The sequence below is a fragment of the Acidisphaera sp. S103 genome (assembly GCF_009765975.1).
Lineage (GTDB): Bacteria > Pseudomonadota > Alphaproteobacteria > Acetobacterales > Acetobacteraceae > Rhodopila.
This window is the reverse complement of sequence record NZ_LMUJ01000060.1, coordinates 103,268-193,532: the sequence shown is the minus strand read 5'-3', so window position 1 is coordinate 193,532 and position 90,265 is coordinate 103,268. Positions and strand designations below refer to the sequence as shown.

General features: G+C 62.7%; 79 protein-coding genes. 33 read left to right on the top strand and 46 right to left on the bottom strand.

Annotation, left to right across the window (positions count from 1 at the left end; all coding sequences use genetic code 11):
- On the bottom strand, positions 1 to 1,175 hold a 1,175-nt coding region (locus GSQ89_RS19800; protein ID WP_158928363.1), incomplete at its 3' end, for an MFS transporter.
- Positions 1,176 to 1,558: 383 nt separating this feature from the next.
- Here GSQ89_RS19800 and GSQ89_RS19795 point away from each other — a divergent pair.
- Positions 1,559 to 2,101 (top strand): NUDIX hydrolase, encoded by a 543-nt coding sequence (locus tag GSQ89_RS19795; RefSeq protein WP_158928361.1) that lies wholly within the window; start codon positions 1,559 to 1,561, stop codon positions 2,099 to 2,101.
- A gap of 78 nt (positions 2,102 to 2,179) precedes the next feature.
- On the opposite strand, the gene GSQ89_RS19790 is transcribed toward GSQ89_RS19795, so the two are convergent.
- Positions 2,180 to 2,623, bottom strand: coding sequence for an MgtC/SapB family protein (locus tag GSQ89_RS19790; RefSeq protein WP_158928359.1), 444 nt, complete (start codon positions 2,621 to 2,623; stop codon positions 2,180 to 2,182).
- 195 nt (positions 2,624 to 2,818) lie between these two features.
- On the opposite strand from GSQ89_RS19790, the gene aroQ reads away from it, so the two are divergent.
- Positions 2,819 to 3,268, top strand: coding sequence for a type II 3-dehydroquinate dehydratase (gene aroQ / locus GSQ89_RS19785; RefSeq protein WP_158928357.1), 450 nt, complete (start codon positions 2,819 to 2,821; stop codon positions 3,266 to 3,268).
- A 1-nt stretch (position 3,269) separates the two neighbouring features.
- Here the strand turns inward: aroQ and GSQ89_RS19780 are convergent, their stop codons facing one another.
- The 8 genes from GSQ89_RS19780 to GSQ89_RS19745 all read right to left on the bottom strand — a co-directional run bounded on the left by GSQ89_RS19780 (position 3,270) and on the right by GSQ89_RS19745 (position 13,336).
- A complete protein-coding gene (locus tag GSQ89_RS19780) occupies positions 3,270 to 4,169 on the bottom strand; it encodes an ABC transporter permease (RefSeq protein WP_158928355.1) in 900 nt (299 codons plus the stop codon).
- Between the two features lie 11 nt (positions 4,170 to 4,180).
- Complete coding sequence (locus GSQ89_RS19775) at positions 4,181 to 5,152, bottom strand: ABC transporter permease (protein ID WP_158928353.1); 972 nt, start codon at positions 5,150 to 5,152, stop codon at positions 4,181 to 4,183.
- The gene (locus GSQ89_RS19770) at positions 5,153 to 6,760 is read right to left on the bottom strand and encodes an ABC transporter substrate-binding protein (protein WP_158928351.1); all 1,608 of its coding nucleotides are present in this window, start codon (positions 6,758 to 6,760) and stop codon (positions 5,153 to 5,155) included. It lies immediately after the preceding gene.
- 76 nt (positions 6,761 to 6,836) lie between these two features.
- A complete protein-coding gene (locus GSQ89_RS19765; protein WP_158928349.1) occupies positions 6,837 to 7,037 on the bottom strand; it encodes a hypothetical protein in 201 nt (66 codons plus the stop codon).
- A gap of 134 nt (positions 7,038 to 7,171) precedes the next feature.
- On the bottom strand, positions 7,172 to 8,185 hold the full coding sequence (locus GSQ89_RS19760; RefSeq protein ID WP_158928347.1) for an ABC transporter ATP-binding protein: 1,014 nt from the start codon (positions 8,183 to 8,185) through the stop codon (positions 7,172 to 7,174).
- A complete protein-coding gene (locus GSQ89_RS19755) occupies positions 8,182 to 9,171 on the bottom strand; it encodes an ABC transporter ATP-binding protein (RefSeq protein ID WP_158928345.1) in 990 nt (329 codons plus the stop codon). The genes GSQ89_RS19760 and GSQ89_RS19755 overlap by 4 nt, the downstream gene beginning before the upstream one ends.
- Positions 9,172 to 9,421: 250 nt before the next feature.
- Positions 9,422 to 10,267 carry a transporter substrate-binding domain-containing protein gene (locus GSQ89_RS19750; protein ID WP_216856284.1) on the bottom strand — a complete coding sequence of 282 codons (846 nt, stop codon included), beginning with the start codon at positions 10,265 to 10,267 and terminating at the stop codon, positions 9,422 to 9,424.
- A 39-nt stretch (positions 10,268 to 10,306) separates the two neighbouring features.
- Positions 10,307 to 13,336 (bottom strand): hypothetical protein, encoded by a 3,030-nt coding sequence (locus GSQ89_RS19745; RefSeq protein WP_216856283.1) that lies wholly within the window; start codon positions 13,334 to 13,336, stop codon positions 10,307 to 10,309.
- Between the two features lie 178 nt (positions 13,337 to 13,514).
- Between GSQ89_RS19745 and GSQ89_RS19740 the strand changes: the two genes are divergently transcribed.
- The 5 genes from GSQ89_RS19740 (at position 13,515) to arsB (ending at position 16,325) form a co-directional block, all read left to right on the top strand.
- On the top strand, positions 13,515 to 13,850 hold the full coding sequence (locus GSQ89_RS19740; protein WP_158928344.1) for a hypothetical protein: 336 nt from the start codon (positions 13,515 to 13,517) through the stop codon (positions 13,848 to 13,850).
- A 66-nt stretch (positions 13,851 to 13,916) separates the two neighbouring features.
- Positions 13,917 to 14,273, top strand: coding sequence for a helix-turn-helix transcriptional regulator (locus GSQ89_RS19735; protein WP_158928342.1), 357 nt, complete (start codon positions 13,917 to 13,919; stop codon positions 14,271 to 14,273).
- Complete coding sequence (locus GSQ89_RS19730) at positions 14,270 to 14,743, top strand: ArsI/CadI family heavy metal resistance metalloenzyme (RefSeq protein WP_158928340.1); 474 nt, start codon at positions 14,270 to 14,272, stop codon at positions 14,741 to 14,743. The genes GSQ89_RS19735 and GSQ89_RS19730 overlap by 4 nt, the downstream gene beginning before the upstream one ends.
- A complete protein-coding gene (locus tag GSQ89_RS19725; protein ID WP_158928338.1) occupies positions 14,716 to 15,264 on the top strand; it encodes an arsenate reductase ArsC in 549 nt (182 codons plus the stop codon). The genes GSQ89_RS19730 and GSQ89_RS19725 overlap by 28 nt, the downstream gene beginning before the upstream one ends.
- A 38-nt stretch (positions 15,265 to 15,302) precedes the next feature.
- Complete coding sequence (gene arsB / locus GSQ89_RS19720; protein WP_158928738.1) at positions 15,303 to 16,325, top strand: ACR3 family arsenite efflux transporter; 1,023 nt, start codon at positions 15,303 to 15,305, stop codon at positions 16,323 to 16,325.
- Positions 16,326 to 16,343: 18 nt separating this feature from the next.
- Here arsB and GSQ89_RS19715 read toward each other — a convergent pair whose 3' ends face one another.
- The 11 genes from GSQ89_RS19715 to GSQ89_RS19665 form a co-directional block, all read right to left on the bottom strand.
- Complete coding sequence (locus GSQ89_RS19715) at positions 16,344 to 17,078, bottom strand: ABC transporter substrate-binding protein (protein WP_158928336.1); 735 nt, start codon at positions 17,076 to 17,078, stop codon at positions 16,344 to 16,346.
- A 254-nt stretch (positions 17,079 to 17,332) separates the two neighbouring features.
- Positions 17,333 to 17,602 (bottom strand): hypothetical protein, encoded by a 270-nt coding sequence (locus tag GSQ89_RS19710; protein ID WP_158928334.1) that lies wholly within the window; start codon positions 17,600 to 17,602, stop codon positions 17,333 to 17,335.
- Positions 17,599 to 17,883 carry a hypothetical protein gene (locus tag GSQ89_RS19705; RefSeq protein WP_158928332.1) on the bottom strand — a complete coding sequence of 95 codons (285 nt, stop codon included), beginning with the start codon at positions 17,881 to 17,883 and terminating at the stop codon, positions 17,599 to 17,601. Before GSQ89_RS19705 ends, GSQ89_RS19710 begins: the two co-directional genes overlap by 4 nt.
- A 555-nt stretch (positions 17,884 to 18,438) precedes the next feature.
- Positions 18,439 to 19,059, bottom strand: coding sequence for a 7-carboxy-7-deazaguanine synthase (gene queE / locus GSQ89_RS19700; RefSeq protein WP_158928736.1), 621 nt, complete (start codon positions 19,057 to 19,059; stop codon positions 18,439 to 18,441).
- 44 nt (positions 19,060 to 19,103) lie between these two features.
- Positions 19,104 to 19,820 (bottom strand): aspartate/glutamate racemase family protein, encoded by a 717-nt coding sequence (locus GSQ89_RS19695; RefSeq protein WP_158928330.1) that lies wholly within the window; start codon positions 19,818 to 19,820, stop codon positions 19,104 to 19,106.
- On the bottom strand, positions 19,817 to 20,281 hold the full coding sequence (locus GSQ89_RS19690) for a YaiI/YqxD family protein (RefSeq protein ID WP_158928328.1): 465 nt from the start codon (positions 20,279 to 20,281) through the stop codon (positions 19,817 to 19,819). Before GSQ89_RS19690 ends, GSQ89_RS19695 begins: the two co-directional genes overlap by 4 nt.
- Before the next feature lie 71 nt (positions 20,282 to 20,352).
- The gene (locus tag GSQ89_RS19685; protein ID WP_158928326.1) at positions 20,353 to 21,585 is read right to left on the bottom strand and encodes a DEAD/DEAH box helicase; all 1,233 of its coding nucleotides are present in this window, start codon (positions 21,583 to 21,585) and stop codon (positions 20,353 to 20,355) included.
- A gap of 247 nt (positions 21,586 to 21,832) precedes the next feature.
- The gene (locus tag GSQ89_RS19680; RefSeq protein WP_158928324.1) at positions 21,833 to 22,357 is read right to left on the bottom strand and encodes a hypothetical protein; all 525 of its coding nucleotides are present in this window, start codon (positions 22,355 to 22,357) and stop codon (positions 21,833 to 21,835) included.
- A complete protein-coding gene (locus tag GSQ89_RS19675; protein WP_158928322.1) occupies positions 22,354 to 23,979 on the bottom strand; it encodes an FAD-dependent monooxygenase in 1,626 nt (541 codons plus the stop codon). The genes GSQ89_RS19680 and GSQ89_RS19675 overlap by 4 nt, the downstream gene beginning before the upstream one ends.
- Complete coding sequence (locus GSQ89_RS19670) at positions 23,972 to 24,709, bottom strand: GntR family transcriptional regulator (protein WP_158928320.1); 738 nt, start codon at positions 24,707 to 24,709, stop codon at positions 23,972 to 23,974. Before GSQ89_RS19670 ends, GSQ89_RS19675 begins: the two co-directional genes overlap by 8 nt.
- A 131-nt stretch (positions 24,710 to 24,840) precedes the next feature.
- Positions 24,841 to 25,317 carry a hypothetical protein gene (locus tag GSQ89_RS19665; RefSeq protein ID WP_158928318.1) on the bottom strand — a complete coding sequence of 159 codons (477 nt, stop codon included), beginning with the start codon at positions 25,315 to 25,317 and terminating at the stop codon, positions 24,841 to 24,843.
- Positions 25,318 to 25,481: 164 nt separating this feature from the next.
- Between GSQ89_RS19665 and GSQ89_RS19660 the strand changes: the two genes are divergently transcribed.
- Positions 25,482 to 26,591 carry an amidohydrolase family protein gene (locus GSQ89_RS19660; protein ID WP_158928316.1) on the top strand — a complete coding sequence of 370 codons (1,110 nt, stop codon included), beginning with the start codon at positions 25,482 to 25,484 and terminating at the stop codon, positions 26,589 to 26,591.
- 19 nt (positions 26,592 to 26,610) lie between these two features.
- Here GSQ89_RS19660 and GSQ89_RS19655 read toward each other — a convergent pair whose 3' ends face one another.
- Positions 26,611 to 27,984, bottom strand: a complete 1,374-nt coding sequence (locus tag GSQ89_RS19655) for a glycosyltransferase family 9 protein (protein ID WP_158928314.1) — start codon at positions 27,982 to 27,984, stop codon at positions 26,611 to 26,613.
- Between the two features lie 745 nt (positions 27,985 to 28,729).
- Between GSQ89_RS19655 and GSQ89_RS19650 the strand changes: the two genes are divergently transcribed.
- Both GSQ89_RS19650 and GSQ89_RS19645 read left to right on the top strand, forming a co-directional pair.
- Complete coding sequence (locus GSQ89_RS19650) at positions 28,730 to 30,037, top strand: glycosyltransferase family 9 protein (RefSeq protein ID WP_158928312.1); 1,308 nt, start codon at positions 28,730 to 28,732, stop codon at positions 30,035 to 30,037.
- A 154-nt stretch (positions 30,038 to 30,191) separates the two neighbouring features.
- Positions 30,192 to 31,061 carry a TylF/MycF/NovP-related O-methyltransferase gene (locus tag GSQ89_RS19645; protein ID WP_158928310.1) on the top strand — a complete coding sequence of 290 codons (870 nt, stop codon included), beginning with the start codon at positions 30,192 to 30,194 and terminating at the stop codon, positions 31,059 to 31,061.
- 63 nt (positions 31,062 to 31,124) lie between these two features.
- On the opposite strand, the gene GSQ89_RS19640 is transcribed toward GSQ89_RS19645, so the two are convergent.
- Positions 31,125 to 32,273 carry an acyltransferase gene (locus tag GSQ89_RS19640; RefSeq protein ID WP_158928308.1) on the bottom strand — a complete coding sequence of 383 codons (1,149 nt, stop codon included), beginning with the start codon at positions 32,271 to 32,273 and terminating at the stop codon, positions 31,125 to 31,127.
- A gap of 369 nt (positions 32,274 to 32,642) precedes the next feature.
- Between GSQ89_RS19640 and hrcA the strand changes: the two genes are divergently transcribed.
- The 4 genes from hrcA (at position 32,643) to dnaJ (ending at position 37,775) form a co-directional block, all read left to right on the top strand.
- Positions 32,643 to 33,758, top strand: coding sequence for a heat-inducible transcriptional repressor HrcA (gene hrcA, locus GSQ89_RS19635; RefSeq protein WP_371734278.1), 1,116 nt, complete (start codon positions 32,643 to 32,645; stop codon positions 33,756 to 33,758).
- Positions 33,759 to 33,848: 90 nt separating this feature from the next.
- On the top strand, positions 33,849 to 34,430 hold the full coding sequence (locus GSQ89_RS19630; protein ID WP_158928306.1) for a nucleotide exchange factor GrpE: 582 nt from the start codon (positions 33,849 to 33,851) through the stop codon (positions 34,428 to 34,430).
- Between the two features lie 165 nt (positions 34,431 to 34,595).
- A complete protein-coding gene (dnaK, locus tag GSQ89_RS19625) occupies positions 34,596 to 36,515 on the top strand; it encodes a molecular chaperone DnaK (RefSeq protein WP_158928304.1) in 1,920 nt (639 codons plus the stop codon).
- 123 nt (positions 36,516 to 36,638) lie between these two features.
- Positions 36,639 to 37,775, top strand: coding sequence for a molecular chaperone DnaJ (gene dnaJ / locus GSQ89_RS19620; protein WP_158928302.1), 1,137 nt, complete (start codon positions 36,639 to 36,641; stop codon positions 37,773 to 37,775).
- A gap of 135 nt (positions 37,776 to 37,910) precedes the next feature.
- Here dnaJ and GSQ89_RS19615 read toward each other — a convergent pair whose 3' ends face one another.
- The 4 genes from GSQ89_RS19615 to GSQ89_RS19600 all read right to left on the bottom strand — a co-directional run bounded on the left by GSQ89_RS19615 (position 37,911) and on the right by GSQ89_RS19600 (position 41,047).
- Positions 37,911 to 39,290: a hypothetical protein gene (locus GSQ89_RS19615; protein ID WP_158928300.1), complete on the bottom strand. Its 1,380-nt coding sequence runs from the start codon at positions 39,288 to 39,290 to the stop codon at positions 37,911 to 37,913.
- 84 nt (positions 39,291 to 39,374) lie between these two features.
- Positions 39,375 to 39,920: a VOC family protein gene (locus GSQ89_RS19610; RefSeq protein ID WP_158928298.1), complete on the bottom strand. Its 546-nt coding sequence runs from the start codon at positions 39,918 to 39,920 to the stop codon at positions 39,375 to 39,377.
- 184 nt (positions 39,921 to 40,104) lie between these two features.
- Complete coding sequence (locus GSQ89_RS19605) at positions 40,105 to 40,491, bottom strand: PPOX class F420-dependent oxidoreductase (RefSeq protein ID WP_216856282.1); 387 nt, start codon at positions 40,489 to 40,491, stop codon at positions 40,105 to 40,107.
- 67 nt (positions 40,492 to 40,558) lie between these two features.
- The gene (locus tag GSQ89_RS19600) at positions 40,559 to 41,047 is read right to left on the bottom strand and encodes a MarR family winged helix-turn-helix transcriptional regulator (RefSeq protein ID WP_158928296.1); all 489 of its coding nucleotides are present in this window, start codon (positions 41,045 to 41,047) and stop codon (positions 40,559 to 40,561) included.
- Positions 41,048 to 41,209: 162 nt separating this feature from the next.
- On the opposite strand from GSQ89_RS19600, the gene GSQ89_RS19595 reads away from it, so the two are divergent.
- From GSQ89_RS19595 to GSQ89_RS19585, 3 genes are all read left to right on the top strand, one after another.
- Entirely contained in the window at positions 41,210 to 42,133 is a 924-nt protein-coding gene (locus tag GSQ89_RS19595; protein ID WP_158928294.1) for a ketopantoate reductase family protein, read from the top strand.
- A 313-nt stretch (positions 42,134 to 42,446) separates the two neighbouring features.
- Positions 42,447 to 43,334: a 4-hydroxy-tetrahydrodipicolinate synthase gene (gene dapA / locus GSQ89_RS19590; RefSeq protein ID WP_158928292.1), complete on the top strand. Its 888-nt coding sequence runs from the start codon at positions 42,447 to 42,449 to the stop codon at positions 43,332 to 43,334.
- Positions 43,331 to 43,870 carry a GNAT family N-acetyltransferase gene (locus tag GSQ89_RS19585; RefSeq protein ID WP_216856281.1) on the top strand — a complete coding sequence of 180 codons (540 nt, stop codon included), beginning with the start codon at positions 43,331 to 43,333 and terminating at the stop codon, positions 43,868 to 43,870. Before dapA ends, GSQ89_RS19585 begins: the two co-directional genes overlap by 4 nt.
- A gap of 179 nt (positions 43,871 to 44,049) precedes the next feature.
- Here GSQ89_RS19585 and GSQ89_RS19580 read toward each other — a convergent pair whose 3' ends face one another.
- Positions 44,050 to 46,380 carry a xanthine dehydrogenase family protein molybdopterin-binding subunit gene (locus GSQ89_RS19580; RefSeq protein WP_158928290.1) on the bottom strand — a complete coding sequence of 777 codons (2,331 nt, stop codon included), beginning with the start codon at positions 46,378 to 46,380 and terminating at the stop codon, positions 44,050 to 44,052.
- An 82-nt stretch (positions 46,381 to 46,462) separates the two neighbouring features.
- Here GSQ89_RS19580 and GSQ89_RS19575 point away from each other — a divergent pair, with 82 nt between their 5' ends.
- Positions 46,463 to 47,638 carry an acetate/propionate family kinase gene (locus tag GSQ89_RS19575; protein ID WP_158928288.1) on the top strand — a complete coding sequence of 392 codons (1,176 nt, stop codon included), beginning with the start codon at positions 46,463 to 46,465 and terminating at the stop codon, positions 47,636 to 47,638.
- Here the strand turns inward: GSQ89_RS19575 and eutC are convergent.
- The 5 genes from eutC to GSQ89_RS19550 all read right to left on the bottom strand — a co-directional run bounded on the left by eutC (position 47,568) and on the right by GSQ89_RS19550 (position 52,709).
- A complete protein-coding gene (gene eutC, locus GSQ89_RS19570; protein ID WP_158928286.1) occupies positions 47,568 to 48,314 on the bottom strand; it encodes an ethanolamine ammonia-lyase subunit EutC in 747 nt (248 codons plus the stop codon). The two genes, GSQ89_RS19575 and eutC, sit on opposite strands and share 71 nt — an antisense overlap.
- Entirely contained in the window at positions 48,307 to 49,680 is a 1,374-nt protein-coding gene (locus GSQ89_RS19565) for an ethanolamine ammonia-lyase subunit EutB (RefSeq protein ID WP_158928284.1), read from the bottom strand. Before GSQ89_RS19565 ends, eutC begins: the two co-directional genes overlap by 8 nt.
- Positions 49,677 to 50,954 (bottom strand): type II toxin-antitoxin system HipA family toxin, encoded by a 1,278-nt coding sequence (locus GSQ89_RS19560; RefSeq protein WP_158928282.1) that lies wholly within the window; start codon positions 50,952 to 50,954, stop codon positions 49,677 to 49,679. The genes GSQ89_RS19565 and GSQ89_RS19560 overlap by 4 nt, the downstream gene beginning before the upstream one ends.
- A complete protein-coding gene (locus GSQ89_RS19555) occupies positions 50,951 to 51,244 on the bottom strand; it encodes a helix-turn-helix domain-containing protein (RefSeq protein ID WP_158928280.1) in 294 nt (97 codons plus the stop codon). Before GSQ89_RS19555 ends, GSQ89_RS19560 begins: the two co-directional genes overlap by 4 nt.
- Before the next feature lie 70 nt (positions 51,245 to 51,314).
- Entirely contained in the window at positions 51,315 to 52,709 is a 1,395-nt protein-coding gene (locus tag GSQ89_RS19550) for an amidase family protein (RefSeq protein WP_158928278.1), read from the bottom strand.
- 68 nt (positions 52,710 to 52,777) lie between these two features.
- Here GSQ89_RS19550 and GSQ89_RS19545 point away from each other — a divergent pair, with 68 nt between their 5' ends.
- Positions 52,778 to 53,656 (top strand): polysaccharide deacetylase, encoded by an 879-nt coding sequence (locus GSQ89_RS19545; RefSeq protein WP_158928276.1) that lies wholly within the window; start codon positions 52,778 to 52,780, stop codon positions 53,654 to 53,656.
- Positions 53,657 to 53,857: 201 nt separating this feature from the next.
- Here the strand turns inward: GSQ89_RS19545 and GSQ89_RS19540 are convergent, their stop codons facing one another.
- On the bottom strand, positions 53,858 to 54,694 hold the full coding sequence (locus tag GSQ89_RS19540) for a transporter substrate-binding domain-containing protein (RefSeq protein WP_216856280.1): 837 nt from the start codon (positions 54,692 to 54,694) through the stop codon (positions 53,858 to 53,860).
- A 282-nt stretch (positions 54,695 to 54,976) separates the two neighbouring features.
- On the opposite strand from GSQ89_RS19540, the gene GSQ89_RS19535 reads away from it, so the two are divergent.
- Positions 54,977 to 57,643: a M16 family metallopeptidase gene (locus GSQ89_RS19535; RefSeq protein ID WP_371734277.1), complete on the top strand. Its 2,667-nt coding sequence runs from the start codon at positions 54,977 to 54,979 to the stop codon at positions 57,641 to 57,643.
- Positions 57,644 to 57,656: 13 nt separating this feature from the next.
- Here GSQ89_RS19535 and GSQ89_RS19530 read toward each other — a convergent pair whose 3' ends face one another.
- From GSQ89_RS19530 to GSQ89_RS19520, 3 genes are read right to left on the bottom strand one after another with little or no spacing between them, the layout of a single operon-like run.
- Positions 57,657 to 59,222 (bottom strand): SpoVR family protein, encoded by a 1,566-nt coding sequence (locus GSQ89_RS19530; RefSeq protein WP_158928272.1) that lies wholly within the window; start codon positions 59,220 to 59,222, stop codon positions 57,657 to 57,659.
- On the bottom strand, positions 59,219 to 60,520 hold the full coding sequence (locus GSQ89_RS19525) for a YeaH/YhbH family protein (RefSeq protein ID WP_158928270.1): 1,302 nt from the start codon (positions 60,518 to 60,520) through the stop codon (positions 59,219 to 59,221). Before GSQ89_RS19525 ends, GSQ89_RS19530 begins: the two co-directional genes overlap by 4 nt.
- Before the next feature lie 39 nt (positions 60,521 to 60,559).
- Positions 60,560 to 62,506 (bottom strand): PrkA family serine protein kinase, encoded by a 1,947-nt coding sequence (locus GSQ89_RS19520; protein ID WP_158928268.1) that lies wholly within the window; start codon positions 62,504 to 62,506, stop codon positions 60,560 to 60,562.
- A gap of 926 nt (positions 62,507 to 63,432) precedes the next feature.
- Between GSQ89_RS19520 and folP the strand changes: the two genes are divergently transcribed.
- Genes folP through thiD form a run of 3 tightly spaced genes read left to right on the top strand, consistent with a single transcriptional unit; the run spans position 63,433 to position 66,494 of the window.
- Positions 63,433 to 64,281, top strand: a complete 849-nt coding sequence (folP, locus tag GSQ89_RS19515; protein WP_158928266.1) for a dihydropteroate synthase — start codon at positions 63,433 to 63,435, stop codon at positions 64,279 to 64,281.
- A gap of 42 nt (positions 64,282 to 64,323) precedes the next feature.
- Positions 64,324 to 65,694 carry a phosphoglucosamine mutase gene (gene glmM, locus GSQ89_RS19510; RefSeq protein ID WP_158928264.1) on the top strand — a complete coding sequence of 457 codons (1,371 nt, stop codon included), beginning with the start codon at positions 64,324 to 64,326 and terminating at the stop codon, positions 65,692 to 65,694.
- Positions 65,694 to 66,494, top strand: a complete 801-nt coding sequence (gene thiD, locus GSQ89_RS19505; protein ID WP_158928262.1) for a bifunctional hydroxymethylpyrimidine kinase/phosphomethylpyrimidine kinase — start codon at positions 65,694 to 65,696, stop codon at positions 66,492 to 66,494. Before glmM ends, thiD begins: the two co-directional genes overlap by 1 nt.
- Positions 66,495 to 66,781: 287 nt before the next feature.
- On the opposite strand, the gene GSQ89_RS19500 is transcribed toward thiD, so the two are convergent.
- The 3 genes from GSQ89_RS19500 to GSQ89_RS39900 form a co-directional block, all read right to left on the bottom strand.
- On the bottom strand, positions 66,782 to 68,827 hold the full coding sequence (locus GSQ89_RS19500) for a phosphatidylglycerol lysyltransferase domain-containing protein (RefSeq protein WP_158928260.1): 2,046 nt from the start codon (positions 68,825 to 68,827) through the stop codon (positions 66,782 to 66,784).
- Positions 68,828 to 68,830: 3 nt separating this feature from the next.
- Positions 68,831 to 70,408, bottom strand: coding sequence for a lysine--tRNA ligase (locus tag GSQ89_RS19495; RefSeq protein ID WP_158928258.1), 1,578 nt, complete (start codon positions 70,406 to 70,408; stop codon positions 68,831 to 68,833).
- Positions 70,409 to 70,526: 118 nt separating this feature from the next.
- A complete protein-coding gene (locus GSQ89_RS39900; RefSeq protein WP_305782258.1) occupies positions 70,527 to 71,024 on the bottom strand; it encodes an energy transducer TonB in 498 nt (165 codons plus the stop codon).
- Between GSQ89_RS39900 and GSQ89_RS19485 the strand changes: the two genes are divergently transcribed.
- The 3 genes from GSQ89_RS19485 (at position 70,922) to mctP (ending at position 73,609) form a co-directional block, all read left to right on the top strand.
- Positions 70,922 to 71,254 carry a hypothetical protein gene (locus tag GSQ89_RS19485; RefSeq protein ID WP_158928254.1) on the top strand — a complete coding sequence of 111 codons (333 nt, stop codon included), beginning with the start codon at positions 70,922 to 70,924 and terminating at the stop codon, positions 71,252 to 71,254. The two genes, GSQ89_RS39900 and GSQ89_RS19485, sit on opposite strands and share 103 nt — an antisense overlap.
- A gap of 624 nt (positions 71,255 to 71,878) precedes the next feature.
- Positions 71,879 to 72,082 (top strand): DUF3311 domain-containing protein, encoded by a 204-nt coding sequence (locus tag GSQ89_RS39795; RefSeq protein WP_158928252.1) that lies wholly within the window; start codon positions 71,879 to 71,881, stop codon positions 72,080 to 72,082.
- A gap of 9 nt (positions 72,083 to 72,091) precedes the next feature.
- Positions 72,092 to 73,609, top strand: a complete 1,518-nt coding sequence (gene mctP, locus GSQ89_RS19475; protein ID WP_158928250.1) for a monocarboxylate uptake permease MctP — start codon at positions 72,092 to 72,094, stop codon at positions 73,607 to 73,609.
- 4 nt (positions 73,610 to 73,613) lie between these two features.
- On the opposite strand, the gene GSQ89_RS19470 is transcribed toward mctP, so the two are convergent.
- Positions 73,614 to 74,087, bottom strand: coding sequence for an Rrf2 family transcriptional regulator (locus tag GSQ89_RS19470; protein WP_158928248.1), 474 nt, complete (start codon positions 74,085 to 74,087; stop codon positions 73,614 to 73,616).
- Between the two features lie 245 nt (positions 74,088 to 74,332).
- Between GSQ89_RS19470 and GSQ89_RS19465 the strand changes: the two genes are divergently transcribed.
- Positions 74,333 to 74,566 carry a hypothetical protein gene (locus GSQ89_RS19465; protein WP_158928246.1) on the top strand — a complete coding sequence of 78 codons (234 nt, stop codon included), beginning with the start codon at positions 74,333 to 74,335 and terminating at the stop codon, positions 74,564 to 74,566.
- Positions 74,567 to 74,600: 34 nt separating this feature from the next.
- Positions 74,601 to 75,986: an FAD/NAD(P)-binding protein gene (locus GSQ89_RS19460; protein ID WP_158928244.1), complete on the top strand. Its 1,386-nt coding sequence runs from the start codon at positions 74,601 to 74,603 to the stop codon at positions 75,984 to 75,986.
- 32 nt (positions 75,987 to 76,018) lie between these two features.
- On the opposite strand, the gene maiA is transcribed toward GSQ89_RS19460, so the two are convergent.
- Complete coding sequence (gene maiA, locus GSQ89_RS19455) at positions 76,019 to 76,675, bottom strand: maleylacetoacetate isomerase (protein WP_158928242.1); 657 nt, start codon at positions 76,673 to 76,675, stop codon at positions 76,019 to 76,021.
- A 499-nt stretch (positions 76,676 to 77,174) separates the two neighbouring features.
- On the opposite strand from maiA, the gene GSQ89_RS19450 reads away from it, so the two are divergent.
- Complete coding sequence (locus GSQ89_RS19450; RefSeq protein WP_158928240.1) at positions 77,175 to 77,807, top strand: PEP-CTERM sorting domain-containing protein; 633 nt, start codon at positions 77,175 to 77,177, stop codon at positions 77,805 to 77,807.
- 125 nt (positions 77,808 to 77,932) lie between these two features.
- Here GSQ89_RS19450 and GSQ89_RS19445 read toward each other — a convergent pair whose 3' ends face one another.
- The 3 genes from GSQ89_RS19445 to GSQ89_RS19435 all read right to left on the bottom strand — a co-directional run bounded on the left by GSQ89_RS19445 (position 77,933) and on the right by GSQ89_RS19435 (position 83,671).
- On the bottom strand, positions 77,933 to 79,267 hold the full coding sequence (locus tag GSQ89_RS19445; protein ID WP_158928238.1) for an aspartyl/asparaginyl beta-hydroxylase domain-containing protein: 1,335 nt from the start codon (positions 79,265 to 79,267) through the stop codon (positions 77,933 to 77,935).
- Positions 79,268 to 79,343: 76 nt separating this feature from the next.
- Positions 79,344 to 82,472, bottom strand: a complete 3,129-nt coding sequence (locus GSQ89_RS19440; RefSeq protein ID WP_158928236.1) for an efflux RND transporter permease subunit — start codon at positions 82,470 to 82,472, stop codon at positions 79,344 to 79,346.
- Positions 82,473 to 82,504: 32 nt separating this feature from the next.
- A complete protein-coding gene (locus GSQ89_RS19435; RefSeq protein WP_158928234.1) occupies positions 82,505 to 83,671 on the bottom strand; it encodes an efflux RND transporter periplasmic adaptor subunit in 1,167 nt (388 codons plus the stop codon).
- Positions 83,672 to 83,891: 220 nt separating this feature from the next.
- Here GSQ89_RS19435 and GSQ89_RS19430 point away from each other — a divergent pair, with 220 nt between their 5' ends.
- Positions 83,892 to 84,956 carry a ketopantoate reductase family protein gene (locus tag GSQ89_RS19430; protein ID WP_158928232.1) on the top strand — a complete coding sequence of 355 codons (1,065 nt, stop codon included), beginning with the start codon at positions 83,892 to 83,894 and terminating at the stop codon, positions 84,954 to 84,956.
- Between the two features lie 114 nt (positions 84,957 to 85,070).
- Here GSQ89_RS19430 and GSQ89_RS19425 read toward each other — a convergent pair whose 3' ends face one another.
- Positions 85,071 to 86,327 carry an ABC transporter substrate-binding protein gene (locus tag GSQ89_RS19425; protein WP_216856279.1) on the bottom strand — a complete coding sequence of 419 codons (1,257 nt, stop codon included), beginning with the start codon at positions 86,325 to 86,327 and terminating at the stop codon, positions 85,071 to 85,073.
- A 185-nt stretch (positions 86,328 to 86,512) separates the two neighbouring features.
- Here GSQ89_RS19425 and GSQ89_RS19420 point away from each other — a divergent pair, with 185 nt between their 5' ends.
- Genes GSQ89_RS19420 through GSQ89_RS19410 form a run of 3 tightly spaced genes read left to right on the top strand, consistent with a single transcriptional unit; the run spans position 86,513 to position 90,154 of the window.
- A complete protein-coding gene (locus GSQ89_RS19420; RefSeq protein ID WP_158928230.1) occupies positions 86,513 to 87,880 on the top strand; it encodes a PqiA/YebS family transporter subunit in 1,368 nt (455 codons plus the stop codon).
- The gene (locus GSQ89_RS19415; RefSeq protein WP_158928228.1) at positions 87,877 to 89,565 is read left to right on the top strand and encodes an intermembrane transport protein PqiB; all 1,689 of its coding nucleotides are present in this window, start codon (positions 87,877 to 87,879) and stop codon (positions 89,563 to 89,565) included. Before GSQ89_RS19420 ends, GSQ89_RS19415 begins: the two co-directional genes overlap by 4 nt.
- A gap of 28 nt (positions 89,566 to 89,593) precedes the next feature.
- Positions 89,594 to 90,154: a membrane integrity-associated transporter subunit PqiC gene (locus tag GSQ89_RS19410; protein ID WP_158928226.1), complete on the top strand. Its 561-nt coding sequence runs from the start codon at positions 89,594 to 89,596 to the stop codon at positions 90,152 to 90,154.
- Positions 90,155 to 90,265: the final 111 nt, after the last annotated feature.

Below are 90,265 nucleotides of genomic sequence, written 5' to 3'. Positions count from 1 at the left end.
CAGACCGTCATCGTCCCCCAGGCAACCGCCGACAGCACGTAGGCGGCGACCAGTCCGTGATTGAAGTACAGCCCGAACATCGCGACGCAGAACAGCATCGCCGACACCACGATCGAAGTCCGCCGTTCGACCGCCTCACCGATCAGCGAACAGATCGCCAGCCCGAGACAGCCGCCGCCGACGCTGGCGACCAGCAGGGCGCCGAATGTTACGCTGGCGGAGAAGCCGAAGCTGCGCAGCAGGACCGGCAGGTAGCCGGTGAAGCCGTAGACCATGCCGGCATAACCAATGATCCAGGCGACCAGCAGGATGATGGTGCGCTGGCCATACTCACCGCGGAACAGTTCACCCATCGGCACATGCTGGTTCACCGGCACGGCGTAGCTGGCGTAATCGGGCTCCGGCAGCACGGGAAGGCCGCTGCGCCGCAGGCAGTCCGCCTCCAGCTTCGTCATGATCCGTTCGGCGTCGGCGTGGCGGCCGTGCGCCTCCAGCCAGCGCGGCGATTCAGGCATGCCCCACAGCGCAAGCGGCACCAGCACGACCAGCGGCACCGCGACGAACAAGTAGATGAACCACTGGTAATGCAGCGGAACCCAAAAAATCCCCGGAACATTCCCGAGCACCCCGAACACGAGCACCGCGAGGATCTGGGAGGCCAGCATCACCCGTCCACGTTCGGCTGGCGGCACGATTTCCCCCATGTAGACGACGTTGGTCGACAGCACGCCGCCCATGCCGATCGAGGAGAGGCCGAAGAACAGCAGCAGCAGCCAGAAATTATCGGTCAACGCGGTCGGCCACAGCGGCAGCGCCACGGCGAGCGAGGACAGCAGCAGCGCCGTCCGCCGGCCCGCTCGGTCTGCGAGGATGCCGATCAGATACTCCCCGACCAGGATGCCGACGCCGAACTGAACGGCGAGCAGGACGGAGAACGCCCCGGTGCCGAAGCTGTGCCGCGGTCCCCAAATGAACGGATACAGCTTGGCCGGAATGCCGTCGGCCGCGATGATCACGCCCCAAAAAATCTGTGTGATCAGCGCCAGCCGCCATTGAGTCCAAGTCAGCGGCAGTCGATCGATACGGGCGGCGATACGGCCGGTACCCTTGGCGTCGGGGTTTCGTCCGAAACTATCCGGCTGGGCTGAAGCGGCACCCGATGCAGCATCCTGCATAGCTCGGTACTCCTGTTTTTTTCTTGAGCCGGGCAGCGTATTTGCCTTGCCTCAAATTTCTGCCCCTCCCCGTGCGGCGGACTGACTCACCTATTCAGTTTGGCAGGCCCACACACTACGCATCTTCGTGAAAGGGCCGTCGTGGGCACCTGACGATCAAGTATTCGATACGTGTCTGATGTGGACCAGTTACATCTTGGCCATCTTGGCGGAAGGCCCGTTATTTCATTACGAGACACTAAATTATCTTGTGTAACGAACTCTTATTCTCCAAAAATCCCCGCACTGTCGTGCGCCGCCGAAACGTTGATGCCGCCACGGCCGTTCGGTCTCATATTCATGCTACCTTGCCGCGCGTCACACGACAAAGGCCGAGCGACCCGATGACAAACCCCTACGTCACCCTCTCCACCCGCATCGCCTATGAGAACCGCTGGACCCGGATCCGCGAAGACCGCATCCGGCACCCGGACGGCTCCGACGGGCTGTATGGCGTTGTGGAACGCGAGGATTTCGTCGTCATCGTCCCCTGGCAGGATGGGTGCCTAACTTTGGTGGAACAGTACCGCTATCCGGTCGGCGTCCGGGTCTGGGAGTTTCCGATGGGCATGTGGGAACAGGCGCCGGGCACCGATCCGCTGATCCTGGCGGCGGCGGAACTGCGGGAGGAAACCGGGCTGATCGCCGGCCGCATGACCCGTATCGGGGAGATTTTCCAGGGACCCGGCTACTGCAACCAGCGAGGCCACATCTTCCTGGCAACCGACCTGACCCAAGGCGAACCCGACCGGGAAGCGACCGAACAGGATATGATCAGCCGCAGCTTCGCGTTGGCCGACTTCGAGGCGATGATCCGCGACGGAACGCTGCGGGAGGCAATGACGCTCTCGGCATTCGGCCTGCTGCGGGTGAAGGGGTTTCTGTAATATCGGCAACCAGGGCCGTCGGTGTTATTTTTTGTTTGATCGCATGACTCGCGCGCTTTGAACGCCACGCGATCATGCTCAGCGCGGACCATCATCCTCGGGCGGGGCGACGCGCTCGATCCAGGCCGACAGCGGCCGCAGCACGACGTGGGCGAACAGGACAACCACGGTCAGTGCGGTTGCCCACGCGTATTCCAGCACCCCGGCGGCCGTGCCGATCGCCGCGACCGCCCAGAATGTGGCGGCGGTGGACAAGCCCCGAACGTGGTTACCCTCACGCAGGATGACGCCGGCGCCCAGGAAGCCGATACCGGTGGCGACGGCCCCCAGCGCGGCGCCCGGGCTACCACCGCCGTATGTGACGGCGACTCTCGCGAAAACACAGGCGGCCGCGGCTACCAGCGCGCAAGACCGCAGTCCGCCCGGATGTCGCCGCCATTCCCGTTCCGCTCCAATGCCGGCGCCGAGCAAAGCCGCGACGACGGTGGCGGTGATGCCATGCAGATCGCCGGGTATCGTCATCCGGTCAAGGACGGCGTATCGCGGGCGCGCCGGCTGCCGCCATCGAATTGTGCTGGATGTGACACATACCGGCACCCTACGGCCCGCCCGGCCGCGTCGTCGAGGGTGAACGATCGCATCACCCAAATCCGAACGCGCGCTTTGCCATATCGTCCCGCCGCGCGATATTCGCCGCATCGAGAAAGGAAACGTCCGATGAGCCGCCTCGTCTATGTCCTGAACGGGCCAAACTTGAACCTGCTGGGCAAACGCCAGCCACACATCTATGGCCATGAGACCCTAGCCGACGTGGAACGCGACTGCCAGGCATTGGCCGCCGAACTAGGCCTGGAACTCCGCTTCCACCAGAGCAACCGCGAATACGAGATCATCGACTGGATCCACGAGGCGCGTGACACTGCCGGCGGGATCGTCATCAACCCTGCCGCGTTTACCCACACCTCGGTCGCGGTCCTTGACGCGCTGAACACCTTCGACGCCCCGGTGATCGAGATTCATATCTCCAACGTCCACAAGCGGGAGGAATTCCGCCACCACTCCTTCGTCTCAACCCGTGCGGACGGGGTGATCGCCGGTTTCGGCACCCAGGGTTATTTGTTGGCGTTACGCCGCGTGGCCCGCCTGATCGACGAAAAAGTCGACTAAATCACCGGTTGCGCAGCTTCGGATCCAACTCGTCGCGCAGGGCGTCGCCGAACAGGTTGATGCCCAGCACCGACAGCATGATCGCGAGACCGGGGAAGATGGCGATCCACGGAGCGGTGGAGGCATATTCCTCGGCGCCGCCCTGCAGCATCAGCCCCCACGCCGCCACCGGCTCCTGCACCCCCAGGCCGAGATAGGACAGCGAGGCCTCGGCCAGGATCGCCTGACCGACAAACGCGGTGATCATGATCAGGAACGGCGCCACCACGTTCGGCGCCATATGCCGCAGGATAATCCGCGTATGTCCGAACCCGCAGGCCCGGGCGGCATCGACATACGGTATTTCCCGGATTGCCAGCGCCGAGGACCGCACGACACGGGCGCAGCGCGGGATCAGCGGCACGGTAATGGCGATGATCACGTTCTGCACGCCAGTGCCGAAAATCGCCACCACGGCCAGCGCCATGATGATCAGCGGAAACGCCATCAGCACGTCCAGGACGCGTTGCAGGATCAGGTCGATCATGCCGCCGAAATAGGCGCTGCCGACGCCCAGTACCAGCCCGGCGACGCCGCCGACCAGGGCCGAACTCAAACCGACCAGCAGGGCGGTGCGGGCACCGAAGATGATGCGTGACAGCATGTCCCGGCCGAACTGATCGGTGCCGAGCCAGTGGGCCCAGCTTGGGGCCTCGGTCATGGCGGCGAAGTCGTTCGCGGTGGGGTTGTAGGGTGCGATCAGGTCGGCGCCCAGCCCGGCAATGGCGACGATGATCACCAGGGCCATGCCGAACGTGCCAAGCGGCTGGCGCCTGCAGAAGGTCAGGATGGAGCGCCACAGGCCGCGCCGGATTTGGTCCGGTTCGGCCGTGAGGGTCGTCGCGGGTGCGGATACGGACATGACGGTCCCCGTCAGGCGAAACGAATACGCGGATCGAGCCACGCATACAGAAGGTCGACACAGAAATTGGTCACGACGAAGACGGTCACTGTCAGCATGACCAGGGCCTGGGTCAGCGTGTAGTCCTGGTTCTGCACAGCCTGCACGAACAGCCGGCCGACACCGTTCAGGTTGAACACCTGTTCGGTCACCACCAGGCCGCCGATCAGGAAGGCGAACTCGATGCCGATCAGGGTGACGACCGGCAGCAATGCGTTCTTCAGCGCGTGCCGGTTGATGATCAGCTTGTCCAGCAGCCCTTTCGCTCGGGCGGTGCGGATATAGTCTTCCCGCATCACCTCCAGCATGGTGGAGCGGGTCATCCGCATACTGACGGCGGCGTAACGGTATCCCACGGTGATCGCGGGCAGGAACGCCATGGACAGGTTGCGGATCGGGTCTTTCCAGATTGGCACATAGTCGATCGGCGGCATCCAAGGCGTGCCGGTGATGGCGTTGCTGAGGTTGAGCACCAGCAGGATGGACATGATGCCGATCCAGAACGATGGCGTGGCGATGCCGCCAATGGCAAACACGCGGACCACCACATCGAGCCAGGTATTCTGTTTCAGGGCCGATATCGTGCCAAGCGGGATGGCGATGGAAATAGCAACGACGGTGGCCAGCAGAGCGATCTCCAGCGAGATCGGCAGGCGGGCAAGTATTTCGGTGGTGACCGGCTTGCCCGACCACATCGACGTGCCGAAGTCCAGGCGGAAGAATCCCCAGACGAAATCGACGAATTGCAGCCACATCGGACGATCCATGCCGAGTTCGGCATGGCAGGCGGCCACGGCGCGCGGATCGAAGCTGCCGCCGCCCGATCCCAGGCGAACGACGCAGATGTCGCCCGGGATCAGCCGCATCAGCAGGAAGACGAGAGCGGCGGCCCCGATCAAGGTCGGGACCATCAGCAGCACGCGTTTGATAACGTACCGATACATTTATTTGTCCAGCCAGATCGTTGCCAGATCCTGGGTGATGAAGTGGCTGGGGCCGATCTTCCAACCCTTGACATAGGACCGATAGGTCACGATCCGGTTCCACCACAGCATCGGAAACGCGTGTGCCTCGACGTCGATGACCTGCTTCTCGTACGCGCGCATCAGGACACGTTGCTTGGCGGGATCAGTCTCGCGCAGCATGTTCTGGTAGATGTCGGCGGCGACGGGATCGCTGTAGCGACCATAGCTTTCGCTGAACAACGCTTGCGGCAGATATTTTTGCGTGTCGAGCACAGGGTTGACGATGCTGTTGCAATTCGACTCGGACACCACGTCGAAGTCGCCGCTGCGCATCGCCGCGAACCAGGGACCGGTCGGCACCACCTTCTGGGTCACGGTCACGCCGATTTTGCTCCACTGGTCGATCACCCAGGTGCCGATGAATTTGTACGGTTGATCGACGTTGCGGTTCAACAGTTCGAATTTCAGGTGTTCCTGCCCCGCCTCTTTCAGCAGCCGACGAGCTTCGGTGCGGGATTTTTCGATATCCGGATAAAACCCGGCCAACTGTTCCAATTCCGCCTTGGTGGCGGCCAAGGGAGACCCGGGGAAAACGATGCCGCCAACGGTACGCACGACAGCGATCTTGGACAGCGCCGGCGCACCGTTCCACTGATCGATCGCCAATAGCAACGCCTTCCGGACACGCACATCGTCGAACGGCTTGCGGCTCGAATTGGGCGTGATCACATTGCCGCAGTTCCAATCGCTGGTTTGCACCGATATCCGATCGCCGAGCGAGGCCTTCAGATCGTTGACAGCCGTCGGGGGCATTCCGCGGAACTCGATTGCCGCACGGTCGGACTTGATCGCCGCGACCCGGACGGCCTCCTTCGGCGCATAGATGCCGGTGAACCCGTCGAGATAAGGCAGGCCCTTCATGTAGTAATCCGGGTTCCGTTCGCCCTTGATCTCCTGCCCGATCGCGTAGCTGACGAAGTGGAACGGACCGGAGCCCATTACATGGGCTTCGTACCAGTGCGGGTCGGCATCCAGGATCTTCTTTTCGTAGATGAAAGCATAAGGGTCGGCCAAGGCGGGTATGAAAACGGTCGTGGCAAACTTCAGCTTGAACACGACCGTGGCTGGATCGGGCGATTCGACGGAATCGACCATCGAGTACCAGTTGGCGCGAGCGCTGAGGACGCCTTTGGGGGGGAATATGATCTCGTGCCAGCTTGCCGCGACATCGGCCGCGGTCAGCGGCGTTCCATCCTGGAACTTCGCATCCTGACGGATCGTGAACGTATACGTCTTGCCATCGTCGGTGGGCGTGGGAACCGCGGTGCATAGATCGCAGACGAAACTTGTGGTGTCCTGGGGGTTATCCGGGTTGGCCCGCATCAGAACGCTGTAGAACGGAGCAACCGAATGGACGGTCGCGAAGGTTGTCTCACGGTGCCCGTCCAGGCTTGGCGGTGCCTCCGCCGGGATCATATAGACCAGTTCGCCACCCCGTTTCGGCGTCTCGGCAGCCCACCCCGCCGCACCGGTCGCCGCGGCGAGCAGAACCGAGACCCCGGCCGTTCGAAAGATTTTAGTCAGCATGATCGCACTCCCTGATAGTATTTTTGTTTTGCCCTTACAGCTTCGCGCGGGATCCTGACGCTGGCGAGCTTCGGCGTTATTTATCGAGCCAGATCGTCGCCAGATCCTGGTTTACATAATGGATTGGACTGATTTTCCAGCCTTTGACATAGGATCGCATGGGTACGATCCGTTCCCACCACGGCATCATGAACATGTGTGCCTGGGCGTCCTGCACATAGGCCTCGAATTCGCGCCTCCGCGTGCGCTGCTTCACCGGATTGGTTTCGTGCAGCACGGTCTGGTAGAGATCGATGTCTCCGACGCGGGACCGGGGACGAGTATCAGCGACAGACCGAGAACCGCGGTCAGGCCAAGAGTGGGCAAGAGGGTTGATCGGGCGGTCATCGGCGTTTCCGAGTCCTTGTTTTATTATTGTTGGACGTTGATCTGACTGCAGGCGACGATGTGGCCTGGCCGCACCTCACGCGGTTCGGGCCGTGTGTGCTTGCAGCTTTCGACGGCCATCGGACAGCGAGGATGAAAGACGCAACCGGATGGCGGGTTGATCGGGCTGGGCACCTCGCCCTGCACCGGGCGGAACACCCGGGTCTGCTCCACCAACGGGTCGGGCACGGGGACCGCCGCCAGCAGGGCTTGTGTATACGGATGCAGTGGCGCGTCGAACAGCGTGTCGCTGTCGGTCATCTCCACGATACGGCCCAGATACATCACTGCGACGCGCTGGCACAGATGCCGCACCACGGACAGGTCATGGGCGATGAACAAATAGGTCAGCCCGAATTTTTCCCGCAGGTCTTCCAGCAGGTTGACCACCTGCGCCTGGATAGACACATCCAGCGCGGAGACAGGCTCGTCGCACACGATGAATTCGGGGTTCAGAGCCAGCGCACGAGCGATGCCGACCCGCTGGCGCTGGCCGCCGGACATTTCATGCGGATAACGGTCGGCGAACTCCGCGGCCAGGCCGCAGACCGAGAGCAGTTCGCGCGCCCGCTCCCGGCGCCTTGCGGCGTTGGGTTCGGTGCCGTGCACTTTCATCGGCTCCTCGATGATGGCGCCGACCTTCATGCGTGGATTGAGTGAACTGTACGGGTCCTGGAAGATCACCTGGATGCGGCGGCGCATAGCCTGCATGTCCCTGCGCGCCAATCCAGCCAGATCGACACCGTCGTAGATGATTTCGCCGGCGGTTGGCTTTTCCAGCCGCAGGATGCAGCGGCCGGTGGTGGTTTTGCCGCAGCCGCTTTCGCCGACCAGGCCCAGGGTTTCGCCGCGCTGGACGGTGAAATCGACGCCGTCCACAGCCTTCACCTGGCCGACGGAACGCTGAAGCAGAACGCCCTCGGAAATCGGAAAATGCATGTGCAGCCCTTTGACTTTCAGCAAGGGGCTGGTGGTGAGTTGGGTGACCGAGGTGCTCATGCGGCCCTGGCGATATCGGCGGCCCGGAAGCAGGCGGCGGCGTGGCCGGATTCGCCGATCGCGGTCAGGGCGGGCGATGACTCCGCGCAAGCGGCGACGGCGAAACGGCAGCGGGGGCGGAAGGCGCAGCCGGCATCTAGCCGGGTAAGGTCGGGCGGTTGGCCCTCGACCGGGTCCAGCCGGTCCTGGCGTGGACGATCCAGCCGCGGCACCGACCGCAGCAGCGCGATGGTGTAGGGGTGGCGGGGATCGTGGTAGATCGCCGCGGCGGACCCGGATTCGACGATGCGGCCTGCATACATGACATTCACCCGATTGGCATAGCGGGCCACCACGCCAAGGTTGTGGGTGATGATCACCAGCGCGATGTTCAGGCGCTGCGTCAGGTCTTTCATAAGTTCCAGGATTTGTGCCTGGATCGTCACGTCCAGCGCGGTGGTCGGTTCATCGGCGATGATCAGTTTCGGATCGCAGGTCAGGGCGATGGCAATCATGATGCGCTGACGCATGCCGCCCGACAGTTGATGCGGATATTGTTTCAACCGGCGATCGGGATCGGCGATTCCGACCATACCGAGCAGGTCGCGGGCACGCTGATGGGCGGCGGCTGGGGTGGCGCCGCGATGTTGTTCCAGCGTTTCAGTGATCTGCCGCCCGATCGTCAGCACCGGGTTCAGCGACGTCATCGGCTCCTGAAAAATCATGCCGATTTCGCCACCGCGCAGTTTTCGCATGGCCTCTTCAGGCAATATCAGGAGATCGCGGCCGTCGAACATGATTTCGCCGTTAGCGATTCGTCCGGGCGGATCGGGGATCAGCCGCAGGATCGACATGGCACTGACGGATTTGCCGGAGCCGCTTTCGCCGACGATGGCGACGGTCTCACCCGCCTCCACGGTGTAGCTTATGCCGCCGACGGCACGCACGACTCCGCGCCCGGTACGAAATTCGGTGTGCAGATTCCGGATGGACAGCAATGGCGGCAAAACAACGCTCCCGGATATTCCCTGTGACGTCTTGATTTTATTTTTGTGAGCGTTCCTTATCGGGGTGCGGAACGTGGTGTCAATCATCATTCCGATGCCTGGACCATCGTGGCGGCGCGGTCGCGCATAAGCGGCGGTGGTAGAGAATGTATGTCTGATCAGTGGGATAGAAGACGCGCGTGAACACGGTGCATTGCTTGACTTATGTCATTCCGATGCGCATGCCGACTGTTTCGTAGTCATCATAACGTCAGAAATTGATCTCCGGCGGGATGTCGGCTTCGGTGATTCCCACTAGGCTTAGGCTGTCGATCACCATCCGCCGCATGCGTCCCAGGCTGCGGTTCCAGTCGATCCAGTTGTCGACGAAATCGCGCCAGGTCTTGTCTGGTTCACGGCGCAAGCCGGCGTTGGTGGTGGCGGTGAAGAGCGGTTTCGGTACCACCAGCGTGCCGATGGCCGGGTTGCGCTTCAGCACCGACAGCGCCAGCAACGCCACCAGCACCTGGCAGTCGGCCTTGCCGGCCTGCACTGCCAGCGTGGCATCGTTGTTGCTTTTCAGGCGCAGGAAGGTCGCGCGCGGGCAGGTTTCCGAAATCACCTGATCGTAGGACGTGCCGATTTCCAGCGCGATGCGGATGGATGGATCGTTCAGTGCGTCCCATGTCGCGGGGCGGAAATCGGGACGAGCGATCAGGGTGAAGAGGTTGTTGAAGAGGGGATGGGTGAAGTCGATCGCCAAAGCACGTTGCGGCGTCGGGTTGAGGCCGAAGAAAATGTCGACCTTGCTGGCTTGCAGATCGAGCACGGCGTTGCCCCAGTTTGAGTCGACAAACTCAGTCTTGGCGTCGAGCGCCTCGGCGAGGTCGCGGCCGAAGGCCGGAATGAAGCCGCGCCATTCGCCGCTGGCCAGATCCCGCACGCAATACGGGGCTTGGCCGTCCACGGCGCCGACGCGCAGGACGCGGGTGCGGCGGATGCGATCAAATGTCGATTCGGTTGTCGAGTCGGCGCGGGCTTCCGGTGCGACCGCGAGTGCGGCGGCGGCATAGGCGAAATGGCGTCGGCGCATCATGATCACTGGTAACACAGTCACCGGGGCCTCGCGAAGGACCCCGGACCTTCGCTCAAAAGCCTACTGCACGGCAACCTGTCCCGAACTGACCATGTTCAGCTTCCAATCCGCCGCACGAGTATCGCTCAGCTTCAACTGGCTGGTGACGAAGCGCAGCCGGTCGACGTCGGTGCCCTTGGCGGTGCAGAACCGGTCCTGCAGGAAGAACGGCGGGATCGCCTGATAATACAGCGTCGCCGAGACCTTGGCCGGCGGCGCCGACAGGCCGGTCAACGGCACGTGGTAGGCGAACGTGTCGCCGCCACCGGTCTTGTAGGCCGGGTCGTCACCGGTGCCGACCGCGCCCGCATCCTCCGCCATGTCAGGCCCAGCGCCCAGAGCGTGGCTGATCTGGATGCGCTGGTCGAGCGGCAGGAAGCCCTGGGGCAGCAACCGGTTGTCCTTCAGCGTGCCGCAGATCGACAGGAAGCTGGTGGTCAATTGCCCCGACGGATCGCTGTGGCGCCCACAATTCGCCGGCCCGTTCGGCGGCGGCGTGGTCACTAGTTCCTGGAAGATCTGCACCTGATCCTGTTGCGAGATCACCCGGTAATGCGGCTGGTGCGGATTATGCCCAGGACTGTTGATCTGATCGGAACAATCGTCCTTCCACCAAAGCTCGCCTGCGATCGGCTGGCCCTTCGGATCGGTCAGCACACCCGCGGCATTGGTACGGCCCGATTCCCACACCACATTGCCCTTGGCATCCAACACCACGAAGTCGACGAAGGCTCGTCTGAAGCCGACGCCGGACGGGAATTTGTGGCCGGTCTTGTTGGTGACGGTAACGTTGGCCCGCAACTCCGTGGCATCCATCGACAGGTCGCCGACCGAGATCGTCGCCGAGGTATTGGACGCCTGATCGAGCATCGTCTGTTCCGTCAGATCAAGCGGTCCAACACCCTTGCTGCCCAGCATCGGATCTGTCGTCGGGATGCCCAGCACAGGATTAAACTGCTTGGCCATTTCGATGAAGAACACGTTCAGGCCGACCAGCAGGTGCTTGGCGAAGCCGGAGCGGACCTGAAGGTCGATGTCGGTCCCGGGCAGGCCATTTTCGACCTGGGGAAAATTGTCGTGCTCCTGGATGCCGGCGATCTTGCTGCGGAAGGGTGTTTTCGAGGAGTCGGCGCTGGGCATGTGGCAACCCTGGCATGATTCGGCGAGTTCGCCGGCACCGAACGGCAGCTTGCCGTCGGGTGAGGTGCCGGTGCGGTAGGCGCTGAACGCCCATTCCGGATAGGTGGTCTGCTCGTAGCTGTAGCCGACGGTCTGTGTGCCGCTGAACACCGGCAGATGCACGGTATGGCAGGTGCCGCAGACCTCGGACGAGGTGATGGTCTGGCTATGCTCTGGAACGATGCCCAGGGCGTGGTTCATCGGAGTCTGCTTGGGGTCGTCGAACGGGCCGAACAGCGTGTCGGGAGAGCCGATGAAGAAGCTGCCGGTGAAGGTGCGGGCGAAATCCTTGTTGTCGGGGTTGAGGAATTGCTGGCGTTGCTCCACGCAGCGGTTCTGCGGCTGGTTGGCGAACTTGGCGGTATCGGCCTTGCCCAGAACCATGTGGTGACAGGCTTCGCAGGAGATGCCGTCGCGGGCCAGGGCGCCGAAATGCGATTGCAATGTGGGGACGGGATAGGGGATCGCGTCGACCATGTCGCGCAGGAAGTCGGGACAGGCGGCGCCGGGTTTCGCTGTGTCGATGTTGAACTGACGCTCTCCCTCGATGCCGTGGCAGCCAAGGCAGGTGTTCTGCACTGTGGGAGACAACGAAGGCGGGTGGAAGGTCTGGGTTTCGCTGGCAAGCTGGGTGAAGAAGATCGGATCCCGGCCGGCGAGGCCCATCGGGCTGGTGCGCCAGGTCCCGTAGGGCGAGAAATTGTCAACAACCGCCGTGCCGGGGACCGGGGCGGTCATCTCGAACTGTAGGCCGGTGCCGCCGGCGCTGTGGCAGCCGACGCACTGGTCGGAGGTGACGAAGGCGTGCGACTGGGGCGGCCCGTGGCCGGGGACGAACACGTTGTCGTACGTCGCCGACGGCATTTTGAAGGTGTTGACCGCCTGGTCATGACCGATCGCCGGCAGGTGGGCCAGGTGCAACGCCGCCAGGAAATCCGGGTTGCTGGGCTGCAGCGTCAGCAGTTTCGTTGACGTCGGAACGCGTGATTCCTCCAATATTTTGAGGTCCTGCGAGGCCACTGCCATTTGTGGCCCAGGTCCCTTGGGCAGCGGCTGGTTCCCAAAATTTTGCGCCTGGTAGAATCCTTGAGACAGGAAGCTCAGATAAGTGCCGGGTTCGCCCTTGATGTTGCTCAGACTCGCAAAAGTCTGGTTGTCGCGGGCCGAGGCATGGCAGTTGAGGCAATATTGACCGAAACCCTGGAACGGCAGGCCGAAGCCTTGCGGCGGATAGTCGACGTGCCATCCGCTGTTGACGTGGGGCCAGCCGTACCAGCCCCAGTACCAGCCGTCCTTGGACGCGGCGTTGTCTCGGATCATGATCGCGGCACCCTGTTCCACCGGTTTCAATTTCAGCAGATCGGGCACCCGGCAGGCCGCGGCCGGCGTGGAGTTGTACATCTCCTTGATCATGATGGCGCCGTTGGGAATGGGCGGAGTCTTGTCGGGCGGCGTGGCCGTACCCTCGGCAGGACGGTATTTTTTCAGCCAGACGATCATTTCCGGGGAGTACCAGATCAGCACCGGCATGTGCGTGGCTTGCTCATTGCCGGTCCATTTGCCGTTTGCCAGGGTCGCGACGAACGGTCCGGCGTCGCGGACGGTCTTGTCCATCTTCCAGCCGGCATTCAGGCGGCGGTGGCAGAAATGGCTGATGAATTTGTTGAGTTTGCGCTCGTATTGATCGAGCGGCAGGGCACTGGGCTTGCGGACGATAGGGTCCAGGTCGGCGCAATAGGATGGGTCCGCGGGGGGAAGCTGTTCGGTCGCCTGCTCATCCGGACAGAGTTCGGAGGCGCTGGCGGTGGTGCCGATCACCAGAAGGATCAGCGCGAGCGCCGCGAGGCGGCTGGGACGAAGGCGTTGGAGCATTGGGTGCGTCTCCCTTGCGGCCTGTCCGATGGTGAAACCGGGCGGTCGTTTGTTGGGAGCGTATCATTGGGTTCGCGTGAAGGTCGAGTGGGAAATGAGTTTGTCCCGTCCGGGTTGCGGGTGGTTGGCGAGCACGCGGACCTGGGTTGATATCGTGGTGTTCTATCGGGGTGCCGCGATGTCTCTCACGACCGCTTATCTGTTGCTGTCTTTGGCCGCGGTGCTTGAAGCCGGAGGGGATGCGCTGGTCCGGGTGGGTCTTCATAATCCTGGTCCTTTTGCACGTGCTGGGTTGTTCATGGCCGGCGCCGCGACGCTGTTTGCCTACGGCTTGGCCGTCAACGCGCCACCCTGGGATTTTGGCAGGTTGTTAGGCGTCTACGTGACGCTGTTCTTTCTCTTCGCCCAGGTCATCAATCTGGCTTTCTTCGGCATCCGGCCTGACTTGCCGATCATTGCCGGCGGAGCGCTGATCGTTGCTGGGGGTCTCGTGATCACCCTGTGGCATCGGTAAATCCCGCATCGGCGTGCCTGGTGTATTCACCTTGACAGATTTCCATATTTCCACGATATTGGAAATATGGAAAAACTAGACGCCATAGCCGCCCTCGCGGCACTCGCTCAAGGCACGCGGCTCGATGTGTTCCGGCTGCTGGTGCAGGCCGGCACCGATGGAATGCCCGCCGGCCAAATCGGCGAGCGGCTGGATCTGCCATCGGCAACCCTGTCGTTTCACTTGAACCAACTTCGCCATGCCGGCCTTGTCACATTCCGGCGCGAGGGGCGGTCGCTGATCTATGTCGCCGAATATGCCGCGATGAACGGCTTGCTGGCCTACCTGACGGAGAATTGCTGCCAGGGTGATGCCTCGGCGTGCGGCATCGGTGTCTGCGATGGCTCCGCCCTGATCAACATCAAAAAAGGACCTGTCCAATGAAGCGCCTGCATGTCCACGTATCCGTCGAGGATATCGCGCAATCCACACGGTTTTATAGCGCACTGTTCGCGGCCGAACCGACCGTCGTCAAACCCGACTATGCGAAGTGGATGCTGGACGATCCGCGCGTGAATTTCGCCATCTCGACCCGCGGCAGTCAGATCGGTGTCGATCATCTAGGCATTCAGGCCGAAACACCCGAGGAACTGCAGGAGGTTTATGGGCGGCTGCGACAAGCCGACCGGCCCGTGCTGGAAGAAGGCGCAACAGTCTGCTGTTACGCGCAGTCGGAAAAATCATGGATCGCCGATCCGCAAGGTGTGTCGTGGGAAACCTTCCTGACCTCCGGCGAAAGCACGGTCTATGGCGATAGCGTCGATCTGGGTCCGATCCGGTTGGCAGCCGGGGCTTGCTGTGCGCCGGCGCTGGCCGCGGAAACCCCATGTTGCGGCCAGGGGGCGCCGGCGTGACCCGCCTGCCGTTCAATGTGCTGTTTCTTTGCACCGGCAATTCAGCTCGCAGCATCCTGGCCGAGTCCCTGCTGAACCATTGGGGACAAGGGCGCTTCCAGGGTTTCAGCGCGGGCAGCTTCCCCAAGGGCGCGGTGCATCCCCACGCCCTGGCGCTGTTGCGTTCGCTCGAACTGCCGACCGAAGGGCTGCGCAGCAAAAGTTGGAACGAATTCGCCACGCCCGACGCGCCGGTGATGGATTTCGTGTTCACCGTCTGCGACCAGGCGGCGGGTGAAACCTGCCCGGTTTGGCCGAACCAACCGATCACCGCGCATTGGGGTATGCCCGATCCGGCCGCTGTCGAGACCTCCGAGGTCGAACAGTGGCAAGCATTCCGCGACACGTTCCGCGCCCTGGAAAACCGGCTCAGGGCTTTTATCGCACTTCCCGTTGCTTCCCTGGATCGCATGTCGCTGACGCGTCAGGTCGAAGCAATCGGCCGCATGCGCCCCGACTCGCCCGAGGAATACGCATCATGAGCGACGCCGTCACCCTCGCGCCGAACAAGGCGGCTTCCATGGGAACGTTCGAGCGCTACCTGACGATCTGGGTCGCGCTGTGCATCGTTGTCGGCATCGCCCTCGGGCAGGCCATACCGGGTGTGTTTCATGTGCTCGGCGCAGCAACGGTGGCGCAGGTCAACCTGCCGATCGCCGTGCTGGTCTGGCTGATGATCGTTCCGATGCTGCTGAAGATCGATCTGGCCGCGCTGGGGCAGGTGCGAGACCATTGGCGCGGGATTGCAACGACGGTCGGCGTCAACTGGCTGGTCAAACCATTCTCCATGGCGCTGCTAGGCTGGCTGTTCATCGACCATCTGTTCCGGCCGCTGCTGCCCGCCGGCCAGATCGATGGCTATATCGCGGGATTGATCTTGCTGGCCGCGGCCCCTTGCACCGCCATGGTGTTCGTCTGGTCAAATCTGGTGGATGGCGAGCCGCATTTCACCCTGTCGCAGGTCGCGCTCAACGACACCATCATGGTCGTTGCCTTCGCACCGCTGGTGGCGCTGCTGCTCGGCCTGTCCTCGATCACGGTGCCATGGGATACGCTGATTCTGTCCGTGGTGCTGTACATTGTCGTGCCGGTGATCGTCGCACAGCTTTGGCGGCGAGGCTTGCTGACAAACGGCGGACAAGTGGCGCTCGGGCGTACCTTGCGCACCCTGGGGCCGTTGTCGCTGTCGGCTCTGCTTCTGACGCTGGTGCTGCTGTTCGGTTTGCAAGGCGAACAGATCATGCGCCAGCCGATCGTGATCGCGCTGCTGGCGGCGCCGATCCTGATTCAGGTCTACTTCAATGCCGGTCTTGCCTACTGGCTGAACCGGACGCTGGGAGTCGAGTGGTGCGTCGCCGGGCCTTCCGCCCTGATCGGGGCCAGCAATTTCTTCGAACTGGCCGTGGCGACGGCGATCGCACTGTTCGGTTTTCAGTCGGGCGCGGCCCTGGCAACGGTCGTCGGCGTGCTGGTCGAAGTGCCGGTCATGCTGACCGTGGTGCGGATCGTCAAGGCAAGCCGCGGCTGGTATGAGCGCGGATAACGGGACTTCGTCCGGTTCTTACGACTTGGCTGCGTAGCACCCTTTGTTCTTGGCGATGAAAGTATTCAGCCGGCCGAGCATCCCGGAACTGGCGTTGCGCACGATGAAGTTGAACGTCTCCGTTAGACCGTCGATCGCATGGACGTCCGCCAGGGCCAGCCCACCCGGGATGTCCTTGCCGTATTTGTTGGCGAGGTACTGGTTGCTGACGTCGCCTTCCCCGAAGGCGTCGGCATCATGCTTCGCCAGAAGCGTCTTGACGATGTACTCCTGAGCATCCGGATGGTCCTCGGCGACGATGTCGACGTACAGGAGCCTGCAGTGGGGATAGCGTTTTTGCGCGTCGATATCGGCGGTCGATTTACCGGTCACGACGATCTTTTTCCCAACCAGATGTTCATAGTCATCGAATGCCGATTTATCCCCGGCCCTGACCAGCAGTGATCTGTTGACCTGAAAATAGGCGTCGCTCCAGGACGCGCACGGACCTGTCGGCCGGTCATCCCGTTGCATGACGCCTGCCCCGGCGATGTCGCACTCGTCCTCACCCGGCCATGTCCAGATATCCTTGAACGGTTTTTCAATCGTCACGATCGCCAGGCCCAGGCTCTCGGCGAATCGGGTCAGGAACGAGACGTCCAGGCCGATAAGCTGGCCGGCTGGGTTCTTGTAGCAGACCGGAGCGAACCCCCCGTACGTGCAAACCGTCAACTGGCCGGGGAAAAGGGTTGTGACCGAAGCCGCGTCTTCCATCGTTCGATCTCCTGGTTCAGCCTCAGGCGTGATCTCTTACCACCAACTCCTGACTGATCCGTAAGGAAATCTGTCACGATCGGGATATTCCGCCGATTAACCAGAGGACGCCAAGGCGATGCCCAAGATCATCGATTACCGTAGCGGCCATGCAACGAAACGAAGCGTTGGATGGCCACCTAACCGCACGAAATCGCAACGTCAGCTCGCGCAAATCAAAGCGCCCGCATAAAACCATCCGGACCGGATCGGGTTCACCCGGCGTTGCGCCATTGCCGCTTCCATCGGTCCATCGGCCCTCGGGATTGCGTCCCCACCAAATAAAAGCCTTGGGTCTGGACGGCGCGAACGACCGGATCGGCGGGACCAAGCTGCGCCGAGGATTCACCGATGCCGAGATAGAGCGATCCGCCCCGATCGGACTTCCGCCAAGGTGCGAATTTTTCAGGCAGATTCTGGCCGGTGGCGTCCCGGGTGAAGCCGAACACCTCGGGATTCGCGGCGGACTGAAAGAGATTGATCATGATGTTGCCCGATGATGTACGAGGCAGTGATTGACGCCCACGGTCGGTTTCAAATTGGTTTCAGGAGGGTCGATATTTTGTGATTCGGTACGAATTTTGGTGAAGGCCAGCCTTAGGCTTCGTGCATAAACAAACGCTTCGATGTTGGCACTGTCGCCCAGTCCCGTCATGGCAGGCGTAGGCCTGCCATCCACGCCTTTTCCGAGACCTACACAGCAAGGCGTGGATGGCGGGCCTTCGCCTGCCATGACGATGAGAGGCCGGCGGCGTTCGCCAGACAATTCGCTTATTCCCCGGCGAGCCCTTAGGGCCGCGGCCTGCGGATATCGATGACGGCCGCGTGGGTGGGATCGCAGTTATCGCTGCTTTTCTGGCGTGCGCCTGTTCAAGAAAAGCGAGCGTGAGGCTTCGCTGAGCGGGTGGCCTTGGCGGCACTCGGCCGGCTCATGGCTGGCAACGACGGCGAACCGCCACACCCGGCTGACGAGATACCCGAGTAGCCGTCGACCTACAGTAATAGTCGACAATCTGCCACACATTACGGAAACGCTATATATATTTCAGGTCGTGCAAGGTGCCGAATCATAACAAAAAAACTAGCCGCGACAGGCGTGGAAATCAGCCGACACGCGGCCGTGCCCAGGCCGGAACCGCAACCCATCACGCTTGGATGCCCAGCGAAAGCTTGGTGCAGCCAAGCGCGACGGCGGTCGGCCGAAGTGCCGAGATGAAGTTCGCAATTTACGTCCTGCAACCACTTCACCGATACGAATCACGCGAACGACCGCCACGACTCCGCGCACTTGAAACACTTTATGACCTGGTAACGGTGGGCCTTACGGCAGTCCCCAGCTCTTATGTGCCTGGATCGCCAGTCGCCATCGTGGATGGGCCAAACAATAAGCGGCAGCGGCCTCGGTGTTGGCGCCGCGATCGGGGCCATCCATCGGCGACAGCCAGTGATAGCCGGCAGGAAAGTCCACGAATTGCTCCGGCGCCGCACCAACCTGTGGATAGACCAGCTTCAATTCGTTCGCCTGATCAAGCACCAATGGTGCGCCCGCCTTCGGGCTGACGCACACCCAATCGATCGGTGCCGGGATCGGTTGCGTCCCATTCGTTTCTATCGCGACGGTGAACTCACGTTGCTTCAGTGCCGTGATCAAAGCCGCATCCACCTGCAGAAGCGGCTCCCCACCGGTCAGGACCACCATGCGGCCACCCGGCGTCTTGGCCTGCCATGCCGTCACCGCGGCGTCAGCCAATATCTCGGCCGAGGCGAAGCGCTCCCCCCCGACGAAATCAGTGTCGCAGAATTGGCAAACCGCCTTCGCGCGATCCTGCTCACGCCCGGACCAAAGATTGCAGCCGGCGAAGCGGATAAAGACGGCGACGCGCCCGATATTGGCACCCTCGCCCTGCACCGTGAGGAACAGTTCCTTGACAGCGTAACTCAGCACCAACTCCCGCTTTTTTCACCAATCAGGCAGATATGACGTCCTTAGCCGACAGTTCCCGGCCGAGCCCAGGCAATCGCGGCGCGAGCCAGCGCGTCGATCGTATCCACGACCGGGACACGCAATCCATCGGCCGGCCCGGCCTGGATACCGAGTGGGATCTCCGTGCAGCCCAGCACCACCGCCAACGCGCCGCGGGATGCGAGACTGTTCACCACCTCGGCAAGCGGCAGGTAAGCCTCGGCCACACGATTTGCCTTCACCGACGCAATCGCCGGCGTAACGAGGCGTTCCATCTGTTGGGGCTCAGGTTCGATTATATCCCATCCCTGTGCGTTCAACCGATCCTGGTAAAGCTTCATCGCCAGAGTCGCGGCGGTACCCATCAGGCCGATGGTACCACCCGCGATCCCGATGCGCCGCAGGTCGGTCGCCGCGGCATCGACGATGTGCAGGATCGGCACGCCGGCGTCCCGGACCATCGGCTCGAACCAGCCATGCGCGGTGTTGCAGGGGATGGCGATGGTACCACAACCGGCGGCGCGCAGGCCGTTGATGCCGCGCATCAGCCAGGGCAGCGGACTGGGTCCGGTACCCAAGCGAGCGGCACCGCGGTCCGGCACGCGGGGATCGGACCATAGCACGGCCGGGATATGATCCTGATCGCGGGCAGCGGGCGTCAGCAGCGTCAGCCGCAGCATGAACTGCGCGCTTGCCAGCGGACCCATGCCGCCCAATACGCCAAGAACCCTGTCCGTCATGCGATCCGCTCCCGCTGCGCCGCCCGCACCAGGGTATCCAATGCGCTGAGGAAGTGCGAGCGGTCCTGTTTCGTCAGCGGCGCTGGGCCGCCCGTGTTCAGCCCCATCTCCCGCAGATGGCGGCCGATCTCGCGGCCGGCCAGTGCGCTGCCGATATTGTCCGGCGTCCACACCTTGCCGTTGGACGCCACCGCTCGGGCGCCTTTGGCCAGGCAGCGGGACGCCAGGGGAATGTCACTGGTGATGCACACGTCCGCCCTGGTCACCCGTTCGGCGATCCAGTCGTCGGCGATGTCGGCGCCTGCCTCGACAGTGATCATGGTCACGTTCGGCCGCCCGGTGGGACGAATTGGGCGAGACCCATTGGCCACGACGAAAACGGGCAAGCCCAGACGGTCCGCGACGCGATAGACTTCGTCGCGGACCGGGCAGGCGTCGCCGTCGATGTAGAGGGTGGTCACTCAAGCTCCGCCATATTGAGACGAGCAAAGGCGTGGATGGCGGGCATGCGCCCGCCATGACGGTAGGAGGGTTACGCGGCGGAGCGCATGCCCCGGTTGCCGCGATCGTTGTAGCGCCGGCGCTGCGCCTGGCCGGGCGCGCTGGGGCGCTTCGGCTGTTGCGACATCGGCGGCGGGGCGTCACCGACCACGGTGATGGAGTAGTTCATCTGCCGCTCGATCTGCCGCAGCACGGCCCGCTCCGACGGATCGCAGAAGGAGATCGCGATACCCGCGGCGCCGGCCCGCGCGGTGCGGCCGATACGGTGGACATAGCTTTCCGCCTCGACGGGCAGATCGAAGTTGATGACATGGGAAATCCCCGTCACATCGATCCCGCGCGCCGCGATGTCGGTGGCGACCAGAACGCGCGCGCGGCCGGAGCGGAAGTCCCGCAGGGCCTTTTCACGTTGCGGCTGGCTTTTGTTGCCGTGGATGGCATTGACCTGGATGCCGGCATTCTCCAGCACGCTGGCGACCTTGTTGGCGCCATGCTTGGTGCGGGTGAAGACGATCACCCGCGACAGGGCCTCATCCTGCAACATGGACAGCAGCAGTGACTGCTTGCCGCTCTGTGCCAGATGATGGACGAACTGCTCGATCTTCGGCGCGGTCTCTTCCTTGCGGGCGATTTCCACCCGGATCGGGTCACGCAGCAGGCTGTTCGCCAGACTGGCGACCTCGGCCGGCATGGTGGCCGAGAACAAGCAGGACTGCCGGCGCGGTGGCAGCGCGGCGACGATGCGGCGGATGTCCTTGATGAAGCCAAGGTCCAGCATCCGATCAGCTTCGTCGAGCACGAAGTGGGTGACAGCGCCGAGTTGCAGTTCGCGGGTCTGCATCAGGTCGCACACGCGGCCGGGGGTGCCGATCACGATGTCGGCGCCGCGGCGCATGGCTTCGACCTGCTTAAAGCGAGACGCGCCACCGATGATGACCACGGTGCGCAGGCGCAGGTTAATGGATAGCGCGCGGACGGTTTCGTCGATCTGCAGGGCCAGTTCGCGGGTCGGCGCCAGGATCACCGCACGCGTCACGAATGGCGCCGGGCGGATCTGCTGGGCAGCGAGATGCTGCAGGATGGGCAGGGTGAACGCGGCGGTCTTGCCGCTGCCGGTCTGGGCTACGCCAAGCAAATCCTTGCCTGCTAGCAGGGCAGGGATGGTATCGGCCTGAATCGGGGTGGGGGTTTCGAACTTGCGTGTCTCGAGGGCGCGCAACAACGGCTCGGACAGGCCGAGTGCCGTAAAAGTAGTTTGGGTCAAGACGTAGGTGTGCTCCAGCGCCCGCCACGGTTATGTGGACGACAAGCGCCTGAAAGTTCGCCGCCCCGCGCGATTAAATGGGGACGAACGGTTTTCGGATGGAAATTTCCGGAATTTCGGACGAGAGAAACCGCCCGCTAATCACGCAATCACGGAAAGACAGCCGGTATATCGGCCAGGGGTGTCGGGATTGCAAGGTTTTTGTGCGCTGCGGTGACGCAGGGCTGCCGTGTTGGTACCGACTCGATTATTCGCGGCGCCGCGTGATGCTCCACACGGTGATATCCCAGGCATTGTGGATGCCGACGGCCAGCAGCAGTCCCGTCGACACGGCAAGCGCGGTGCATCCCTGATCCAGTTGTAGAGCCAGGGCAGCTCCCGATCCGGCCACGAGCAGATATCCGACGATCGGCATGACCAGATACCAGACGGTATCCTCCAGGTCGATCTTGGCGATCAATCCGTCGGTCACGGTGTCACGCAAGGCCAGACAGGCGTGCAGCAATCCCAGCAACCCGCAGCCAGTGACCAGCCCACCAAGCACCAGCCAATTTTCCACCGGCGCCAAAAGCACCACGGACGCTCCCAGGACGCTGCTGAAATTCACCACGCTGGCGGACAGGAACACACGCAGCGGCGCTCGCCGATCGCCGCTGAAAACACCGGTGCCGACCGACGCGGCGACAAACAGCAGACCGACCATCGTCGCCGAGGCAGTGCCGACCAACCCGTAGAATTCATGCCATTGTGCCAGGGCGTCGGCCAGCTTCATCGCATTCGCTCCGCGGTTCGGCAAAGCACGGCATCGAACGCCGATTGAAGGACCGATCCAGCGTCGGCACAACCGCCTCGGGAACGCCAGGCCACCTGGCCATCGGGTCGAACCAGCACGGCGCCACCGTCATCGACTCCGTACACCGCCTGCCAGACACCATCGGGATCCGTCAGGTCGTCGCCGATCATATACGCAACCAGGGGCGGCCGCGATGGGGTCGAAAGTGCCTGAACCGCGGCGCGCCAATTGCCGCCGGCCGGACCGGTCAACAGGACGAAACGCGGTCCAAACAAATCGATGGTCGAGATCCTGTCGCCACTGCGATCCAGCCAGGCATGTGGCGCACGGCACCCGGGCCGCGCCGATGGCATGTACTGTGTGACCGGATCGGCGATATCCGGCAGCGGCGTGCCGTCGGGAATCACCGCTGCCGATTCATAGGACGCTCCGAAAATCAGCCCCTGCTCGCTGAGAAATTCCGCGCGTGGCAGTTTCGCGGCTTCTTGCCGGGACGTCCGACCCATGGACAAGGAGTTTTCCAGGCTGGCCTGGGTAATCGCTATTCCAAGCGGTTGCCGTTCCGGATGATACGTTTCCAGCAACGAAGCATCCGCCTGGCCGTGCAGCACCGCGGCCAACTTCCACGCCAGGTTGTGAACGTCTTGCACACCGGTGTTGAGACCAAAACCGCCCGTGGGAGGCATCTCGTGCGCCGCGTCGCCAGCCAGGAAGATGCGGCCGTGACCATAGCGATCGGCAACATGCGCGGACGCTTCCCAGGCGCTGACACCCAGAACGGTGACCGGTAGATCCGGAATCCCCACCGCCTGCCGGATCAGCGCCGTACACCGTTCGGGGGTGAAGTCGCCGGCGGTGTAACCGTAATGTTTGATACTATGGATCAGAAAACTCCAGCGATCGTGGGCGTTGATCGTCAGGAACGTGGCCCGTAGATCCGGCTGTTCGACGAAATACAACGCCGCCGGCCGATGCGCCGTCCACGGCCGCAGATCGGCGTTGAACAGGATGTTGACGCTATCGTAGACGTTCTCCCGGCCGATCATCCGCACATCCAGCATCCGCCGGATACGGCTCTGTGCGCCGTCCGCCGCGATGACGTACTGCGCGTGGACCGGCGTTTCGGTGCCGGTCAGCCTGTCGGTCACCACGGCGTCCACACCGCCCGCATCCTGCCGGATATCGGTCAACTCCGTATTGAAACGAAGCTGCCCCGGTGCCTGTGCTTCGGCGAAGCGCCGGAGAACCGGTTCCAGGTCATCCTGCGCGCAAAGGCAGTTCAGGACTGGCGTCATCGCCTGATTCTTCGGCGTGGCCCGCCCGGGAATACGGCGCTCGATCTCTTTTTCAGCCAGGCTCTCGGTCCAGACCACCAGGCCGATGCTCTGGGGCGCCAACCCGGCGGCGCGCACCGCCGCCTCGACACCGCATTGACGGTAAACCTCCATCGTTCGCGCATTGATACCCCGAGCCTTGGGGACGAGCGAGGTGCCGGGGTGGCGCTCGACGAGCAGGGAACGCACCCCGTGTTGTGACAGAAGAATGGACGCGGAAAGACCGACCGGTCCGCCACCGACAATAAGAACGGGGATGTCAAGCATGCGGGCTCCGGTGCGGTCTGATGGGAACTGACGATTGGGCGGGCGCGCGCGTGGTGCCGGCTGTCATGTGCGGATTTTTGGACCGCAGGATGATTTCCCCGGTCAGGCGGATGTGTTCGTTGGCCAGCATCACGGCGCGCTCCGCATCGCGGGCCAGAACTGCCGCGACGATATCGCGGTGTTCGGCCGCGGTGTCGCGGCGTTCGATCGCCTCGGCGGCCGCAAGGTATTTGTAGCGATCGTGCCGATCGACCAGCAGCGCATAGAAATCCAGCAGCCACCGCGATCCGCACGCCCGCAGCATTGCCCGATGCAGGTCGCGATGGCGTTGTTCCCATTCCGGATTGAACGAACGATAGCCTTCCACGCCGTCACGCGGCACCCGGGACAGATGATATGCGGCGAGGACGATCCCGTCTTCCCAGGCGGTGTCGCCATTTTTGATCGCCTCCCGCAGCCCGCGTTCACTGATCCAGCAGAGCGTTGTCGTCAGTTCCGCGAGATCGTCCAGGCTGACCGGCGCCACCCGAAACCCGCGCTGGTCGACACGCAGCACCAGGTCCTCAGCCGACAGGCGATTCAGTGCTTCCCGCAGTGGCGTCGCGCCAACGCTGAAACGATCGGATAACGCTTCGATCCGCAGTTTCTCTCCAGGCCGGAACACGCCGCGCAGGATGTCACGACGCAGTTGGCCATAGATCGACGTGGCCAGCGTTCTCTCACGTTCCATCTATTCCGCCCCGACGCTTATGCCTTCGCTCGGTGGCCCAAAAATATCGAGATTATGGAGATACGGCAAGAAAGATATATGATCCAAGGTCCACAGCGATGTCGCTTCGGCCTTTCCCGCCACCGTTGGCGTCAGCCCTGTGTCACCTTCGGTTTGCGCGGGCTTTTTGGGCCGATGTCGACGGCGGCAGGCTGCACGTCGGGTGGGATCGCCTCCTCGGGTTGTGCTGGCACGGCTTTTTTTGGCTTTGCGACGGTCTGGCGGGTCTTCCGGCCAGCTTTGGCGGCCGGCTCAGGCATCGGGCGCTGCCATATAAGGGCAATGGCAAAAACGAGCAGGAACAAAACGCCGAAGGATACGATTGACGAGAGCAGGCCAAACTCGCCGTCCAGGCAAGCCCACATCAGCGCGGTGACAGAGTTCCAGTCGAGGATGTAGGCGACCAAAAAGACCCCGGCCGCAATAACCGCGATCGGTCCCAGACGCCGCGTCGCGAGGCGCGTGCGGGCAGACGCCTTGGATGGAACGGACCGCTTGCGCTTGCGGGAACCCTCTGGCGACTCCGGGGCTTTCTTGCGACGACTCGTCGCGACGGTGGGCGATGGCATGCGTCCATCCTGCCCACGTCATCGCCTTCGCGAAAGCGGCGACATCGCCTCTGCAACGACCATGCCCCGGGAAGGCCGCGGCCCTGGCGATTTTCCCCGATGTGGCGCATGATGGACGAAATCGAGTTGCGGGCCACCGCTGCCCGCTTGACGGAGATGGTGCGATGAACGTCCAGGTTACGTCCAGGCCGCTGCCGCAGCCGGCCAATCAGTCGAAGCTGGCGACCGCCGACTGCGATATCCATCCACAGCGCAACAACGACAAGGCGCTGCATCCGTATCTCTCGGCCCGCTGGATTGAGCATATGCAGATGTTCGGGTCTCGCCCCCGGCAGGCATATCAGGCGGGGCCAGCCTATCCGAAGGGCCAACCGAACGCGTCCCGCCGCGATGCGTGGCCGGCGGGTGGGCGGCCCGGAAGCTCACTGCCATTCATGCGCGAACAGCTACTCGACAATAATAACTGCGTGCTCGGCATCCTGAACGCCACCGGCGACAACGGGCAAAGCTACCAAAACCGCGAATTTGGTGCCGCGGTCTGCCACGCCATGAACGAATGGCAGTTGCACGAGTGGCTGCAGCCGGAGCCGCGGCTGAAGGGTTCCATCGTCGTCCCGTACGAAGATGCCGAGGCGGCAGTCGCGGAAATCGAACTTTACGCCACCAACCCGCATTTCGTGCAGGTGCTGATGCTGAGCCGCACAAGTGAACCACCCGGTCAGAAGCGCTACTGGAAGGTATATGAAGCCGCCGCCGCGGCCGGGCTGCCGGTCGGCGTGCATGCGTTCGGCTTCGGCGGGTATCCCGTCAGCGGTGCCGGCTGGCCATCCTACTATATCGAGGACATGGTCGGCCACGCGCAGTCCAGCCAGTCGTTCCTGACCTCCATGGTGATCGAGGGTGTGTTCGAGCGTGTGCCCAATCTGCGCCTGGTGCTGATCGAGGCCGGTTTCGCCTGGGTACCGTCACTGGCATGGCGGCTAGACAAGATCCGGAACCGGCTGAAGGTGGAAACACCGCACCTGAAGCGGCTGCCGTCCGAATACATCCACGACCACGTCTGGCTGACGACCCAGCCGATGGAGGAGCCAGCGAATCGCGCCCACGTGCTGGACGCCATCGACTGGATCGGCTGGGACCGGCTGCTGTTCGCGACCGATTACCCGCATTGGGATTACGATGATCCGACCCAGGTGCTGCCCATGCCGCTGCCCGAGCAGAAGAAGCGGGATTTCTTCCTGAACAACGCCGTGGCCTTGTACGGGCAGGGTTAGACCGGCTTTCGGGGCCGCCTCAACGGGTGGTCACATGGCTTGCCCATTTTGCGTTGTGGCCCGTGTCGGCCTGGTCCGGTAGCGCCTGTTCGGCCGACCAGACGGTGCCGGTTATCGGGCGTACCAGCCTGGGCTTGTCCTGGATGGCCTGCCGGGATGCGGCTTTCCCAGACAAATGCCGATCGATTGCGACCGCGACGGATTGGGGGGATTGCTCCGTCATGCAGCGCGCCGTCTGGAAGCCACGCGGGCATTGGTCCATCCAGGTTTTATTGTTCCACCAGCACCCGCCACAAAACGTCGGGTCGATGTTCACGTTTCCGGCATAGCCAAAGTAATTGGACGGCGTCGGCCCGAAGACAACACAACTGTCCACGCCAAGACAGCGTGCGAGGTGGACAAGGCCGCCTTCATTGTCGACGTGCAAAAGTGCACCGCCAATCAGCCCCGCGGCCTCCTTCAGGGAGGTTTGGTCGATGAGATTGAGGTCGACGTTGTCCAGCGGCTGGCTGGTCGCGACGCCGATTTGGACAAACCGAAGATCGGGCCGTTTCTGCCGCAGCAGTGCCACGACGGCCCCAAAATGCGGATAACATTTTGTCGCTTGACCGCTTGCGGTGAAGAAATCTGGATCGAAGCCGTTGTGAATCGTGACGTAGCGGCCTGGTGTCAGGCCATGCCGCTCTGCCATTCCGGCGGTCACCGGCAGATTCAGACGATCGCCGCCATAGGGTATGCCGACCATGCTATGAAGGAAATCAGCGCGGTTGCGATTGGCATAAACGGCCTTTTGCGCGAGGTAGCTATCCATGTATGGATGATTCTCAATAAACGGCTCAATTGTCGGACGAAATCGGATCGCGTTGCATGCGGCTTCCACAAGCTTGGGATGTGAACGGAGGTGCGTCCAACGCGCCGAGTTTTCGTAAAACGTCACGAATTGATTGACCCGGGCCGCCAGGTCGTAGTCGGACAGGGTAAAGTCGAACAAAAGATCGTCGTAACAATCACGCAGGCCCTCAACCGCGCCAAATACCCACTGCGCTCGTCCTGATTGGCTACAGTAGATGTCGAAATCGAAGCCGCCGACATGGGCGGACAAGTCGCGCAGGAACCGGGCGACAACAAGGGCGTCCCCCAGGCCACCGGTGAATTTGATGCCGAGGAACGGCATTTGATTCCCTGCTTTTGTCCTCATGTCCATGATTTTTTGGACGTCCGCTTTGTGTCGCGCAACGCTGCGGGCCTGGCGGGCAGCAACGGGCAACCTTTGCGTGATCAGACGGGCGACATAATATAGGGCGGAAAACGGGTTACCGGTTTGTTCGCGCATGTCCCGATAAATCCGGGCAACACGTTTGGCACGCTGCGCCGTTTGCGAAATAGCAGTCATTCAGCCCTTTATTATATCTGACAATTACGTGAACACTGAGTCGAACGAGATTTCATGACCTCGCTTCGTTACCTGATTCGCCTCTCCCATAACACCCACTTGCATGATGGGGTAGCCCAAATCGGGTGAATTGATGACGCATGTCGCTACCACTTACGAGTGAAAGACGCTTACGCTATCCGGGACGTCTTGCCGTGATGCCGATAATATTGCTTCCTATTTCAATAGGAGCCGGCGTTTGCCGCTCACGATTTCGTTACTATCCGAATTTTTAGATGGCATTTAGTTTACGACCGGTCCACCACCTAGCGTATCGTCTTCTTAGCAATGGTCGCGCGGAACACCTGGCCCGAAAGTCAGCAGGCCAGTTCGACCCTTGATGCCATTAAACCTCAACGGGCTTGGTTTTCAACCATGGGTCGCAAATATAGGTATGGAAGCGTCTTGCGTTGGTACGGTGAGGTGTGGTCGAGGGTTGGGGGGACATGATTCCGGCCATGGCGGTGTGACCACGGCACTAAAGTGGCCCTTCGTCGCATTTCTGGTATTTCGAACCAGACATGTTCGTAAGGCGTGCGGAGGGCTATGGTTCGCAAGGCCATCGGTGAGCGAATGGGCCTGAAAATGCCAATCACATGTTTTTGATTGCGAAGGTCCCTTTCCGACAAAAGTCGGCATGTGGAATAGACACGCCACGGCTAGTCATTCTCGAGCACCTCGGGGTAACTATGAAAGGGTGCGTTTGATGCTTCGGGATAGGTTCATCAAGACCTATGACACTCTCGGTTTGCGCGGTAGTGCGTTGGGCCGACTTATATTTTGGTTGGTTCGCGCGTTTTATCGGGTTGCTCAGCGGTTTCGCCGGGCTGGTAGAATTCTACTGGGCGATTTTCCGGCCACGCGCCCGGAATCGGCATTTCTTGAGACCGATAGACCAGATGCGGCCGAGGGAATGATTGCCTTCAGAGTTGGTGGTGGTATCGGGGATCACTTGATTGCCGCCCGACATATTCGTGATCTGATTGCCGCGGCTGGTGAGTTCCGCTTCGATGTCTACAGCTCCAGGCCAGAGGTGGCCAGATGGATTTTCAGCACGATGGCTCAGTTCAATCGATGCTACGATGACTATTTTTCTTGGAATGATAGGCAGAATTACAAATATTATGGACTGGCGATGACGGTGACGCAATTTATTACGATACAATATGAATATATCAAATGGGGCAGAATTAATAGAGAGTGGCCCAAATTGGTAAGTATATGTCAGAATATTGATCGGTTTCGTCACTCTCGCCACTTGAACGAGATCATTTCCGTCCACCCTTATCTCGACGGATCCCTCGGTGCCAAAGCGATGTTTACAAATTTGAATCGGAATAATTTTGTCAGTGCGATGTCCGGTATTCCCTACGGTGGACACAGGTTGGAAATTGCGTTCGATGAATCCTTGAGCCAAAAATTGGGTCTGCTACAGCGCCCTTATCTAACGATTCACAATGGATTCGATGCGGAATTCCATTCCACCGCTGACTTGGTGAGTAGGTCAACAAAAGCCTATCCTCATTTCGCTGAACTTCTGAAAATACTGCGCGCCCGCCGTGGCGATCTGTTCGTGGTGCAACTCGGCTCGCAGACCAGCCAACCGATTGAGGGGGTCGACGTGCAACTGATCGGCGAGACAAAGCTTGCCGATGTCGCGGCAATCCTATCTGGCAGCATGCTCCATATTGACAGTGAGACCGGCCTTGTGCATCTCGCCGCATGTGTGGGCACTGTCTCGTGCGTCATGTTCGGGCCGACTCCTGCCGCCTATTTCGGGTACGATGAAAACATCAATATCGCTCCGCGTGTTTGTGGCGGTTGTTGGTGGACCACCAAGGATTGGATGATCAACTGCCCACGCGGCTTCAAGGAGCCGATCTGCTTGTCGGAGACATCTCCGGAAGCGGTGGCCGATGCCATCCTTCGGCATCTCGATCGCCGCGAAGTTGATGGAGGTCGCTTGACAGACCTGCCTGCGATGAAGCAGCGCTCCGGCCTACCGGCCGTGTAGCGCTCCAGTTGACGACCGATCGGAGGGCCGGCAAACTTCTAGTTCAAGGTGAGATCGCATGTGATGCGAGTGTTCGACTTCACCGGCTTTTCGAAAATTCTGGCGGATCAATTGCTGAATTCGTCGACACCCAACTATTGTGAGAAGTAACTCTATGCTGCGACATGCTGTGAAGCAAGCTGCTTTGATGGTCCCGTCGGTTCGGCGGCTATTCGAACAACGGGACGCCGCTCGGTCTGAACTTGCCGATCTCAAGGACAAGGTCGAAGCCTGGCGCGTTGCCTTGCGGCCGACATTGAACGCCGATGACATGATGCCCGATTGGTTCCTGCCGCCCGGTCCATATTTGGCAGGGGCGCCGCAGCGCTACACGGACAACTACGATACCTACATTGCGCGGGGTGGCGTGATGCGCCCGGCAGAGGATGTTGTTGGTTTTGTGCGGCGAAGCCCCAAATATGGATATGATCGTGCGCGATTTTATTTTCTTTGTCTTGTTATCGATTTTATTTCCGTATCCAAACTTACCGGCGACATGGCTGAACTGGGGGTCGATAAGGCAAATTCGGCGAGCGTGTTAGCCCGAGCGGCCAAACGCCTCGATAAACAGATCTATCTGTTCGATACGTTTGAGGGATTCTCGGAGCAAGACTTGGTTGGTGATGAGGTCAAACATCGCGGTGGCTACGCTGATACCTCGTTCGACCAGGCTAAGGAAAATGTACCGGGTGACCATGCTCACTTCATACGAGGTTATTTTCCCGAGACTGCTGCCCAGGTGCCAGATGATACACAATTCTGTCTGGTGCATCTGGATTGCGATCTGTACAAGCCATTCTGTGCTGCTCTCGAATTTTTCTGGCCGCGCCTTGTTCCTGGTGGCTTTTTAATTATGCACGACTACACGTCCTTGTACTGGGAAGGTGTCGAAAAGGCAGTTGACGAATTTTTTGCCAACAAGGATGAATTAGTCATCCCTATTCCCGACATGTCCGGCACGGTGGTAGTGCGCAAGATGAAATAGGATCAGGCGGCATCCTGTGGGCGGGAATGAAGCACTATCCACAAGTCAGCGACTTCAATACGATCAGGCGGCTAAATCGGCCTGCTCTTGGGGGATCGTGGCCCGATCTGTACGGCGGCGTCCCACGATTGCACGGGATGCATTTATCGACAATGTATCTATTTGCCTGAAGATAGCAATCGCGGCGCACAAGCACAGCGTGTAGGGAACCAGAGATAAATAAACGGTGGCCTTGGTTGGCATACCGCGCGCCAGCAAAAATCTATCCGTTGCCCAAAAAATCATGAGTAACGGGAAATGTGTAAGATATAGAGGGAAAGAAACACTTCCCAGGAATCGGAAAAATCTATTGGAAAGAAGCATTTTAGCCTCAGGCGACAGAAAAATCACGCAGAATATTAGCAGGGCGGCAGCGCATTTTTGCACGGAGTACGAAGATTGCGCAGGAACCATGAAGCTAACACGCGCAATCCACTCAGCCCAGGAAAAATAGACATTGTTTGACGCCGCAATCGAGATAAAAAAACCTCCTGACAGAACTGCAAGGGTGACAAGAATTGGCATGTTAAACCGAATGCGATTACGAGCATGAAACATCACAAAGCCAACGACGAACGGAAACAGAATCGACCGTAGTGTTAGAAGAAGTGCAATAAAAACTGCTAAAATCACAACGCACTTGGAAAATCGCTTTGACGCGGCAAGGGTTAAAACAACGAGGCTGCCATAAAATTCTATACTAATGGTCCAGAGAGGTCCAATAGTGAAGGCGTGCTGCCTTATCAGCATACCAAGCCACGGAACATTCAAGAATAATGAGCTGTCCCGATGCCCGAGCAAGGGCATGAACATAAAAATATCAGTGAGAAACTTCGCTGCCACGGATGCGGTCAATTTGGATGCTGGCAAAAGGCCGCATACTTGTGGGCTGAAGGGCAATAGGATTATCCATACCCCGAAGGCAAACAGGCATGCAGCCATGCTTGGGATGAATAGCCGTGCGGCGCGAGCCACAATTAACCGTGTCCAGCGGGGAAAGTCGCTATTCGCCCACCCTGCGAGCCCCACACCGCTAATGAAGAAGAAGATAAAAACGGCAAGTTGCCCGTCAAACGCCACTAATGCGGGACCGTAAGGAGCGTCAAAGCCGAATGCCGGGCTGAGATGAAACAGGCAGACTTGAACAGCCCCGATTCCTCGCAGGCCGTCCAACCACTCTATCCGTGTTCCGCGTTGCAATTGGTCTCCCTCTCCCCACCGGGTACTCATCGAAGCACCGCGACACGTAATACCCAAGTCAAGGGTAAGGGCCTCTATCCTCTGATCCAGAACATGTCCACCCGTGCCGTCGCTACGACCCTGCCACGGCGTCCAACCTCACGATGCTTTGCGATGCCGCGCGGAATGCGTAGCCAACCGTCTAGTGCCATTGGAGCGCGTCGATGATCGAATATCGTATCGAATCTACATTTAAGGCGAAAATCAACATATGCCACCGTGGTCGTCTCTGCCATATCAATCAACTGATTCAATTGACCATCCCTCTCCCACTCCCTACCCTCATCCGTTGGAGCACAACCGATGAACATGCCCATCCCACCGTCCAACCGCTTCCCGCACTTCCACGGACGGACGCAGCCATTCCCGGCGGCACCGCCGCCGCTGCCCCCCGGTCTCGACGCCCGGTCGGCGGCCGTCCTCCGCGAAATCGTCGAGCAATACGTCGCCACCGGCGAACCCGTCGGCTCCCGCACGCTGGCTCGCCGCCTGCCCATGACCCTGTCGCCCGCCACCATCCGCAACGTGATGGCCGACCTGACCGACGCCGGGTTGCTGTTCGCCCCCCACACCTCCGCCGGCCGCCTGCCCACCGACCAGGGCCTCCGTCTCTTCGTCGATGGCCTCCTGAACTTCGGCGACCTGACCGAAGACGAACGCGTGTCGATCTCCGCCGCGCTGGCCGCGTCCGGCCGAAGCCTGGAAGACACCCTGGCCGAGGCCAGTTCCCTGCTGTCCGGTCTGTCCGCCGCTGCCGGACTGGTCCTGGCGCCGAAGTCGGAAGGCGCGGTGAAGCACATCGAATTCGTTCCCCTGGGACCCGGCCGAGCGCTGGTGGTGCTGGTGAACGCGGATGGGCAGGTGGAAAACCGGGTGATCGAGACGCCACCCGGCCTGCCGCCCTCGGCCCTGCAGCAGGCCAGCAACTACCTGAACGCCCGGCTGTCCGGCCGGCCGCTGGCCGAACTGCGCCGGCTGGTGGCCGAGGAGATCGCCGCCAACCGCACCGAACTGGACGCGCTGTCCACCCTGGTGGTCGCCGCCGGCCTCGCCACCTGGACCGGCGAGGGCCGCTCCGGCAGCCTCATCGTCCGCGGCCAGGCTCGGTTGCTCTCAGACGTTACCCAGCTCGACCGGCTGACCGCGATCCAGGCGCTGTTTGAGCGGCTGGAAGCGCAGGAGACGATGCTGCGCCTGCTGGAACTGGCCGAACAGTCGGATGGGGTGCGGATTTTCATCGGGGCGGAGAGCGGCGTGTTCAACACCTCCGGCGTGTCGATGGTGGTGGCGCCGGCGCGCAACGACGGCGGCCGGATCGTCGGCGCCATCGGGGTGATCGGCCCGACCCGGATCAACTACGGCCGGATTATCCCCGTCGTCGATTACACCGCCAGGGTGATCGGGCAACTGCTGGGTTGAACAAACGACTCGAAACGGGTTGTTCTTCGCCGCCGTCTTCCCTAACTGATGGCCGCAATCTCCGTTGAACCTCAGCCAGACCAGGATACCATGTCAGATCAGACCGCGGCCGAACCGGATGCCGCGCCCCCCCAGGAACCTTTGACGGCCGAACAGATGATGCAGGCGGCGGCCGACCGCATCGCCGCGCTGGAAGCCGAACTCGCCGAGATGAAGGAACGCTGGATGCGCGCCGAGGCGGAAAACGCCAACGTCCGCAACCGGGCGAAGAAGGACGTCGACGACACACGGCAGTACGCGGTGCAGAAATTCGCCACCGACGTGGTCGAGGCGGCGGAGAACCTGAAGCGCGGCATCGACAGCCTGCCGCCACCGTCGGACGACCAGCCGGCGATCGTCGCCAAGGTCCGCGAGGGCCTGGATGGCGTCGAACGCAGCTTTATCAGCACGCTGGAGCGGAACGGGATCAAGCGCGACGACCCGGTCGGCCAGCCGTTCGACCCCAACCTGCATCAGGCGATGGCGGAGCAGGAGAGCGAACTCCATCCCCCCGGCACGGTCATCCAGGCGTGGTCCCAGGCCTGGACCCTGAACGGACGCCTGCTGCGTCCCGCTATGGTCGTCGTCGCCAAGGCGGCGACGGAGGAACTCGCCGGCCCCGGGAAGAGCTGAACTGGCGAAGGCCTGATAACGGCGCACAATCGGACGGAACGGAACGGAAAAATTGGCTTTAACCCTTGTCCCGGCCGCGTCCGTCTCATACATCCTGGACTATTCACAATAGGGACAGCGTTGGTGCTTCGGGCCGCCGCCGTCCGCTGAAAGGAGCATATTCGAATGAGTAAAGTGATCGGTATCGATCTTGGTACCACCAATTCCTGCGTCGCTATCCTGGAAGGCAAGGACGTCCGCGTCATCGAGAACGCTGAAGGCGCCCGCACAACCCCCAGCATGGTGGCTTTCGCCGACGGCGGTGAACGTCTGGTCGGCCAGTCGGCCAAGCGCCAGGCCGTCACCAACCCAAGCAACACGCTGTATGCCATCAAGCGCCTGATGGGCCGCCGCTACGACGATCCGTTGGTCGCCAAGGACAAGGGGATGGTCCCTTACACCATCGTCCGCAACGACAACGGCGACGCCGCGGTTGACGTCAAGGGCACCAAATATTCCCCCAGTCAGGTCAGCGCGTTCATCCTGGGCAAGATGAAGGAGACGGCGGAAGCCTATCTGGGTGAGCCGGTGTCGCAGGCGGTCATCACCGTCCCGGCGTACTTCAACGACAGCCAGCGTCAGGCGACCAAGGATGCCGGCCGCATTGCCGGCCTCGATGTGCTGCGTATCATTAACGAGCCGACAGCCGCCGCGTTGGCCTACGGCATGGACAAGAAGTCCGCCGGCACCATCGCGGTCTACGACCTTGGCGGCGGCACCTTCGACATCTCGGTGCTGGAAATCGGCGACGGCGTGTTCGAGGTGAAGTCCACCAACGGCGACACGTTCCTGGGCGGTGAAGATTTCGACTTGCGCATCATCGACTACCTGGCCGACGAGTTCCGCAAGGAGCAGGGCATCGACCTGCGCAAGGACAAGCTGGCGCTGCAGCGGCTGAAGGAAGCCGCCGAGAAGGCGAAGATCGAGCTGTCTTCCTCCAAGGAGACGGAAGTCAATCTGCCATTCATCACCGCCGATGCCTCCGGGCCGAAGCATCTGGTGATGAAGCTGTCTCGCGCGAAGCTGGAATCGATCGTCGACGATCTGATCAGCCGCACGCTGGAGCCTTGCAAGGCGGCGCTGAAGGATGCCGGCGTCACCGCTGGCGAAATCCAGGAAGTGATCCTGGTCGGCGGCATGACCCGCATGCCCAAGGTCATCGACGCGGTGAAGGCGTTCTTTGGCAAGGACCCGGCTCGCAACGTCAACCCTGACGAAGTCGTGGCGATCGGTGCAGCGGTGCAGGGCGGCGTGCTGAAGGGCGACGTCAAGGACGTGCTGCTGCTGGACGTGACGCCGCTGTCGCTGGGCATCGAGACGCTGGGCGGCGTGTTCACCCGGCTGATCGACCGCAACACCACAATCCCGACCAAGAAGAGCCAGACATTCTCAACCGCTGACGACAACCAGTCAGCCGTGACCATCAAAGTGTTCCAGGGCGAGCGCGAGATGGCCGCGGACAACAAGCTGCTGGGGAACTTCGACCTGACCGGCCTGCCGCCCGCCCCGCGTGGCGTGCCGCAGATCGAGGTGACGTTCGATATCGACGCCAACGGCATCGTCTCTGTCCAGGCGAAGGACAAGGCCACCGGCAAGGAGCAGCAGATCCGCATCCAGGCCAGTGGCGGTCTGTCGGAAGCCGACATCCAGCGCATGGTGAAGGAAGCCGAGGCCAATGCCGAGGCCGACAAGCTGCGGCGTGAGACGATCGAGGCCCGCAACCACACGGAAAGCCTGGTCCATCAGGTCGAGAAGAACCTGAAGGAACATGGCGACAAGCTGGGTTCGCAGGAGAAGGGTGAGGCTGAGGCCGCCGTGGCCGCTGCCAGATCCGCCCTGGAAGGCACCGACACCGAAGCCTTGAAGCAGGCGTCGGAACGGCTGAGCCAGGCGGCGATGAAGATCGGTGAGGCGATGTACAAGGCTGAAGCCGCGGCCGGCCAGCAACCGCCGGGTGGTGATGCCGAACCGCAGGCTCCGCATGACGACAAGGTCGTCGATGCCGAGTTCGAGGAAGTCGACGACAAAAAGAAGAAGTCGGCCTGATTTGGTCGGCTTGCCAGAATGATGGGTCGCGCCCGCGCTTCTTCGAAGGCGGGCGCGATTTCTGTTTCAGGTGATGGATTTTTCGGGGCGCATCAGGGGCGCGCCACGCTATAAAGGGCTGATATGGCCAAGCAGGATTATTACGCCACGCTGGGTGTGGCGAGGAACGCGAGTGCGGACGACCTGAAACGGGCGTACCGTAAGCTCGCCATGCAGTTTCACCCCGATCGCAATCCTGGCGACAAGCAGGCCGAGGCTCGTTTCAAGGATGTCAGCGAAGCGTACGACATCCTGAAGGACGACCAGAAGCGCGGCGCCTACGACCGGTTCGGCCATGCGGCGTTCGAGCAGGGCGGCGGTGGGGGCCCCGGCATGGGCGGATTCGATTTCTCCGCCGGCGGCGATCTCGGCGATATTTTTGCCCAGATGTTCGGGACCGACAGGCGTGGCGGCCAGCGCACGCGCACCGGCGCCGATCTGCGACAGGGCGTGGAAATCAGTCTGGCCGAGGCATTCAGCGGCACCAAGGTCAATCTGCGCGTACCCACGCGGGTCAAGTGCGAAAGCTGTGAGGGCAGCGGCACCCAGGATAAAGGCCGTACCGCGGATACCTGCCCGACTTGCCATGGCGCGGGAAAAGTGCGGGCGCAGCAAGGATTTTTCCTGATCGAGCGTACCTGTCCCACCTGCGGCGGCCAGGGCCGGGTGATCCGCAACCCGTGCCGTGTCTGCCAGGGCGCCGGCACCGTGCAGCGGGAGCGCAGCCTGTCGGTGGCAATCCCGGCGGGTGTGGAGGATGGCACCCGCATCCGCCTGAACGGCGAGGGCGAAGCCGGTGGCCAAGGCGCCCAGAACGGCGACCTGTACGTGCATGTCTCGGTCCGGCCACATGAATTCTTCCAGCGCGAGCAGGCCAACATCCTGATGCGCGTGCCGCTGCGGATGACCCAGGCGGCGCTGGGCGACGACATCGAAGTGCCGGTGGTCGACGGATCGCGGGCGAGGGTCAAGATCCCACCCGGCACGCAGACGGGGGAACAGTTCCGGCTGCGCGGCAAGGGATTCTCCGTGCTGCGCAGTGCCGCACGCGGCGATATGTTTATCCAGGTCGCCGTTGAAACACCACAGAACCTGTCGCCGAAGCAACGGGAATTGCTGGAGGCATTCGAGGCCGAAGCGTCCAAGGGCAGCAAAGGCAGCCCTGATCATGAGGGGTTCTTCGCCAAGGTGGCGGCTTTCTTCGAAGGCGGGCGGGGTTAGGGCGCGATCGTGTCCCTGACTGGAATCGTCGCGTCGGGCGCCCGCGTATAATTGCGTTATCGTCATGGCCGGGCGTGTCCCTGCCATCTTCGCACCGGCCGGCGAAGCGCGGATGGCTGGCCGGGTGGAAACGCTCTAAGCCGAACGAACCCAAGTGCCCGCGGCGTCGCCAGATTCGGCCAGACGCTGAAAATAGCGCTGCATCGCGTCGGCCTTGGTCACCGCACCCGTCGCCCAGCAGAAATGTACCAAACCCCGCCTACTGGCTGGATCGGCCTGCTGGCTGGCAAGGCGTACATATGCCGAAAGCAATGCGGTATCGACCGCGCGTCGGCGATAGGCGACATAATTGGCGATCGCCTGGTCCGGGAAAGGCAGCGATTCACGGCCGCACAACGTCAACCGGTTATGCAGGACCCGGCCCATCAGTGCCAGCATTGGCCCATGCCGCCGCAGATTTGGTATGCCCAGCGCCCCGAAATTAAAGCCCAATTCAGACCCGGGTGAACAGCCGTCAGCCCGTATCAGTCCGCTCCCGACGACATCGGAGGTAGCAAGGGATTCGGTCGGCTCCTCCACGGCGGTCATTCGGTCGGACAGAGCGATCGCCTGAAGCACCCCGCTGACGGGAAGGTCGAAAATGATGTCGGTGTCGACATACAGCAGCGGTTGAAACGCCCCAGCATCCGGCCAGCGGCCGATCGTCAGGCGGGATGCCATGTAACCGAGCCGATCGCTGGCGGCGGTGGGCATCACCACCAGGGTAGCCCGCATGCCAGGCGGGACAAGCGCGCTGATCTCTGCCGTCGTTTTGTCGGTCATCACGACGATGGCACCGTCGTATGCGCCGGTTGTCACCAGCGAGGCCAGGCTCAGGGCGAATTGCCGCATGATCGTCGTATCGCCAAACACTGCGAAATAGATCAAGGGGCGGTATCGGTAAATGCGGTCGAGGCGCCAGGCCTCTGGCAGCAACGTCAACTGGTGGGGCCACTCCGATAGATCGAAGGGCAGGTTCCAGCATAGATCGACGTCGAGTGCGCCGATGCGTAGCCCGAACCCGGGTGTCAGCACGCCAATTTGCGGCTGCTTCGATGCACCAGCCGATTCGACCAGCCACTTCGCGGCAACGACGTCGCGCAACGCCGCCAAATCGTCCGGACCGATGGCCAGGAAACGCCCCTCGCACCCGGGATCGCCCCCCGCCAGCGCGATACGGTCGCCCCCCGCCAAAGCTGTCAGGCTGTTGCCGCCACGCGACAAATTCAGGCTGCGATGATCCGGCGCACGGGAAATCGTCCAGCCTGCCAGTGGGCCGCCGTCCAGCATGACATGCAGGGCGTCCTCGTCATCGCGCATGAGATGGCCGACATCGGCCTGGAGCACTTTGCCCAAGTCGCCGATTTCCAGCACGTCCACACCGTCGAACGGTCCGGTCACGGAACGATGAACCAGCGCGCCGCGTACGCGCTCCCGACACACCACCGTGCCATGCCAGGTCAACAGGTGAGTCATCACACGATCAGTCGTTTCATTGCCGGATGGCGTGCGAAGGCAGGCGCCGTGGCAACCCGGCGCGACACCCTGGTCTGGCAGCCTTCACCCAGCGGTCGCCAATCGAGTCGCCAACGACTCCTGAAACGCCTCCATCATCATAAACCCCGGATCCGCTCGGCATGACGCTTCTGTCTCCCGCAGGATGTCATCGTCCGACTTTGTCAGGTCCAGTGGCTCCCCATGCGGTTGCGGCACATGGAACGGCGTGTCCAGGTAGGCTTCGACGGTGTTGCCTTCCGGGTCCTTGAAGTAGCACGACCAGGCATTGCCGTGCGACGTGACCCGCATGTCGGTGGCGCCGTTGTCCAGCGCCCGCCGATGCACCACCCGCAGATCGGCCAGCGAGTCTACCATAAAGGAAATCTGGTTGATCGGATTGAACCCGGACGTGTCCGGCCGCCCGCCGGCGAGGACAAGCTGGTGATGGTTGCCCGGACTGGCGCTGAGGAAGGTCAATTCCATCCCATTGCGAGCCTTCCCGCTGTCGGTCACCATCAGCCCGAGGACAGTGGTGTAGAACTCTACCAATCGCTTCTGGTCATGTGCGTTGATGCCGACGTGGGCAAGGCGGGCGTGGATCGTTCCCATGGTGGTTCCCCTTGGTTTGACTTTACACCATTCAATGTCGCTGTTGTCGGTTGTGCAAGCATCGTGTGATGAGAAAACCAAGTGTTGCCTGCCTTGTCCATCGCCTTCCCTGTCTTCAACCTGATCCTGATCGGCGGAATCGGCGGAGAAGCCGCCTGGCTCGCCGATTGAGGCGCCCCGCGGGTCAGGCCGGCCGGATCGCGAACATGACGCGCGCATGCCGGGCGAACAGGTCCAGGATCTGTTTCCACGGCCGGTATTTTCGGTTCAGCAGCCGCATACCGTGCTCGTATTCCTCGCCGCCGACGATCGCGGCATGCGCGGTGGTCCAGGAACCTGTCACCCGTCCGCGCGCGTCGCAGGGGGCGATCTTCACAACGCCCGTGCGCCGTATGCGCTTCGCCTTCCCGGAATCGGCGGTGGAATAAACATAAAGCTTCGGCCGGCCGGAATCAGTCGGTTCCGCCGCGAACCATACTGGCGTGCGCACCCCTTTACCGGTCTTGCGGTAGGTTTCCAGATTCAGATACCGCTTGCCCTCAAAGGCATCCAATCCGGCCGAACTGTCCATCGCCTGACTCCCGTCTCATCGCCCGCACCGGCACACATGCCGTGGCCGAAGAAAGTGCCTGAGACCATCATACAACGACCGTATCGTCCGCGTCCTGGAACGCCTTCGCGAACGTGGCCGACGATATCACTGCCAGGGACTGTCGCAACGCGGTCGCTTGTTCCGGTCCGAACGTGGCCTCGAAACGATGCTGGGCCTGCCGCCACAATCGTTGTGATTCGTCCAGTTTGGCCGTTCCCACCGCCGTCAACGTGACCAACCGGCTGCGTTTATCCGCGGGGTCCACGACGACTGTGACGAAGCCATCCCGTTCGAGCGGTTTCAAATTGTGCGCGAGCGCCGACCGGTCCAGCACCAGGGCCGCCGCCAGATCCCCCATCGTCGGCGTCCCAGCGCGAGCGATGTGCATCAGAATCGACCGCTGCGTCGAGCGCAGCCCGCAGGGCGCCAGGACCGCATCGTAAAGCTGGGAAACCCGACGTGTCGCCTTGCGCAGCGCGGTGCCGTTGCAAACCGACTCCGGCAGCGTAGCCACCGCCAATTGTTTCCGTGCCATCGGACTATTTGCTCCATCGTGGTGGGCAGGCCTCTTGAACAACATAGGCATGTGCCCATAATCTTGCGATATGTGCATATGCCAACAATTGCCGGCGGGCGCCTTGTGGCCAGGCCAGGCCGGCGCACCCGCCCACACGGTCAACTGAAGGAACAGACAACGATGCGTCTTCTTGTCGTCGGAGCCGGTTCGACCGGTGGCTATTTTGGTGGCCGGTTGGCCCAGGCGGGCCGCGATGTGACGTTTCTGGTACGCCCCGCGCGCGCCGAACGGCTGCGGGCGAACGGGTTGCAGATCGTCAGCCCGCACGGCGACGTCACGTTGACCCCCAAGCTGGTCACCGCCGGCACGATCGAGGCGCCCTACGACGCCATTCTGCTGACGGTGAAAGCCTTCTCGCTGGAAGCGGCGCTGGACGACCTGGCGCCGGCTGTCGGGCCCGAAACCATGATTCTGCCCGTGCTGAACGGCATGAAACATGTGGATGCCCTGATTGCGCGGTTCGGTCGGCAAGCTGTCGCCGGCTGCGTCTGCAAGGTGGCCACGATCGTCGACGATCAAGGCCGCATCGTGCAGCTCAACACGCTGCAGGATCTTGCCTATGGCGAAATGAGCGGACTGCCCTCGGCCCGCACCGACGCCCTCGACAAACTCATGCAGGGCGTCGGCTTCGACGCCCGTCTGTCACGCACCATCGAGCTGGAGATGTGGCAGAAATGGATCCTTCTCGCCACGCTCGGTGGCATCTGCTGCCTGATGCGCGGCAGTATCGGCGAGGTCGAAGCCGCCCCGAACGGAGCTGTATTCGCTCTCGCGTTTCTCGACGAGGTGACCTCCGTCGTCACCGCCGCCGGTCACACCCCAACCGAGGCATTCCTGGTCGCCACCAAGGCGGCCATCACACAAAAAGCATCGCCTTTGACGTCCTCGATGTATCGCGACTTGCTGAAAGGCAGTCCGGTCGAAGCAGACCAGATCCTCGGCGATCTTCTGGTCAGGGGCCGCGCGCTCGGCGTTTCCACCTCGCTGATTGCCGCGGCATTCGCCCATCTGTCGGTCTACCAGGCGAAGCTTGCCGCAGCATGAGCGCGACAGACATGGCCGGCCTGATGCTTTACGCCCTTCTGATTCTGCTCTCGACCGTTCGGGATGCCCGGACCTCCGGCCCGATTGTCACATCGAAGCCTTGACACTCACGATTTCGTTAGATAACGATCCATCCATGATCACCTGCCGCCATCAGCACGCGAAGGCAAAAAAGTCCCCGTTCAAGGGGACTGAGGACCTACGCACGCGTTAAGCTTTGGCGTCACAGGATCGATCAGAACCCCGCCGGTTTGACGGGGTTTTTTTCTGCCATCTTTCCCGTCTCTCCGGCTTCACAGGAGGGCGAAAGACGATGAATCCCCTCAATGGTATCTGGCTGCCGCTGATCACCCCGTTCCGCGACGATCGACTGGATGAGGTGTCGCTGCGCCGCATGATCCGGCACTACGCAACGGAGCTGGTCGATGGCCTGATCCTGGCGGCGACCACCGGTGAAGGGCTGACCTTGGACGACGCGGAAACCGAACGCCTCGTGCGGGTCACGGCCGCGGAACTGGAAACGACCGGACCGCGCATTCCGGTGTTTCTCGGCGTGTCCGGCAGTTATACGAACAAGGTCGTCAAGGCTCTGGAGGCGACCGAGCGCTGGCCGATCGATGGATACCTGATCACGTGTCCTTATTACACGAGGCCGTCACAGGACGGGTTATTCCGTCATTTCTCGGCGCTGGCGGATGCCACGACCCGGCCCATCCTGATCTACAACATTCCGTATCGAACCGGCGTTAACCTGGGCAACGAGACGATGCTGCGATTGGCCGAACACGGCAACATCGCCGGGGTCAAGGATTGCTGTGCCGACGCGGCTCAGTCGTTTGATTTGTTGCGAGCCCGGCCGTCTGGGTTCACGGTGCTGACCGGCGAGGATGCTTTGTTCTACACCGCACTGACCCAAGGCGCCGATGGTGGCATCCTGGCCTCGGCCCATATCCAGACCCGGGGCTTCGTCGCGATCCGCGACATGCTGCTGCGCGGCGACCAGCCCGGTGCCCTGGCGGCCTGGCAACGGCTGGTGGATCTGCCGAGGCTGCTGTTCGCCGAACCCAGCCCGGCGCCAATCAAGCACTGGCTGTGGCGTGTTGGCCTGATCGATAGCCCGGAGGTGCGATTGCCGATGACCCCGATCACCGAAGCCCTGGCTGCTCGAATCGATCGGGCAATCGAGCGGAGGACGTCGTGACAACCCGTGAATTGTGCATGGTTTACCCACCCGAGCTATCCGGTGAAGGATCACTGGGGACAGACCTGCTGGCGTTGAATAACGCTGACGCACAGGCTTTGTCCTGGCTGGAGCCCAAACGTCTTGCCCATCTTGTGCAGCAGTCGTTCCTGGCGCGCAGGATTGGGCAAGCGGATGCTTTCCTTCTCGCGTTCGATCAGGACGCCGATTACGATAGTGTCAACTTCCTGTGGTTCCGCGCACGTTATGAGCGATTTGTGTATGTGGATCGGATCGTCGTCGCACCAGCCGCGCGCGGTCGTGGTTATGCCCGCCAGCTTTATATGGACCTGTTCCAACATGCGTCTCGGGCGGGTCATCGGCTTGTGGTCTGTGAGATCAATGCCGATCCACCCAATCCGGTTTCGGATGCGTTTCATGCCGCGTTAGGATTTGTGACGGTCGGTTCGGAGATCATCCAGGGGGGCAGCAAGACAGTCAGATATGCCTGCCGCGATATTGGCGCGCCGCCGAACGCGTTTCATGCAGATGGCTGAGCCCAATCTAGTGCGCTGGCTAGAACGACGTCGATCCGACCGGCGTGCCGGCGCCATCGCGCATCGTTCTCACCTGTGCGTCACGTCTGCCATTGCAACGATCGGGACCGTTCACCGACGCGCACACGCACTTCGGATTCACATCTGGTTCATGACGACCGCTTAGGAGAAGCAGTCCCCTAAGCCGCCTTCGCCAACGCCATCGCGCGCCACACCCGCTCGGGCGTTGCCGGCATGTCGATGTGGGTCACACCGTCTCCGCTTAACGCATCGATGATCGCGTTGATCACCGCCGGTGGACTTCCCACGGCACCGGCCTCGCCCGCGCCCTTCACCCCCAGCGGGTTGGACGCGCAGGGGATTTCCAGCAACTCCACTTCGATGTCGGGGAACTCGTTGGCTCGGGGCAACGCGTAATCCAACAAACTGCCTGACAGCAACTGGCCGGAATCCCGATCGTAAACCGTATGCTCCAGCACCGCCTGGCCGTAGCCCTGCGCCACGCCGCCAGCCACCTGGCCGCGCACGATCAACGGGTTCACCGTTTTGCCAAAATCGTCGCACACGCTGTAGCGGATCAGTTCCACCGAACCGGTTTCCGGATCGACCTCCACTTCCGCCATGTGGCACCCGTTCGGGAACGTATGCGCATCGATCGGCGCGATTTCGGCGGCATCCAGCAATGTCACCGCCTGTCCCGCTGCCGCCTTCTTCCGCTGGGTCGCCGCTAATGCAACGATATCGATGCCGCGATCGGTGCCGACGATAGAGAAACGACCCTCGGCGAACGCGATATCCGCCACCGCGGCTTCCATCTCTTCCGCTGCTGCCTGCTTGCCGTTCCTGATCACCGATTCCGAGGTCAGCAGGATCGCCTGCCCCTCCGAATACAGGCTGCGTGCACCGCCGGTGCCGCCGCCGACCGGGATCGTATCGGTGTCGCCTTGCCGGATGCGGATCTTGTCGCCATCGATGCCCAGATTATGCGCCGTCAACTGAACGTAGGCCGTCTCGTGCCCCTGACCGGTGGATTGCGTGCCGACATACACATCAACAAACCCATCGTCGGCAAACCGTATTTCCGCCCGTTCGGTTGGATCGCCGCCGGTCGCTTCCAGGTAGTATGCCAAACCCAGCCCGCGCCGCTTGCCCTTTGCCGCCGCCGAGGCTCGCCGGCCGGCAAAACCGGCATAGTCCATGCGCTTGGTCGCCGCATCCAGCACAATCCGGAAATCACCGCTGTCATACGACTTTCCCACAGGCGTCGAATGCGGCATCGCATCCGGCAGCACCATGTTCCGCCGCCGCAACTCGACCTTGTCGACACCAAGTTCCCTGGCCGCGGCATCGACCAGCCGCTCCACCAGATAGTTGCTTTCGGGACGACCGGCACCGCGATAGGCATCCACCGGCACGGTATTGGTGAACACCCCCAGCACGTTGGCGTAGATTGCCTTGAACCCGTACACGCTGGAAAGCACGCCGGTGCCGGCATAGGTCGGGATATACGGCGCGAATGTCGACAGATACGCGCCCATGTTGGAGACGTTGCGTGTTCGCAGCGCCAGGAATTTCCCGTCTGCGTCGATGGCCAATTCCCCCACCGTCAGATTGTCCCGGCCTTGGGTATCGCACAGGAACGCCTCACCGCGTTCGGCCGCCCATTTCACGGGCCGGCCCAACTTGCGCGCGGCGAAACACGTCAGCGCGTGTTCGGCGTACAGAAACAGCTTCATCCCGAAGCCGCCGCCCACATCAGGGGTGACGATGCGGAACTTCTCTGGATCGGTGCCGAACAGCGGTCCGATCAGGTTCTTCACCAGCCAGCCGCCCTGGGTATTGGCGTACAGCGTCCACCGCCCGGTCGCCGTATCGAAATCCGCCAGCGCTGCCCGCGCCTCGATCGAGTTGACCACGATCCGGTTGTTGACGATGGTCAGCTTGGTGACATGCGCGGCCTTGGCGAATTCCGCTTCGGTCGCGGTCTTGTCGCCGATCTCCCAATCGAACGCCAAATTATGCTTCACCTCCGGCCAGACGAGCACCCCGTCTTTGTCCATCGCGGTGGGAAGATCGGTGATGGAGGGCAGGATGTCGTAATCCACCTCGATCGCTTCCGCCGCGTCGCGCGCCTGCTTGATCGTGGAGGCGACAACGAAGGCAACCGGATCGCCGACATGGCGCACGGCACCCTCAGCCAAAACCGGATGCGGCGGCGCGGCCTGTGGCGTGCCGTCGCGGTTTTCGACCAGCGCCGCGCAGGGCAGGGGCCCCACGCCGTCAGCCTTCAGATCGGCCGCGGTATAAACCCCGGCGATCCCGGGCAGTTGCGCTGCCGCCGTCGTGTCCAGCCGTGTGATCGCCGCCGCCGCATGCGGGCTGCGCAGCACCACACCGAACAACATGTTCGGCAGCACGATGTCGTCCGTGTAGCGTCCCGCGCCTTTCAACAGCCGGGGATCCTCCACGCGGCGGACAGGCTGGGCGAGGCCGAACTTCGTGGCGGTCATGATCTTGTGTCCTCCGGAGGGCTGCTATCGCGGTCGCTCGCCAGCATGTACGCTGTCGGCCGGAAAGGCCAAGGGGTGAATGATGTCCGAAGCCGATCGCCGCATTGTCGTGCTGAACACCGGGTCGTCCAGCCTGAAATTCGCCGCCTATCCGCTGCGGCCGGAGGCTCCGCCGCTGCTGTCCGGCGCGGTGGATGGGATCGGCGGCCAGGCACACCTGAAGATCACCGGCAAGACGCCCCGGGACAGCGCGATCACCGCAGCCGATCCGCATGCGGCGATGCAGGTGCTGGCCGATCTGTCCGACGGCCCGCTTTCCGGAGACATCGCGGCATTCGGCCACCGTGTCGTGCATGGCGGCCCCGACCTGGACCGCTCCGTCCTGGTCGATGACGCGATCCTGGCCCAGATCGAGGCGATTTCGCCGCTCGCCCCACTGCACAATCCGCCAGCATTGGATGTGTTGAAGGGTTTGCGCAAACGCTTCCCCGGCATCCCGCATGTCGCCTGTTTCGACACCGCGTTCCACCGAGGCCATCCCGCCGTCGCCGACCGGTTCGCGATCCCGGATGCGCTATATCAGGAAGGCGTCCGCCGATACGGATTCCACGGCCTGTCCTATCAATACATTGCCGGAGCCATGAAGACCCAGGCTCCCGAGATCGCCGCCGGCAAAGTCGTGGTCGGCCATCTGGGATCGGGCGCGTCGATGTGTGCGCTGGTGAATGGGCACAGCATCGATTCGTCGATGGGCTTCACCGCGCTGGACGGACTGCCGATGGGCACCCGGTCCGGGTCGCTGGATTCCGGCGTGATCCTGTGGCTGCAACAGCAAAAGGGTTGGCCGGTCGATCGCGTGGAGAAATTCCTCTACCACGATTGTGGCCTGAAAGGCCTGTCCGGACTATCCAACGACATCCGCGACCTATTGGCCAGCGATGCCCCTCTGGCGAAGCTGGCTGTTGAATACTTCGTCTATCACACTGCCCGCACCGCCGGCGCGCTGGCCGTCAGCATGGGCGGCATCGACGGGCTGGTCTTCACCGCCGGCATCGGCGAACATAGCGCACCGATCCGGGCGCGCGTGCTGGACCGGTTGCGCTGGTTGGGCTTCGCACTGGACAACGCGGCCAACGAACAGGGCACAGGCCGGATCACCGCCGCGTCCAGCCGCCTGACCGCCTTCGTCATCCCGACCTATGAGGAGCGGGTAATCGCTCGGGAGACGCTGGCGCTGCTACCGGCCGATCGTCCTTGAGACCGACGCCGGTCAGCTTGCGGTGGCGCGCCTCGGTCATCAGCCACACCAACATGTGGGCGGCAGCTTCGTAGGACAGACCGTCGGCGTGGATGTTGGAGATGCAGTTGCGTTCCGAATCCCGTCGGCCGATACGCGGTCGATACGTCAGGTAAACCCCAAGACTAGTGGCGACACTCAGCCCCGGCCGCTCACCAATCAGCACCACGCAGAGACAGGCTTGCAGCAGCGCCCCGATCTCATCCCCCAGGGCAACCCTAGCCTGGGTAGCGATGACGATGGGGGCGACGGACCAACCGGGAAGCCGGTCGAGGCAGGCATGCAGCAGCGGTGGTGCGTGGATCTGCACCCCGACGGGCGACAATCCGTCGGCAATGACAAAAACCGCGTCCCAGGGTCCCGACGGATCGATATCGCAGCCGAGTTGCCGCCCCAGATCAGGTCGCCGCAGATAGGTTTCCCGGTCCGCCGCCTTGCTGCGAACCATCACGGACGTCAGTGGCGCGACCGCTCGGGCGATAACCTCCGTATCCAACGGTGTATGGACAGCATCTCGTGCCCTGGCATGGGCAAGCTGGAATTCCAGCACGTCCTTGATGGGTAGCGCGTCGCCGGTACGCCCAAGGCCGATACGTGCCCGAGTCGTCGTTCGTAATGCGACCCACGGGTCAGACATCGGTCAGCAGGCGGGTCACGCGTGGTCCCTTGATCCGGCCGGCTCGGTCTTTCAAGTCCATCCGTTCCAGCCACGCCTCGAATTCCGGGGCGGCAGGACGATCGAATTGCGAACGTAGATACAGAATGTCGTGGAAGGACGCGCTTTGGTAGTTCAGCATGACATCGTCCGAACCGGGTACGGCGATCAGGAATGTCACACCGGCGACGGTCAGTAGCGTCATCAGCGAGTCCATGTCGTCCTGATCCGCCTCGGCGTGGTTGGTGTAGCAGACATCGACACCCATCGGCACGCCCATCAGCTTGCCACAGAAATGATCTTCCAGCCCGGCCCGAATGATCTGTTTGCCATCGTAGAGGTATTCCGGGCCGATGAACCCCACCACCGTATTGACCAGCAGCGGCGAAAACGCCCTGGCGACGGCATAGGCGCGGGCTTCCACTGTCTGCTGGTCCACGCCGTGATGGGCGTTGGCGGACAGCGCGGCGCCCTGGCCGGTCTCGAAATACATGACGTTGTTGCCGACGGCGCCTCGCTTCAGGGACAACGCGGCGTCCTGGGCCTCGCGCAGGATCGCCAGATTCACGCCGAAGCCGGCATTCGCCGCTTCCGTGCCAGCGATCGACTGAAACACCAGATCGACCGGGGCACCACGCCGCATGATCTCCAGCGCGTTGGTGACATGTGTCAATACACAGGTCTGGGTCGGGATGTCGTGCCGTAGGCGCAGCGTTTCCAGCATATCCAGCAGGGCGATGCCGTTCGCCACACTGTCGGTCGCCGGATTGACCCCAATCACCGCGTCGCCGCAGCCCAGCAGCAGACCGTCGATCGTGGCCGCGCCAATACCGCGCAGATCGTCGGTGGGATGATTCGGCTGCAAGCGGGAACCCAGGTGCCCCGGCAATCCTTGCGTATTCCGGAACGCCGTCACCACCCGGCACCGGCTGCCGACACTGATCAGATCCTGGTTACGCATCAGCTTGGTAACAGCAGCAGCCATCTCCGGCGTGATCCCCGGAGCAAGCGCCGCCAGCCGTTCGGGGGTCGCATCATAGGACAGCAACCAGTCGCGAAACCCACCGACGGTCAGGTGTGAAACCGCCGCGAACGCCGCCGTATCGTGGCTGTCGAGGATCAGTCGCGTTACTTCGTCCGTTTCATAAGGAACAACGGCCTCGTTCAGCAACACCGCCAACGGCAAGTCGGCGAGCACGGACCGAGCGGCGACCCGCTGCGCGTCCGACTCCGCCGCCAGCCGCGCGAGTTCGTCGCCGGACCGGCGGTGGGATGCTTTGGCAAGAACATCCTTCAGGTCCGCGAAGCGGTGGCGCTCACCGTGGAAGTCGCTGACGTAATCTGTCATTGCCGAGCGATCTGGGTAGCCCGTTCGATCAGCACATGTGCCAACCGATCGATCAACGGGTGTGAACATCCCACCTCGCCCATCGTCCGAACCTCATCGGTGAGCCGGTCCGGCAGTTCGGTGGCCATCGTCCGAACCCGGTCCGCCATTGCATCGCCATCCCATCGCACCTGCGCCGCCAGATCGCGCCACTCGGGCAGACCGATATCGTGCAACCGGTATGTATTGCCGATCTTCATCGCCAGCGTTGCCTTGCGCGGCTGGACATCCGGATAGGCCAGGACGCTCGCCACATCGTACAGCGGTGCCAGGCGAACCAGGCCGCCGCTGCCAATCAGGATGGAATAGTTCTTGGCGTGCGCATCCGAACCGCCGATCAGCCAGTTCAGGATCAGCGCGTCGAGGAATGTCTCGACGTCCCGATCGGGCCGCTGGCCGGATGCATTCGCCCGCAACAGATCGACCATCGGCTTGGGCCCGGGACCACCCTGGTTCTGATACTTTTGCGCTGGATGCACGCGCAATGCCTGGCAGAAATCCTCCTGATGGACGCGATAGGCATGGGTTGTGCCGGCCGGGCGGATGCGATCGTAACGGAAGACCACAATGGCCGTGACGTCCTCGAACGTCATGACCTCGGATCGCGCCGCCGGAAGCCCAAGCGCTCGGGCCAGCGACAAGCAGAGATGCTCATTTTGTGCGTGGCCATCCATGCGGCCTGTCGCTGGCTTCAGGATATGGGTCGTAGGCTCTCGCCCGGATGGCACGCCCCAACGCTGCCCATCGAAGACCAGGGCCGTCTTGGGTTGGGCCCCGGCGAGGCTGAACTGCCCGGTATCCTGTGGAGCACGCCATGCGCTGGCATCGGCCTGAAGCCTGCGCAGCCTGTTCGCCACGTCTGCTTCGGTCAGCCATTCGATGTCGCCATGCGTAGTGCTCAGGAATGCTTCCAGTCGGTCCGGACGCACAAACTGGACAGCACCGGCACAATCTTCGCCGACATGGGTCAGCAGGGCGAAGGGATTGCGTGGCGACACATGGAAACGTTGCCCCCACTGACTGAGGATGAATTCGCTGTCTGGCAGCAACCCCCAAAGATAAGGCGCGATCGATGCATGACCGTGATGCGCGGCTGCCAACGGCATCGATAAGGACAACGGATAGGCAGCCGGCGCGTTGCGCCAGGACTCCGCATATTCGAACGCGAGCCGCCCCCGATCCTGGCGGACGGTCCCCACTTCACGTTCGTTCAGCAGAGCGATCAATTCGCTCACGGCTGCCTCCGGTCGCGGGCGCCTTCCACGATCGCATCGATATCCGGTGTTGCCGCGGGTGCGGGTGTCTTGTTCCACTGATTGGCACTCAGCTCGATCCCCAGGACCATCAGAGTTCGCAGAACCAGTCCAATGCTTGCTCCCGGTTTGCCCCGCTCAACCTGGTTGATCCAGAGACGGCTGACACCCACCCGCTTGGCCAGTTCGGCTTGGTCGAGGCCAAGCCCCAGCCGGCGGTCCCTGATCAAAGCGCCAAGGTTGGCGGGGGTTCTGATTACCGTACCGGACATGTATGCAATCGCTTACATTGCGCAAAGTAAGTTATCGCATACATTCGTGCATGTAAGCAATCGCTTACTTTCACCCCAGATCAGGAATTTGGAACGGCTGCGCCACCTCGATCGCCCTGGCCGCCCGCAGCACCCAGTCGTCCCGGAACTGCGCCGCCGCGATCTGCACCGAGTTCGGCATCCCATCCGCCCGAGGACCCATCGGCACGGTGATCGCCGGCTGCCGCGTCAAATTGAACGTGAATGTCCAGGGCGCCCACGCCGTCCACAAAGCGCGTACCGGATCGACCGTCGGGGCCTCGGCTAGCGGCGGCCCGGCGGGCACGGTCGGGCACAGTACAAGATCGTAGCGCTGATGCAACCGAGCCATGGCATGGCCGGCAGCGGCTCGGGTGGCCTCAGCATCCATGAAGTCGATCGCTGTCATCCCGCCCAGCGTCTGCGCGACCTCGCGAATGCCGGGATCCAGCAGACCCACCAGTTGCGCTGGCATCCCCGCGACCAAACGAGCCAGTGCCGCCCCCCAGACCCGCCCGAACACGCTGCTGGTCTCCGGCAGGCCGGCGTCGGCTTCTTCCACGAAGGCGCCGGCATCGGTCAGGACCTGGGCGGCGCGCTCCACCGCGGCGGTGCCATCGGCATCGACCGGGGCGTTGAAGCCGGGATTACGCAAGATACCGACAGTCAGGCCAGAGACTCCGTCCTCGATGCCGTCGCACCAGTCGCGCGGGTCGTCCGGCAGACAGAACGGGTCGCGCAGGTCCCAGCGCGCCATGGCGGAGAACATCAGCGCCGCATCGCGCACCGTGCGGGTCATCGGGCCGGCACAGGACACGCTGGCGAAGGCGCTCGCCGGCCATTGCGGGATGCGGCCATAGGTCGGTTTCAGCCCCACCAGGCCGCACCACGCCGCCGGAATGCGCACCGACCCGCCGGCATCCGTGCCGACATGCAGCGGCCCAAACCCGGCCGCGCCGGCCGCCCCAGCGCCGGAGGACGACCCGCCGGTCGTGTAATCCGGGTTCCACGGGTTGCGCGTAATGCCGTGCAGCGGACAGTCGCCGGGCGACTTCCAACCGAACTCGGTCGTCGTAGTCTTGCCCACGATCACCGCCCCGGCCGCTTTCAGACCGGCGACCAGTGGCGCATCATCCGGCACCGGATCTGTGCTGGTGGTCCGGCTACCGCGCCGCGTCGGGAAGCCGGCGAGATCGACCAGGTCCTTCACCGTGCAGGGCACGCCATCCAGCATGCCAAGCGGCCGACCCGACCGCCAGCGGGAGGTGCTTTCGCCGGCCGCCTGCAATGCCCCAGGATTCATCACCGCGAATGCATTGAGGCCCGGGTTCAGGCGTGCCACCCGTTCGGTGATCGCCTGCAGGACATCGACGGGCGTAAGTTGCCGGCGGCCGAAGTAACCCAGCATATCCTCGGCACTCAGCAGGGCGGGATCAAAATCGGGCATGGGTGCTCTTTTCCGATGGGGCGAACTGGGTGCAGCATGCCGCCCACAGCGCATGGAGGGAACCCCGCATGAGTCTCGAACCCTGGCAGTGGCCCGAAGAAACCTGGCGCACCATGATCAATCGTGCTCGGGCCGGACGCAGCCTGAAGCCAGCATCGTGGCCCGAGGGCGCGCGCTGCGCCGTGGCGATCAGCTTCGACGCCGATCATGAGACGATCCCACTGCGCGACAACGATCCCAGCCCGATGCGGATCAGCCAGGGCCAGTATGGTGGCCGCCAGGCGATGCCTCGGATCCGGCGGTTACTGGAACGGGAATCGGTGCCCGCGACATTTTTCTATCCGGCGGTGTCCGCCCTGATTCATCCCGACGAAGTGCGGGCCGTCGCCGCGGACGGGCACGAGATCGGCATCCATTCATGGATCCACGAGGTCAACACGACCCTGCCGCGTGAGGCGGAACGCGAACTGACCCTGCGGTCCCGCGAAACACTGGCCAAAATCAGCGGAACCGAACCGGTCGGCATGCGGACGGCGTCGTGGGATTTTTCCGTGAACACGCTGGATATCATCCGCGAAATGAAGCTGCTGTACGACAGCAGCCTGATGGCGGATGACGATCCGTACGAATTGGAGGACCAGGGCGAACCCACCGGCATCGTCGAACTGCCACCGGAATGGATCCGGGACGACGCGGTTTACTTCAACATGCTGCGGTTCTCCGGCCTGCGCCCCTACACACCGCCGTCTGCGGTGGAGGAGATTTTCACCGCCGAATTCGACGGCGCCTGGGACGAAGGCGGCATGTTCCTGCTGACGATGCATCCGCACATCACCGGCCACCGGTCGCGGCTGCCGCTGCTGGAACGGTTGATTCACCACATGAAGGCGAAAGGTGGCTGCTGGTTTGCGACACACGCGCAGATCGCGGCGTGGTGCAAGAAGTGAAAACGGTCGTCGCGCCGGCATTTCCGAATGGGCAATGAAGCGGGCTGCCCGGGCAAAGGAATTTGGAACCGCAAATAACGCGGAGAAACGCAAACAACAATGGATTCGGGACATTCCGCTCCTTGTTTCGGGATCGACACCAGCCGTCATCCAGCGTATTTGCGGTTCCCAATCTTGCGTCTTCTCATAAGAATATGGGCGTCAGGAACCCAGATATTTCTCCAAAAGCCCCCGCCAAAGGCCGTTCTCAACCGCGATATGCAGCCACTGATCGACGAACTGCTTCAGAACGATGTCGCGAGGCAGCAGGTAACCCAACTCACCGAAGTCAAACGGTTGATCCGGGTGAATCGCGCATAATTCCGGATGCAACTTCTGCTGCAATTTCGTTTCCACGGCGTCGGTGATCATCAGGTCTGCCTTGCCGGCCACCAGTTCGTCAAAAATGCGCGCATTGTCGGGGAATCCGACGATGTCCGCCTGATGCAGGTTGGCACGATCGAACCGTTCATTGGTGCCGCCCGGGTTGACGATGACCTTGATCCCGGCTCGGTCGATTTCCGCCAGGGTTTGAAATCGGTCCTTGTCGGCGCAGCGGGCGATAGCGGCCTTGCCCACCCGCATCACCGGCCGCGAGAAGAACGCCAGCCGCTGACGTGGCAGAGTGATGGAAATACCGCCCATCCCGATGTCGAATTTTCCACTGCTCAGGTCGGGCAGAAGCGAGGCCCAGGTCGTGGGAACGATCTCCACCTTCACGCCCAACGCCTCGGCCAGGTTATTCGCCATATCCACGTCCAGCCCGGTATAGCCGCCGGCCGCATCGCGCTGGGAGAACGGCCGGTAATCGCCGGTCATCCCAACACGCAGCGTGCCGCGTGCGGCGATATCATCCAGGCGGGATTGTGCCACCGCGCCGGTGGCGAACAGCAACGCGGCGAAAAACACCAGCAGGCGCACCGGACCATTCCCAATTTGCCCGCGGACCCATTGATGGAACGTGCGAAGGGTGGAAGCTTCCATCGTCACGGCAAACATGTTGTCCCCCTGCAACCTCGATCGCGGGTTCGCGATTGATCTCAATAAGCAAAACCTATGCGCCGGCACCCGCCGCAAGGAACGATAGCAGTATCCTCGCCGGTTGACCGCAACCAACGTCATCTCGTTTCCTGTCATGACCGAGACCTCATATCCTGGACGATGCGGCGTAACGCCAGACGCCGCTCAGGCACCCGCGAAATAGTTCGTTGCTTTGACATATCGATAGCGATCATCTACATCCCTCCCCAGGGCCGGTATCCGCCCGATAGGAGCAGGTATTTGAAGCAGCGTACGATTGGCTGGATCGCCGCCCTTGTCTTGGTTGTCGCTGCCATCCCGTGTCGAGCTGTCGAACCGGCGGCACCAGCGAACAGCGTTCTTCGCGCCACGCTGTCCAACGGCCTGCGCGTCGTCATCGTGCCGAACCGCCTCGCCCCCGTCGTAACGACCGAGATGAACTATCTGGCGGGATCGAACGATGCGCCGGACGGCTTCCCCGGCACCGCCCATGCGGTCGAACATATGATGTTCCGTGGCAGCGAGGGTCTCGACAAGGATCAACTCGCCGAACTTGGTGCGTTGCTGGGCGGAACCTACAACGCCGACACGACCGAAACCGTCACGCAGTACAGCTATACCGTCCCGGCCGATAATCTGGATATGGCGTTGCGGATCGAGGCACTCCGGATGCGTGGCCTCAGCCTGAAGCAGGCGGATTGGGACAAGGAACGCGGTGCTATCGAGCAAGAAGTCTCGGGCGACCTGTCCAGCCCATTCTACAATTTCATGTCCCAGGCTCAGGCCATCCTGTTCGAGCATACGCCATACGAGCATGACGCGTTGGGCACTCGCCCGTCGTTCGATCAGACCGATGCTGCCTTGCTGCGCGGGTTCTATGAAAAATGGTACGCGCCGAACAACGCCATCCTGGTGATTGTCGGCGACGTGCGACCGGCCGACGCCCTGGTGCAAGCGCAAGCCGCATTTGATGGCATACCTAGCCGCGACCTGCCCGCCCACAAGGCGATCGTGACCAGTCCGGTGCAACTGAAGACCCTGACACTGGAGACCAATTTCCCGTTCGGGCTGATTGCGCTCGCCTATCGGATGCCTGGCTTGAATCAGCGAGATTTCGCCGCCGCCGATATCTTGTCGGACGTTCTGAGCAGCGAGCGCGGCGCTTTGTACGATCTTGTCCCGGATGGAAAGGCACTGTTCGCTGAATTTACCTACCAGGCCAAGGCCGATGTCGGCTTCGGCCTCGCCATGGCGGCGTTCCCGATCGGGGATGATCCGGCACCACTGCTTGCCAACGTGCGCCGCCTCATCGCCGACGCCGCTCGGGATGGCGTGTCGGCGGATCTGGTGGCGGCAGCCAAACGGCAAGAACTGGCGCAATTGGCGTTCAACAGCAACAGCATCAGCGGGCTGGCCGAAAGCTGGTCGCGGGCACTTGCCTTTCGGGGCGACCAGTCACCCGACGATGTCGCCCGCGCTTATGCCTCCGTCACCGTGGAGGACGTCGATCGGCTGGCGCGCCTGCTGCTTGACCCGGATCACGCCGTGACCGCAATCCTGACGCCGCGCGAATCCGCCCAACCCGTCGCGGGCAGTGGCTTCGGCGGCACCGAATCGTTCGATAGCCCGCCGGATCATGCGGTGACCCTACCGTCCTGGGCGGCCGCCGCGCTTGCCCAGCCGCATGTGCCGGATCCCGGCGATCCGCCCGATGTTAGCACGCTGCCGAATGGATTGCGGCTGATCGTCCAGCCGGAGCATGTCAGTCCGACCGTGTCGGTCTACGGCTCGGTGCGCCAAGTGACGTGGATGCAGGAGCCGGCGGGCAAAGAAGGTGTCGCTGCACTGACTCGCGGGCTGTTCGAATATGGCACCGAATCCCGTGACCGCCTGGCCTTCCGAAAGGCGGTTGACGCTATCGCCGCGCGGATCAACGCCGGTCCCGAATTCTCGCTCCAAGTGCTGACGCCGGACTTCGAGGACGGCATGCGGCTGTTGGCAGAAAACGAACTGCATCCGGCGTTCCCGTCGGATGCCTTTACCGTGGTTCGCGGCCAGCTCGGCCAAAGTGTGGGCGGACGGTTGCACACCCCGGGTTACTTGTTCCGCCGAGCGGTCACGCGCGCGGTCGTGCCGGAGGGCGATCCCACCTTGCGGCAAGCAACACCCGACACGGTTATGGCGCTACGGCCCGAGGACGTGCACGCCTATTACGCCGCCGCCTTCCGACCTGATCTTACGACCATCGTGGTGGTCGGAGATGTTACCGCCGAACAGGCTCGCCGGGTGGTCAACCAGACGTTCGGTTCCTGGCAGGCGACGGGTCCGGCTCCTGCGATCGACCTGCCGCCGATCGGGCCGAACAAACCGTCCCGCGCCCGTGTTCAGGACAGCAATTCGCTGCAAGACAGTGTGTCCCTGGCCGAGACCTTCCAATTGCCGGTCACCAGCCCCGACCGCTACGCCCTGCTGCTCGGCAACACCATCTTGGGCAGCGGCTTTTCGTCACGCCTGTATCAGGACCTGCGTATCAAGTCGGGGTATGTCTATTCCGTCAGCAGCGACCTCGATTGGTCGCGCATCCGGGCAGACTACAGCGTGTCATTCGGGGCGGACGGAGAGAACGTGGACAAGGCGCGTGCCCTGGTTTTGCGCGATCTGCGGGAGATGCAGACCAATCCGGTCAGCGCATCCGAACTGGCTCGTGCGAAAGCGGAGTTGCTGCGCCGGTTGCCGATGCAGCGCGCAAGTATTGGGGGAATCGCGGGGGAATATCTGCGTCTCGTGGAACTGGGATTACCACTGGATTCGCGGCAGATCGCCGCGGCGCAGTATCTGACGATCACCGCAGCGGATATTCAGCGGGCTTTTGCGGCTTGGATCCGGCCCGACGACCTGGCGCTGGTGGTAAAGGGGCCGGTTCAGTAGGGGCGTCGTCTCCCTACTTCGGTTCGATCGTCACGATCCCCGGGCGCGGCGATGCGGCGTGCTCCTTCATGACCGCTTCCGTCCCCGGGTCGATCTCCTTCATCAGCACGTCGTAACCCCACAGATCCGCCAGATGCTGCAAGACCATGCGGGCATCCTTCTCCTCCAGCAGCACGCGGTTCAACGCGCGGTGGTGCAGGATCAGGCGGCGATCGCCGGCCAGGTTCACATCGACCACCTGGATATCGGCCGCGTTCCACGACACATCGTACTGCTTCGCCAGCGCCTGCTTGATCTTGCGGTAGCCGCGTTCGTCGTGGATCGCCTCGACCCGCATGTTCGGTTCGCTGGCGTCGTCCACGATGTGGAACAGGCCGAAATGGCGCACCAGTCTCGGGCTGAGGTACTGCAGGATGAAGCTTTCGTCGCGATAGTTCGCCCATACGTCGCGCAGCACGTTCATGTGGTCGTTGCAGCCGGCGATGTGCGGGAACCACTGCCGATCCTCGGCCGTCGGCAACGTGCAGATGCGCTCGATGTCCTGCATCATGGCAAAACCAAGCGCATAGGGGTTGAGGCCGGAATAACGACGGTCGTCGAATTCGGGCTGGAACACGACGTTGGTGTGTGACGACAGGAATTCCACCATCGCCCCGTCGGTCAGCAGGCCCTTTTCGTGCAGCCGGTTCATGATGGTGTAGTGCGTGTAGGTGGCGCAGCCCTCGTTCATCACCTTGGTTTGCGATTGCGGATAGAAGTACTGCGCGATGATGCGGACGATACGCAGGATTTCCCGCTGCCATGGGGCAAGCCGCGGCGCGCTCTTTTCCATGAAATACAGGATGTTTTCCTGCGGCAGTTCCAACAGCGCCTTGCGCTGTTCGGCGGCCGTCGGATCGTGGCGGATGTTCTCCTTGCCCGGCACCGTGCGCCACAGGTCATTGAACACTTTCTCGTCGTGTTCGCGCCGCTCCCGCTCCCGCTTTTCCTCGGTGCGCAGATCGGTTGCGCGCTTACGCGGGTATTTGTGGACGGCGTGGCTCATCAACGCATGCGCGGCATCCAGCAGGCGTTCGACCGCCACCTCACCGTAACGCTCCTCGCACGATGTGATGTAGTCCTTGGCGAACTCCAGGTAATCCAGGATGCCGTTGGCGTCGGTCCATTGCTGGAACAGGTAGTTGTTCTTGAAGAAGTGGTTGTGCCCGAACGCCGCGTGCGCGATCACCAGCGTCTGCATCGTGGCGGTGTTTTCCTCCATGATGTAGCTGATGCATGGGTTGGAGTTGATGACGATCTCATACGCCAACCCCTGCATGCCCGCCCGGTACATCGCCTCATGACGGGAAAAGTGCTTGCCGAACGACCAGTGCTTGTAGAACAGCGGCATGCCGATCGAGGAGTACGCATCCAGCATCTGTTCGGTGCCGATGACCTCGATCTGGTTGGTATAGACGTTTAGGCCCATGTCCTGCAGGGCGACCTTCTCGATTTCGTCATGGCACCGCTGGATCGTGCCGAATTCCCAGTCGGCGCCTTCGAACAACGGGCGTTCCGCCCGGATCAGCGTGGTACTCATTCGGCAGCAGCCTCCGCTCCGGTTTTCTTCGCGAACAGTTCCCGAAACACCGGGTAGATGTCTCTGCGATGGCCGACCTTGCGCATCGCCATGGGCGCACCGTTTTTGATAATGGTCGAATAGGTCTGCCAAAGATCGCTATCCCGGCGGATGAAGCCCGGCGGGAAGTGTTCCGAGTCCCGCCCGACCTCCAGATACGCATAGTACTGGCAGGCCGGCAGGATCACCTGGGTCAGCAGTGCCGCGGTCTTGTCGTTGTCGCTGGCGGTGTTGTCACCATCCGACGCCTGGGCGGCGTAGATGTTCCAACTGTCGGGGCTATAGCGTTCGTCGATGACCCGCTGCATCTCCTCCAGCGCGGTGGACACCACGGTGCCGCCGGTTTCCGGGCTGTTGAAGAAAGTTTCCTCATCTACTTCCGATGCCTGGTGCGTGTGGCGGATGAACACGACCTCGACGTTCTTGTACCGCCGCTTCAGGAAGATATACAGCAGCACATAAAACCGCTTCGCCAGGTCTTTCATGTGTTCAGTCATCGAGCCGGACACGTCCATCAGGCAGAACATGACGGCCTGCGCCACGGGCTTCGGATGCGACTCGAAGCGCCGGTACCGCACGTCCAGCGGGTCGATATACGGAATAACCCCCGTACGCCGCTGCTTGCGCGCCAACTCCTCCTCCAGCGCTCGGCGTTTGACGTCGTCGTCAGGATTGAGTGCCTCGATCGCATCGCGTAACGCCTGCAGTTCTTCCGGTTTCGGCCGGTGCAGCGCGATGCGGCGAGACAGGCTGTTCCGCACCGTGCGATTCAGTGCCAGGTTGGCCGGCGAGCCGCTGACCGAGTAGCCAGCCCGATGATAGACCAGGGCTTCGGCATTGACGACCCGGCGTTTCGCAAGATCGGGAAGTTCCAGATCCTCCAGGAACAAATCCACGAACTCCTCGCGCGACAGGGCGAAGCGGAAATCGTCCTCGCCCTCGCCATCGGGGCTGCCCTCGGATCCGCTACCGCCCTCGCCCCCTGGCGGCCGCTGGATCGTGTCGCCGGCGATGTATTCCTTGTTGCCCGGCAACAGATGGTCACGAATGCCACCCGAACCGCTGCGCCGGAACGACGGTTCGTGCACCCCCTGTGCCGGCAGCACGACTTCACCGCCTTCGTCGGCGTCCTTGATGCTACGGCTGCCGGCGCTTTCATGCACGGCCTTGCGGATTTGTGATTTGGCCCGCCGCATGAAGCGCTGGCGGTTGGCCAGATTTTTGCCACTCGGGTTCAGGCGGCGGTCAACGATATGCATAGCGTGCCTGTGAGACCTCTTTGGGTTCGGCTGGCATTGTCAGCCGGCCTGCTTCACGCGCATGTACCATTCAACGAGCCGTCGGACCTGCCGTTCGGTGTAGCCACGGGCCGTCATGCGTTCGACGAACTCGGTGTGCTTCTTTTCGGTTTCGCCATCCTTCTTGGATCCGAAGCTGATGACCGGCAGCAGTTCCTCCACCTGGCTGAACATGCGGCGCTCGATCACGTCACGGATTTTTTCGTAACTGGTCCATGACGGATTCTTGCCGTTGTTATTCGCCCTGGCGCGCAGGCTGAACTTCACCACCTCATTGCGGAAGTCCTTGGGATTGGCGATTCCCGCTGGCTTTTCGACTTTGGTCAACTCCTGATTGAGCAGTTCCCGATTCAACAACTGACCAGTATCGGCGTCCTTGAAATCGATGTCCTCGATCCAGGCGTCGGCATAGGACACATAGCGGTCGAACAAGTTCTGTCCGTAATCATGATACGATTCCAGATAGGCCTTCTGGATCTCGTTGCCGATGAACTCCGCGTAGCGTGGTGCCAGTTCGCCTTTGATAAACTCCAGGTAACGTTTTTCCGTCTCCTGTGGCATTTGGTCGCGCCGGATCGACTGTTCAAGCACGTACATCAAATGCACGGGATCGGCCGCGATCTCTGTGGTGTCATGGTTGAACGTTGCCGCCAGCACCTTGAAGGCGAAGCGGGTCGACGTGCCGTCCATGCCTTCCTCGACGCCCGCTGTGTCCTTGTATTCCTGCAGGGAACGAGCACGCGGATCGGTTTCCTTCAGGCTTTCGCCGTCATAGACCCGCATCTTGGCGTAGAGCGTCGAGTTTTCATGCCGCTTCAGACGTGACAGCACGGAAAACCGAGCCAGCATCTCCAGCGTCGCCGGCGCGCACGGTGCGGTACCCAATTCGGACGAGGTGACGAGTTTCTCGTAGATCTTCTGCTCCTCGGTCACCCGCAGACAGTACGGCACCTTGATCACGTAGATGCGGTCGATGAAGGCTTCGTTGTTCTTGTTGTTTTTGAACGACTGCCACTCCGACTCGTTGGAGTGCGCCATGATGATGCCCTGGAACGGGATCGCGCCGATATTTTCCGTGCCGATGTAGTTGCCTTCCTGTGTCGCCGTCAGCAACGGATGCAACATCTTGATCGGCGCCTTGAACATCTCGACGAATTCGAGCATGCCCTGGTTGGCACGATTCAACCCACCCGAGTAGCTGTAAGCATCAGGATCGTTCTGTGCGTGCATTTCCAGCTTGCGTATGTCGACCTTGCCTACAAGCGAGGAGATGTCCTGGTTGTTCTCGTCACCCGGTTCGGTCTTCGCCACCGCGATCTGCCGCAGCCGTGACGGCGTCAGCTTCTGCACGCGGAACTTGGAGATATCGCCGCCGAATTCGTCCAGGCGCTTGATGCACCACGGGCTCATAAGACCGGTCAGCCGGCGCTTCGGAATCCCGTAGCGGTCTTCCAGCATCGACCCCATGCGGTCCGGATCGAACAGGCCCAGCGGGCTTTCGAAGACCGGGCTGAGGTCGTCGCCGGCCTTCAGGACGTAGATGGGGAACGTCTCCATCAGCGCCTTCAGCCGTTCGGCCAGGGATGATTTGCCGCCGCCCACCGGGCCAAGCAGGTACATGATCTGCTTGCGCTCCTCGAGGCCCTGCGCGGCGTGGCGCAGGAAACCGACGATGCGTTCGATCGTCTCTTCCATGCCGTAGAATTCGCTGAACGCCGGGTAGACCCGGATCGTCCGGTTCATGAAGATCCGGCCGAGACGCGGATCTTTCGAGGTATCGACCATCTCCGGCTCGCCGATCGCGGCCAGCAACCGTTCGGTGGCCGTGGAGTAGACCAGCGGGTCTTTCTTGCAAGCGTCGAGATAATCCGCCAGCGAAATCTCGGCTTCGCGATGAGCCTCGAAGGTTCGCGCGTAAACGGAAAAAATGTCATCGACCGTATTCATTCGGCCGCTCCATTGTTAGGGTTGGTGCCACGGTGTGTCGGGTCCGCTCGCATCTGCTTATGCAAGATGGGTGCAACCGTAGCGTATGGGGGAGGTGTCGCGGGAATGTTTTCGTCGATTCGCATCATTCGGACATCGCAGATCATGACATCGACGTGTATTTTGTGATCAAAACCCTAGTCATCTGCATTAATCTTTCTTCCACCGGTTCGAAGCCGAGACCGATTCAATAGGTTGAAGCGTCATTTGTCGCAGTCTGATGCCGGGGCTGCGGGTGCGGTCATCCCGGATAGCGAGGCTGGGACTTCATCGTTCAGGGAACGGCAACCGGCATATGCGGGCGCCGACAAGGCAGTGCCAGAACGGCCAATCACGGAATAGTGAAAGCCGGCGTGTCGCAATTCAAGACAATTCGCCACGCCACTAGAAAAAACCAATCCGAACCGAATCGCGGGACGGTGTGCAGCCATGTTCGCAGGGAGATACTTGCATCCGTGCCGATCGATCGCGAGCGGCGATCCGGGATTTGGCGGGACGGCGGTCGCGCCGTTATAGGCTGTCAGGTGCGTCATGCGCCTCTCAAAGCCCGCGGCGCATCCGAAACGGCGGCACCGGGACACTGGAATACATGGATACTCTTAACAACGCGTTAACATGTGTCCTGTTTGTTCTAATTTTTGCCCACCGTGGTACGCTACACCAGTCATCCGGCGGGGTGGCCGAAAATCTTCGTGTGGGCCGTCCCTGTGCAGCCATTGCTGAAACGGAAGGCACGTGCCCCGGCGGTGAGCGTCCCGGCACCGAATGATTGGGCCTAAAATCTTGATTCCTGGCTCTTTTCGCGGTAACGGCCGCCGACTGTCGCCGGCTTGGCCGTCTGCCCGGCGCGACCCGGATTCCAGCTTCGCCGCTCAGGTGTGACCAAAATGTCTCCTCCCCGACATATCGCGAGACCGGCCGCCTGCTGGGCCGGCTTTGCCCTCGACCGGCCGCTGGTGATGGCGATCCTTAACGTCACGCCGGACAGTTTCAGCGACGGCGGGCGCCGCGCCGATTCGCGAGACGCCATCGCGGCCGGCCTGGCGATGGCGGCCGACGGCGCCGACATCATCGACGTCGGCGGTGAAAGCACCCGCCCGGGTGCGACCCCGGTGCCACCCGATGTCGAGCAGGCACGCGTGCTGCCCGTCATTCGCGCCCTGGCCGCCGAGGGCGTTTGCCTCTCGGCGGATACCCGCAACGCGTCAACCATGCGGGCCGCGCTGGCCGCCGGCGCCAGGATCATCAACGATGTCTCCGCCCTGGTGCATGACCCGTTGGCGGCTGCCGTGGTGGTGGAACACGCCTGTCCGGTTGTGCTGATGCACATGCGCGGCACGCCGGAGACGATGGCCACTCTGGCCGTTTACGACGATGTCGTGGCCGAGGTGCGAGCCGAACTGGAGCAGCGCATCGACGCCGCGATCCAGGCCGGTGTGCGGCCGGAGCAGATTGCGATCGACCCGGGATTCGGGTTCGCCAAGCGATCCAAGCAGTCGGCCGCGGTGCTGCGGCGGCTGCCCGACCTGGTCAGCCTGGGTTATCCGGTCCTGGCCGGCCTGTCGCGCAAAAGCCTCATCGGCGCCCTGACCGACGAAACCGACGCACGCCGGCGCTTGCCGGGCTCACTCGCCGCCGAACTGTTCGCCGTGCAACACGGCGCCGCGATCCTGCGGGTTCACGATGTGTTGGAGACGGTGCAGGCGCTGCGCGTCTGGCGGGCACTGGCCGAATGAAACGGCTTCCATTAGATGTCCGCGCGGAGTGACAGACAGCGCATGAGCAAGACAAGACGCCTGTTCGGTACGGATGGCATCAGGGGCAAGGCGAACACCGATCCGATGACGGCGGGTATCGCGTTGCGGTTGGGCCAGGCGGCGGGCCTGCTGTTCACCCGCGGCGAGCACCGGCACCGCGTGGTGATCGGCAAGGACACCAGACTGTCCGGTTACATGATCGAACCCGCCCTGACCGCCGGTTTTATCGGCGCCGGCATGGATGTCACGCTGCTGGGACCGCTGCCGACGCCCGCCGTGGCCATGCTGACCCGGTCGCTGCGGGCCGATCTCGGGGTGATGATCTCCGCCTCCCACAACCCTTTCGAAGACAACGGCATCAAGCTGTTCGGCCCCGACGGCACCAAGCTGTCCGACGAGCGGGAACTGGAAATCGAGGCGCTGATGGACAGCACCTTCGCCGATCGTCTCGCCGAATCCCACTTGCTGGGCCGAGCGGCTCGATTGGATGACGCGGCGGGGCGGTATATCGAGGTGGCGAAGGCCAGCTTCCCGCGTGGTTTGCGACTGGACGGGCTGCGCATCGTCGTCGATTGCGCCAACGGCGCCGCCTACAAGGTCGCCCCGACCGTGCTGTGGGAATTGGGCGCCACCGTCATCCCGGTCGGCGTCACACCGGATGGTTTCAATATCAACAAAGGCTGTGGCTCGACCGAACCGGCGTTTCTTTGCACCCAGGTGGTAGAGCATGGCGCGCATCTGGGCATCGCGCTCGACGGCGACGCCGACCGGGTGATCATCGCCGATGAGAACGGCGAGGTCGTCGATGGCGACCAGATCCTGGCGCTGATCGCGCGCTCCTGGCACCAGGCGGGAACATTGCTCGGTGACGGCATCGTCGCCACGGTCATGTCCAACCTGGGGTTGGAACGCCATCTGACCGGGCTGGGGCTGCGACTGCATCGGACGAAAGTCGGTGATCGCTACGTCGCGGAACACATGCGTGCCTCGGGGATCAATGTCGGAGGCGAGCAGTCCGGCCATCTGATCCTATCCGATTTCGCGACCACCGGCGACGGGCTGCTGGCGGCGCTTCAGGTGCTGGGCGTGTTGGTGCAGCGGGATCGGCCCGCCTCCGAGGTGCTGCAGGTCTTCCAGCCCTTGCCGCAGCGGCTCAAGAACGTGCGCTTTGCCGGTGTCTCACCGTTGCGGGAAGACCGTGTGCAGGCGGCGATCCGTGGCGCCGAGGCGCGCCTGAATGGCACCGGCCGCGTGCTGATCCGGGAAAGCGGCACCGAACCGCTGGTCCGGGTGATGGCCGAGGGCGAGGACAGCATCCTGGTAGCCGAGGTCGTCGATTCCCTGTGCGAGATGATCGCCGAGGTCGCTCGCGTCCGCGAGGCAGCGCAGTGATGAAGGGCCGGGTGCTGGTGATCGCCGGATCGGATTCCGGCGGCGGGGCCGGCATCCAGGCGGATATCAAGACGATCACCGCGCTGGGTGCCTTCGCTGCGACGGCGATCACCGCGCTGACGGCGCAGAACACGCTGGGCGTGCACGGCGTGATGCCGGTGCCACAAGACTTCATTCACCAGCAGATCGACGTCGTCATGAGCGACATCGGCGCCGACGCCATCAAGATCGGCATGCTAGGCGACAGCGCGACGATCGACACGGTCTGCGATGCTCTAACGACCGACGTGCCGCTGGTGCTGGACCCGGTGATGGTGGCGAAGGGCGGCCAGGCGCTGCTGGCCACGCAGGCGGTGGAGACCTTGCGCCGGCGACTGTTGCCGCGTGCCGCGGTAATCACCCCGAACCTGCCCGAGGCCGAGGCCTTGACCGGCCTGACCATCCGCACCGAGGCGGACATGCGGGCCGCCGCCGCGGCGCTGCTGGCGATGGGTGTGCCGGCGGTGCTGCTGAAGGGCGGTCATCTGGAGTCCGCGACAGTCACCGATCTGCTCGCCACGGCCGACGGTATCGAGGCGTTCTCGGCACCGCGGATCGAGACAAGGCACACGCATGGGACCGGCTGCACGACCGCCTCGGCGGTCGCGGCGGGGCTGGCGCAGGGTTTGTCCCTGCGGGATGCGGTGGTCCGCGCGCGCGCCTATGTCCGAGCCGCGATCGCCGCAGCGCCCGGCTTCGGCCACGGCCACGGACCGCTGGATCACAGCGTCACGGTCGATCTGGGCCGATTGTCGACCTAGAGCATGATCGCGCTGGGCGGAACGTCCAGAGCGCGTGAATCATGCGATCAAACAAAGCGTTAGAGCGTTTTCTCCCTGCACAGTCAGGGTGAAAACGCTCTAAACGTAGCGGTTGAGACAGCTTATACCCACCCGCACGAGATCCACTCTCCACCCGCGGCCACCCCGTCATACTGGCGAATGCCAGTATCCACGCCTTCTGCCCTTCTAACCCAAGGCATGGATGGTCAGCCTTCGCCCACCATGACGGCGAGGGGTCAGTGCGTCAGTCTTTCGGCGGGTTGTTATCAAACCACGGCCGGCACGGTCGGCCGCAACCCCAGCGCGAGGGCCGGCAACACCGGCAGCAACATGGTCAGGTCCCGCTCCGCCTTGCAAACCAGGTATTGCCCGGCGATCGGGGTATCGCCGTCCGATTCCGGCATCGGCAGGCCGTCCGGCCCCAGCGGCAGCGCGGTCAGGCCCAGGTCGCCATACACCTTCAGCAATTCGGGGCCGGCATGCCAGACCGCGGCATCCGATCCCTCCTGCTGCGCCAGGTCACGCAGGCGCCAGATCGCCGAGATCCGATCAGCCTCCTCGCCGACAGGGTCACCCAGGCCCAACAGCACCCGGCCAAACCGCCGAAACGGGATCGCCGCCCGCTCGGATTCCCCCAGGACGACTCCATCGGCGGTCTGATACGGCCCGGCCCCCATCCCGAACAGCAGGCGGCGCGCGTCGCTGTCCCAGGGCAGATAGCGCACGCGGCCCGGCCGCAGCAGCAGCCAGATCGCCGTCAGGCCAAGCAGCATGGAGATCGCGACCGCGAGCCGCACGGTATTCGGTAACTCGCGGGAGATGATGACCGCCCAGAAGGCATTGTTGTGCAACAGATGCGTGTGCGATCGGGTGACCGCCAGCGAGAACAGGCACAGGCCCAGCACGACCAGGGTCAAGGCGCTGCCCGGCTGCAGCGGCCCGCTCATCAGATGCGGGTGGCGATAGAAGCAGGCCCTGAACGGTGCGAGCAGCAGCGTCGTCAACACCAGCAGGCCGACCACCCAGATGCGGGCTTCCTGCGTGGCCGTAAAGGCGGCCCCCAAAACCAGCAGGAATATGGTCAGGCCCCAGGCGAGGTTGACCCGATGCGACAGGCCGATCGCCATCACCACCAGCCCGGCGCCGATCAGCGACGGGACGAACTGGCCTGCCTGGCTGGCAAACACGCCGTAATCCGGGTCCATCCAGGAGAAATCAGCCTCCGGCGCCAACACGCCCAGGCACAGCATCAGCACGCCGCACAGGCCGACGGCCCCGGTGGCGGCGGTGACGGCGAAGTCCGGCTCGCTCCAGCGGCCGACCGCCTGGACCGGCGCCAGACGGCCAAAACGGCCCAGCAGGCCGCCACCCCGCAGCAGGATCTCGTTACCGGCGAACAGGGAGCCGGCGAGAAACAGCGGAATCACATAGTAGTAGAGGCGAAACACCAGGATCGCGCCGATGATGCGTGGCGCGCCGATATAGGGTGACAGCCCGAACAGCATCGCGGTGTCGAACACGCCGATGCCGCCCGGCAGGTTGGCGGCCAGGCCGGCGGTGTAGGACGCGACGTAGACGCCCAGGAAAATCAGCCAGGTCAGGCCTGTCGCATGCGGCAGCAGGGCATAGAAGATGGTGGCGGTGACGGCGACATCGACAGTGGCCAGCAACACCTGGATGATCGCCATGCGCCAGCCCGGCAGTTCGATGTCGTGGCCGCCGACTTTGATCCGGCCAAACACCTTGGCCAGCGTGACGTAGCCCAGGACGATGGCCCACAGCAGCACGCCGAATCCGTAAAGCGCCTGCCTCGGCAGATGCGGGCCGAAGAACGGTATCGCCCGCGGCTCCATGAACAGGATCGAGCCGCCCAGCACCATCCCGCCCAGGCCGAAGGTCAGGCTGCAGAACGCAACGGTCTTGCCGATCTGCAGCGGTGTCAGCCCCCAGTGCGCGTACAGGCGATAGCGCACCGCGGCGCCGGATATGGCGGCAAATCCCAGGTTGTGTGACAGCGCATAGGCGCAGAAGGACGCGAACGCGACCCGCCCATAAGACACTTTATGGCCCGCGTAGATGGTGCCGAGGCGATCGTAAAACGTCAGGATAAAGTAGGACAGGATCGTCCAGGTGAACGAAAACACCAGCGCGTGGTCCGGAATCGCGGCCAGTGCTTCACCAATCTCCTTCAGCCGAAGGTGGCGGAATTCTCGCTGCACCACGTAGATGGCACCAATCAGCAGAGCGATGCCCAGCATCGGCGGCAAATGGCGAACCCAGCTTTTCAACGCCTTTCGGGTGCCCGCCGCCATGACTCAGGCCGCGTCGGATCGACGCGTGAGCGCTGACTGGATCAGCGTAATCGTCTCGGGGATGCCATACAGGGCGACGAAGCCGCCAAAACGCGGCCCTTCCTGCTGGCCAAGCAGGATCTGATACAACGCGCCGAACCAGGTGCGCAGATCGGGGAACGGGTGGCGTTTGCCGACCTCGAACACCGCATTCTGGATGGTTTCGGCCGAACTGTCCGCCAGCGTGGCCAGCGTGGCCGCCAGGTCTTCCAGCGCGGCACGCTCCATATCGGTGGGCTGGCGGTAGCGCTTTTCCGGCCGCACGAAGTCCCGGTAATAGGCGATCGCATGGTCCACCAACCGGTCGAGCAACGGTTGCGTCTCCGGACTGGCGCCAGCCGCATAGCGGCGGATGAAGCCCCAAAGAATGTCCGGAGAATCGGCATTCACCACGCTGGCGAGGTTGAGCAGCATGGCAAAGGAGATAGGACTGCCCGCATGGTTCGGCAAACGGCCGCCATGGATATGCCACGCAGGGTTGGCGGGTTCGGCCTCCGCCCGCAGCTTGTCGAGATTGCCGACGTACTCGTCCACGGCGCGCGGGATCACGTCGAAATACAGCCGCTTGGCGCTCTGCGGCTTGTTGTACATGAACTGGGACAATGATTCGGGTGGCGCGTAGGTCAGCCACTCGTCGACCGACAGCCCGTTGCCCTTGGACTTGCTGATCTTCTGGCCGTCTTGATCCAGGAACAGCTCATACGTCATGCCATCGGGCGGTTGCGCGCCCAGGATGCGGCACAGCCGGCCAGACAGCTTGACGGAATCGATCAGGTCCTTGCCCGACATCTCGTAATCGACGGACAGCGCATACCAGCGCATCGCCCAGTCGGCCTTCCATTGCAGTTTGCAGGCACCGCCCTTGACCGAGGTCTCGAACACATCGCCCGTCGCCGGGTCTTTCCAGGTCACCGTGGCGGCGGCCGGGTCGATCCGCTCCATCGGCACCTGCATGACGATCCCGGTATGCGGATGCACCGGCAAAAACGGCGAGTAGGTCGCCTGCCGCTCCGCCCGCAGCGTCGGCAGCGTGGCGGCCATGACCGCATCGTAGCATTCCAGCACGCGCACCAGGGCGGCGTCGAAACGGCCAGCCCGATAGTATTCGGTGGACGACGCGAACTCATACTCGAAGCCGAAGGAATCCAGGAACGCCCGCAACCTGGCATTGTTGTGGGCACCGAAGCTGTCATGGGTGCCGAACGGGTCGGGAATTTGGGTCAGCGGCTTGCCGAGGTGCGGCGTCAGCAGGTCCTTGTTCGGGATGTTGTCCGGCACCTTGCGCAGACCATCCATGTCGTCGCTGAACGCCAGCAGCTTCGCTGGCCGTCCCGTGATCTCGGTAAACGCTCGGCGCACCCAGGTGGTCCGAGCGACTTCGCCGAACGTGCCGATATGAGGCAGGCCGGACGGGCCGTAACCCGTTTCGAACAAGGCGGTTTCCTTGCCCGACGCTGCGAGGCGTTTCACCACCTTCCGCGCTTCCTCAAACGGCCATGCCTTGGGGAGTTCGGTCAGGTTGTTGCGGACTGTATCGGACATGGGGCGGAAGCTATGGACCGGGCCGCATCAGGTCAATCGTAACCACGTGCGCCACGTGCAATGGACAGAAATTCATACAGACGGGTCCGCGGTAGGCGGCGTCCGGGTGACACCCGTTTCACTCCAGCTGATAACGAATGGGCAGCGTCACGGTTTGCTGGGGCAGCTTCATGTCCGACGGAAACGGTGGCAGGTGAGCGTTCCGCACCAGTGCCTGAGCGGCCTGATCGAGTGACTCCGATCCGCTGCCCTGCATCAGCTTCACATCCCGCACGTGCCCGTCCGGGTCGACGGTGATCTGCACCACCACCGTGCCCTGCCGCCCGAGTTCCCGAGCCATCTCCGGGTAAGTACGGTGGGCCAGGAGCCACTGGCTGACGCCAGCGAGCCAGTTGGGATCCAGACGGGCAGGTACCTCTCGCGACGCGGGCGGCCCCGGCGATACCAGGGGGACGGCGGACGCTTCTGCTGGCGGCTGTGAGGTTTCCGCCGCTGGCGCGGTTGGGGCTCGCGATGGGTGAGGGGGGACGGCCGAACGCCGAACGATTGTCCGAACGCGCGGAGGCGGCGGCGGAGGTTCGGGTGGTGGTTCAGGGAGAGGAGCCGGGGGTGGCATCGGCTCTGGGGGCGGGGCTTCGGCTGTCGGTGTCGGTGGTGGCGTCACTGGCGGCGGAAGAGCCGGCTCCGGAGGTGCGGGTTCGGCTTGCGGCGGCGCCGGTTCAGGGATTGGCGGTTGATCGACATGGGCCTCCTGCTGGGGCGGAGGCGATGGGGTGGGTTCCGGGGCAGGCGTGGCTTCCGGTGACGGCGCGGTTGGAGCGGTTTCCACATCGACCGGCAGCATGACCAGTTCGACCGCCGGAGCCTCGGTCGCAGGGGTCAGGTGATGGGGTATGAACGCCAAGCCAACCAGTGCCGCCACATGCAGCGCGACGGAGACGCCGATACCCCACCCGAACCGATCCGGGGCGGCCCGCGCTGGTCGTGTCGTGGCGCGTAGCGGCTGGTCCAATCGTCATCCCCCATGCCGCCTCCATTCTGTCAAAACGGCGCAGGCAATGTAAGCCGCGGGGAGAAGGGGCGCGGTTCGGCGTCCATCGGACCACCGGATGGCGGACAAAAAAACGGCGGTGCTTTTGGCACCGCCGAAGTTTAGGGAGGAAACGTCCAAGAAAGCAGTGCGCCGTAGCGCGTCTGCGGGTTCTATAATGGCCTTCGCAGGTGCAGCATGCAAGGGCTATTTGCTGCGATGCAGCATTTTCTTTGGCGATCCTGCTACCTGTTGCCGTTTTGCCACGGGCCCACCCGCCGCGGGATCGCCAGCACGGATACGGCATAGGGATTTCGCCCACCCCGGGCAGTTGCGAATAGCGAACCATTTGACGAGCAACGACTTATCTGATTGAAGCGCGAAAAGTGACATTCTCGTTAGTCGGTTCGCGCAGGCGATCAGGGAAGGAAACAACATCCATGGCGACCCAGCCCGGTCCGGAGCCGCGGCGGCACTGGCTCCGCATCCTCTTCGTCCTTCCGTTTATCGCGATGCTGTGGGTGTCATCCTATAACCGCCTGACGCCGGAGCTGTTCGGTTTCCCGTTCTACTATTGGTACCAGCTTCTGTGGGTGGTCATCGCAGCCGTGTTGGCCTGGATCGTCTACAAGGCGGAAGGCTGAGGAACCGCCATGAACTGGTCCGCACTGATCGTCTTCGTCGCGCTCTTCATCTTCGTCACCTGGCTGGGTTTCTGGGCGGCCCGCTGGCGCGCCGGCGATCTGACCCAACTGCATGAATGGGGTCTGGGCGGCCGCCGGTTCGGCACCTTCGTCACCTGGTTCCTCCTCGGAGGCGACCTCTACACCGCCTACACCTTCATCGCCGTCCCGGCCCTGGTCTACGGCGCGGGGGCGCTGGGGTTCTTCGCGGTTCCCTACACGATCCTGATCTATCCGTTGCTCTATTTGGTGTTTCCGCGCCTGTGGCTGCTGGCGCACAAGCACGGCTACGTCACGTCATCCGACGTCGTGCAGGGCCGCTACGGCAACAAATGGCTGGCGTTGGCGGTCGGCATCACCGGCATCGTGGCGACGATGCCGTATATTGCGCTGCAACTGGTCGGCATGCAGGTGGTGATCGGAGCGATGGGCGTGTCGGGTGACGGCCTGGTCGGCGACCTGCCGTTGATCATCGCGTTCGTCATCCTGGCGGCGTTCACATATACCTCCGGCCTGCGCGCTCCGGCGATGATCGCGGTGGTGAAAGACCTGCTGATCTACCTGGTGGTCATCGCGGTGACGATTTTCGTGCCGATGAAACTGGGCGGGTTCGGCCCGATCTTCGCCGCGGTTCCGGCAGCGAAACTGACATTGGCAGCACCGGCGGCCGACACCTACGGCGCCTACAGCATCTATGCGACGCTGGCGTTGGGGTCGGCGCTGGCGTTGTTCCTATATCCGCATTCGCTGACGGCGATCCTGAGCAGTTCCAGCCCCGGCGCGATCCGCCGCAATGCCGCGCTGCTGCCGGCTTACTCCCTGGTGCTGGGCCTGCTGGCGCTTCTGGGCTTCATGGCCGTGGCGCTGCATGTCGGCACCAACCCGGCATTCGCCGACGGGTTCAAACGCTACGGCAACAGCTTCGCGGTGCCGGCGCTGATTCTGGCGATCTTCCCTGGATGGTTCGCCGGCATAGCGTTCGCCGCGATCGCGATCGGTGCGCTGGTGCCGTCGGCGATCATGTCGATCGCCTGCGCCAACATTTTCAGCCGCACGATCTATCGCGGGTTCCTGGCGCCCAACGCGACGAGCGCACAGGAAACCTCGATGGCGAAGCTGGCCTCGCTGGTGGTGAAGATCGGCGCATTGGCGTTCATCATCTTCGTGCCGGTGCCGTACGCACTGCAATTCCAATTGCTGGGCGGCTTGTGGATGATCCAGGTGCTGCCGTCGGTGATCCTCGGGCTGTATCTGCGGATGCTGAACGGCTGGGCGCTGCTGGCCGGCTGGGTCGTCGGCATGGGGGTAGGAACGTGGATGGCCTCCACGACGTCATTCAAGGCAGCGGTGTTCACGCTGTCGTTCATGGGCGTCCACTTCCCCGGCTACATCGCCCTGTGGGCACTGATAGCCAACGTCGCGGTCTCGATCGTCCTGTCCGCGCTGCTGCGCCCCTTCGTGGCCCCAGCCCCGATGCTAGCCGAATAACCCCCTATGGATGGGATCGAAGGGCCGGTGGCCCTTCGCGGGTGCGGGCAGAGCCCGCGTCCTGACTCTCCGCCAGGCTGATCAGCGAGCAATTCTCCAACACCCCCGCCACCGCATCGCGCGCCTTCCGCATCAGATGCTGCATCCGGCAAGCCTTGATGTCGGCACAATCCAGGCAAGGACGAAACCGCGTCACGCTGGCGCACGGAGTCAACGCCAGCGGCCCATCGATGATCCGGATGATGTCGGCCACCGATATCGTATCAGGATCGCGCGACAGACGATGGCCGCCCTGTGCCCCGCGGTGGCTCTCGACGACACCGCCGTCGCGCAACTGAACCAGGATCGCTTCCAGGAATTTACGGGGGATATGTTCCCGCTCCGCGATCTCGAATGTCGGGGTCCAGCCGTCGCACGGGAACCGCTCCGCAAGCATGGTTGCGGCTCGGACGGCGTATTTTCCCTTGCTTGATAACATTCGTTTGATCTGCCCGCGTGGCCATCATGGGTCAACCTTTCATCGCAACGCGGCCGGGTCCGCAAGGCCGTGAATTCCTTGTTGACAAGCCGCCCCATCGATGTCCGATAATCCCTATCGGCTAAGTATGTAAAAGAAGGGAGGCAGACTTGGCAAGCACGGCGCGGCCGGACGCCTGTCGCGGCAGGCATGCGTCCGGTGCAATGGAGCAACCGGCACGACCCAACGAAAAATTGGAGGGGATCATGATTGAACTGGGACAGACCGTCCATCGTACCGATACCGGCGATGTGGGCCTCGTCATCGGCCTCGGCAAATTCCTGATTGGTGGCAACCAGGCGTTGGTACAACGGTCGTTCGGGCCGGCCGGGCGCGATATCGCCTCCGAATGGATCGAGCTTGAGCGCCTCGCCCCGTTCGGCCGAGCGATCCTGGAACCATATTGCGAGATTCCACCCCCAACCCTTGCCCGCGGCTAATCCGGCGCGCCGCCCGTATCGAGGACAATCTCACATGACAACCATCGCCATTATCGGCGCCGGCTTCAGCGGCACATTGCTGTCGCTGCACCTGCTGCGCCACTGTCCGCCGCCCATCCGCCTTGTGCTGATCGAGCGCAACAGCCAGTTCGGCCGCGGCCTGGCCTATGCCACCGGCAACCCCAGCCACATTCTGAACGTGCCGGCCGCCCGCATGAGCGCGTTCCACGACCAGCCGAACAATTTCCTGGACTGGCTGACCAGCCAACCGGAGGGCGAAAACGCCGGCCCCGGGACATTCGCGCCGCGCCGGGCCTTCGGGGCCTATATCCGCGCGCTGCTGAATGACGAGATCAAGCGCAGCGGCCGAGACCGCCTGGAACTGGTAAAGGGCGATGTCATCGGCCTGGACCGCAGCACCCGTCCGCTGTTGCTGCGCCTGGACCGCGATCGCACGATCCAGGCCGATTTCGCGGTGCTGGCGACCGGTAATTTCCCGCCGGCGCCGGTGCCGGTGGCGGATACCGGCTTCTACGACTCGCCGTTCTATCGGCCGGACCCATGGGCACCCGACGCCCTGACGGATCTGGATCCGGATGCGCCGATCCTGCTGCTCGGTACCGGGCTGACCACGGTGGATGCGGTCAATTCGTTGCTGGACCAAGGCCATCGCGGGCCGATCCATGCCCTGTCACGCCGGGGCCTGCTGCCGCGCCGGCACGCATCGGTGCCGACACCCGCCCCGGAACATGAACCGTTCCCGACAGCGGTAAACGCCCTGACGCGGTTTTTGCGCAAGGAAAGCGCGCGTGCCATCGCCGAGGGTAGCGGTTGGCAACCGATCATCGATGAGATGCGGCCGTTCACCGTCGATATGTGGCAGACCATGTCCCTGCCGGATCGCCGGCGTTTCCTGCGGCATTTGCGGCCATGGTGGGATGTGCACCGTCACCGCGTGGCAGGGCAGGTCGCCGATCGGATCGACGCCGCGCGCGCCAGCGGCCAGTTGCGTATCCTGGTCGGACGGGTGCGCCAGTACATGATCGACGGCGACCGGGCGGAGGTACTCTACCGGCCTCGTCAGAACGACAAGCTGGTACCGATCGAGGTTGCCCGCGTCGTCAATTGCGCCGGCCCCGGCGCGGACTACGACCGGATTCCCGATCCCCTGATCCGCGGGCTGCTGCATGACGGCGTGGCTCGGCCCGACCCATTGCGGCTCGGCCTCGACGTCACCGGCAACTGCGCCCTGCTGAACAAGGACGGCGCGATCTCCCGCCGGCTGTTCGCGGTCGGCCCGGTCACCAAGGGCACATTCTGGGAGATGACCGCCGTACCGGACATCCGCCGGCAGACCGAGAAACTGGCGGAATATCTGGCGACGCTGGCAAAGGCCGCACCGTCCCGGCCGCCAGCCTAAGGTGTAAACATCCTACTTCCGGGGGCGAGCGGTCAGGCCGTCGGCGCACCCGTCTGCTTCAGCGGCGCCGCCCTGGCAAACGCCTCCTGCGTTTCGCACAGCGCGACGATGCGATCGATGGTTGGGATGTCGGCGATGGCAATGTTGAACATCCGCATCACCGCGACGATGCTCATCAGCAGAATATCGGCGACGGTGACCGTATCGCCGTGGCAATAGAGGCCGGTTCCGGCGTCTGTCGCCAGGCGTCGCTCCAGCCCCTGCAACCCGGTGGTGAACCACTGGATCTGCCACGCCCGCCAGGCCGCCTGGTCGAAGCCGCCGATAGTCGTCAGGTAGCGTCGTACCCGTGGCACGACCAGCGGATGCGTATCCGCCGCCAGCCCCGCGGCGATCGAGCGCACCCGCGCTCGGCCCAGCGGATCGGCCGGCAGCAAGGGTGGATTGGGCACGGTTTCATCCAGATATTCCAGGATCGCCAGCGATTGCGTCAGCGGCGGATGGCCCGGCACGATCAGCGCCGGGACCGCTGCCAACGGGTTGATCGTTCGGAAAGCGTCGCCGTACTGGTCACCTGCATCGAGATCGATCGCGTGCTCCTCCGCCGAAAGCCCCTTGAGGGTGAGCGCGACCCGGACCCTGTATGCGGCCGAACTGCGCCAGAAAGCATAAAGTTCGTAGGCGGCCATGGCATCCTCATGCGGGTTGTCTTTCGCCCCAATAAGCCGGGCACGCCGATCCGTCCATCCAGTGATACGCTACAGAATTGTGTTCTCACGGGGGGGCGGCGGCCAGATCGTTTCTCTGCCCGATAGTGCTGCCCAGCCCATATTCACGGCGCCGTGGCGGGGGCACCGGACATCATAACGTACCCCGTTTTAATCCGACACGGTGGGGGAAGGCGCCGGCAAGTCAGTTTCAATGTAAATCAACGCATGATCGCCGGCGAGAACTCACCCCCCGGAACAAGGGAATTAGGCCCCACGGCCCCACCGATCCCGTTCGCTTCGGCTGGCGTTCGGCTATTTTTGACAAAAGGCATTATGTCGGAAAATTTTACATCCGCAACGATGGTAACAAAAACCTTACATTGTATATAATTGTAAACAAAGAAATAATTGCGATGGCATAAGGTTTGCTTGCTGAACCGTCACGATCGGACTGGTCGGATTTGGAGGGGGCAAAACAGTGAAAATCTCTGCTATCCTTATGGTAGCGGTCGCGTCCGCGGGTCTTGCCGCCGCCGCGATTCCAGCCAGAGCGGAACCCGGTCTGTCATCTGACGAAACATGCCCCGTGGTGGGTGCGGCGACGGCGGGCTGCAATTTGTACATCAATTTCAATTCCGACGGCAGCATCACGGAATCAACAGGCCCGTCGGGCAGCCCATATGACGCCGAGGGTGACACGCTTATCGGTGTCAACAACTACACCAATGGTCCGATCAGCAGCTTCAACATCACGTCCTACGGCGACATTTTCGATTTCACCGTCAACGGCATTGACGGATTCGACGGCGACGGTGTCACCCCAACCGGCGACAATCCCGACACGACCGGGTTTGGTGGTCCGGACGTCTATTTCACCGCCATCACCGGAAGCGCGGGTGCCGAGGCCGGGACGGTGAACTTCGCCAACGGCGGCCTGCCGTCGGGCGACAGCGACTATTTCGCCGTGGTAGGCCCGCTCGATCTCAGCGGGCCTACCACGCTGAACCCCTACGAGCCGGACCCTCTTCTTCCCGAACCGGCGACATTGACGATCCTGGGCGTCGGGATGCTCGCATCTGGCGTGGCTCGCCGCTTCCGCCGCAAGGCCTGAGCGGCGCTGCGAAATCGCGTAATCGTTGCGGCTGGTGGCCCCGAAAGCACTCCGCCGGCCGCAACGATCGGTCTTCCGCCACCGAACCTGTTTTCCATGCCAGCCCCATGGACGATCCCGTCCGGTCAATCGTACTGCCGCCGCATTTTGGACCGAGCCTCGGCGTTTTCCGTCCAGTATCGGTTCAGGCTCACCGCCTGATAGGATGCGAACCGGTGCAGCCCCTCCAGATAGGTGATCTCCGCCGGGGTCAGATCCGGATGCCATAAATCGACAATCAGCACGATCCGCGGCTCCAACGTGCGGTTCCACGCCTCGTGTTCCAGCGAATCGTCGAAGACCAGGCACTTCCCCTCCTGCCAACGCCGCGTTTCGCCGCCGACCGTCAGGCCGCAGTCACCGTCCGGAATCCTGATCCCCAGGTGACACCGCAGCCGCAGGTTCGTCGGCCCCGTGTGCGGTTCGATATGCATCCCGGGTTTCAGCTTGGAGACGTAGAGCAACCCAGCCATCGTCCGCACGGTGTTGGAGCCTTCGATAACCCGGGTGATCGTGGGGCAACGGGCACAGTTCTCCTCGTTTTTGCGGCCTCGTTCGTAGAACGGGAAGATGTCCCACCCCGTTCGGCCCATCCGGTTTTCCGCCTCGGGCTGAAACGCCGAGGCGGCCAGGCCATCGACCTCGGCGCGAATGACCGCGTAGTCGCGTTCCAGTGCCAAAGCGCCCGGCAATCGCGCCGGATCATGAAACGGTGCCGAAGTCAGCCCCGGATAAATGCCCATCCGGGGATTGGCATGGTTGGTCAGGAACATCCCGATGTACTGGTTGATCCGCCCCATGGCCGCCTGCGCCACGCCTGGGTGACGATGCGCGAAGACCGCAAGGGCATGCGACAACGGCTCGATCAGCGCGGGGTTCGCACCGGCCGCGTTCCGGTAGCGCACGAACGCCTCTTCTTCGCGATCGGCTACCGCGAGAACGGTCGCCAGCCCCAGTTGGGCAAGGCCATTGGCTGGTTCTATCGCCAGCAGCGTCTCATAGCCCGCGATCGCCTCCATGCCACGACCGAGCGCATGCAAGGTGTGCGCGCGGCGTCGCATCGCTTCCGTGGACTCCGGCGCCAGTGCCAGCGCCCGGTCAAGTGAAGCGAGCGCCGCTTCGTGCGACCCAAGATTTTGCAGCGCGGCGCCAAGATGGGAATGCGCCTCGGCCGAATCCGGCGCCTGCTCGATCGCCCGCCGCAGCAGCGTGGCGCTCTCCTGGGGTCTGTTCTGCTGCAAGCGGAGCAAACCCAGACGGGTCAACGCGCCGGCATGTCCGGACTCAAGCGACAGCGCGGCTGTGTAGAGAGCTTCGGCTTCCGCCAGCCGGTTCTGCTCATGGAGCGTGATCGCCTGCTCGACGATCTCTCCAGCGGATGCCGGCATGGTGTCGGACGTGTTGTTGTCATCGGAACCCACGATCGCAGCCCTCTCCGCCACACGAACGGAGTATTAGCGCTGCGGTCGCTCGTTTGGGTCAACGCCAAACCGTCGGTCAGTCCCCCGTCGCCGCCCCCATCTTCTCCGCCAGCCGGGGTATGGCGGACCGGCGCTGCGGCACCAGCCAATGCTGTATCCGATCGAGATACAAATAGATCACCGGCGTCGTATAGAGCGTCAGCACCTGACTCAGCGCCAGCCCGCCGACCATCGCATACCCGAGCGGCTTGCGCAGTTCCGACCCTGCACCGTTCTCCAGCATCAGCGGCAGACCGCTCAGCATCGCCGCCATGGTCGTCATCAGGATCGGTCGGAAGCGCAGCAGGCAGGCCTGCCGGATCGCCTGGTGCGGAGTCATCCCGTCGCGCCGTTCCGCCGTGATGGCGAAGTCGACCATCATGATCCCGTTTTTCTTCACGATCCCGATCAGCAGGATGATGCCGATAAGCGCGATCACGGTCAGTTCGTAATGAAACATCAGCAGCATCAGCAGCGCACCCACGCCGGCCGACGGCAGGGTCGAAAGGATCGTCAGCGGCAGGACGTAGCTCTCATACAGGATGCCCAGGATGATGTACACGGTGACCAGGGCGGCCGCGACCAGATAGGGTTCGGTGCTCAGCGACGATTGGAACGCCTGCGCCGTGCCCTGGAAGCTGCCTTGTACCGTGGCGGGCAGGCCCATCGACGCCTCCACGCCTTCGATCTGGGTCACGGCCTGTCCCAACGCTGCGTTGCCCGCGAGGTTGAACGAAATCGTCACGGACGGGAACTGACTCTGGTGATTGATCGCCAGCGGCTGCACCGGGACGGTCGTCTGATGCACCAGCGTCGAGAGCGGCACCATCGCACCTGACGAGGAATGCACATACAGTTTCTGCAGCGTTGACAGGCTGCCGTACTCAGCCGGCGTGGCTTCCAGGATGATGTAGTAGGCCTTGTTGCCGGTGAAATACTGCGCCACCTCGCGCTGGCCGAAGGCATCATACAGGATGGCGTCGATCGTCGCCGGCTGAACGCCGAAGCGGGAGGCCTGGTCGCGATCGTAGGTCAGCGTTTCGGTCGTGCCGGAGTTTTCCTGATCCGAGGTCACATCCGCCAGCAGCGGAAGCTTCTGCATTTTCGCCAGGACCTTCGGCGCCCACTGGTTCAGCTCGTCCTGGTTCGAATCCTGCAGTGTGTACTGGTATTGCGCGCTGCCGAGGCGGGCACCGACCCGGACGTCCTGGATGGGTTGCAGAAACAGCCTTATGCCGCCGATCGGCTTCATCTTCTGGTCGATCCGACGGATCACCTGCATGATGCTGGCGGACCGTTTGTCCCACGGTTTCAGCGTGATGTACATACGGCCGTCGTTTCCTGTCTGGCCGCCGGTGCCCGCGCCGATCGCGGACACGACCGAGTCGACAGCGGGGTCCGCCTTCACCACGTCGGCTGCCTTGCGCTGCAGGATGGCCATCTGGTCGTACGATATATCCTGTGCCGCATCTGTGACGCCGATCATGATGCCGGTGTCCTGCAGCGGGAAGAAGCCTTTCGGGATGATGATGTAGAGGAACGCGGTCAGCGCCACCGTGCCCATGAAAACCATCAGCGTGATGAAGCGGAACCGCAGGGCGATATCCAATGTCCGCTCGTAGAAGCGGAGCATCCCTGCGAACATACCCTCGATCAGATTGTAGATACGCCCGTGCTTGTGGTCTTCAGGCGCCAGGAACCGTGAGCACATCATCGGCGTCAGCGTCAGCGATACCAGCGCCGAGACCACGATGGTGATCGATACGCAGATGGCGAATTCGCGGAACAGCCGTCCGATGATGCCGCCCATCAGCAGCAAGGGAATGAACACCGCGATCAGTGAGAAGCTGATCGACACGATGGTGAAGCCGATCTCGCCGGCGCCTTTCAACGCCGCTTCCACCGGTCCCATGCCTTCTTCGATATGACGGAAGATGTTTTCCAGCATGACGATGGCGTCATCGACAACGAACCCGACCGCGATGGTCAGACCCATCAGCGACAGGTTGTCCAGGCTGAAGCCACACAAGTACATCATGCCCAGGGTGCCGACCAGCGCCACGGGTATCGTGATGCTCGGGATCAGCGTCGCCCAGACGTTGCGCAGGAACAGGAAGATCACCATCACCACCAGCCCGATCGCCAGCATCAGGGTGAACTCCACATCGTTCACCGAGGCTCGGATCGTCAGCGTGCGGTCGGAAATGACGGTCATCCGGACATTGGGCGGGATGTCGGCCTTCAGCGTCTCTAGCCGACCCTTCACGCCGTCGGCGGTGGAAATGACGTTGGCGCTGGGCTGCTTGAACACCAGCAGAAGGACCGAGGGCTTGTCGTTCGTCCAAGCCTCCAGCTCACGGTTCTGCGGCCCGTCGACCGCTCGTCCAACGTCGCCGATCCGGATCGGGGCGCCATTGCGATAACCGATGATGACCTTGTTGTAAGGCTCTGCCTTCGTCAGTTGGTCGTTGGCATAGATCGCAAACGATTGCTTCGGCCCGTCGATGCTGCCCTTCGGATCATCCACGGTCGCGTTGGTCAGGACGGTGCGCACGTCCTCCATCGTCAGCCCCATCGATGCCAGGCGAGCGGGATCGACCTGGACGCGGATCGCCGGGGTCTGCTGGCCGACCACCAGCACCTGACCGACGCCGGGAAGCTGCGAAATCTGCTGCTCGACGATATTCTCGGCGTAGTTGTCCACTTCGGTGATCGGCACCTGGTCCGATTGCATCGCCAGGATCAGGATCGGGGCGTCGGACGGATTGATCGCGCGGAACGTCGGCGGACTGGGCAAATTCTTCGGCAGCGAGCCCTGGGCGGCGTTGATCGCCTCCAGCAGCAGCGTCTCGGCGTTGCCCAGGTTCGTGCCAAGATCGAACTGTAGGGCGATCGTGGTTGTCCCGAGAACGCTTGTGGACGTCATCTGCGCCAAACCCGGCAGCATCTGGCCGAATTCGGTCTCCAGCGGGGTCGCGACGGTGGATGCCATCGTTTCCGGACTGGCGCCGGGATACTGCGCGGTGACCGTCAGCGTCGGGAACTCGACGTTCGGCAGCGGTGCCACCGGCAGCAGCGGGTACGCGACCAGCCCGGCCAGGAAGATCGCGGCCGTCATCAGAGAGGTAGCGATAGGCCGCTGAATGAAAGGCGTCGAAATGCTCATCGCGATGGCGTCCGGAAATTAGGTCGATAGGATCAGGTCGGTGACGTGCCGTTGGCGGAGGCTTGGGTGGCCGACTGGTCGGTTGCCTGGACGTGGGTGCCCGGTTGCAGTCGCGACTGTCCCGTGACCACCACCTTCTCGTTCCCCGACAGGCCCTTGGTAATCACCGACATGTCGCCGTCCTGGTAGCCGACCTGGACATTGGCCTGATCGACCGTGTTGTCGGGTTTGACGGTATAGACGAACAGGCCGTCCGGGCCGTGCTGGACCGCCAACAGGGGGACCGTGACCACCTTCGGCAGAACGCCGACCTGCACCCGGGCGTTGATGAACTGCCCGGGCCACAGGTGATCGTCAGCATTGTCGAACGTCGCTTTCAGCGCGATCGTGCCGGTCGCCGTGTCGATGGTGTTGTCGGGGGTCAGCAACGTCCCGGTCGCCAGCGCCTTGCCGGTATCCTGGCTGTTGAACGCCACCACCGACACCGGCCCCTTCGTCCGAGCCTGCTGCACCCGGATCAGGTCGGCTTCCGGCAGCGTCAGCACCACCGAGATCGGCTTGTCCTGCGTGATCGTGACGATGCCGGTGCTCTGGCTGCTGGTCTGGATGATGTTGCCGATGTTGATCAGATAGAAGCTCAATCGCCCGTCGATCGGCGACCGGATGGTGCAGTACCCCAGGTTGATCTGCGCGGTTTCGACCATCGCGTTGTCGAGCGCGACCGCCGCCGTATCCTTGGCGACCGTCGCCTTCTGGTCGTCCACCTGCTGAACCGGGGCGAAGCTGCGCTTGGCGAGGTCGACGTACCGGCGGAGGTCCAGCGTCGCACTTTGCAGCAGCGCGGTATCTTCATCCCGCTGCGCCATGGCCTGGTCGAGCGCGGCCTTGTACGGGCGCGGGTCGATCTGCGCCACGATCTCATCCTTGTGAACCTCGTGCCCCTGCTCGACCGGCAGGGCGATCAGGGTGCCGTTCACCTGCGCCTTGATCTGCACGATGTTCAGCGCCTGGACGGTGCCGAGACCGTGCAGGTATTCCGGCACGTCCTGAACCTGAGCACTCGCGGAGGTAACGGGCACGGATGGCGACGGCGCCGGCCCCTGGTCGGCGGCCGAGGCAGGATCCATCAGCCGCCACAGGACGACGGCACTCAGCAACACGGCCGGGACAATGAGCCCGACGCCACGTTTTATTTTCATCATAACTCCGCGGAAACACGACCGGCGTCTATTGTGTAGGACGAAGTTTGTATCTGGAGCGTGTCAGGCCAACGGATTTTCAAAATTGTGAAAAGTGTAAATCCATCGTAATCATTGCAAGCCCCAAACAGCTTCTCGCGAAAATGGTGGACGGCCAGCGGTTGCGTTTCCCGCGCGGGTCGGCACACTGCTTCTGGACAGTTGTGAGCGGGAGAGAAACATGGGTTACAAAATCGCCATCATGGGCACCGGCGCCGTCGGCGCCTATGCCGGCGCCCACATGGCCAGGGCCGGTGAGGACATCACTTTCATCGATCCGTGGCCGGCGAATGTGGAGACGATGAAGGCCAAGGGCCTGAAGGTGTCCCACATCCGCGACGTGCCGGAATGGTCCACGCCGGTGCGGGCGCTGCACCTAACCGAACTGCAGCAGGCCGCCAAGGAAAAGCCGTTCGACATCGCCTTCGTCTGCATGAAGTCGTACGACACCGAATGGGCGACCGTCATGATCTCCCAGTATTTGGCGCCCGCCGGGTTCATCGTTTCATTACAAAATTGTATGAATGAGGAGACCATCGCCGGCGTCGTGGGATGGGGCAAGGTGGTCGGCTGCATCGCCAGTTCCATCACCGTCGACCTGTGCGAGCCGGGCCACGTGCGCCGCGCGGCGGGCAAGAGCGGCGACAAGCACACCGTGTTCCGCACCGGGGAAGTGCATGGCCGCATCACGGAGCGTGTGCAGGAAATCCGCCGCCTGGTCGCGCTGACCGATTCCGCGCTGGCGACCACCAATCTGTGGGGTGAACGCTGGTCGAAGCTGGTGACCAACGCCATGGCAAACGGCATGTCCGCCAGCACGGGACTGATCAGCAAAGACATTCTGCGTGATAACACGCTGCGCCGCTTCGGTGCCCGTCTCGGCAGCGAGGCGATCCGCGTCGGCCAGGCACTGGGGTATGAGCTGGAGGACGTTCACCATATCGATCCTGAAGTGATCGCCAAGGCCGGCGAAGGCGACCCCGCAGCGGCGCGGGAATACGACGAGCACCGCCTGGAAGAGGTCAGCAAAGCCGGCGGTGGCGAGCATCGCCCGTCGATGGGTCAGGACATGGTGAAAGGCCGCCGGACCGAGATCGATTTCCTCAACGGCTTCATCGTCCGCAAGGGAGAGGAAATCGGCCTGCCCACACCCGCCAACGCAGCGCTGACCGATATCGTCAAGCGGGTGGAAAAAGGCGAACTGCAGCCCGATCCGAAGCACCTGATCGACCTGCGGCTGAACTGACCACCGGGGCAGGGCGTGACGGCTTCGGGGTGGGGCCGTCACGCGCCACGTTTTTTGTTCAAGGTTGCGCTTCCCGTCCGGGATCGATCCAATCCCGGACGATTCCGCTGCGTCCTACGAACCAGACCCCTCGATGACGCCGCCGAACCGCTCCCACGTCTTGCCGGTCCACTTCTGCAATTGCATTGCGCGGATCGGGTGGAAATTGGTCGGACTGGTGTTCACCGTGATACCTGGCAGCAACACCGGATCGGGCGCGTTATGCAGGTTCGCCGCCTGCTTCATGATGTTCGCGCGGGAGAAGTCGCCGTTGCACTGCTTCAGCACCTGCAGCAGCACGGAACTGACCCCGTAGGCGAAAACCGGATTGGCATCGGTCAGGTCGGTGTCTGGCATGTATTTCGCCATGAACGTCCGCCATTGGTTCATGCCGGGGTCGTCCTTGAACGCCGGGTCGGTGGGGTCCTTCATATACCCCGTGGTGATGATGCCGATCCCGTTGTCCACTCCCGCCGGGGTCATCACCGAACCGACCGAAATCGACACGTTGGTCAGGAAGAACGTCGGATGCCAGCCCAGGTCATGCACCTTCTTGATCGCCTGGGCGGCGAATTTCGGCGTCGCCGCCACCAGCAGCGTATCCGCGCCCGAGGCCTGCAGGCTGGCGATCTGGCTCTCGATCGTCGCGTCCGTCGTTTCGTAGCTCGCTTCCTTGACGACGACGCTGGCGTATTTGTCGCCCAGGACGTCCTTCACGCCGGCCGGGTAATCCTTACCGAAATCGTCGTTCTGGTACAGGATCGCCAATTTGGCCTTGGGGTTCTGCGACAGCATGTATTTCGTGTAGATCTGCGCCTCGGTCCGGTAGCTGGGCTGATACCCCATCGTCCAAGGGAAGTGCTTGTAATCGCCCCACTTATCCGCGCCGGTCGAGATGAACAGGTTCGGCACCTTTTTCAGGTTCGTATAGCGCTCGATCGCCGTGTTGGTGGGCGTGCCAAGCGTGTTGAACAGCATGGCGACCTGGTCCTGCTCGATCAGGCGGCGGACCTGTTCGACCGTTTTCGGCGGGCTGTAGCCATCGTCATAGGAGAGGAAGTCGATCTTGTGGCCGGCCACGCCGCCCTGGTCGTTGACCATCTTGAAGAACGCCGTCTCGGTCTTGGCGATGATGCCGTAGGACGACGCCGGGCCGCTATAGGCGTCGGTGTTGCCGATTTTGATCTCGGTCGCCGTCACGCCCGGCAGATCCTCGGCCGAAGCAGGCAGCGCGTCGCCGGCCAGCGCCGTCACCAGCAGCGTGCCCAGGGCCGAACCCAACCATTTCCGTTTCCACGAACCGGTGGTGCCGTGGGTCATCGATATGTGCATTCTTTACCCTCCCATTACGCTGCCATTCCTGCCCGAATTGTCGCCGGAGTGAAAGCCATGGGCCGCGACCGCCGACCGGCCGGGTACACTTTCTTGATGGCCGTGGTCGCCGCCTCTTTTTCGACCGGTTTCACGTGCTAATTCACCACGATGCACGCACTCATCGGTCGCCAGGCAGCAATTTGATGGATACGCCGCCCGACACGACGGCGCCCCGGCTGTTTGAATGTCCCGATTGCGGCCAGATGCAGATCCTGCCGGCGCTGCCCCCCAGCGCTCGGGCTATCTGCCACCGCTGCGACGCCGTGCTGCGCCACACCCGCCGCGATCCGCTGGTGCTGCCGCTCGCCCTCAATCTCAGCGCGCTGGTCCTGTTCGTCCTGGGGTCGACGCTGTCGCTGGTGTCCGACACCACCGCTGGCCAACAGCGTATCGCCGACCTGATCACCGGTCCGGTGGAGCTGGAACATTACGGGCTGTGGGAAATATCCGTGGTCGTTCTGGTCACCACCGTGGCGGCGCCGCTGGCTCGGATCCTCGCCATGCTGACCGTGCTGATCGGACTGCGCCTGAAGCGGCCACCGAGAGCGCTTCGCACCATCTATGCCTGGGTCGAGCACCTGCGGCCGTGGTCGATGGTGGAAATCTACCTGCTGGGCCTGTTCGTCGCCTATGTGCGGCTCAGCGATCTCGCAACGGTCGATCTGGGTCCCGCGGTCTATGCACTGGGCGGACTGATGGTGATCATGGTCCTGGCGGATCACCTGCTGGACGACCAGGCGGTGTGGGAGGCGCTGGATCCCCCAAACCGCCGCCGCCATCATCGCATGCTGGATGCCAACCCGGCCACGCCGGACCGCCCCGAACCGAATATCCATCGCTGGCGTATCGGCTGCGACACCTGTGGCCTGGTCAGCCGCTCAGCCCCGGGAATGCGATGCTCTCGCTGCGGGTTTCGCCTGCGGGTGCGCAAACCCGGCGCGATCGCGCGCACCTGGGCTTTTTCCATCGCCGCGATGGTGCTTTACATCCCGGCCAATATCTACCCCGTGCTGACGGTGGTTCGGTTCGGTGCCGGGGAGCCGAGCACGATCCTGGGCGGCGTGCGGGAACTGCTCGATCTGGGGATGTGGCCGCTGGCGGCGCTGGTGTTCTTCGCCAGCGTTGCGGTGCCGGTCCTGAAGCTGATCGGGCTGGGTATTCTGCTGTTTTCCACACATTCCGGAACGGGGTGGGCCTTACATGACCGCACGGTGTTGTACCGGATCGTCGACGCCATCGGCCGGTGGTCGATGATCGACATATTTATGGAATCGATCCTGGTGGCCCTGGTGCAGTTCGGGAAGCTCGCCAGCGTCTACCCCGGCCCGGGCGCCATCGCCTTCGCCGCCGTCGTCATCCTGACCATGCTGGCGGCGCACAGCTTCGATTCGCGGCTGATGTGGGACAGCGCCCGCGACAGGACGGAGTCACGGCGGACACAGGCCATGCGGGCGGAAACGACCCAGGCGGAAACGACCCAGGCGGGGACGGTCCCGGCGGGAACGATATGAGCGATCAACACCCGACCGCCGTCGTCAAATCCAAGATTGACCACAAAAGCCGGCTACCGCTGATCTGGGCCATTCCGGTGGTCACCGTGATCATCGGCATCTGGCTCGCCTGGTCCACGCTCTCCGAACGCGGGCCACTGATCACCATCACCCTCGAAACCGCCGAGGGGCTGCAGGCGAACATGTCCCACGTCAAGCACAAGGACGTGGACATGGGTGTCGTGGAGAGTATTGGGCTGACCAAGGACCTGAAGCGGGCGCTGGTAACGGTGCGGATGAACCGTGAAGCCGAACCCCTGCTGACCGACAAGGCGCAGTTCTGGGTGGTGCGCCCCCGCTTCTTCGCAGGCGCGATCAGCGGGCTGCAAACATTGTTCTCCGGCTCCTACATCGATCTGCTGCCGTCCAGCGACGGCGGCACGCCAACCCGCACGTTCGTCGGCCTGGAGAATCCGCCGGTGCTGCAATCGGACATCCCCGGACGGACTTTTCTGCTGCGGGCCAATCGCATCGGATCGCTGAATCTGGGCTCCCCCATCATGTACCGCGATCTGGACGTGGGGGAGATCCTCGGCTGGGACATCGGCAAGATGGCGCGGGACATCACCATCCACGCCTTCGTGCGCGCGCCGTTCGATCAATACGTGCATGACGACTCGCGGTTCTGGAACGCATCCGGCGCCTCGGTACAGCTTGGCCCGAACGGGCTGCAACTCCAGATCGAATCGCTGAAGGCGGTGATCCTGGGCGGGATCGCGTTCGAAACGCCCGACAATCCGCAAATCGTCGCGGAAAGCTCGCCCGATCAGCCGTTCCAATTGTTTGACTCGCAGGACGCTGCCGACTCCTCGACCTACAAGCGCAGCTTGCCGTTCGTTGCTAACTTTACCGGCACCGTCACCGGTCTGGCGGCGGGATCGCCGGTTACCTTACGCGGACAGAAGATAGGGGAGGTCACCGGTGTTTCCCTGGTCTACGACAAGGCGGCGGATAACGTTCTGATCCCGGTGCATTTCACTTTGGAGCCTGAACGCATCGCCATGCTGGACCTGCCGACCGATGCCGGCCTTGACGCCAGGTTGCAAGGCCTGGTGCGTCGCGGCCTGCGGGTGAAGTTGGAGAGCAGCAGTATCCTGACCGGCCAGAAGCAACTGGCGATCGACATTTACAAAGATGCCGGTCCGGGCGAACTGGGAAAGGAAGGCAATGCCTATGTCATTCCCGTCCTGGGCAGCGGTTCGGATGACATAGCCACGGCGGCCACGAGTCTGGTCAACCGGCTGAACAGTATCCCCTTCGAATCGATCGGCAAGAACCTCGACCAGACCCTGGCCGGGGCGAACACGCTGGTGAACGACAAGGAGCTTGAGCAGTCCGTTACCGAACTGAAAGCGACGCTGGCGAGCGCACAGACTCTGGTGAACAACCTCAACCATGGTGTCACGCCGGCGATGCAACGGCTGCCGGCCATTGCCAACGGCCTGGAGTCCACGGTGCAACGCACCGACAAGCTGATCGCATCGTTACAGACCGGCTATGGCGGCGATTCCGGGTTCAGCCGCGACGCCACCCGCCTGATGATGCAGTTGACCGACGCCGCACGCTCGATCCGTGTGCTGGCCGATCTGCTGTCCCGCCACCCGGAGGCGCTGATCCGCGGCCGCACCGATCAGGGTGTGCAATGATCGAGATACGCATGACCTTGGGGGTCCGATGACTGTATCCAGGCGGTTTGCATTACTGGCGCTGGCGGTGTTGCCGTCCGCTTGTACTTCCCCCAACCCGAGCCTGTATGTGCTGGCGTCGGTTCCCGGCGCCACCCTGACCGGTGCGCCGCGGGTCATCCAGCTGCGCGCCATCGGCATTCCGCATTACCTGGAACGCTCGCAGATCGTGCGGTCGTCCGAGGGTTATCGGATGGACGTGCTGTCCAACGAATGGTGGGGCGAGCCGCTCGATGCGATGATGAGCCGCATCCTGGTGCAGGAACTGAACCAGCGTTTGCCCGGCAGCATGGTGTATGGCGACGCTGGCGCCATCTCCACCCCGCCGGACGCGACGGTGGAGATCAATCTGCAACGATTCGACCTGGATCGCGACGGCGCCGTGCTGCTGGCGGCGCAGATCGCCGTTGACGGCAAGCGTATCGTGTCGAGGGGCGTGACGCTCACGGTGCGGCCCACCGACACCACGACCGGCGCGCTGGTCGCGGCGATGAGTACGGCGACAGCGCAGCTCGCCGATGCGGCCGCCGGAATGCTGGGTCGTGGGTGAATTTCAAATGAGCGATCATTACGCAGGAATTTATACCAGAAGCCGTTGACGTTGACTCTTTGGCAGCCGTCGCCCGTCATGCCGATGCAGATCGGCATCCACGCCTTTTCC

Bases quoted from the DNA above. Each gene is read 5' to 3' on its own strand.
- GSQ89_RS19795 (WP_158928361.1), top strand. From the start codon at position 1,559: ATGACAAACCCCTACGTCACCCTCTCCACCCGCATCGCCTATGAGAAC.
- GSQ89_RS19790 (WP_158928359.1), bottom strand. From the start codon at position 2,623: ATGACGATACCCGGCGATCTGCATGGCATCACCGCCACCGTCGTCGCG.
- aroQ (WP_158928357.1), top strand. From the start codon at position 2,819: ATGAGCCGCCTCGTCTATGTCCTGAACGGGCCAAACTTGAACCTGCTG.
- GSQ89_RS19780 (WP_158928355.1), bottom strand. From the start codon at position 4,169: ATGTCCGTATCCGCACCCGCGACGACCCTCACGGCCGAACCGGACCAA.
- GSQ89_RS19775 (WP_158928353.1), bottom strand. From the start codon at position 5,152: ATGTATCGGTACGTTATCAAACGCGTGCTGCTGATGGTCCCGACCTTG.
- GSQ89_RS19770 (WP_158928351.1), bottom strand. From the start codon at position 6,760: ATGCTGACTAAAATCTTTCGAACGGCCGGGGTCTCGGTTCTGCTCGCC.
- GSQ89_RS19760 (WP_158928347.1), bottom strand. From the start codon at position 8,185: ATGAGCACCTCGGTCACCCAACTCACCACCAGCCCCTTGCTGAAAGTC.
- GSQ89_RS19745 (WP_216856283.1), bottom strand. From the start codon at position 13,336: ATGCTCCAACGCCTTCGTCCCAGCCGCCTCGCGGCGCTCGCGCTGATC.
- GSQ89_RS19740 (WP_158928344.1), top strand. From the start codon at position 13,515: ATGTCTCTCACGACCGCTTATCTGTTGCTGTCTTTGGCCGCGGTGCTT.
- GSQ89_RS19735 (WP_158928342.1), top strand. From the start codon at position 13,917: ATGGAAAAACTAGACGCCATAGCCGCCCTCGCGGCACTCGCTCAAGGC.
- GSQ89_RS19730 (WP_158928340.1), top strand. From the start codon at position 14,270: ATGAAGCGCCTGCATGTCCACGTATCCGTCGAGGATATCGCGCAATCC.
- GSQ89_RS19725 (WP_158928338.1), top strand. From the start codon at position 14,716: ATGTTGCGGCCAGGGGGCGCCGGCGTGACCCGCCTGCCGTTCAATGTG.
- arsB (WP_158928738.1), top strand. From the start codon at position 15,303: ATGGGAACGTTCGAGCGCTACCTGACGATCTGGGTCGCGCTGTGCATC.
- GSQ89_RS19715 (WP_158928336.1), bottom strand. From the start codon at position 17,078: ATGGAAGACGCGGCTTCGGTCACAACCCTTTTCCCCGGCCAGTTGACG.
- GSQ89_RS19710 (WP_158928334.1), bottom strand. From the start codon at position 17,602: ATGATCAATCTCTTTCAGTCCGCCGCGAATCCCGAGGTGTTCGGCTTC.
- GSQ89_RS19695 (WP_158928330.1), bottom strand. From the start codon at position 19,820: ATGACGGACAGGGTTCTTGGCGTATTGGGCGGCATGGGTCCGCTGGCA.
- GSQ89_RS19680 (WP_158928324.1), bottom strand. From the start codon at position 22,357: ATGAAGCTGGCCGACGCCCTGGCACAATGGCATGAATTCTACGGGTTG.
- GSQ89_RS19675 (WP_158928322.1), bottom strand. From the start codon at position 23,979: ATGCTTGACATCCCCGTTCTTATTGTCGGTGGCGGACCGGTCGGTCTT.
- GSQ89_RS19670 (WP_158928320.1), bottom strand. From the start codon at position 24,709: ATGGAACGTGAGAGAACGCTGGCCACGTCGATCTATGGCCAACTGCGT.
- GSQ89_RS19665 (WP_158928318.1), bottom strand. From the start codon at position 25,317: ATGCCATCGCCCACCGTCGCGACGAGTCGTCGCAAGAAAGCCCCGGAG.
- GSQ89_RS19660 (WP_158928316.1), top strand. From the start codon at position 25,482: ATGAACGTCCAGGTTACGTCCAGGCCGCTGCCGCAGCCGGCCAATCAG.
- GSQ89_RS19655 (WP_158928314.1), bottom strand. From the start codon at position 27,984: ATGACTGCTATTTCGCAAACGGCGCAGCGTGCCAAACGTGTTGCCCGG.
- GSQ89_RS19650 (WP_158928312.1), top strand. From the start codon at position 28,730: ATGCTTCGGGATAGGTTCATCAAGACCTATGACACTCTCGGTTTGCGC.
- GSQ89_RS19645 (WP_158928310.1), top strand. From the start codon at position 30,192: ATGCTGCGACATGCTGTGAAGCAAGCTGCTTTGATGGTCCCGTCGGTT.
- hrcA (WP_371734278.1), top strand. From the start codon at position 32,643: ATGAACATGCCCATCCCACCGTCCAACCGCTTCCCGCACTTCCACGGA.
- GSQ89_RS19630 (WP_158928306.1), top strand. From the start codon at position 33,849: ATGTCAGATCAGACCGCGGCCGAACCGGATGCCGCGCCCCCCCAGGAA.
- dnaK (WP_158928304.1), top strand. From the start codon at position 34,596: ATGAGTAAAGTGATCGGTATCGATCTTGGTACCACCAATTCCTGCGTC.
- dnaJ (WP_158928302.1), top strand. From the start codon at position 36,639: ATGGCCAAGCAGGATTATTACGCCACGCTGGGTGTGGCGAGGAACGCG.
- GSQ89_RS19615 (WP_158928300.1), bottom strand. From the start codon at position 39,290: ATGACTCACCTGTTGACCTGGCATGGCACGGTGGTGTGTCGGGAGCGC.
- GSQ89_RS19610 (WP_158928298.1), bottom strand. From the start codon at position 39,920: ATGGGAACGATCCACGCCCGCCTTGCCCACGTCGGCATCAACGCACAT.
- GSQ89_RS19605 (WP_216856282.1), bottom strand. From the start codon at position 40,491: ATGGACAGTTCGGCCGGATTGGATGCCTTTGAGGGCAAGCGGTATCTG.
- GSQ89_RS19600 (WP_158928296.1), bottom strand. From the start codon at position 41,047: ATGGCACGGAAACAATTGGCGGTGGCTACGCTGCCGGAGTCGGTTTGC.
- GSQ89_RS19595 (WP_158928294.1), top strand. From the start codon at position 41,210: ATGCGTCTTCTTGTCGTCGGAGCCGGTTCGACCGGTGGCTATTTTGGT.
- dapA (WP_158928292.1), top strand. From the start codon at position 42,447: ATGAATCCCCTCAATGGTATCTGGCTGCCGCTGATCACCCCGTTCCGC.
- GSQ89_RS19580 (WP_158928290.1), bottom strand. From the start codon at position 46,380: ATGACCGCCACGAAGTTCGGCCTCGCCCAGCCTGTCCGCCGCGTGGAG.
- GSQ89_RS19575 (WP_158928288.1), top strand. From the start codon at position 46,463: ATGTCCGAAGCCGATCGCCGCATTGTCGTGCTGAACACCGGGTCGTCC.
- eutC (WP_158928286.1), bottom strand. From the start codon at position 48,314: ATGTCTGACCCGTGGGTCGCATTACGAACGACGACTCGGGCACGTATC.
- GSQ89_RS19565 (WP_158928284.1), bottom strand. From the start codon at position 49,680: ATGACAGATTACGTCAGCGACTTCCACGGTGAGCGCCACCGCTTCGCG.
- GSQ89_RS19555 (WP_158928280.1), bottom strand. From the start codon at position 51,244: ATGTCCGGTACGGTAATCAGAACCCCCGCCAACCTTGGCGCTTTGATC.
- GSQ89_RS19550 (WP_158928278.1), bottom strand. From the start codon at position 52,709: ATGCCCGATTTTGATCCCGCCCTGCTGAGTGCCGAGGATATGCTGGGT.
- GSQ89_RS19545 (WP_158928276.1), top strand. From the start codon at position 52,778: ATGAGTCTCGAACCCTGGCAGTGGCCCGAAGAAACCTGGCGCACCATG.
- GSQ89_RS19540 (WP_216856280.1), bottom strand. From the start codon at position 54,694: ATGTTTGCCGTGACGATGGAAGCTTCCACCCTTCGCACGTTCCATCAA.
- GSQ89_RS19530 (WP_158928272.1), bottom strand. From the start codon at position 59,222: ATGAGTACCACGCTGATCCGGGCGGAACGCCCGTTGTTCGAAGGCGCC.
- GSQ89_RS19525 (WP_158928270.1), bottom strand. From the start codon at position 60,520: ATGCATATCGTTGACCGCCGCCTGAACCCGAGTGGCAAAAATCTGGCC.
- GSQ89_RS19520 (WP_158928268.1), bottom strand. From the start codon at position 62,506: ATGAATACGGTCGATGACATTTTTTCCGTTTACGCGCGAACCTTCGAG.
- folP (WP_158928266.1), top strand. From the start codon at position 63,433: ATGTCTCCTCCCCGACATATCGCGAGACCGGCCGCCTGCTGGGCCGGC.
- glmM (WP_158928264.1), top strand. From the start codon at position 64,324: ATGAGCAAGACAAGACGCCTGTTCGGTACGGATGGCATCAGGGGCAAG.
- thiD (WP_158928262.1), top strand. From the start codon at position 65,694: ATGAAGGGCCGGGTGCTGGTGATCGCCGGATCGGATTCCGGCGGCGGG.
- GSQ89_RS19500 (WP_158928260.1), bottom strand. From the start codon at position 68,827: ATGGCGGCGGGCACCCGAAAGGCGTTGAAAAGCTGGGTTCGCCATTTG.
- GSQ89_RS19495 (WP_158928258.1), bottom strand. From the start codon at position 70,408: ATGTCCGATACAGTCCGCAACAACCTGACCGAACTCCCCAAGGCATGG.
- GSQ89_RS19485 (WP_158928254.1), top strand. From the start codon at position 70,922: ATGGGTGAGGGGGGACGGCCGAACGCCGAACGATTGTCCGAACGCGCG.
- GSQ89_RS39900 (WP_305782258.1), bottom strand. From the start codon at position 71,024: ATGCCACCCCCGGCTCCTCTCCCTGAACCACCACCCGAACCTCCGCCG.
- GSQ89_RS39795 (WP_158928252.1), top strand. From the start codon at position 71,879: ATGGCGACCCAGCCCGGTCCGGAGCCGCGGCGGCACTGGCTCCGCATC.
- mctP (WP_158928250.1), top strand. From the start codon at position 72,092: ATGAACTGGTCCGCACTGATCGTCTTCGTCGCGCTCTTCATCTTCGTC.
- GSQ89_RS19470 (WP_158928248.1), bottom strand. From the start codon at position 74,087: ATGTTATCAAGCAAGGGAAAATACGCCGTCCGAGCCGCAACCATGCTT.
- GSQ89_RS19465 (WP_158928246.1), top strand. From the start codon at position 74,333: ATGATTGAACTGGGACAGACCGTCCATCGTACCGATACCGGCGATGTG.
- GSQ89_RS19460 (WP_158928244.1), top strand. From the start codon at position 74,601: ATGACAACCATCGCCATTATCGGCGCCGGCTTCAGCGGCACATTGCTG.
- maiA (WP_158928242.1), bottom strand. From the start codon at position 76,675: ATGGCCGCCTACGAACTTTATGCTTTCTGGCGCAGTTCGGCCGCATAC.
- GSQ89_RS19440 (WP_158928236.1), bottom strand. From the start codon at position 82,472: ATGAGCATTTCGACGCCTTTCATTCAGCGGCCTATCGCTACCTCTCTG.
- GSQ89_RS19435 (WP_158928234.1), bottom strand. From the start codon at position 83,671: ATGAAAATAAAACGTGGCGTCGGGCTCATTGTCCCGGCCGTGTTGCTG.
- GSQ89_RS19430 (WP_158928232.1), top strand. From the start codon at position 83,892: ATGGGTTACAAAATCGCCATCATGGGCACCGGCGCCGTCGGCGCCTAT.
- GSQ89_RS19425 (WP_216856279.1), bottom strand. From the start codon at position 86,327: ATGCACATATCGATGACCCACGGCACCACCGGTTCGTGGAAACGGAAA.
- GSQ89_RS19420 (WP_158928230.1), top strand. From the start codon at position 86,513: ATGGATACGCCGCCCGACACGACGGCGCCCCGGCTGTTTGAATGTCCC.
- GSQ89_RS19415 (WP_158928228.1), top strand. From the start codon at position 87,877: ATGAGCGATCAACACCCGACCGCCGTCGTCAAATCCAAGATTGACCAC.
- GSQ89_RS19410 (WP_158928226.1), top strand. From the start codon at position 89,594: ATGACTGTATCCAGGCGGTTTGCATTACTGGCGCTGGCGGTGTTGCCG.